Origin of the sequence: Roseococcus microcysteis, assembly GCF_014764365.1 — a bacterium.
GTDB classification, from domain to species: domain Bacteria; phylum Pseudomonadota; class Alphaproteobacteria; order Acetobacterales; family Acetobacteraceae; genus Roseococcus; species Roseococcus microcysteis.
In genome coordinates this window covers 2,676,821-2,785,850 of record NZ_CP061718.1, presented here as the reverse complement: position 1 = coordinate 2,785,850, position 109,030 = coordinate 2,676,821, and the positions used below count along the sequence as shown (strand labels likewise).

General features: G+C 71.7%; 113 protein-coding genes, 1 tRNA gene, 1 pseudogene and 1 riboswitch (2 of these 116 cut by a window edge). Of the genes and pseudogenes, 70 read left to right on the top strand and 45 right to left on the bottom strand.

The features are described 5' to 3' along the window. From ctaD to ICW72_RS13430, 3 genes are all read right to left on the bottom strand, one after another. Positions 1-972, bottom strand: the 5' portion of a protein-coding gene (gene ctaD, locus ICW72_RS13440; RefSeq protein ID WP_191083176.1) for a cytochrome c oxidase subunit I. It extends 618 nt beyond the left edge of the window; the window shows 972 of its 1,590 coding nt (coding positions 1-972); it begins with the start codon at positions 970-972; the stop codon falls past the left edge of the window. A 33-nt stretch (positions 973-1,005) separates the two neighbouring features. Then, on the bottom strand, positions 1,006-1,812 hold the full coding sequence (gene coxB / locus ICW72_RS13435; protein ID WP_223880582.1) for a cytochrome c oxidase subunit II: 807 nt from the start codon (positions 1,810-1,812) through the stop codon (positions 1,006-1,008). A gap of 288 nt (positions 1,813-2,100) precedes the next feature. Next, positions 2,101-2,427 (bottom strand): ArsR/SmtB family transcription factor, encoded by a 327-nt coding sequence (locus tag ICW72_RS13430; RefSeq protein ID WP_184382109.1) that lies wholly within the window; start codon positions 2,425-2,427, stop codon positions 2,101-2,103. Between the two features lie 98 nt (positions 2,428-2,525). Between ICW72_RS13430 and ICW72_RS13425 the strand changes: the two genes are divergently transcribed. The 4 genes and pseudogenes from ICW72_RS13425 to ICW72_RS13410 all read left to right on the top strand — a co-directional run bounded on the left by ICW72_RS13425 (position 2,526) and on the right by ICW72_RS13410 (position 5,953). Then, the gene (locus ICW72_RS13425; protein ID WP_191083175.1) at positions 2,526-3,479 is read left to right on the top strand and encodes a metal ABC transporter solute-binding protein, Zn/Mn family; all 954 of its coding nucleotides are present in this window, start codon (positions 2,526-2,528) and stop codon (positions 3,477-3,479) included. Further along, positions 3,476-4,216, top strand: coding sequence for a metal ABC transporter ATP-binding protein (locus ICW72_RS13420; protein ID WP_191083174.1), 741 nt, complete (start codon positions 3,476-3,478; stop codon positions 4,214-4,216). The genes ICW72_RS13425 and ICW72_RS13420 overlap by 4 nt, the downstream gene beginning before the upstream one ends. Continuing rightward, positions 4,213-4,935 (top strand): annotated as a pseudogene (locus ICW72_RS21345) (metal ABC transporter permease); the annotation flags it as partial. The gene ICW72_RS13420 and the pseudogene ICW72_RS21345, both read left to right, overlap by 4 nt. Before the next feature lie 112 nt (positions 4,936-5,047). Beyond that, positions 5,048-5,953: a metal ABC transporter permease gene (locus ICW72_RS13410; RefSeq protein ID WP_191083173.1), complete on the top strand. Its 906-nt coding sequence runs from the start codon at positions 5,048-5,050 to the stop codon at positions 5,951-5,953. Here ICW72_RS13410 and ICW72_RS13405 read toward each other — a convergent pair. Then, entirely contained in the window at positions 5,923-6,528 is a 606-nt protein-coding gene (locus ICW72_RS13405) for a DedA family protein (protein ID WP_191083172.1), read from the bottom strand. The genes ICW72_RS13410 and ICW72_RS13405 overlap by 31 nt on opposite strands. Before the next feature lie 147 nt (positions 6,529-6,675). On the opposite strand from ICW72_RS13405, the gene ICW72_RS13400 reads away from it, so the two are divergent. Then, complete coding sequence (locus ICW72_RS13400; protein WP_191083171.1) at positions 6,676-7,914, top strand: RsmB/NOP family class I SAM-dependent RNA methyltransferase; 1,239 nt, start codon at positions 6,676-6,678, stop codon at positions 7,912-7,914. Between the two features lie 36 nt (positions 7,915-7,950). Here ICW72_RS13400 and ICW72_RS13395 read toward each other — a convergent pair whose 3' ends face one another. From ICW72_RS13395 to ICW72_RS13380, 4 genes are all read right to left on the bottom strand, one after another. Further along, positions 7,951-8,490, bottom strand: a complete 540-nt coding sequence (locus tag ICW72_RS13395; RefSeq protein ID WP_191083170.1) for a glycine zipper family protein — start codon at positions 8,488-8,490, stop codon at positions 7,951-7,953. A gap of 83 nt (positions 8,491-8,573) precedes the next feature. Further along, positions 8,574-8,960: an oxalurate catabolism protein HpxZ gene (gene hpxZ / locus ICW72_RS13390; RefSeq protein ID WP_191083169.1), complete on the bottom strand. Its 387-nt coding sequence runs from the start codon at positions 8,958-8,960 to the stop codon at positions 8,574-8,576. Then, a complete protein-coding gene (locus ICW72_RS13385; RefSeq protein WP_191083168.1) occupies positions 8,953-10,338 on the bottom strand; it encodes an AtzE family amidohydrolase in 1,386 nt (461 codons plus the stop codon). Before ICW72_RS13385 ends, hpxZ begins: the two co-directional genes overlap by 8 nt. Then, positions 10,335-10,535 carry a DUF4089 domain-containing protein gene (locus ICW72_RS13380; RefSeq protein ID WP_191083167.1) on the bottom strand — a complete coding sequence of 67 codons (201 nt, stop codon included), beginning with the start codon at positions 10,533-10,535 and terminating at the stop codon, positions 10,335-10,337. The genes ICW72_RS13385 and ICW72_RS13380 overlap by 4 nt, the downstream gene beginning before the upstream one ends. Positions 10,536-10,716: 181 nt before the next feature. On the opposite strand from ICW72_RS13380, the gene ICW72_RS13375 reads away from it, so the two are divergent. After that, on the top strand, positions 10,717-12,339 hold the full coding sequence (locus tag ICW72_RS13375) for a lysine--tRNA ligase (protein WP_191083166.1): 1,623 nt from the start codon (positions 10,717-10,719) through the stop codon (positions 12,337-12,339). A gap of 10 nt (positions 12,340-12,349) precedes the next feature. Further along, positions 12,350-14,263 carry a lysylphosphatidylglycerol synthase domain-containing protein gene (locus tag ICW72_RS13370; RefSeq protein WP_223880581.1) on the top strand — a complete coding sequence of 638 codons (1,914 nt, stop codon included), beginning with the start codon at positions 12,350-12,352 and terminating at the stop codon, positions 14,261-14,263. A 16-nt stretch (positions 14,264-14,279) separates the two neighbouring features. Here the strand turns inward: ICW72_RS13370 and ICW72_RS13365 are convergent, their stop codons facing one another. Further along, entirely contained in the window at positions 14,280-14,933 is a 654-nt protein-coding gene (locus tag ICW72_RS13365) for a S24 family peptidase (RefSeq protein ID WP_184382097.1), read from the bottom strand. Between the two features lie 143 nt (positions 14,934-15,076). Here ICW72_RS13365 and ICW72_RS13360 point away from each other — a divergent pair, with 143 nt between their 5' ends. The 12 genes from ICW72_RS13360 to terL all read left to right on the top strand — a co-directional run bounded on the left by ICW72_RS13360 (position 15,077) and on the right by terL (position 26,603). Next, positions 15,077-15,508, top strand: coding sequence for a hypothetical protein (locus ICW72_RS13360; protein WP_191083165.1), 432 nt, complete (start codon positions 15,077-15,079; stop codon positions 15,506-15,508). Then, on the top strand, positions 15,505-15,942 hold the full coding sequence (locus ICW72_RS13355) for a hypothetical protein (RefSeq protein ID WP_191083164.1): 438 nt from the start codon (positions 15,505-15,507) through the stop codon (positions 15,940-15,942). Before ICW72_RS13360 ends, ICW72_RS13355 begins: the two co-directional genes overlap by 4 nt. A gap of 150 nt (positions 15,943-16,092) precedes the next feature. Continuing rightward, positions 16,093-16,323, top strand: coding sequence for a hypothetical protein (locus ICW72_RS13350; RefSeq protein WP_191083163.1), 231 nt, complete (start codon positions 16,093-16,095; stop codon positions 16,321-16,323). 5 nt (positions 16,324-16,328) lie between these two features. Then, the gene (locus tag ICW72_RS13345; protein ID WP_191083162.1) at positions 16,329-17,750 is read left to right on the top strand and encodes a portal protein; all 1,422 of its coding nucleotides are present in this window, start codon (positions 16,329-16,331) and stop codon (positions 17,748-17,750) included. 256 nt (positions 17,751-18,006) lie between these two features. Further along, positions 18,007-18,522: a capsid assembly protein gene (locus tag ICW72_RS13340; RefSeq protein WP_332308918.1), complete on the top strand. Its 516-nt coding sequence runs from the start codon at positions 18,007-18,009 to the stop codon at positions 18,520-18,522. A gap of 278 nt (positions 18,523-18,800) precedes the next feature. Continuing rightward, positions 18,801-19,640, top strand: coding sequence for a phage capsid protein (locus ICW72_RS13335; protein ID WP_191083161.1), 840 nt, complete (start codon positions 18,801-18,803; stop codon positions 19,638-19,640). Positions 19,641-19,710: 70 nt separating this feature from the next. Continuing rightward, the gene (locus tag ICW72_RS13330; protein WP_191083160.1) at positions 19,711-20,280 is read left to right on the top strand and encodes a hypothetical protein; all 570 of its coding nucleotides are present in this window, start codon (positions 19,711-19,713) and stop codon (positions 20,278-20,280) included. Positions 20,281-20,284: 4 nt separating this feature from the next. Then, the gene (locus tag ICW72_RS13325; RefSeq protein WP_191083159.1) at positions 20,285-22,162 is read left to right on the top strand and encodes a hypothetical protein; all 1,878 of its coding nucleotides are present in this window, start codon (positions 20,285-20,287) and stop codon (positions 22,160-22,162) included. Then, the gene (locus ICW72_RS13320; protein WP_191083158.1) at positions 22,162-22,611 is read left to right on the top strand and encodes a hypothetical protein; all 450 of its coding nucleotides are present in this window, start codon (positions 22,162-22,164) and stop codon (positions 22,609-22,611) included. Before ICW72_RS13325 ends, ICW72_RS13320 begins: the two co-directional genes overlap by 1 nt. Positions 22,612-22,622: 11 nt before the next feature. Next, positions 22,623-24,902, top strand: a complete 2,280-nt coding sequence (locus ICW72_RS13315; protein ID WP_191083157.1) for a glycosyl hydrolase family 28-related protein — start codon at positions 22,623-22,625, stop codon at positions 24,900-24,902. Further along, complete coding sequence (locus ICW72_RS13310; RefSeq protein ID WP_191083156.1) at positions 24,899-25,207, top strand: hypothetical protein; 309 nt, start codon at positions 24,899-24,901, stop codon at positions 25,205-25,207. The genes ICW72_RS13315 and ICW72_RS13310 overlap by 4 nt, the downstream gene beginning before the upstream one ends. After that, complete coding sequence (gene terL / locus ICW72_RS13305) at positions 25,191-26,603, top strand: phage terminase large subunit (RefSeq protein WP_191083155.1); 1,413 nt, start codon at positions 25,191-25,193, stop codon at positions 26,601-26,603. The genes ICW72_RS13310 and terL overlap by 17 nt, the downstream gene beginning before the upstream one ends. 51 nt (positions 26,604-26,654) lie before the next feature. Here terL and ICW72_RS13300 read toward each other — a convergent pair whose 3' ends face one another. Beyond that, complete coding sequence (locus tag ICW72_RS13300) at positions 26,655-26,876, bottom strand: hypothetical protein (protein ID WP_191083154.1); 222 nt, start codon at positions 26,874-26,876, stop codon at positions 26,655-26,657. 72 nt (positions 26,877-26,948) lie between these two features. Between ICW72_RS13300 and ICW72_RS13295 the strand changes: the two genes are divergently transcribed. Genes ICW72_RS13295 through ICW72_RS13285 form a run of 3 tightly spaced genes read left to right on the top strand, consistent with a single transcriptional unit; the run spans position 26,949 to position 28,101 of the window. Continuing rightward, positions 26,949-27,257: a hypothetical protein gene (locus ICW72_RS13295; protein WP_191083153.1), complete on the top strand. Its 309-nt coding sequence runs from the start codon at positions 26,949-26,951 to the stop codon at positions 27,255-27,257. Next, the gene (locus tag ICW72_RS13290) at positions 27,254-27,730 is read left to right on the top strand and encodes a cell wall hydrolase (protein ID WP_191083152.1); all 477 of its coding nucleotides are present in this window, start codon (positions 27,254-27,256) and stop codon (positions 27,728-27,730) included. Before ICW72_RS13295 ends, ICW72_RS13290 begins: the two co-directional genes overlap by 4 nt. A 14-nt stretch (positions 27,731-27,744) precedes the next feature. Beyond that, positions 27,745-28,101, top strand: coding sequence for a DUF952 domain-containing protein (locus ICW72_RS13285; RefSeq protein ID WP_191083151.1), 357 nt, complete (start codon positions 27,745-27,747; stop codon positions 28,099-28,101). On the opposite strand, the gene ICW72_RS13280 is transcribed toward ICW72_RS13285, so the two are convergent. Beyond that, positions 28,074-28,949 carry a DMT family transporter gene (locus ICW72_RS13280; protein WP_191083150.1) on the bottom strand — a complete coding sequence of 292 codons (876 nt, stop codon included), beginning with the start codon at positions 28,947-28,949 and terminating at the stop codon, positions 28,074-28,076. The genes ICW72_RS13285 and ICW72_RS13280 overlap by 28 nt on opposite strands. Before the next feature lie 47 nt (positions 28,950-28,996). Between ICW72_RS13280 and ICW72_RS13275 the strand changes: the two genes are divergently transcribed. Both ICW72_RS13275 and ICW72_RS13270 read left to right on the top strand, forming a co-directional pair. Then, positions 28,997-30,100, top strand: a complete 1,104-nt coding sequence (locus ICW72_RS13275; protein WP_191083149.1) for a quinone-dependent dihydroorotate dehydrogenase — start codon at positions 28,997-28,999, stop codon at positions 30,098-30,100. Then, a complete protein-coding gene (locus tag ICW72_RS13270) occupies positions 30,097-30,963 on the top strand; it encodes a TIGR01459 family HAD-type hydrolase (RefSeq protein WP_223880580.1) in 867 nt (288 codons plus the stop codon). The genes ICW72_RS13275 and ICW72_RS13270 overlap by 4 nt, the downstream gene beginning before the upstream one ends. Before the next feature lie 25 nt (positions 30,964-30,988). On the opposite strand, the gene ICW72_RS13265 is transcribed toward ICW72_RS13270, so the two are convergent. Further along, positions 30,989-31,585 (bottom strand): YqgE/AlgH family protein, encoded by a 597-nt coding sequence (locus ICW72_RS13265; protein ID WP_191083148.1) that lies wholly within the window; start codon positions 31,583-31,585, stop codon positions 30,989-30,991. 110 nt (positions 31,586-31,695) lie between these two features. On the opposite strand from ICW72_RS13265, the gene ICW72_RS13260 reads away from it, so the two are divergent. Continuing rightward, positions 31,696-32,178: a peroxiredoxin gene (locus ICW72_RS13260; protein ID WP_191083147.1), complete on the top strand. Its 483-nt coding sequence runs from the start codon at positions 31,696-31,698 to the stop codon at positions 32,176-32,178. 120 nt (positions 32,179-32,298) lie between these two features. Then, positions 32,299-32,718 (top strand): CBS domain-containing protein, encoded by a 420-nt coding sequence (locus tag ICW72_RS13255; protein ID WP_191083146.1) that lies wholly within the window; start codon positions 32,299-32,301, stop codon positions 32,716-32,718. 22 nt (positions 32,719-32,740) lie between these two features. Here the strand turns inward: ICW72_RS13255 and ICW72_RS13250 are convergent, their stop codons facing one another. After that, positions 32,741-33,250 carry an AAA family ATPase gene (locus tag ICW72_RS13250; RefSeq protein ID WP_191083145.1) on the bottom strand — a complete coding sequence of 170 codons (510 nt, stop codon included), beginning with the start codon at positions 33,248-33,250 and terminating at the stop codon, positions 32,741-32,743. Positions 33,251-33,324: 74 nt separating this feature from the next. Between ICW72_RS13250 and ICW72_RS13245 the strand changes: the two genes are divergently transcribed. Beyond that, positions 33,325-33,696 (top strand): hypothetical protein, encoded by a 372-nt coding sequence (locus ICW72_RS13245; RefSeq protein WP_191083144.1) that lies wholly within the window; start codon positions 33,325-33,327, stop codon positions 33,694-33,696. Between the two features lie 27 nt (positions 33,697-33,723). Here ICW72_RS13245 and ICW72_RS13240 read toward each other — a convergent pair whose 3' ends face one another. Beyond that, positions 33,724-34,698 carry a quinone oxidoreductase family protein gene (locus tag ICW72_RS13240; protein ID WP_191083143.1) on the bottom strand — a complete coding sequence of 325 codons (975 nt, stop codon included), beginning with the start codon at positions 34,696-34,698 and terminating at the stop codon, positions 33,724-33,726. Further along, positions 34,695-35,165: a methylated-DNA--[protein]-cysteine S-methyltransferase gene (locus tag ICW72_RS13235; protein WP_191083142.1), complete on the bottom strand. Its 471-nt coding sequence runs from the start codon at positions 35,163-35,165 to the stop codon at positions 34,695-34,697. Before ICW72_RS13235 ends, ICW72_RS13240 begins: the two co-directional genes overlap by 4 nt. A 127-nt stretch (positions 35,166-35,292) precedes the next feature. Between ICW72_RS13235 and ICW72_RS13230 the strand changes: the two genes are divergently transcribed. Genes ICW72_RS13230 through ICW72_RS13205 form a run of 6 tightly spaced genes read left to right on the top strand, consistent with a single transcriptional unit; the run spans position 35,293 to position 41,079 of the window. Further along, positions 35,293-35,646, top strand: a complete 354-nt coding sequence (locus ICW72_RS13230) for a (2Fe-2S) ferredoxin domain-containing protein (protein WP_223880579.1) — start codon at positions 35,293-35,295, stop codon at positions 35,644-35,646. After that, complete coding sequence (mnmE, locus tag ICW72_RS13225; RefSeq protein WP_191083140.1) at positions 35,643-36,935, top strand: tRNA uridine-5-carboxymethylaminomethyl(34) synthesis GTPase MnmE; 1,293 nt, start codon at positions 35,643-35,645, stop codon at positions 36,933-36,935. The genes ICW72_RS13230 and mnmE overlap by 4 nt, the downstream gene beginning before the upstream one ends. A gap of 18 nt (positions 36,936-36,953) precedes the next feature. Further along, on the top strand, positions 36,954-38,831 hold the full coding sequence (gene mnmG, locus ICW72_RS13220; RefSeq protein ID WP_191083139.1) for a tRNA uridine-5-carboxymethylaminomethyl(34) synthesis enzyme MnmG: 1,878 nt from the start codon (positions 36,954-36,956) through the stop codon (positions 38,829-38,831). Next, entirely contained in the window at positions 38,818-39,426 is a 609-nt protein-coding gene (gene rsmG / locus ICW72_RS13215; RefSeq protein ID WP_191083138.1) for a 16S rRNA (guanine(527)-N(7))-methyltransferase RsmG, read from the top strand. The genes mnmG and rsmG overlap by 14 nt, the downstream gene beginning before the upstream one ends. Further along, positions 39,413-40,231, top strand: coding sequence for a ParA family protein (locus ICW72_RS13210; RefSeq protein ID WP_191086256.1), 819 nt, complete (start codon positions 39,413-39,415; stop codon positions 40,229-40,231). The genes rsmG and ICW72_RS13210 overlap by 14 nt, the downstream gene beginning before the upstream one ends. Beyond that, positions 40,228-41,079, top strand: coding sequence for a ParB/RepB/Spo0J family partition protein (locus ICW72_RS13205; RefSeq protein WP_191083137.1), 852 nt, complete (start codon positions 40,228-40,230; stop codon positions 41,077-41,079). The genes ICW72_RS13210 and ICW72_RS13205 overlap by 4 nt, the downstream gene beginning before the upstream one ends. Here ICW72_RS13205 and ICW72_RS13200 read toward each other — a convergent pair. Beyond that, positions 41,069-42,184, bottom strand: a complete 1,116-nt coding sequence (locus ICW72_RS13200; RefSeq protein ID WP_191083136.1) for a serine hydrolase domain-containing protein — start codon at positions 42,182-42,184, stop codon at positions 41,069-41,071. The two genes, ICW72_RS13205 and ICW72_RS13200, sit on opposite strands and share 11 nt — an antisense overlap. A gap of 130 nt (positions 42,185-42,314) precedes the next feature. Here ICW72_RS13200 and ICW72_RS13195 point away from each other — a divergent pair, with 130 nt between their 5' ends. The 8 genes from ICW72_RS13195 (at position 42,315) to ICW72_RS13160 (ending at position 49,514) form a co-directional block, all read left to right on the top strand. After that, entirely contained in the window at positions 42,315-43,292 is a 978-nt protein-coding gene (locus ICW72_RS13195) for a Bug family tripartite tricarboxylate transporter substrate binding protein (RefSeq protein WP_191083135.1), read from the top strand. 59 nt (positions 43,293-43,351) lie between these two features. Then, on the top strand, positions 43,352-44,365 hold the full coding sequence (locus ICW72_RS13190) for an Ldh family oxidoreductase (RefSeq protein ID WP_191083134.1): 1,014 nt from the start codon (positions 43,352-43,354) through the stop codon (positions 44,363-44,365). Further along, positions 44,346-45,125 (top strand): TrmH family RNA methyltransferase, encoded by a 780-nt coding sequence (locus ICW72_RS13185; RefSeq protein WP_191083133.1) that lies wholly within the window; start codon positions 44,346-44,348, stop codon positions 45,123-45,125. Before ICW72_RS13190 ends, ICW72_RS13185 begins: the two co-directional genes overlap by 20 nt. Before the next feature lie 34 nt (positions 45,126-45,159). Next, entirely contained in the window at positions 45,160-46,251 is a 1,092-nt protein-coding gene (locus tag ICW72_RS13180; RefSeq protein ID WP_191083132.1) for an ABC transporter permease, read from the top strand. Beyond that, positions 46,251-47,027 (top strand): ABC transporter ATP-binding protein, encoded by a 777-nt coding sequence (locus tag ICW72_RS13175; RefSeq protein WP_191083131.1) that lies wholly within the window; start codon positions 46,251-46,253, stop codon positions 47,025-47,027. Before ICW72_RS13180 ends, ICW72_RS13175 begins: the two co-directional genes overlap by 1 nt. A 3-nt stretch (positions 47,028-47,030) precedes the next feature. Then, the gene (locus tag ICW72_RS13170; protein WP_191083130.1) at positions 47,031-48,035 is read left to right on the top strand and encodes an MlaD family protein; all 1,005 of its coding nucleotides are present in this window, start codon (positions 47,031-47,033) and stop codon (positions 48,033-48,035) included. Further along, positions 48,032-48,682 carry an ABC-type transport auxiliary lipoprotein family protein gene (locus ICW72_RS13165; protein WP_191083129.1) on the top strand — a complete coding sequence of 217 codons (651 nt, stop codon included), beginning with the start codon at positions 48,032-48,034 and terminating at the stop codon, positions 48,680-48,682. Before ICW72_RS13170 ends, ICW72_RS13165 begins: the two co-directional genes overlap by 4 nt. A gap of 145 nt (positions 48,683-48,827) precedes the next feature. Beyond that, positions 48,828-49,514, top strand: coding sequence for a DUF2939 domain-containing protein (locus ICW72_RS13160; RefSeq protein ID WP_191083128.1), 687 nt, complete (start codon positions 48,828-48,830; stop codon positions 49,512-49,514). A gap of 1 nt (position 49,515) precedes the next feature. Here ICW72_RS13160 and ICW72_RS13155 read toward each other — a convergent pair whose 3' ends face one another. Next, entirely contained in the window at positions 49,516-50,769 is a 1,254-nt protein-coding gene (locus ICW72_RS13155; protein ID WP_191083127.1) for an MFS transporter, read from the bottom strand. Positions 50,770-50,841: 72 nt separating this feature from the next. On the opposite strand from ICW72_RS13155, the gene ICW72_RS13150 reads away from it, so the two are divergent. Beyond that, entirely contained in the window at positions 50,842-51,639 is a 798-nt protein-coding gene (locus ICW72_RS13150) for a sulfotransferase family 2 domain-containing protein (protein WP_191083126.1), read from the top strand. 9 nt (positions 51,640-51,648) lie between these two features. Here the strand turns inward: ICW72_RS13150 and ICW72_RS13145 are convergent, their stop codons facing one another. Beyond that, a complete protein-coding gene (locus ICW72_RS13145; protein WP_223880578.1) occupies positions 51,649-56,271 on the bottom strand; it encodes an NAD-glutamate dehydrogenase in 4,623 nt (1,540 codons plus the stop codon). Between the two features lie 146 nt (positions 56,272-56,417). Here ICW72_RS13145 and ICW72_RS13140 point away from each other — a divergent pair, with 146 nt between their 5' ends. Then, entirely contained in the window at positions 56,418-57,644 is a 1,227-nt protein-coding gene (locus ICW72_RS13140) for a cupin domain-containing protein (RefSeq protein ID WP_191083124.1), read from the top strand. Further along, positions 57,641-58,141, top strand: coding sequence for an OmpA family protein (locus ICW72_RS13135; RefSeq protein WP_191083123.1), 501 nt, complete (start codon positions 57,641-57,643; stop codon positions 58,139-58,141). Before ICW72_RS13140 ends, ICW72_RS13135 begins: the two co-directional genes overlap by 4 nt. Here the strand turns inward: ICW72_RS13135 and ICW72_RS13130 are convergent. The 3 genes from ICW72_RS13130 to ICW72_RS13120 all read right to left on the bottom strand — a co-directional run bounded on the left by ICW72_RS13130 (position 58,138) and on the right by ICW72_RS13120 (position 60,816). Continuing rightward, positions 58,138-59,094 (bottom strand): MBL fold metallo-hydrolase, encoded by a 957-nt coding sequence (locus tag ICW72_RS13130; RefSeq protein WP_223880577.1) that lies wholly within the window; start codon positions 59,092-59,094, stop codon positions 58,138-58,140. The genes ICW72_RS13135 and ICW72_RS13130 overlap by 4 nt on opposite strands. Positions 59,095-59,230: 136 nt before the next feature. Next, on the bottom strand, positions 59,231-59,677 hold the full coding sequence (locus tag ICW72_RS13125) for a MarR family winged helix-turn-helix transcriptional regulator (RefSeq protein WP_191083121.1): 447 nt from the start codon (positions 59,675-59,677) through the stop codon (positions 59,231-59,233). Then, a complete protein-coding gene (locus tag ICW72_RS13120) occupies positions 59,674-60,816 on the bottom strand; it encodes an Acg family FMN-binding oxidoreductase (RefSeq protein WP_191083120.1) in 1,143 nt (380 codons plus the stop codon). Before ICW72_RS13120 ends, ICW72_RS13125 begins: the two co-directional genes overlap by 4 nt. Positions 60,817-60,911: 95 nt before the next feature. Continuing rightward, positions 60,912-61,021, top strand: a riboswitch (TPP riboswitch). A 71-nt stretch (positions 61,022-61,092) separates the two neighbouring features. Between ICW72_RS13120 and ICW72_RS13115 the strand changes: the two genes are divergently transcribed. After that, positions 61,093-62,664, top strand: coding sequence for an ABC transporter substrate-binding protein (locus tag ICW72_RS13115; protein ID WP_191083119.1), 1,572 nt, complete (start codon positions 61,093-61,095; stop codon positions 62,662-62,664). On the opposite strand, the gene ICW72_RS13110 is transcribed toward ICW72_RS13115, so the two are convergent. Beyond that, complete coding sequence (locus ICW72_RS13110) at positions 62,651-63,244, bottom strand: Maf family protein (RefSeq protein ID WP_191083118.1); 594 nt, start codon at positions 63,242-63,244, stop codon at positions 62,651-62,653. The genes ICW72_RS13115 and ICW72_RS13110 overlap by 14 nt on opposite strands. Continuing rightward, on the bottom strand, positions 63,241-64,131 hold the full coding sequence (locus ICW72_RS13105) for a pyruvate, water dikinase regulatory protein (RefSeq protein ID WP_191083117.1): 891 nt from the start codon (positions 64,129-64,131) through the stop codon (positions 63,241-63,243). The genes ICW72_RS13110 and ICW72_RS13105 overlap by 4 nt, the downstream gene beginning before the upstream one ends. Positions 64,132-64,435: 304 nt before the next feature. On the opposite strand from ICW72_RS13105, the gene hemE reads away from it, so the two are divergent. The 3 genes from hemE (at position 64,436) to ICW72_RS13090 (ending at position 67,530) form a co-directional block, all read left to right on the top strand. Further along, a complete protein-coding gene (gene hemE, locus ICW72_RS13100; protein WP_191083116.1) occupies positions 64,436-65,473 on the top strand; it encodes a uroporphyrinogen decarboxylase in 1,038 nt (345 codons plus the stop codon). 63 nt (positions 65,474-65,536) lie between these two features. After that, positions 65,537-66,628 (top strand): ferrochelatase, encoded by a 1,092-nt coding sequence (gene hemH / locus ICW72_RS13095; protein ID WP_232370743.1) that lies wholly within the window; start codon positions 65,537-65,539, stop codon positions 66,626-66,628. Then, complete coding sequence (locus ICW72_RS13090) at positions 66,628-67,530, top strand: HAD family hydrolase (protein WP_191083114.1); 903 nt, start codon at positions 66,628-66,630, stop codon at positions 67,528-67,530. Before hemH ends, ICW72_RS13090 begins: the two co-directional genes overlap by 1 nt. On the opposite strand, the gene ICW72_RS13085 is transcribed toward ICW72_RS13090, so the two are convergent. From ICW72_RS13085 to ICW72_RS21090, 4 genes are read right to left on the bottom strand one after another with little or no spacing between them, the layout of a single operon-like run. Then, positions 67,500-70,064: a TIGR02302 family protein gene (locus ICW72_RS13085; protein WP_191083113.1), complete on the bottom strand. Its 2,565-nt coding sequence runs from the start codon at positions 70,062-70,064 to the stop codon at positions 67,500-67,502. The genes ICW72_RS13090 and ICW72_RS13085 overlap by 31 nt on opposite strands. Before the next feature lie 2 nt (positions 70,065-70,066). Further along, complete coding sequence (gene lysA / locus ICW72_RS13080) at positions 70,067-71,404, bottom strand: diaminopimelate decarboxylase (protein WP_191083112.1); 1,338 nt, start codon at positions 71,402-71,404, stop codon at positions 70,067-70,069. A gap of 26 nt (positions 71,405-71,430) precedes the next feature. Then, positions 71,431-71,937 carry a prolyl-tRNA synthetase associated domain-containing protein gene (locus ICW72_RS13075; RefSeq protein ID WP_191083111.1) on the bottom strand — a complete coding sequence of 169 codons (507 nt, stop codon included), beginning with the start codon at positions 71,935-71,937 and terminating at the stop codon, positions 71,431-71,433. Continuing rightward, positions 71,934-73,118 carry an energy transducer TonB gene (locus ICW72_RS21090; protein ID WP_191083110.1) on the bottom strand — a complete coding sequence of 395 codons (1,185 nt, stop codon included), beginning with the start codon at positions 73,116-73,118 and terminating at the stop codon, positions 71,934-71,936. The genes ICW72_RS13075 and ICW72_RS21090 overlap by 4 nt, the downstream gene beginning before the upstream one ends. 103 nt (positions 73,119-73,221) lie before the next feature. On the opposite strand from ICW72_RS21090, the gene ICW72_RS13065 reads away from it, so the two are divergent. The 3 genes from ICW72_RS13065 (at position 73,222) to ICW72_RS13055 (ending at position 75,671) form a co-directional block, all read left to right on the top strand. Next, the gene (locus tag ICW72_RS13065; protein WP_191083109.1) at positions 73,222-74,346 is read left to right on the top strand and encodes a PQQ-dependent sugar dehydrogenase; all 1,125 of its coding nucleotides are present in this window, start codon (positions 73,222-73,224) and stop codon (positions 74,344-74,346) included. A gap of 40 nt (positions 74,347-74,386) precedes the next feature. After that, complete coding sequence (locus ICW72_RS13060; RefSeq protein ID WP_191083108.1) at positions 74,387-75,094, top strand: TetR family transcriptional regulator; 708 nt, start codon at positions 74,387-74,389, stop codon at positions 75,092-75,094. A 199-nt stretch (positions 75,095-75,293) separates the two neighbouring features. Then, on the top strand, positions 75,294-75,671 hold the full coding sequence (locus ICW72_RS13055) for a phasin family protein (RefSeq protein WP_223880576.1): 378 nt from the start codon (positions 75,294-75,296) through the stop codon (positions 75,669-75,671). Between the two features lie 61 nt (positions 75,672-75,732). On the opposite strand, the gene ICW72_RS13050 is transcribed toward ICW72_RS13055, so the two are convergent. Together ICW72_RS13050 and ICW72_RS13045 are read right to left on the bottom strand one after the other, a co-directional pair. Further along, positions 75,733-76,908 carry an MFS transporter gene (locus ICW72_RS13050; protein WP_191083107.1) on the bottom strand — a complete coding sequence of 392 codons (1,176 nt, stop codon included), beginning with the start codon at positions 76,906-76,908 and terminating at the stop codon, positions 75,733-75,735. Next, entirely contained in the window at positions 76,905-78,308 is a 1,404-nt protein-coding gene (locus ICW72_RS13045) for an FAD-binding oxidoreductase (protein WP_191083106.1), read from the bottom strand. Before ICW72_RS13045 ends, ICW72_RS13050 begins: the two co-directional genes overlap by 4 nt. Positions 78,309-78,410: 102 nt before the next feature. Here ICW72_RS13045 and ICW72_RS13040 point away from each other — a divergent pair, with 102 nt between their 5' ends. Continuing rightward, positions 78,411-79,340, top strand: a complete 930-nt coding sequence (locus tag ICW72_RS13040; RefSeq protein ID WP_191083105.1) for a Bug family tripartite tricarboxylate transporter substrate binding protein — start codon at positions 78,411-78,413, stop codon at positions 79,338-79,340. 71 nt (positions 79,341-79,411) lie between these two features. Next, complete coding sequence (locus ICW72_RS13035) at positions 79,412-80,176, top strand: HpcH/HpaI aldolase family protein (RefSeq protein WP_191083104.1); 765 nt, start codon at positions 79,412-79,414, stop codon at positions 80,174-80,176. A gap of 36 nt (positions 80,177-80,212) precedes the next feature. On the opposite strand, the gene ICW72_RS13030 is transcribed toward ICW72_RS13035, so the two are convergent. After that, on the bottom strand, positions 80,213-81,388 hold the full coding sequence (locus ICW72_RS13030; protein WP_269749815.1) for a UxaA family hydrolase: 1,176 nt from the start codon (positions 81,386-81,388) through the stop codon (positions 80,213-80,215). A gap of 10 nt (positions 81,389-81,398) precedes the next feature. Next, a complete protein-coding gene (locus tag ICW72_RS13025; protein WP_184382040.1) occupies positions 81,399-81,683 on the bottom strand; it encodes a UxaA family hydrolase in 285 nt (94 codons plus the stop codon). A gap of 152 nt (positions 81,684-81,835) precedes the next feature. Here ICW72_RS13025 and ICW72_RS13020 point away from each other — a divergent pair, with 152 nt between their 5' ends. Genes ICW72_RS13020 through ICW72_RS13000 form a run of 5 tightly spaced genes read left to right on the top strand, consistent with a single transcriptional unit; the run spans position 81,836 to position 85,096 of the window. Then, complete coding sequence (locus ICW72_RS13020) at positions 81,836-82,714, top strand: branched-chain amino acid aminotransferase (RefSeq protein ID WP_191083103.1); 879 nt, start codon at positions 81,836-81,838, stop codon at positions 82,712-82,714. 40 nt (positions 82,715-82,754) lie between these two features. Then, positions 82,755-83,366, top strand: coding sequence for an RluA family pseudouridine synthase (locus ICW72_RS13015; RefSeq protein WP_223880575.1), 612 nt, complete (start codon positions 82,755-82,757; stop codon positions 83,364-83,366). Continuing rightward, entirely contained in the window at positions 83,351-83,725 is a 375-nt protein-coding gene (locus ICW72_RS13010; RefSeq protein ID WP_191083101.1) for a hypothetical protein, read from the top strand. The genes ICW72_RS13015 and ICW72_RS13010 overlap by 16 nt, the downstream gene beginning before the upstream one ends. Before the next feature lie 40 nt (positions 83,726-83,765). Then, the gene (locus ICW72_RS13005; protein WP_191083100.1) at positions 83,766-84,533 is read left to right on the top strand and encodes a hypothetical protein; all 768 of its coding nucleotides are present in this window, start codon (positions 83,766-83,768) and stop codon (positions 84,531-84,533) included. Between the two features lie 2 nt (positions 84,534-84,535). Then, positions 84,536-85,096 (top strand): hypothetical protein, encoded by a 561-nt coding sequence (locus ICW72_RS13000; RefSeq protein WP_191083099.1) that lies wholly within the window; start codon positions 84,536-84,538, stop codon positions 85,094-85,096. Here ICW72_RS13000 and ICW72_RS12995 read toward each other — a convergent pair. The 6 genes from ICW72_RS12995 to ICW72_RS12970 form a co-directional block, all read right to left on the bottom strand. Further along, entirely contained in the window at positions 85,066-85,458 is a 393-nt protein-coding gene (locus ICW72_RS12995; RefSeq protein ID WP_191083098.1) for a hypothetical protein, read from the bottom strand. The genes ICW72_RS13000 and ICW72_RS12995 overlap by 31 nt on opposite strands. 25 nt (positions 85,459-85,483) lie before the next feature. After that, positions 85,484-87,367: a transglycosylase domain-containing protein gene (locus tag ICW72_RS12990; protein ID WP_191083097.1), complete on the bottom strand. Its 1,884-nt coding sequence runs from the start codon at positions 87,365-87,367 to the stop codon at positions 85,484-85,486. 4 nt (positions 87,368-87,371) lie between these two features. Continuing rightward, the gene (locus ICW72_RS12985) at positions 87,372-88,028 is read right to left on the bottom strand and encodes a glutathione S-transferase family protein (RefSeq protein ID WP_191083096.1); all 657 of its coding nucleotides are present in this window, start codon (positions 88,026-88,028) and stop codon (positions 87,372-87,374) included. 60 nt (positions 88,029-88,088) lie between these two features. Further along, complete coding sequence (locus ICW72_RS21340) at positions 88,089-88,508, bottom strand: SH3 domain-containing protein (protein ID WP_408639231.1); 420 nt, start codon at positions 88,506-88,508, stop codon at positions 88,089-88,091. A 714-nt stretch (positions 88,509-89,222) separates the two neighbouring features. Continuing rightward, complete coding sequence (locus tag ICW72_RS12975; protein WP_191083094.1) at positions 89,223-90,215, bottom strand: helix-turn-helix transcriptional regulator; 993 nt, start codon at positions 90,213-90,215, stop codon at positions 89,223-89,225. A 42-nt stretch (positions 90,216-90,257) separates the two neighbouring features. Further along, positions 90,258-90,962 (bottom strand): DJ-1/PfpI family protein, encoded by a 705-nt coding sequence (locus tag ICW72_RS12970; protein ID WP_191083093.1) that lies wholly within the window; start codon positions 90,960-90,962, stop codon positions 90,258-90,260. A 121-nt stretch (positions 90,963-91,083) separates the two neighbouring features. Here ICW72_RS12970 and ICW72_RS12965 point away from each other — a divergent pair. Further along, a tRNA-Leu gene (locus ICW72_RS12965) sits at positions 91,084-91,166 on the top strand. A gap of 59 nt (positions 91,167-91,225) precedes the next feature. Here ICW72_RS12965 and ICW72_RS12960 read toward each other — a convergent pair. Continuing rightward, entirely contained in the window at positions 91,226-91,732 is a 507-nt protein-coding gene (locus ICW72_RS12960) for a GNAT family N-acetyltransferase (RefSeq protein WP_191083092.1), read from the bottom strand. A 126-nt stretch (positions 91,733-91,858) separates the two neighbouring features. Between ICW72_RS12960 and ICW72_RS12955 the strand changes: the two genes are divergently transcribed. Further along, entirely contained in the window at positions 91,859-92,863 is a 1,005-nt protein-coding gene (locus ICW72_RS12955; protein ID WP_191083091.1) for an NAD(P)-dependent oxidoreductase, read from the top strand. Here ICW72_RS12955 and ICW72_RS12950 read toward each other — a convergent pair. Together ICW72_RS12950 and ICW72_RS12945 are read right to left on the bottom strand one after the other, a co-directional pair. Further along, positions 92,841-93,554, bottom strand: coding sequence for an aspartate/glutamate racemase family protein (locus ICW72_RS12950; protein ID WP_191083090.1), 714 nt, complete (start codon positions 93,552-93,554; stop codon positions 92,841-92,843). The two genes, ICW72_RS12955 and ICW72_RS12950, sit on opposite strands and share 23 nt — an antisense overlap. Continuing rightward, positions 93,551-94,954, bottom strand: a complete 1,404-nt coding sequence (locus tag ICW72_RS12945; RefSeq protein WP_191083089.1) for a helix-turn-helix domain-containing protein — start codon at positions 94,952-94,954, stop codon at positions 93,551-93,553. Before ICW72_RS12945 ends, ICW72_RS12950 begins: the two co-directional genes overlap by 4 nt. Before the next feature lie 151 nt (positions 94,955-95,105). On the opposite strand from ICW72_RS12945, the gene aceA reads away from it, so the two are divergent. Together aceA and ICW72_RS12935 are read left to right on the top strand one after the other, a co-directional pair. Next, positions 95,106-96,422 carry an isocitrate lyase gene (aceA, locus tag ICW72_RS12940; RefSeq protein WP_191083088.1) on the top strand — a complete coding sequence of 439 codons (1,317 nt, stop codon included), beginning with the start codon at positions 95,106-95,108 and terminating at the stop codon, positions 96,420-96,422. 17 nt (positions 96,423-96,439) lie between these two features. Then, positions 96,440-96,592 (top strand): hypothetical protein, encoded by a 153-nt coding sequence (locus ICW72_RS12935; RefSeq protein WP_191083087.1) that lies wholly within the window; start codon positions 96,440-96,442, stop codon positions 96,590-96,592. On the opposite strand, the gene ICW72_RS12930 is transcribed toward ICW72_RS12935, so the two are convergent. The 3 genes from ICW72_RS12930 to ICW72_RS12920 are packed head-to-tail and all read right to left on the bottom strand — an operon-like array spanning position 96,589 to position 99,805. Then, positions 96,589-97,740, bottom strand: a complete 1,152-nt coding sequence (locus ICW72_RS12930) for a mandelate racemase/muconate lactonizing enzyme family protein (RefSeq protein WP_191083086.1) — start codon at positions 97,738-97,740, stop codon at positions 96,589-96,591. The two genes, ICW72_RS12935 and ICW72_RS12930, sit on opposite strands and share 4 nt — an antisense overlap. Further along, a complete protein-coding gene (locus tag ICW72_RS12925) occupies positions 97,737-98,699 on the bottom strand; it encodes a threonine ammonia-lyase (protein ID WP_191083085.1) in 963 nt (320 codons plus the stop codon). Before ICW72_RS12925 ends, ICW72_RS12930 begins: the two co-directional genes overlap by 4 nt. After that, positions 98,696-99,805, bottom strand: a complete 1,110-nt coding sequence (locus ICW72_RS12920; RefSeq protein ID WP_191083084.1) for an NAD(P)/FAD-dependent oxidoreductase — start codon at positions 99,803-99,805, stop codon at positions 98,696-98,698. Before ICW72_RS12920 ends, ICW72_RS12925 begins: the two co-directional genes overlap by 4 nt. A 123-nt stretch (positions 99,806-99,928) precedes the next feature. Here ICW72_RS12920 and ICW72_RS12915 point away from each other — a divergent pair, with 123 nt between their 5' ends. The 6 genes from ICW72_RS12915 (at position 99,929) to ICW72_RS12895 (ending at position 105,480) form a co-directional block, all read left to right on the top strand. Further along, the gene (locus ICW72_RS12915; RefSeq protein WP_191083083.1) at positions 99,929-101,287 is read left to right on the top strand and encodes an ABC transporter substrate-binding protein; all 1,359 of its coding nucleotides are present in this window, start codon (positions 99,929-99,931) and stop codon (positions 101,285-101,287) included. 63 nt (positions 101,288-101,350) lie between these two features. After that, positions 101,351-102,283, top strand: a complete 933-nt coding sequence (locus tag ICW72_RS12910; protein ID WP_191083082.1) for a carbohydrate ABC transporter permease — start codon at positions 101,351-101,353, stop codon at positions 102,281-102,283. Then, complete coding sequence (locus ICW72_RS20745) at positions 102,283-102,432, top strand: hypothetical protein (protein WP_223880574.1); 150 nt, start codon at positions 102,283-102,285, stop codon at positions 102,430-102,432. Before ICW72_RS12910 ends, ICW72_RS20745 begins: the two co-directional genes overlap by 1 nt. After that, positions 102,426-103,178: a carbohydrate ABC transporter permease gene (locus tag ICW72_RS12905; protein ID WP_223880573.1), complete on the top strand. Its 753-nt coding sequence runs from the start codon at positions 102,426-102,428 to the stop codon at positions 103,176-103,178. The genes ICW72_RS20745 and ICW72_RS12905 overlap by 7 nt, the downstream gene beginning before the upstream one ends. Positions 103,179-103,247: 69 nt before the next feature. After that, positions 103,248-104,348, top strand: a complete 1,101-nt coding sequence (locus ICW72_RS12900) for an ABC transporter ATP-binding protein (RefSeq protein ID WP_191083081.1) — start codon at positions 103,248-103,250, stop codon at positions 104,346-104,348. Between the two features lie 46 nt (positions 104,349-104,394). After that, complete coding sequence (locus ICW72_RS12895; protein ID WP_223880572.1) at positions 104,395-105,480, top strand: malate/lactate/ureidoglycolate dehydrogenase; 1,086 nt, start codon at positions 104,395-104,397, stop codon at positions 105,478-105,480. Here the strand turns inward: ICW72_RS12895 and ICW72_RS12890 are convergent, their stop codons facing one another. Beyond that, a complete protein-coding gene (locus ICW72_RS12890; RefSeq protein ID WP_191083080.1) occupies positions 105,481-105,894 on the bottom strand; it encodes a DUF3574 domain-containing protein in 414 nt (137 codons plus the stop codon). Between the two features lie 88 nt (positions 105,895-105,982). Here ICW72_RS12890 and ICW72_RS12885 point away from each other — a divergent pair, with 88 nt between their 5' ends. Next, on the top strand, positions 105,983-106,969 hold the full coding sequence (locus tag ICW72_RS12885) for a Bug family tripartite tricarboxylate transporter substrate binding protein (protein WP_191083079.1): 987 nt from the start codon (positions 105,983-105,985) through the stop codon (positions 106,967-106,969). Positions 106,970-106,984: 15 nt separating this feature from the next. Here ICW72_RS12885 and ICW72_RS12880 read toward each other — a convergent pair whose 3' ends face one another. After that, on the bottom strand, positions 106,985-107,953 hold the full coding sequence (locus ICW72_RS12880; protein ID WP_191083078.1) for a class I SAM-dependent methyltransferase: 969 nt from the start codon (positions 107,951-107,953) through the stop codon (positions 106,985-106,987). 161 nt (positions 107,954-108,114) lie between these two features. On the opposite strand from ICW72_RS12880, the gene ICW72_RS12875 reads away from it, so the two are divergent. Further along, positions 108,115-109,030 carry the 5' portion of a pyridoxal-phosphate-dependent aminotransferase family protein gene (locus ICW72_RS12875; protein ID WP_191083077.1) on the top strand. 293 nt of this gene lie beyond the right edge of the window, so 916 of the gene's 1,209 nt are visible here — the first part of the coding sequence; it begins with the start codon at positions 108,115-108,117; its stop codon lies beyond the right edge, outside the window.

Below are 109,030 nucleotides of genomic sequence, written 5' to 3'. Positions count from 1 at the left end.
GGTCGCGGCCATGAAGTAGGCGCGCGTGTCCACGTCGATGCCCGAGGTGTACATGTGGTGCGCCCACACCACGAAGCCCACCACGCCGATCGCGACCATGGCGTAGGCCATGCCGAGATAACCGAAGACCGGCTTGCGGCTGAAGGTGGAGATGACGTGGCTGACGATGCCGAAGGCCGGCAGGATCATGATGTACACTTCGGGGTGGCCGAAGAACCAGAACAGGTGCTGGAACAGCACCGGGTCACCGCCGCCGGCCGGGTCGAAGAAGGCCGTGCCGAAGTTGCGGTCCGTGATCAGCATGGTGATGGCGCCGCCCAGCACGGGCACGGCCAGCAGCAGCAGGAAGGCCGTCACCAGCATGGACCACACGAAGAGCGGCATCTTGTGCAGCGTCATGCCCGGGGCGCGCATGTTGAAGATGGTCGTGATGAAGTTGGCCGCGCCCAGGATGGAGCTGGCGCCCGCCAGGTGCAGCGCGAACAGCGCCATGTCCATGGCCGGGCCAGGCTGGTAGGTGCTGTCCGACAGGGGCGGGTAGATGGTCCAGCCCGCGCCGGCGCCGCCGCCCACGAAGAGGCTGCCGCCCAGCAGCAGGAAGGCCGGCACCAGCAGCCAGAAGCTGATGTTGTTCAGGCGCGGGAAGGCCATGTCCGGCGCGCCGATCATGATGGGCACGAACCAGTTGCCGAAGCCGCCGATCAGCGCCGGCATGATCACGAAGAACACCATGATCAGCCCGTGGGCCGACACATAGGCGTTCCACATCTGCCCATCGGCGAAGATCTGCAGGCCGGGCGCCTGCAGTTCGAGACGCATCAGGAAGGACAGCCCCACGCCGACCAGCGCGGCGAAGAGCGAGAAGATGATGTAGAGGGTGCCGATATCCTTGTGGTTCGTGCTGAACAGCCAGCGATTCACAAAGTTCGGCTTGTGGTCGTCATGACCATGCGCGTCCGCAGCATATGCCATTGTCCGGTCGCCTTTCTCTTTCTCAGCCTGCGGTCACTGCTGGGCCGCTGCGGTACGGATGGGGTTGGTCGCGGGCGCCGCAAGGGCCGGCGCGTTGGTCCCCGGGATGGTGTGGGCGAAGCGCGTGCGCGCGGCCTCGGCCCAGGCGTTGAACTCCTCCTGGGGCACGGCGCGGATCACAATCGGCATGAACCAATGGTTCGTGCCGCAGATCTGGTTGCACTGGCCATAGAAGGTGCCGGGACGGTCGGCGCGCATCCAGGTCTCGAGCGTGCGGCCCGGGATGTTGTAGCGCTGCACGCCCAGCGACGGGATGAAGAAGCTGTGGATCACGTCCGCACCCTGCGTCAGCACGCGCACCGTGGCGCCCACCGGGATCAGCAGCGGCTCATCCACTTCCAGATTGCGGAACTGGCCCGGCGTCAGGTCCTCGTCGAAGACGGGGCGGCTGTCGAAGGCGAAGTTGCCGTGGTCCGGCATGCGATAGTTCCAGTACCACTGGTGGCCGGTCACGTTGATCGTGAAGTCGGCATCGCGCGCGCGGTCCTGGTAGTAGATCAGCCGGAAGGACGGGATGGCGATGACCACCAGGATCAGCACCGGAATCACCGTCCAGGCGATTTCCAGGCCGGTGTGGTGGCTGGTCTGCGACGGCACCGGGTTGCGCTTGGCGTTGTAGCGCCAGATGCACCAGGCCAGCAGCAGCGCCACGAAGATCGTGATCGCCACGATGATGTTGAACACCAGCGTGTTGAAGCTCCCGATGGCGTCCTTGATGGGCCCGCCCGAGGCCTGCAGCCCCATGGCCCAGGGCACCGGCGCGCCGACCATGGGCTCCATCGCCGGGGCCGTCTGCGCGAATGCGGTTCCGGCGCCTGCCAGAAGCACCGCCGCCATCATGATGATTCGTCCGATACGCCCAATCACGCGCCGCACCTTGCCCTCGAACCTGGAGACAGACCCTGCTGGGGGCGCTGTCCGGCAGCCCCATGGCCGCCTTTTTGCGCGCCTGCCCGCGGCATCTTTCCCGAAGGTCCCACACCCGGCAGGGCGGCCGGACCATAGTCTCCGGTCCAGGGCGCGGCAAGGGTCAGCGTGCGCTTATGGGCCGCTCGCGCGCGGTTTCCATCAGCCCGGCTCGATCTCGCCTTCGACCTCTTCGGCCACATGGTCCGCCATGTCGGTCAGCATCGAGCGGATATGCGGGTCGCCCACCACGTAGAACACCATCCGCCCGCGCCGGTCCGCCTGCAAAAGCCGCGCCGCGCGCAGCAGGCGCAGGTGGTGCGAGACCAGGCTGGCCGAGATTTCCAGCCGGTCCGCCATGGCGCCCACCGAGGCCGGCTCGTCCAGGCAGGCGAGGATGATCTTGAGGCGCGTGGGGTCGCTCATCAGGCGGAACATTTCCGCGAGTTCAACGACCTCATCCTCGTTGATGCGCAGCCTTGCCTTCATGCCAACCGCGCCTCCAACGCCACATCAACCTTGACGTTTCCGCGCGCCGACGCAACATGCATCACTAATGGATTGATTTTAAACGGATAAATGAAGACATGAACAGCTATGCAGCTATTGGGCGCAGGGCGCTGCTTGCCGCCGGCACGCTGCTCGCCAGCCCCGCCCTGGCCCAGCGCGGCCCCCGGCCCACCCTGCTCGCCACCACCGGAATGGTGGCCGACCTGGTGCGCGGCGTGGCGGGCGAGGGCTTCAACATCGAAACCTTGATCGGCGAGGGCGTGGACCCGCATCTCTTCCGCCCCACGCGCAACGACGTGGCCCGGCTGCTGCGGGCCGATGCCGTCTTCTACAACGGCCACCGCCTGGAAGGCCGCATGACCGAGGTGCTGGAACGCGCCGCGAGCCAGGGCCGCCCCATCCTGGCCGTGGCCGAGACCCTGCCCCGTGAGCGCCTCCGTCCCAATGACGATTACCCCGACGCCGCGGACCCGCATGTCTGGATGGACCCGACGCTCTGGGCCGAATGCGCGCCCGCCGTGGCCCGCACCCTGGCGCGGCTGCGCCCCGGCGAGGATTTCAGCCGCGGTGTCGAGGCCACGCGGCTGCGGCTCGCCCGCCTCGACGCCTATGCGCGCGAGGCGCTGGCCCCCATCCCCGCCGCCTCCCGCGTGCTGCTGACGGCGCATGACGCCTTCGCCTATTTCGGCGCCCGCTACGAGCTGGAGGTCGAGAGCATCCAGGGTCTCTCTACCGAGGCGGAGGCCAGCCTCGCCAACATCGAGGCCATGGTCCGCCTGATCGTGGAACGCCGCATCCCCGCCGTCTTCGCCGAAAGCTCCGTGCCGGACCGCGCCGTGCGCGCGCTGATCGAGGGCGCGGGCGCGCGCGGGCAGCGTCTTGCCATGGGCGGCGTTTTGTATTCCGACTCGATGGGACGCCCAGGCACCTATACCGGCACCTATGAGGGCATGATGGACCACAACATCACCACCATCGCGCGCGCGCTGGGGGGCAATCCGCCGCCACGCGGCCTGAACAACCGGCTGTGAGCGCCCCGCCACTCGACATCACCGGCCTGACCGTCCGCTATGGCGAGCGGCCCGCGCTGACCGGCGTGAACTGGACGGCGGCCCCAGGCCTGACGGCCATCCTCGGCCCCAATGGCGCGGGAAAATCCACCCTGCTCAAGGCCGCGCTGGGGCTGATCCCGGCCGCCGAGGGCCAGGTGCGCTTCTTCGGCCTGCCGCTGGAGCAGGCGCGGCCGCGCCTCGCCTACCTGCCGCAGCGCGCCAGCGTGGACTGGGATTTCCCGGCCAGTGCGCTGGACGTGGTGGCCATGGCGCGGCTGCCGCGCACCCGCTGGTTCGGCCGCCTGCCGCGCGCCGAGCGCGAGGCCGCCCGCGCCGCGCTCGCCGCCGTCGGCATGGCGGATTTCGCCGACCGGCAGATCGGCCGGCTTTCGGGCGGGCAGCAGCAGCGGGTGTTCCTGGCCCGGGCCCTGGCGCAGGAGGCGGACCTCTTCCTGATGGACGAACCGCTCGCCGCCGTGGACGTGGTGACGGAGCAGACCATCCTCGCCGTGCTGCATGGGCTGGTGCGGGCCGGGAAGTCGGTGCTGATGGTGCATCATGACCTTTCCCTGGTGCAGGCGCATTTCGACCAGGTGCTGATCCTGGCCGGGCGGGTGGTCAGCGCCGGCCCCGTGGCCGAGGCCTTCACCGAACCCGCCATCGCCCGCGCCTTCGGCGGCCTGCCCGGCCGCGCCCCCACCGAGGCGGCGGCGTGATCGGACACAACACGCTGGTCGTGCTGCTGGGCTGCGCCGCACTTGGGGTGGCGGCGGGCGTGGTGGGCAGCTTCGCCCTGCTGCGCGGCCGCGCTTTGCTGGCGGATGCCATTGGCCATTCCGCCCTGCCGGGGGTGGTGCTGGCGGCGATGATCGTCTCGCTGCTGGGCGGCGAGAGCCGGGCGCTGGCGCCCCTGCTGCTGGGCGCGGCGCTGACCGGGTGGCTGGGGCTGCTCGCGCTGCGGCGGCTGACGGATTCGGTCCGCATCCGGCCGGATGCGGCCATCGCGGTGGTGCTCTCTTCCTTCTACGCGCTGGGCACGGTGGGGCTTTCCATCGCCCAGACCTTGCCGGGCGTGGCCCAGGCCGGGCTGTCCAGCTTCATCCTGGGCCAGGCCGCGACCCTGACCGAAAGCGACGCCATGCTGGCCGGTGCCCTGGCGCTGGGCTGCGTGGCCGTGGCCGTGGCGCTGTTCCAGCCGCTGCGCGCCCTTTGCTTCGACGAAGCCTTCGCCCGCGCCCAGGGCCTGCCCGTGCGGGCGCTCGATCTCACCTTGCTGGGCCTGCTGCTGGCGGTCTGCGTGGCCGGCCTGCCGGCGGTGGGGCTGGTGCTGGTGGTGGCGCTGCTGGTGGTGCCGGCCGCCGCCGCCCGGCTGCTGGCGGCGCGCCTGCCGGGCATGCTGGCCTTGGCCGCGCTGTTCGGCGCCATCGCGGGGGCGGGGGGCGCGCTAGTCTCCACCCGCTTCGCCAGCATCCCGACCGGGGCGGCGGTGGTGCTGGGGGGCTGGTGTTGTTTGCGGGCGCCCTGGGTTTTTCGCGGCTGCGGCGCGCATGACGGATTTCCTCCGCCTCGACTTCGCGGCGCTGCTGGCCGCCATGCTGGCCGGGGGCACCTGCGGCCTCCTGGGCAGCTTCCTGGTGCTGCGGCGGGAGAGCCTGCTGGGCGATGCCCTCTCCCACGCCGTGCTGCCCGGCATCGTGGTCGGCTTCGCGCTGACCGGGCTGCGCAGCGCCTGGCCCATGCTGCTGGGCGCGCTGGGGGCGGCGCTGCTGGCCACCCTCGCCATCACCTGGATCCGGCGCGCGGCACGGCTGGAGGCGGGAGCGGCCACGGGCCTGGTCTTCACCGGCTTCTTCGCCCTGGGCCTTGTGCTGCTGGAGGTGACGGGCGCCCGCAACGCCGACCTCGACATTGATTGCGTGCTGTTCGGCCAGCTGGAAACGCTGGTCTGGCTGGAGGCAGCGGGGTTGGCCTCGTTGCTGGACCCGGTGGCGCTGACCGGCCTGCCACGGCAACTGGGCCTGCTGGCCGGCGTGGCGCTGGCGGCCTGCCTCTTCGTGGCGGGTTTCTGGCGGCCCTTGAAGCTGCTCTGCTTCGACCCGGATTTCGCCCGCAGCCTGGGGCTGCGCGTGGGGCGCTGGGAAATCCTGCTGAACCTGATGATCGCCGCCGCCGCGGTCGCCGCCTTCGAGGCGGTGGGGAGCATCCTCGTCATCGCGCTGCTGGTCTGCCCCGCCGCCGCCCTGCGGCTGATGACCGACCGCTACGCCGTGCAGGTCTGGGGCGGGGCCGCGCTGGGCGCCGGGCTGGGGGCGGCGGGCGTGCTGCTGGCCGGGCCGCTGCCGGCCGCGCTGGGGCTGGATTTCGCGCTGAGTGCCGCGGGGCTGATCGGGACGCTGGCGGGGCTGACGGTGGCCGTCGCCCTTCAGCGGCGCCGGCGCTTCCAGGCCCTGTAGCCGTAGAACACCAGCAGCAGCGCGCCCACGCCCACGAAGATTTTCCCTGCCCCGCCGATGCTTTCCTCGATGCGGGTGTAGGCGTCCTCCAGCATGTAGCCCAGCAAGGCCAGGCCACCGACCCAGAGGAAGGTGCCGGCCAGCGTCCAGGCGTAGAAGACCGGGCGCGGCATCTCGATCAGCCCGGCGGGGACGGAGATCAGGGTGCGGATGCCCGGCATCATCCGCCCGATGAAGACCGCCATGGGCCCCCAGCGGCGCAGCGCGGATTCGGCGGCATCCAAATCCTCGCGCGTCACCCCGGCATAGCGGCCGAAGCGCTCGCAGAAGCGCTTGGCGCGTTCGGCGCCGAAGGCGCGGGCCAGCTCGAACCAGAGCGCATTCCCCAGTACGGTGCCGGCCACGCCCGCGATGACGACGCCGGTCAGCGACAATTCCCCGCGCGCGGCGGCGAAGCCCGCGAAGGGCATGATGAGTTCCGAGGGCAGGGGCGGAAACAGGTTCTCCAGGAACATGAGCGCCAGCACGCCGGCATAGCCCGCCGCCGATACCCATTCCGTGATCAGGTCCACCATGGGCTCGGCGTCCAGGCCATGCGGCGTTCGCTTGTGCTCACGCCGCCTGGCCTACCTTTCTGAGAGGATGATTCAGCGTTTTCGGCGATTCCGCCTCAACGCATCATGCTCTAGCACGGGCGGGGCAGGGCGGCCATAAACCGGCCGATGTCCGCTTCACCCGCCCGCCGCGCCGCCGCCCATCTGCTGGAAACCGTCCTGGAGGCCCAGCGCCCCCTGGAGGAGGCGCTGGACGGCGTGCCCCCCATGGACCCGCGCGACAAGGCCGCCGGTCACCGCATCGCCGCCGCCGTGCTGCGCCGCCTGGGCAGCCTGGACGCAGCCATGGAGCCCTGGCTGCGCCGCGCGCCCCCGGCCCCCGCTCTGCGCGCGCTGCGCATCGGTGCCGCTGAACTGCTGCTGCTGGGCACGCCGCCGCATGCGGCTGTGGCCTCGGCGGTGTCGCTGGCCCCGCGCCCGCTGGCCGGACTGGTCAACGCCGTGCTGCGCCGCCTGGCCGAGGCCGGGCCCGCCGCGCTGGAGGGGCTGGACGCCGAAAGGCTGGACACGCCCCCCTGGCTCTGGGCCGGCTGGCACGCCGCCCATGGCGAGGCGGTGCGCGCCATCGCCGCCGCGCATCGGGAGGAGGCGCCGCTCGACCTCAGCCTGCGCCCCGGCGCCGCCGCGCCCGAGGGCGCCACCCTGCTGCCCACCGGCACCGCCCGCCTGCCCGCCGGCACGCGCATCACCGAACTGCCCGGCTTCGCGGAGGGCGATTTCTGGGCGCAGGACCTGGCGGCCGCCCTGCCGGCCCGGCTGCTGGCCGCGCGCGAGGGCGAATATGTGGCCGATCTCTGCGCCGCCCCCGGCGGCAAGACGGCGCAACTGGCCCTGACCGGCGCCCGCGTGGTGGCGGTGGAGCGCGACAGCGCCCGCATGGGGCGCCTGCGCGAGAACATGCTGCGGCTTCGCATCGCCCCCGAACTGGTCTGCGAGGACGCCGCCCGCTGGCAGCCCGCGGCACCGCTGGACGCCGTGCTGCTGGACGCCCCCTGCACCGCCACCGGCACCATACGCCGCCATCCCGACCTGCCGCATCTGCGCCGCCCCAAGGATGTGGCGAAGCTGGCGCAGGAACAGCGCCGCCTGCTGCACGCCGCCGCGCGGATGCTGCGGCCGGGCGGGCGGATGGTGTTCGCCACCTGCTCGCTCCAGGCCGAGGAGGGCGAGGCGCATCTGGCCGCCCTGCCCGAGGGGATGCGCCTGGACCCCATCCGCCGCGAGGAATTGCCCGGGCTGGAGGGCTGCCTCACGCCCCAAGGCGCGCTGCGCACCCGGCCCGATCAGGGGCCGGAGGGCGGGATGGACGGGTTCTTCGTCATGCGGCTGGCCAGGGTTAGCGGCTGATCCGGGGCAGTGGATCAGCCGGTCAGCAAGGCTTCCTCACCACACCCACACGCCACCGCCATAGCCGTAATAGCCGCGCCACCGCGGGGGGCCATAGTAGTAGGGCACGGGCTCGACCACCGTGACCACGGCGCGCGGCTCCTGGATGGTGTTGCCGGCGGCCGCCATGCATTGGGCGTAGACCACATCATAGCGCCGTTGCAGGCCCATGCCGCCCGCCTGGGCCTGGCTGGCGCCGACGGCCGAGCCGCCCAGAAGCCCCACCCCCGCGCCCACCGCCGCGCCCGCGCCAGCATTGCCGCTGGCCGCGCCCAGCAGCGCGCCCGCCGTGGCGCCCAGCGCCGTGCCGACCACGGCCGAACCCACCGCCGCCTGGTTCGCCGCCACCTGCGGCCCGCCGCCGCCGATGGCGTGGAAGGCGGTCTGCTGGCAGGCGAAATCCTCGCGCTGGAACTGCGCGAAATCCTTCCCCGCGGGCGGCAGCGCCGTGATGCTCGGCCCGCTGGGGGGCGGGATGGCGCAAGCCCCCAGCCCGAAGGCGGCCACGGCGCAGGCCACGATGCCTTTCCTGCCCATATGCTTCTCCCAATTCCTTGCGGACGGGATTTGGGCGCCACCCACGGCCAATGCCAGGGTTCGTTACACTTCCCCCGCGCTCATCACCCCACGCCGGGCGGCAGCAGCGAGACATGGGCGGCGACCACGCGCCAACCCTCCGGCATCCGCACCCAGCTTTGCGACTGGCGGCCGACCTGGTTGCTGCCCTCGCGGCGGAAGGTCGTGTTGGCGGTGCCGAAGTCGCGCCCATAGGTGGTCAGCACCGTCCGCAGCAGCTCGCGGCCGAAGGGGCCGGGGCGGGCGGCGCGGAAGGCCGCGATCTCGGCATGGCCGTGCAGGTTCTCGGTTGGCCCGTAGCGGACGGTGTGGGGGCTGACCCAGAAGAGTTCGTCCAGCACGGCCACGTCATTGGTGGTCAGCGCCACCTCGTAGCGGCGGAAGGCGGCCGTCAGCTCGGCCAGGGTCTCGGGGTTGTTGATTTCAGGCATGGGTGTCCCTCGGATTGGGGGCGCGGCAGGCGCCGATGCGTTCCAGATGCGCGGCCAGGCGGAACAGCTTGTCCTCGGCCCAGGGGGCGCCGATCAACTGCACGCCGATGGGCAGGTTGCCCGGCGTGGGCACGCCAGCGACCGGCGCCGCGATGACCGGCAGGCCGATGCAGGAGATGGGCTGGGTGTAGACGCCGAGATTGGGCCGCACCGGGATCATCTGGCCGTCCACCTCGATCATCTCCTGGCCGATGGGGGGCGCCACATAGGGGGTGGAGGGGGCGATCAGCACGTCGAACTCCTCGAACAGCGCCAACGCCTTCGCCCGATAGGCCGCCCGCGCGCGCTGCGCCTGCTGCACCCAGGTGGCGGGGAGCAGCGCGCCGGCCAGGAAGCGGTCGCGCGTGCCGGGGTCGAAATCATCGGGCCGGGTGCGGAGGTTGGGCAGATGCAAATTCGCCCCCTCCGCCATGGTGATGAGGAAGGCGGCCGCCCGGCCGATCGCGGCATCGGGCAGCGTCACGCGGTGGGTGGCGCCCAGCGCGCGGGCCACCGCCTCCACCGCCGCGAAGGCCTCGGCGTGGCCGTTGCGGGCGAAGTGGTCGTCGAGGAGGCCGATGCGGAGGTCGGCGGCGCCTTCCAGCGACACGGGCTCGACACCACGCCAGGCCTGGGCGTGGTCCTCCGCGTCGTCGCCCTGCAGGGCGTTGTAGGCCAGGGCGAGGTCCGCCACGTCGCGGGCAAAGGGCCCCAGATGGTCCAGCGCGCCCACGAACAGGAAGGCGCCCCGGCGCGACAGCCGCCCATAGGTGGGTTTCAGCCCCCAGATGCCGCAGAGCGAGGAAGGCACCCGGATGGAGCCATTGGTGTCGCTGCCCAATGTGATCGGCACCAGCCCCGCCGCCACCGCCGCAGCACTCCCGCCCGAGGAGCCGCCGGCGATGCGCGCCAGGTCGTGCGGATTGTGGCAGGGGCCGAAATGGGCGTTCTCGGTGGTGAAGCCATAGGCGTATTCGTCCATGTTCAGCGCGCCGAGCATCACGGCGCCCGCTTCGCGCAGCTTCCGCACCAGGAAGGCGTCGGCGCGGGCGGGGGGGCTGTCGCGCTCGATCTTGGCGCCGGCCAGCGTCACCACGCCCTCGAGGTCGAACAGGTTCTTCACCGCGACCGGAACGCCGGCCAGGGGGCCGGGGTCGCGCCCCGCCGCCACGGCCGCATCCACCGCTTCGGCCTCGGCGCGGGCGCGGGCGGCGGTGACTTCCGTGAAGGCGTTGAAGCGCGCGTCGCGGGCGGCGATGTCGGCCAGATGCGCCTCCACCACCTCCGCCGCGCGGCGCCGGCCGGCGCGGATCTCGGCGGCGAGGGCGGCCGCGCTCACTTGGGCGGGGTCCGGCCAGCGTTGAAGACCGGCGCGGCCTCATCAGCCGGGGTCAGGGGCATCTGCGCCACCAGCCCCGCCATGCGCGCCGCCAGGGCGAGGTTCATCACCACCCCGGGCAGGTGCTTCTCGTGCAGCGGCAGCCCCACCGCGGCCGCGGCCTGGCGGGCATAGGCTTCGGGGTCGAATTCCGGCATGGGGGCACCTCCAGCCCATCTGTTTCCGCCGGGAGGCGCCGCCGCGCCAAGGGGGCGGGCAGGGAGCATCGCCACGTGATATGCGCTGTCTGCGCCCCTGCTCGGCAAGGTGGCGCGGGATTGTGCAAAGCCCGCCCCTTCCGCATTGACCGGCGCCGCGCCCCCTGCCATCCCAAGGCCCATGTCCGACCCTGCCCTTCGTTCCGTCCGCGCCTGGCCCTTCGAGGAGGCGGCGAAGCTCGCCGACCGCCTGGCCGCCGCCGGCAAACGTGAGGCGCTGCTGGAGACGGGCTATGGCCCCTCCGGCCTGCCCCATATCGGCACCTTCGGCGAGGTGGCCCGCACCACCTGGGTCCGCCGTGCCTTCGAGGCCATGACCGGCCTGCCCACCCGCCTCATCGCCTTCAGCGACGACATGGACGGGCTGCGGAAGGTGCCGGACAATGTTCCCAACAAGGAGATGCTGGCGAAGCATCTCGGCCAGCCGCTGACGCGCATCCCCGACCCCTTCGGCACCCACCCCAGCTTTGGCGCGCACAACAACGCAAGGCTGCGCGCCTTCCTGGACGCCTTCGGCTTCGCATACGAGTTCGCCTCCTCCACCGACTACTACGCCTCGGGCCGCTTCGACGCGGCGCTGCTGCGGATGCTCTCCCTGCATGAGGAAGTCCGGCAGGTGATCCTGCCCACGCTGGGCGCGGAACGCCGCGCCACCTATTCGCCCTTCCTGCCCATCCATCCCCGCACCAGCATCGTCATGCAGGTGCCCGTGGAAGAAACGCGGCCCGAAGCGGGCACCATCGTCTGGACCGACCCCGACAGCGGCGAACGCTTCGAGACGCCCGTCACCGGCGGCGCCTGCAAGGCGCAGTGGAAGGCCGACTGGGCGCTGCGCTGGTACGCGCTGGGGGTGGACTACGAGATGTCCGGCAAGGACCTGATCGACAGCGTGCGGCTGAGTTCGGCCATCTGCCGCGTGCTGGGCGGTGAGCCGCCCGTCACCTTCACCTACGAGCTGTTCAACGACGAGAACGGCCAGAAGATCAGCAAGAGCAAGGGCAATGGCCTGACCATCGAGCAATGGCTGGAATACGGCCCGCCTGAGAGCCTCGCCTTCTTCATGTTCGGCTCGCCCGGAAGTGCCAAGCGCCTGCACAAGGAAGTGATTCCCCGCGCCGTGGATGACTGGATGGCGGGCATGGAGAAGCTGCGCGCCGAACGCGACCCCGCGAACCCCGCCTGGCACATCCATGGCGGCGTGGCGCCCAACGAAAAACTGCCGCCCATCTCCTACGCCACGCTGCTGAACCTGGCGGGCATCGCCAACACCGACGACCCCGCGCGGCTCTGGGCCTTCATCCGCAAATACTATCCGGACGCCGCGCCGGAGCATGAGCCCATGCTGGACCGCCTGGTCCGCAACGCCTGCGCCTATTGGCGCGACTGGGTGGCGCCGAAGCGCCACTTCCGCCCCGCCACGCCCGAGGAGGCCGTGGCGATGCGCGAACTGGTCCGCCTGCTGCGCGAGCGGCGCGCCGAGTTCGACGCCCTGCCCGCCGGGCCGGAGCGGGAGGCCGCCATCCAGAACGCCGTCTATGACGCGGGCAGGCGTGAGCCCTTCGCGGTGGTGAACAAGAAGGACGGCTCGCTCGGCGTCGGCCGCGCCTGGTTCCAGGCGCTCTACGAGGTGCTTCTGGGCAAGAGCGAGGGACCGCGCTTCGGCGGCACCGTCGCCATCATGGGCGTGGACGAGACCTGCGCCCTGATCGAGACGGCCCTGGCCCGTGAGGCCGCGCCCGCTTGACCCGCCTGCCGTGAAGACCTTGTGGCCCTTCGTGCGCCGCCATGGCGCCACCGTCTTCGGGCTGGTGGTGCTGGTGGGCGCCATCTGGGTGGTGCAGCGCGAATTCCGCAACCTCTCGATGGCGGATGTGCGCGCCGCGCTGGCGGCGCTGCCCATGTCCGGCCTGCTGGCCGCGGCGGGGCTGACAGTCGCGGCCTATGGCGTGCTGACCGTCTATGACTGGCTGGGGGCACGCTATGCGGGGCGACCCTCCTCCTGGCCTCGGGCGCTGCTGGCTTCCTTCTGCGGCTATTCGCTCGCGCACAATATCGGCTTCGCGGCGGTGTCCGGGGCCGCGGTGCGCTATCGGCTCTATTCGGCCTGGGGCTATTCGCCCATCGAGATCGGCAAGATCATCGGATTTACCTCGCTCACCTTCGGGCTGGGCGGCATGGCGCTGGGCGGCATGGTGCTGCTGTTCGAGCCGGAGGTGCTGCCCTGGGCGGGCGAGCACATGCCGCGCTGGGGCTTGCAACTGCTCTCCGTGCCGCTCTTCGCCTTGGTGCTGGGCTATGTGCTGCTGAGCAAGTTCCGCCGCACCATCCGCGTCTTCGGCCATAGGGTGGACCTGCCGGGCGTGCGCATGGCCATGGTGCAGACGGCGCTGGCCACGGTGGACGTGGCGGTGACGGCCGCCATCTTCTACGTGCTGCTGCCCGACGCCCCGGGCCTCACCTTCCTGCTCTTCGTGGGCATCTACCTCGCGGCCTATGCGGCGGGCATCGCGGCCAATGTGCCAGGGGGCCTCGGCGTCTTCGACGGCGCCATCCTGCTGGGCCTCGCGCCCTATATGGGCGCGGCCGAGGTGGTGGGGGCGCTGCTGGTGTTCCGCCTCTACTACTACATCGTGCCCCTCTTCATCGCGGGCGGGCTCTTCGCGGGCTTCGAGGTGACGCAGCGCAGCGACTGGCTGTCGCGCTTCGGCGCCATCGGCCGCGGCGCCATGCCGCTGGAGGTGCCGGCGCTGACGGGGCTGGTCGCGATCTGCGGCGCGCTGCTGATCTTCATGGGCGGCCTGCCGCTCTCGGTCACGGTGCTGAAGGAATGGGCGGGGTATGAGGCGGCGGTGGCGTCGCAATTCGCGGCCTCGGTCGTGGGCTCGCTGCTGATCGTCATGGCCTTCGGCCTGGCGCGGCGGCTGGCCATCGCCTGGTGGGGCGGGCTGATCCTGCTGCTGAACGGCGCGCTGATCGGCTGGCTGCGCGAGGAGGCCTGGTGGACCTGGGGCATCTTCCTGGTGGTGGCCGTGCTGCTCGCCACCATGCGCTCGGCCTTCTATCGCGGCAGTCGGCTGCGGCGGGAGCCGCTGTCCAACGAAATCCTGCTGCCGCTGGCCGCCACATCCATCTGCGGCCTCACCTTGGCGCTGCTGGCCAATGCCGGCCAGCTCCAGGGTGAGAGCTGGTGGCAGATCGTCCTGATGGAAGACGCCACACCGCAGCTGCGCTTCACGGTCGGGATCACCGCCGTGCTGCTGCTGGCCGGCATGGTGCAGCTTCTGCGCCCGGCGCGGATCGAAGCGCTGGCCTGGAGCACCGAGGCACGGCAACGCCTCGCCACCTTCGGCGCCCGCCCGCCCGCCACCGCCGATGCGGTGCTCTGGGGCGAGGCCGAGCGCGCGGGTCTCGCCTTCAGCCGGCATGGCCCCGTCTGGATCGCGCATGGAGACCCGGCGGGCGAGGCGCGGGATGCCGTCTCCGCCATCTGGCGCTTCCGTGATCTGTGCGAGCGGAATGGCGCGCGCCCGGCCTTCGTGGACATCGGCCCCGAGAATCTGCGCGTCTACGCGGATACGGGCCTGCAAACCTTGCCCGATGCCAAGCGTCCCGGCCGCTACCTGGCCTGCGATGCGCAGCGCGATCTGGAGGTGGTGCAGGCCGCCTGAATGGCGCGCCTGCCGGCTACTGGCTGCTCCAGAGGATGCGGTGCATCCAGGCCACGTCCTGCAGGTCGAAGCTGTAATCGGGGTGGGCGGGATTCAGGCTTGCCACCTCGATGCGCTTGGCGCTTTGGCGGCGCAGTTCCTTCGCCATCACCTCACCCGCGCGGGTTCGCAGCACCACGCGGTCGCCACGCCGGATGGGGGCCGCGGGCGAGACGATGACCACATCCCCGTCGCGGAACACCGGGGACATGGAATCGCCCGAGATCTCCAGCGCATAGGCGTTGGGGTCGCCGATCTCGGGCAGGCTGATCTCGTCCCAGCTGCCGCCCACCGGGAAGCCGCCATCGTCGAAATAGCCCTCGCTGCCCGCCTGGGCGAGGCCGATCAGCGGCACGCGGCGCACCACGCCCCGCCCCCCGCGTGACTGGCTGGGCAGGGTGGCGCTGCCGGAGACGAGGCTGGAGAAGGCCTCTATTCCTGCCCCCGTGGCGGCCAGCACCTTGGCGATGCTTTCCGTGGAGGGCCATCGGGCCCGCCCATCCGGCCCCACCCGCTTGGAGGGGTTGAAGGCCGTCGGGTCGAGCCCTGCGCGACGCGCGAGCCCCGAGGGCGAGAGCCCGTTCTCGGCGGCGAGCGAATCGAGCGCCCGCCAGATGTCATCGTGTCGCATATGCAAAACATGTTAGGTCGCTGGTCCGGATGCAATAGGAAAATCTTGCTTTCTGCTAGGGAGGTGAGTCACAACCGTGAGTGTGCACGCCCGCCGGCAATGCACGCTTCCCCAAGCCTCCCTCCAAGAAGGATGTGTCGCTGATGTCCGCTTCCCCCCGTCCAGGGCATTCCCCCGTTTTCGCCAGCCTCGCCAAGGCCGAGCCCTTCCGCTCCGCGGAGGAGGCCTGGTTCTGGACCATGGCCGCCTTGACCGCGCGGCGCGACGGCGCGCGCATCAGCGCCGGCAAGGGCGCGGCGCTGCGGCCCTGTGACCCGGATGATGTGGTGAAATGCCTGGACCGCCTCTATCGCCAGCGACGCATCGAGCTGTGCCACGCGCGCATCCTCCGCATCTGGGGCGAGCGCGGCATGCCCCCCAGCCCCCGCCACGCGAATGAGCGCGGCGATGCGCGGCTCTGGCGCGAAGCCCTGTCGCGACTGGAATTCCCATTGCGCCTCAAAGGGATCGTGGCCGGCACGCCGCGCCTGGAGGAGGCGGCGGAGGTGCTGCCCTTCGCGCCGCTCCGCCCGTGAAGCCCGCGCATCGGCGCCACATCCAGCAGCGCGCCTGGATCATCTTCGCCGGCCGCGCCGACCATGCCTGGCAACGCTGGCTGCGGCCGGGCTTTCGCCACTGCTTCGCGGCCATCGAGGACGCGCAGGGCTGGATGGTGCTGGAGGCGCTGACCGGGCGGCTCTTGCTGGCACGTCTGGACGTGCCGTCCGGCTTTGACGCACCAGCCTTCTATCGTCGCGCCGGGATGGTTCCGGTGGGGCCGTTTCCGCTCGATGACACCACGCTCGGGCCCGTCCGCGGGCCCCTGCCGCTGAACTGCGTCTCGGTGTGCCGGGCCGTGCTGGGACCACATGCGCCCTTCGCCTGGACCCCCTATGGGTTGTATCGGGCGCTTTCGTCTCGCGATCAAAATAGGAAAAAATACTTGACGAACGACATTTCGGCCCGCTAGAGAGACCAGGCCAACGGGCGAATTGCGTCCGCGGGCATCCCTCCCTCCTCCCCCGCCTTGCGGCGGGCCATCCCCCCGGATGGCCCGCCGTTCTTTTTCGCGCGGGTGGTCGGGAGCGTCCCACCCCAGACCGACAGGAGAACCGCGCGCATGGGAGGCTTGTTCCGTGCCCCAAGGCCCATCGTGGTGCCCGCGCCCACGCCCCCGCCCGCCCCGGAGCCGGTCAGCCCCGCCATCGCCGACGCCGCGGCCGAGCAGGCGCGCATCGAGGCACGGCAGCGCGCACGGCAGGGATTGTCGGGCACCATCGCCACCTCCGCCCGCGGGGTGTTGGCGCCGCTGCCGCTCGCGGTCACGCGCAAATCCCTGCTGGGCGAGTGACAGCCATGACCCCCCGCGACATCCTCGACCGCCAGCGTGAGGCGCAGAACCAGCGCCGCACCCTGGAAGCCATCTGGACCGATGCCTACGCCCATGTGCTGCCCAAGCCGCATGAGGCCACCGCCCTCTATGACGCCACCGCCGCCGACGCGACGGAACAGCTCGCGGCCTCGCTGCTGGCGGAGCTGACGCCGCCCTGGTCGCGCTGGTTCGGCCTCGCCCCCGCGCGCGATATGGCCGACACCCCCGCCGGCCAGGCCGCCGCCTATGCGCTGGAAGGCACGGCCGCCGTGCTGCAATCGCATCTCGACCGCTCCAACTTCGCGGTCGAGATGCACCAGGCCTTCCTCGACCTGGTCATCACCGGCACCGGCGTGCTGCTGGTGGAGGAAGCGCCCCCGGGCGAGACCTCGGCCCTGCGCTTCACCGCCGTGCCGGTGCGCCACGCGGTGCTGGAGGAGGGTCCCTCCGGCCGGCTCGACCGCGTCTATCGCGAAAGCGCGCTGACGCTCGCCGAAATCCGCCGCCGCTTCCCCTTCGCGGAACTGCCCCCCGCGCTGGAACGCATCAAGGATGGCGAGAGCCACCCGCCGCTGCGCGTCGTGGAGGCGGTGTGGCCCGATCGCTTCGGCCACCGCTACGCCGCCGTGCTGGACCCCGGCACGGGCAGCGACGCCACGCTGCTGGCCCAGGGCGGCTTCAGCGATCCGCCCTACATCGCCTTCCGCTGGCTCAAGGCGCCAGGCGAGGTCTATGGCCGCGGCCCCGTGGTGAAGGCGCTGCCCGACATCCGCACCGCCAACCGCGTGGTGGAACTGGTGCTGAAGAACGCCTCCATCGCCGTCACGGGCATCTGGCAGGCGGAGGATGACGGGGTGCTGAACCCCGCCACCGTGCAGTTGGTGCCCGGCGCCATCATCCCGCGCGCGCCGGGCAGTGCGGGCCTCACGCCGCTCGCCGCACCCGGCAATTTCGACGTGTCGCAGCTCATGCTGAACGACCTGCGGGCCCGCATCCGCCAGGCCTTGCTGGTGGACCGCCTTGGCAACCCGCGCGATGCCCGCATGACGGCGACCGAGGTGCTGGAACGCAGCGCCGAGACCTCCCGCCTGCTCGGCGCCACCTATGGCCGCCTGCAGTCGGAATTGCTGACGCCGCTGGTGGCGCGCTGCCTCTCCATCCTGGCGCGACGCGGCGAGGTGCCGCCCGTGCTGCTCGACAATGGCCGCGTGGCGCTGCGCTATGAAAGCCCGCTGGCCCGCGTGCAGGGCCGCGCCGATGCGGCGAACACGCTGCTCTTCCTCGAGGCCATCTCGAAGATGGGCAATGAGGCGCGCGAGCAGGTGGACGCCGCCGCCGCCGCGCGCTGGCTGGCGCGCACGCTGGGCGCCCCCGCCGAAATCCTCATCCCGACCCCCGTGGAGTGAAGCCCGCCATGCAAGACAGCCTGCTGGACGCCGCCATCTCGGCCCCCGCCGCCAATGCCCCCTCCTCGGGCGCCCCCTCCTCGGGCACCAGGTCCCGCCCGGACGAAATCCCCGAGAAATTCTGGGACCCCGAGCGCGGCGAGCTGCGCGTGGACGCGCTGCTGAAGAGCTACCGCGAACTGGAGCGCCGCCTGTCCCAGCGCCTCGCCCCCCCGGCCCCGATGCGGACCCAGAGGACATTCGCCGCTGGCGCGAGGTGCATGACATCCCCGACGCGCCGGACCTCTACGAGATCCAGATCCGCCACGAACTCACCTCGCCCGATATCGAGGTGAACCGGCGCCTCTATGAGGCGGGCTTCTCCCGCGCGCAGGTGCAGCTGGTCTATGACCTGGCGGCCGAACGCCTGCTGCCGCTGATCGCCGAGGCCGCGCAGCAGTTCGAGGCGCAGCGCCAGCTGGAGAAGCTGCACGCGCGCTATGGCGGCCCGGAGCGCTTCCGCCGCGTGGCCGCGCAGCTTTCCGCCTGGGGCCGCGCCAACCTCCCCGCGCCGGTCTTCGAGGCGCTCTCCACCACCGAGGAGGGTGTCATGGCGCTGGAGCGCATGATGCAGGGCAAGGAGCCGCAGATGGCCCGCGACGCCGAGCCGCCCGCCGCCGAGGATGAGGGCGAGCTGCGCCGGATGATGCGCGACCCGCGCTACTGGCGCTCGCGCGAGCCGGAGATCGTGAAGCGCGTCTCCGAGGGCTTCCGCCGCCTGGTGGGCGGCTGATTCACGACGCCGGAACGGCGGGGCCGCGTGCCGCCCCCCACGGGGCTGACCCCCCCCGGCACCGCCCCGCCCTTGGCCGCCCGCAGCTCCCCTCATGGGGTGAGCGCGGGCGGCCCGCGCCCGCCGCGCGCCCATGCGCCGCGGCGGGCGCACCCCTTTCGCCGCGCAGAACGTGTGCCCGGAATCCCGGCGGACGCGCGTGGCGCGGGCGTGCCCGCGTGCCCCCCGAGGCCAACACGCGCCACGCCCTTCCCGCCATTCCCGACAGGAGAAACCCTGTGACCCAGTCCATCGACCAGGCCTTCATCAAGCAGTTCGAGGCCGAGGTGCATGAGGCCTACCAGCGCCAGGGCAGCAAGCTGCGCCCCACCGTGCGCAGCAAGTCCAACGTGAAGGGCGCCAGCACGGTGTTCCAGCGCGTGGGCCGCGGCGTCGCCACGTCCAAGTCGCGCAACGGCGTGGTGCCGGTGATGAACCTCACCTACTCCGCCGTCGAGTGCTTCCTGCAGGACCACTATGCGGGCGAGTGGATCGACAAGCTCGACGACCTCAAGACCAACATCAATGAGCTGCAGGTGCTGGCCAATGCCGGCGCCTATGCGCTCGGCCGCAAGACGGATGAGCTGATCATCTCGGCGCTGGACAGCGCCACGCAGGAGGCCGTCGGCACGCAGTCCGGCCAGACGGACAATGACGGGCTGACGCGCAGCAAGATCCTGCTGGCCTTCGAGATGATGGGCGAGGCCGATGTGCCCGATGACGGCCAGCGCTATGCCATCGTCGGCTGGAAGCAGTGGAGCGAGCTGCTGACCATCAGCGAATTCGCCAACTCCGCCTTCGTGGGCGAGGACGACCTGCCCTGGAAGGGCAGCCAGGCCAAACGCTGGCTGGGCGCCACCTGGATCCCGCACAGCGGCCTGACCCAGGTGGGTGAGCTGCGCTTCTGCTACTTCTACCACCGCACCAGCGTGGCCCACGCCTCGGCGCAGGAGATCGTCACCGACGTGACCTGGCATGGCGACCGTGCCGCGCATTTCGTGAACAGCATGATGAGCCAGGGCGCCGTGCTGGTGGACGACAGCGGCGTGGTGCGCATGCGCTGCCGCGAAGTCGCCTGATCCAAGGCTGAATCGCTGCCGGCCCCGCACGGGCCGGCGGCACCCCCCCACGTCAACGGAGTGACACGCGATGGCGCTGACCGCCCTCGAACTCTGCTCGCGCGCCCTGCTGCGCCTGGGCGCGCAGACCATCGCCAGCTTCGACGAAGGCACGGGCGAGGCCGAGGTCGCGGCCGGCCTCTATGAGGGCGTGCGCGACGCGCTGCTCTCCTCCCATCCCTGGAGCTTCGCCACCGGCCAATCCACCCTGCCGCGCCTCTCGGCCACGCCCACGGCGGATTTCCGGTATGCCTTCCAGCTCCCCACGGGCTTCCTGCGCGCGCTCTCGGCCGGGGCGCCGGGCAGCGGGCGGGGCCTCGAATACCGCCTGCTGGAAGACCGCCTGCATTGCGACGCCGAGCAGGTGACGCTGACCTACATCTTCCGCCCCGCGGAGAGCGCCTTCCCCGGATTCTTCGCCGCCGCCCTGGTGGCCCGCCTCTCGGCGGAGTTCTGCATCCCGCTGACCGAGAGCACCACGCGCGCCCAGATGCTGTTCGGCCAGGCCGAGACGGAGCTGCGCCAGGCCCGCCGCGCCGACAGCCAGCAGGCCACGCCGCGCGCCATCCAGGGCTTCCCGCTGATCCAGGCGCGGGGGTGACACGATGGCCGAGCTGCGACAGGTCAAGACCAACTTCACCGCGGGCGAGCTCTCGCCCGAGATGCTGGGCCGCGCCGATCTGCGCGCCTATGCCAATGGCGCCAAGCGCCTGCGTAACGTCTTCATCCAGCCCACCGGCGGCATCACGCGCCGCCCCGGGCTGCGCCATGTGGCGACACTGCCCGGCCCCGCCCGCCTTGTCGCCTTCGAGTTCAACACGGAGCAGGCCTATCTGCTGGTGCTGCTGCACCAGGAATTCCAGGTCTATCTCGGCGACGTGATGGTCGCGCAGGGCACGGGCCCCTGGACCGGGGCGATGCTGCCGCAGCTCGGCTTCACGCAATCGGCCGACACGCTGCTGGTCTGCCACCCCGACATGCCGCCGCAGCGCGTCACGCGCACCAGCCACACCAGCTGGCTCGTGTCAGGCTGGGAGTGGGTGGCCATTCCGGGCTTCCGCTTCGCGCCGCCGGGCATCACCCTGGCGCCGAGCGCCGTCTCGGGGCTGGTCACGCTCTCCGCCTCGGCGCCGGTCTTCGAGGCGGGGCATCTCGGCACCACGCTGCGCTTCCGTGGCCAGGCGGGCACGGTCGTGGCGGTGCCCAACCCCTCGCAGGTCACGTGGAACCCGGCCGAGGCGCTGCCCGACACCAATGCCAGCGCCGATTGGGAGGAAGCGGCCTTCAGCCCCGTGCGCGGCTGGCCCGTCACCTGCTGCTTCCACCAGGACCGGCTGGTCATCGGCGGCTCGCGGGACCTGCCGAACCGGCTGTGGCTCTCGCGCTCCGGGCAGATCTTCAACTTCGACCGCGGCGGCGGCCTGGACGACGAGGGCATCGAATTCGGCTTGGTCTCCGACCAGGTGAACGCCATCCGCGCCGTCTTCTCGGGCCGCCACCTGCAGGTCTTCACCACGGGCGGCGAATGGATGGTGACGGGTGATCCGCTGACGCCCTCCTCCATCCAGCTCAACCGGCAGACGCGCATCGGCAGCAGCGCCACGCGCATCATCCAGCCGGTCGATGTGGATGGCAGCACCATCTTCGCCGCGCGCAGCGGCCGCGCCATCCACGAATTCGCCTATACCGACGTGCAGCAGGCCTATCAGGCGAATGACCTCGCGCTGGTGGCCGCGCACCTCATCCAGCAGCCCGTCGCCATGGCCTATGACCAGGCGCACCGCCTGCTGCATGTGGCGATGGAGGATGGCTCGCTCGCCACGCTCACCCTGTTCCGCGCGGAGCAGGTGACGGCCTGGACGCGGCAGGAGACGCAAGGTGCCTTCCGCGCCGTGGCCGAAGTTGAAGGCCGCGTCTTCTGCCTGGTGGAGCGCGACGGCACGCTGCGCCTGGAGCGCTTCGACAACGCGCTGATGCTGGATGCCGCGCTGGAAGGCGTGAGCAACGTGCCGCTGACGGTCTGGACGGGACTTGGCCATCTCTCCGGCCAGGTGGCCGGCGTGCTGGCCGAAGGCGCCCCGCGCGAGGACGCGCTGGTCTCGGGTGGCGCCGTCACCATCAACCCTGGCGCCGCCTCGGTGCAGATCGGCCTGCGCTACGCGCATGAGGTGGAGCCGCTGCCGCCCGACCTCGGCAACGCCATCGGCGCCGCCATCCCGCTGCGGCTGGTGGGTGTGGGCTTCCGGCTTCTGGACACGCAATCGCTCCAGCTCGACCTCGGGCGCGGGCCCAAGCCCGTGCCATTCCGTCGCTTCGACACGCCGCTGCTCGATGCGCCGCCGCCGCGTTTCACGGGCGATGCACGCATCGCCGCACTCGGCTGGTCGCGCGACGCGCTGCGGCCGCTGTGGCGCATCACGGGCGATGCGCCGCTGGCCTTCACCCTGCTCTCCGTCACCACCGACATGAGGACGAACGCCTGATGGCCGCCCTAGCCCCCCTCGCGACCCTCGCCTCGACCGGCTTCGGCGTCTACGCGCAGCAGCAGCAGGCGGCCCAGTCGCGCGCCCAGCAGCGCGCGCAGGTGGAGATCCAGCAGCAGGCCGAGGCCGCACGCCAGGAACAGCTTCAGCTCCAGCAGCAGGCCGAGGCCAGGCTGCGCGGCGAGAGGCTGGCGCGCACCCTGGCCTCCACCCGCGCGCGCCTCGCCGCCGGCGGATTGTCGGCGGATGACGGTTCCGCCGCCGCCGTGCAGGCGGGGCTGCGCGCCGATGCCGCCGCCGGCCAGCGGGACAGCGATGAACTCTTCCGCGCGCGGCTCGCCTCGGGCCGCGCGTCCCTGCTCAACCCCGATGGCTCGTTGACCACGGTCTCCTCGCTGCTGCGCGCATTGCCCAGCTTCGGGAATTCCGTCCGCAGCCTGCTCGATTGAGGAGCCACGTCATGTCAGAGCATATCCGCATCGGCGACATCGCGCCGCGCGTGCATTACGTGGCGGATGGGGTGCAGACCGCCTTCACCTACCCCTTCCCCATCTTCGCCGCGCAGAACCTCCGTGTGCTGGCCGACGGCATCCAGCTCGCCTCCGGTTTCGCCGTGCAGGGCGCGGGTGCCTCCGAGGGCGGCACGGTGGTCTTCGCCACCCCGCCCGTCACGGGCACGCGCATCGCCCTCGTCCGGCGCATCGCCATCGAGCGCACGACGGACTTCCAGCCCAACGGGCTGCTGCGCGCGGTCACGCTCAATGACGAGCTGGACCGCCAGGTGGCCGGCCTGCAGGAGGTGCGCGACGAGGTGGGCTCCGGCCTGCGCGTGGCCTTGGATGAGACGCCGACGGGTCTCGTCCTGCCGCCCCGTGCCGCGCGCGCCGAGCGCCTGCTGGGCTTCGACGCGCTGGGCAATGTCACCGCCTTTCCGCGCACCGGCACCATCTCGGCCGTCTTCCCGCAGGCCGTGCCGCGCAGCGTGGAGGACAAGCTGGCCGAGACGCTCTCCGCGCGCGACTTCGGCGCGACGGGCGATGGCGTGACCGATGACGGCCCCGCATTGCAGGCGGCGATGAACGCGGCCGCCGCGGCCTCGCGCCACCTCGTCATCGGCGAGGGCAGCTTCCGCACCACCATGCCGCTGGTGCTGCCTGGCCCCGCCGTGGGCCTGACCATGCAGGGCAGCATCATCTATGCCGGGCCCTCCGGTCAGCCGGCGCTGACGCTGGGCGACGGCGCGGCCACGCGCAACGCCACCAAGCTCTACGAGGGGCTGCGCGTGCTGCGCGCCACCATCAGCGACTGGGAGAACGAGGGCGACATCGGCATCCTGCTGCGCAACCTCGACGCCAGCACGGTGGAGGTGCGCCTGGTGGAAGGCTTCACCATCGGCATCCGCACCCAGGGGGTGGAACGCGGCTTCGAGGACAGCCAGCTCTTCCTCGGGCGCATCGTGAACAACAAGATCGGGCTGGACGCGCACACCGTCACGGCCGCGGCGTGGAACACCTCGGTGCGCTATTTCGGCGGGCACTTCGCCATCGCCTCCTCGCTCTATCCGGACAAGGACCGCTTCGGCGTGCGCTTCTCGGCGGAGCCGGGCGCCTATGTCGCGCACAACCGGCATGTGTTCTTCGGCCCGAACTTCGAGCTCCAGGCCGCGAACCGGCCCATCCTGGGCGTGCCCTTCCTCTCCACCGTCAGCAGCCGCGCCGTGCTCGCCTATGGGATGCGGATGGAGGGCTGCTCGCCCTTCGCGGGCCGCCACACCAGTTCCGCGCAGGACCATGTCTACGAGGTGGCCTGGGCCAGCCAGGCCTACCAGCTGGACATCGACTACGCGCCGGGCGCGACACGCGTGGGCGGCGTGGTGCGCGCGCTGCACCAGGCGGCCGCGCACCGGGAATTCACGCGCGAGGTCGCCTCGGTGCCCAGCCTGCGCGCCGCCGCCTTCCGCTGGACGGCCACGCAGACGGGCTTCGACCGCCTGGCCTGCCTCTCCTCCAATGTCGGCGGCACGCCCACCACGCTGGCGCAGTTCGCCTTCCCGGGCCTCGACGCCTATGCGCTGGGGGCGGAGGGTGTCACGCTGCAAGGCGGGCGCGGCCTGGGCTTCGTCGTGGATGCGCGGCGCACGAAGGAATTCGCACTGGCGGTGGACGGTGACAACCCGCGCCTCGTCATCCAGTGCTTCGACGCGTCCATGAATCTGCTGACCGACGTCAACGGGCCTTTGGTGCGCGCCTCCGGCCAATCGCTCGCGTGGAACGCCACCGCGCGCTGGTGGCAGGGCTCGGCCGACATGAACGATGCGAATTTGACGCGGCTGCAGGTCGTGCGGCTCCAACCCTCCGTTGGCTATGCCATCATCGGCGTCGCGCGCATCGGGGTGGACTACGAGGTGCGCGCCATGCGCCTGGCCTGCGACCCGTCGCAGGCACCGGCGCTGCTCTACGGCCTGCCCGGCCTGCCGCACGGCGCGCGGGAGCTGCGCGCGGAACAGGGCTATGAAGGCGTCACCCTCGCCGCCGGCAGCACGGCGCAGGTGAACGTGCCGGTGCCGGGCGCGCGGCCCGGGGATTTCGCGCAGGCGGCCTACAGCCTCTCTACCTCTGCCATCGTCTTCCTCGCGCAGATCGGCGCGCAGGATGTGGTGACGGTGACCATGTGGAACCGCTCCGGCGGCAGCGTCACGCTGAATGCGGGCACGGTGCGGGTGCGCGCGGTGAAATCGTGAGGCGTCGTCGCAAGCCCTCCATGCCGGTGCGGCTGGAGGATGCGGTGGCCGAGGTGACGGCGGACTACCTCAATTTCCTTCGCTCGCCCCGCCCGGACGAACCCGAGGACGCCAAATCCTTCGCCGCGCGCCACGCCGCCGCCAAGACCGCGCTGTCGCATATCGAGCAGATCATCAAGCTCGCCGACACACCCGCCGAGACGACGGAGGCCGACACCGAGAACCTGCTGCACGAAGCCCGCCACCAGATGGACCAGGACAGTGACACGGGGGAGGACACTGCACGCGATGGAGAAGCCGGCTGACCTGCTGGAATTCACCTGGATGTGGAACCGCGCCCAGGAGCTGAGGACGCCCGCCCTGCACCGCCGCATCCTGCTTTGGCTGGAGGACCGGCCGTCGAACCGCATGCTGCTGATGGCCTTCCGTGGCTGCGGGAAGTCCACGCTGGTGGGGCTGCTCTGCGCCTGGTCGCTGTATCGCAATCCGGAGCTGCGGATCATGGTGCTGGCGGCCGAACAGTCGCTCGCCGCGCGCATGGTGGCGCATGTGCGCCGCGTGCTGGAGCGCCACCCGCTCTGCCGTCCGCTGCTGCCGGAGGATGGCGAGGCCTGGGCGACCGACCGCTTCACCGTGGCCCGCCGTTCGGCGCTGCGCGACCCCTCGATGTTCGCGCAGGGGCTGCAGGGCAACATCACCGGCGCGCGCGCGGACCTCATCATCTGCGACGACGTGGAGGTGCCGGGCAATTGCGACACGCCCGGCAAGCGCCACGAACTGCGCGAGCGCCTGGCGGAGACGGAGTTCATCCTGACACCGGGCGGCGCCATCCTCTACGTCGGCACGCCGCACACGGAGGAGAGCCTCTACCGCCCCGGCGACGACTTCCTGCGCGGTTATGCGCGGCTGGAGGTGCCCATCCTGGACGCCGAGGGCCGCAGCGCCTGGCCCGAGCGTTTCTCGGAGCCCGCCATCGCCGCCATCCGCCGGCGCGTCGGCCCCATGCACTTCGCCCGGCAGATGCTGCTGCAACCCGTGCCCGCCGCGGCCGCGCGGCTCGATCCCGCGCTGCTGCTGCGCTACGCGGAGCAGACGGAATATGTCGAGGCGCAGGGCCGCCCGCAGCTCTGGCTGCTCGGGCGGCGCATGGTCTCGGGCGGCGGCTTCTGGGACCCCGCCTTCGGGCGCGAGAAGGGCGGCGATGGCTCCGTGCTCGCCGCCACCTACATGGATGGGGAGAACCACCACTTCATCCACCGCGTGGAGTGGATCACGCAGCGCGCCGACGCCGCCGACGACCCCGCCACGCAGCAATGCCGCCAGGTGGCCGCCCTCGCGCGGGACCTGCACCTGCCCGTGGTGCGCGTCGAGACCAACGGGCTGGGCCGCTTCCTGCCCGCCCTGCTCAAGCGCGAGATGGCGCGCGCCGGGGCCGCCTGCCAGGTGCTGGAACATGCCAGCCACCGCCCCAAGGCGGAGCGCATCCTGGCCGCCTTCGACCCGCTGCTGGCGGCCCGGCGCCTCTATGCGCATGAAGGCGTGATGACCTCCGCCTTCGCGCGCGAGATGGCGGAATGGCGCCCCGACGCGAAGGGGGCGCGCGACGACGCGCTGGACGCCGTGGCCGGCGCCATCCTGGCCGAACCGGTCCGGATGCCGGCCCTGCCGCCGCAGCCGCGCGGGCCGAGTTGGCGGGGTTAGCGCCTGATCCGCGAAGGCGGGAACGCCGGAGCGGTGAATCAGCCGCTCAAACTAAGCCGGCGCCTTCTTCAGGATCTCACTCGCATGGCGCTCCCGCCCCGCGGGCGTGATCGCGAAGCGCCCGTCAGGCCCCAGCTCGGCCAGCCCCATCGTGGAAAGCCGCCGCAGGCAGGGCTCGTCCGCCAGGCCGGGCGGGCGGCCATGCTGCCGCACCAGCGTCAGCCGGTGCAGGGCCGAGCGGCAGCAGGTCTCGAGATACGGCTCGTTCCACATCGCCCCTCCATACCCCCTCTCCGGGGTCCGCCCCGTTGTGGGGCGGCCCCGCGCCCACCGCAAGGAGATGTCATGAACATCCTCGAACTGGAGCCGCACATGCTGCTTCGCCTGGCCGAGGCGCCGGTCTCCATCCTGCTGCTCTGGCTGGTCCTGGGCATCAAGCGCGACCTGGACCAGCGGATCGAGCATGGCGACCGGCGCGAGATGGACGGCCTGGCCCGCACCCGCCAGGAACTGACCGATTTCAAGCTGGAGGTGGCGCGCACCTATGTGCCCCTCTCCCTCATCCGCGACGTGGACCAGCGGCTGAGCGAACAATTGCTGCGCATCGAGGAAAAGCTGGAGGACCTGCGCCGCGACGGGGGCTTCGGCCGATGAGCGCCGCCCCCGCCGCCATGACCGCGACCGAGGCCGCCGAGGCGCTGCTGGCCCGCATCCTCTACGCCGAGGCCGGCGGGCGTCCGGCGCGCGCCATCGAGGCGCTGGCCGCCCTGGCGCTGACCCGCGCACGGCTTGCCCTGGCCTGCCCGGAGGCCGCCGCGCGCTATGCGGGGGGTGAGCACCCCTCCAGCACCGCCCGCGCCCTGCTGGCGGTGCTGCGCGCGCCCTTCCAGTTCCCCACGCGCCACCCGCGCCACCCGGACCATGCCCGCTTCCTGGCCCAGCCCGAGGCGGACCCGGCCCTGGCCGTCTGCCGCCGCATCGCCCGCCGCGCCATGGCCGGCACCCTGCCGGACGCGACGGGCGGCGCGGTGCTGTGGCATGCCGAGGAACGGCTTCCGCGCTGGGCCATGGGCCGCGTGCCGCGCCTGGCGACGGGCGGGCTGTGCTTCTACCTGGAAGCGGATTGAGCTACGCGCCCCACATGGAACGCTTCATCTACACCCTCATCCGCGGCGACGACTGGCGCGCGGCGCAGGCCCTGGGCGAATACCGCGGCAGCGCCGATGACCGCCGCGACGGCTTTCTGCATTTCTCCACAGCGGCGCAGTTGCGTGCCACCGCCGCCAAGCACCGCGCCGGCGAGGCGGATCTCTGGATGATCGAGGCTGAATGCGCGCCCCTGGGCGAGGCGCTGCGCTGGGAGCCGGCCTCGGGCAGCTCCCGCCCCGGCCTGTTCCCGCATCTCTATGCCGCCCTGCCGCTGTCCGCCGTGCGGCGCGCGGTGCACGTGCCGTTGGGCGCGGACGGTGTTCACGCCTTCCCGGAAGATGTGCCCTGACGTGATGGCCTTCGCGCGGCCGCGATCACCGCGCGTTCGCTCATCAGGCAGGCGAGCACCACCACGGCCCCGCCCAGGATGACCGCCAGCCCCGGCGTGTTGCCGAACACCACATAGTCCAGCACCACGGACCAGGGCAGGGCGATGAACTCGAAGGGCGCCAACCGCGCCGGCGAGGCATGGCGGAAGGCCAGCGCCAGCAGCAGCGTGGCCGAACCCGCGATCACGCCATTCACCGTCAGCCGCGCCCAGCCCTCGACATCGGGCGGCACCCAGGTGGAATAGGCGAAGGGCGCCATGGCCAGCAGCCCGAGCAGCGAGGGCCAGAAGATCAGCCGCGCGAGGCCGGCCTCGGCGCGCAGCCCGCGGTTGATGGTGATGTTGGTGGCATAGCAGATCGTGCCCAGCAGCGCGTAGCCCAGCCCGAGCAGGCTTGCCCCGCCGCCGATCTGCGGCACCAGCGCGATGATGACGCCGCCGAACCCCACGCCGGACCAGATCCAGGCGGCGCGCGGCACCTCCTCGCGCAGGAAAAGCGCCGCCATGACCAGCGTCAGGAAGGGGGCGGTGAAGAAGACCAGATACCCCAGCGCCAGGGGCAGATGCCGGAAGGCCAGGAAGAACAGCAGGCCCGAGAACAGCATGGCCACCGCCCGCAGCCCGTGCAGCATGGGGTGGCGCGTGGTCAGCGACCCGCCCGCCTCGCGCCACATCGCGCGCAGCCCCAGCAGCAGCACCAGCAGGGTGACATGGCGCAGGAAGATGGCCTGGGCCGCGCTGTACTCCGCCGACAGGATCTTGCTGTTGGCGTCGAGCACGCCGAACATCGCGATCCCGGTCATGAGCATGACCGGCCCCTTCACATCCCGTTCCTTCCTGCCGTGTGGCCCACAGCATGTCCGGCCCGCCTGCCCCTGTGTCAACGCACGGAACTGGGGTATCTGCCCCGCGACATGACACCCGCCCTCGCCTCCGCCCTGACCCCGCGCTCCGGCTGCTCGATGCCGAGACCGCCCATGGCATTGCCCTGCGCGGGCTGGCGGCGGGGCTGGCGGGCCAGGATTCCACGCCCGATGCGCCGTCGCTGGCGGTGCGGGCGCTGGGCCTTGATTTCCGCAACCCGATCGGGCTCGCGGCCGGCTTCGACAAGGATGCGGTGGCGGTGCTGCCGCTGCTGCGCCTGGGTTTCGGCTTCGTGGAGGCCGGCACCGTCACCCCGCGCCCCCAGGCGGGCAACCCGCGCCCGCGCCTGTTCCGCCTGGCGGAAGACCAGGCCGTCATCAACCGCATGGGCTTCAACAATGGCGGGCTGGACGCCTATCTGGAGCGCCTGCGCGCCCTGCCGCGCCCGCTGCCCGGCCTGCTCGGCGCCAATGTGGGCGTGAACAAGGAGGGCGCGGACCCGGAGCGCGACTACCCCGCCCTCTGCCGCGCCGTGGCGCCGCTGGCGGACTATGTCACCATCAACATCTCCTCGCCCAACACGCCCGGCCTGCGGGATCTGCAGGGGGAGGCGCGGCTCGCTTCCATCCTCGCCGCCGTGGCGCCGCCGACGCTGGGCAAGCCCGTGCTGGTGAAGCTGGCGCCGGATCTTGCCGATGACGCGCTGGGGCCGATCATCGAGGTCTGCGTGACGGCGGGTGTCGCGGGGCTCATCATCTCCAACACCACCATCGCGCGGCCGGAGACGCTGCGGGGCGCGGCGAAGGGCGAGGCGGGCGGGCTGTCCGGCGCGCCGCTGTTCCAGCGCTCCACGGAGGTGCTGCGCGCCGTGCGCCGCATCGCGGGCGAGCGGCTCGTGCTGGTCGGCGCGGGCGGGGTGGCCAGCGGCGAACAGGCCTATGCGAAGATCCGCGCGGGGGCGACCCTGGTGCAGCTCTACACCGGCTTCGCCTATGGGGGCCCTGCCCTGGTGGGACGGATCAAGCGGGAATTGGCGGGGCTGCTGGCGCGCGACGGTTTCGCGCGCGTGGCCGATGCCGTGGGAGTGGATGCGTGACGATCAAGATCTACGAAGGCCTGGAACCCCTGGCCGACCGCTATGACGGCTATGTCTTCGACCTATGGGGCGTGGTGCATGACGGGCGCGCGCTGTATCCCGGCGTGCCGGAATGCCTGGCCATGCTGCGGCAGCGCGGCAAGCGCATCGTCTTCCTGACCAACGCCCCGCGCCGCGCCTGGTTCATCCAGGGCATGCTGGACAAGATGGGGCTGGAGCGGGGGCTCTATGACGGCATCATCTCCTCGGGCGAGGTCTCCTGGCGCTGGCTGAAGGAACGCCCTGAGGGCTGGTTCCGCAAGTTCGGCCCGCGCGGCTTCCACATCGGGCCGGAGCGCGACCTCTCGGTGGCCGAGGACGGCGCGGCCGAGCTGGTCGCGACACCCGAGGAAGCCGATTTCCTGCTGAACACCGGCCCCGACCCCGATCGCGGCTCGCACTCGGTCGAGGCCTATCGCCCCGCCCTGGAACGCTGCTTCGCGGCCAAGCTGCCCATGGTCTGCGTGAACCCCGACCGCGCGGTGATGGTGGGCACGGACAAGCTGATCTGCGCGGGCGCGCTGGCCGACATCTACCTGGGCTGGGGCGGCGATGTCTTCGAAGTGGGCAAGCCCGACCCCGCCGTCTACGGCCCCGTCATGGAGGCGCTGGAGATGACCGACCGCGCCCGCGTGCTGGCGGTGGGCGACACGCCGCACACCGACCTGGCCGGCGCCGCCGCGGCGGGGATGGACAGCCTCTGGGCCATGACGGGCCTCACGGCCAATGCCCATGGCGATGACCCCTCGCCGGAGGTCCTGGCGCGCGTGGCCGAGGAAGAGGGCGTGCGCCCGTTGGGGGCGCTGCGCAGCCTGCGCTGGTAGGGGCGCTCCCCGCCAGCAGACGCGGTCAGGCGTGCCCCGCCGCGCCCACGATGCGGCTGGGATCCACGCGCAGCTTGGACATGGCGCGGTCCCACTTGGTCTTGAGCTCGGTGTCGAACAGCAGCGCCTCGTCCGGGGGCGCGATGAGCCAGGCATTTTCCGCGATCTCGGCGTCGAGCTGCCCAGGGCCCCAGCCGGCATAGCCCAGCGCCAGCACGCATTGGCGCGGGCCGCTGCCCTCGGCAATCGCCTTCAGGATGTCCACATTCGCGGTAATGGCGAAGCCGCCCTCGACGGGCAGCGAGCCCTCCTCGCGCCATTCATTCGTGTGCAGCACGAAGCCGCGCCCCTCATCCACCGGGCCGCCATTCAGCAGGCGGATGTCGCGCTGCGGCGGCACCGCCTCCACCCCCACCTGGCGCAGCAGCGCGTCGAAGCTGAGCTTCTGGATGGGCCGGTTGAGGATGAGGCCCATGGCCCCCTCGGGCGAATGGGCGCAGATGCAGATCACGCTGCGGGCGAAGCGGCTGTCGCGCATGGAGGGCATCGCGATGAGCAGCTGCCCGGAGAGGGTGTCGCCGCCAACGGAGTCCAGGGGGTCGAAGGGGTCCTGTTGTGCCATGCCACAGAGATGGCGTGCGGGGGAGCCGGCTGCAAGCCGCGGGCGGCGCCGCATTCTCTTGGCGCCGGTTCTGTTCTACACGGACCATTCCGCACAGGAGGAAATCCCCCATGACGATCAAGGTCGGTGACAGCATCCCCTCGGCCAAGCTGATGATGGCGAGCGCCGAAGGCCCCAAGGAAGTGACCACTGAGGAGCTCTTCGGCGGCAAGACCGTGGTCCTGTTCGGCGTGCCGGGTGCCTTCACCCCCACCTGCTCGGCCAAGCATCTCCCGGGCTTCGTGACCAACATCGCCGCCATCAAGGGCAAGGGCGTGGACACCGTGGCCTGCATGGCGGTGAACGACGTCTTCGTCATGGGCGCCTGGGGCAAGGACCAGGGCGTGGGCGAGAACGTGACCATGCTGGCCGATGGCAGCGCCGCCTTCACCAAGGCGATGGGCCTCGAATTCGACCTGACGGCCCGCGGCCTGGGCGTTCGCGCACAGCGCTTCGTGCTGGTGGCGAAGAACGGCGTGGTGACGCATGTGGCCGTGGAGGCGCCGGGCGCCTTCGAGGTCAGCAGCGCCGAGGCGGTTCTCGCCGCGCTCTGAGCGGCCCCAGCGCTTCATGCGCTGGAATTGAAAAGCGGTGGAGGTCTTGCGGCAACGCAAGAACCTTCACGCGCCTGTCATGTTATCCTCCCGGACACAGCCATTCGGGAGGGCCAAGACATGAAGACGCGCACCATGGCGGAGATGGTCCGCCACCAGGACCCGCTGGCCATGCCACCGGGCGCCACCGTGCAGGAAGCCTGCATCGCCATGCACCGCCGCCGCGTGGGGGCGGTGCTGGTGGTGGAGCATGGCAAGCTGGCCGGCATCTTCACGGGGCGTGACGCCGTGCTCTGCCTGGCGCGCGAGATGGACCCGGCCCGCACCGCGCTCGGCCAGGTGATGACCAAGGCGCCCACCACGCTCCGCGCGCAGGACCGCGCCATCGAGGCGCTGCGCCTGATGAATGATGGCGGCTTCCGTCACCTGCCGGTGGTGGAAGAGGGAAGGGTGCTGGGCATCGTCTCGCGCTATGATTTCCGCACGGAGGAGCATGGGCGGATGGACGAGGAGACTGGATATTTCGAGGTGATCCGGTAGCGCGGCCGCCCCGCCACGGCGGTCACCCCCGCATGGCGTCAAGATGGGCTTCAACACGCGCGACAGCCTCTCCAGGGCTGAGCCAGGCCGTCTCGAGGCGAAGATGCGGCCCGTCCCAAGCCTCGAACCGGCGCCGCGTCACCGCGGCCCAATCCGGCGGGACGAGGCCCGGCAGGTCCGACACCCGTTCCTCGACCCTGCGGCGGTGTTCCGCCGCGTCGGAACAGACCACCAGCACCTGCACCAGCGGAACGCCCGTTCGTGCGGCCACCGCCTGCCAAGCTTCTCGGCTTTCCCGAACCGGGTTCACGCAATCCGCCACCACTGTGAGGCCGGCGGCGAGGTTGGCCTCGGCCAGGGCATTGGCAACAGCGTAGCCCGCGGTGCCGACCTCGCCCGCCAGCACTCCGGCGTTGCGGATGGCCTGCTCGATCACGTCAATGCGCAGATGCATCGCCTGGCGGCGGCGCGCGACCTCCCGCGAGATCGTGGTCTTGCCCGTTCCCGGCAGGCCGCTGAAGACAATGAGCATGGTGGCGTTCCTGGGAGGATCATAAGCGTCCGTTAAGCCTGGTGCCGCACGCTCGCCCGGAAATGGAGGACAGCATGACCGGCGACGCCACGGCGGAGGAGGTGCGGGAGGCCCGGATGCGCCTGACCCGCCACCTGACCGAGCTGCACAAGCTGCACCTGACCCTGCTGGCCGAGACGCGCGCCCTGAAGCGCTTCACCACGGCCGGCCGCTCCAACGCCGAGATCGAGATCACGGCGGAGGTGCTGGAGCAATATCTCTCCGCGACCGATGCCTTCCTGGAGAACATGCGCGGCCGCGTCGAATCACGGCTGGGCCTGCTCCGGCGGGGTGAGCCGCTGGTGAATGGCCGCGCCGATGACGCGCCGGGCCATGGCGCCTTCTGGCTGAGCTTTTCGCGGCTCTGCGCGGTGCTGCGGCGCGCCGCGAAGCGCTCCGAAGCCTGACGGGGCCACCAGCGCTTCAGGCTCGCTTCAGGGCAGCAGGACGGTGCTGCCCGTGGTCTTGCGCGCCTCCAGGTCCCTGTGCGCCTGCGCGGCGTCCTTCAGAGGGTAGCGCTGGTTCACATTCATCTTCACCGCGCCCTTGGCGACGACGTCGAACAGGTCGTTCGCCACCGCCACCAGATCCTCGCGCTTGGCGGTGTAGGAGGCGAGCGTGGGGCGCGTGAGGTAGAGCGAGCCCTTGGCGGCCAGCACGCCGATATCAAACGGCGGCACGGGGCCCGAGGCATTGCCGTAGCTGACCATGAAGCCCAGCGGCGCCAGGCAGTCGAGCGAGGGCATGAAGGTGTCGCGGCCCACGCTGTCATAGACCACGGGCACCATCGCGCCGCCGGTGATCTTCTTCACCGCGGAGGGAAGGTCCTCGCTCGTCAGCACGACGTGGTCGGCGCCATGCGCGCGGGCGAGCTCAGCCTTCGCCTCCGTGCTGACGGTGCCGATGACGGTGGCGCCCAGGTGCTTCGCCCATTGGCACATGATGAGGCCCACGCCACCGGCCGCCGCGTGCACCAGGATCGTCTCGCCGGCCTTCACGCGGTAGGTGGTGCGCAGCAGGTATTGCGCCGTCATGCCCTGGAGCATCATGGCCGCCGCGTCCTCGAAGCCGATGGCGTCCGGCATCTTCACCAGGCGGTCGGCCTTGATGGTGCGGGCCTCGGCATAGGCGCCGACGGGGCCGGAGGCATAGGCCACGCGGTCGCCGACGGCGACTTCGGTCACACCCTCGCCGATGGCCTCGACGACGCCCGCGCCCTCCATGCCGATGGTGGCCGGCAGGCTGGGCAGCTTGTAGAGGCCGGTGCGGAAATAAACGTCAATGAAGTTCAGGCCCACGGCCTTGTGGCGGACCAGCGCCTCGCCGGGCTTGGGCGCGGGGAGCGGCACTTCCTCCCACACCAGTTGCTCGGGGCCGCCATGCTCATGGATGCGGATGCTGTGGTTCACGGGGCGGAAGCTCCTGGATTGAGATGGCGCGCCTCATGGTCGAGGAGGAAGCGCTTGGTGTTGGGGCCGTCGAGGCCGGAATAGCCCCCCAGCTTCCCGCCCGCCGCCACGACGCGGTGGCAGGGGATCAGGATGGGGATGGGGTTCGCGCCATTGGCCTGGCCCACCGCGCGGGCCACGGAGGCCAGTTCGCGCGCGATGTCGGCATAGCTGCGCGTCTCGCCGGGCGGAATGCGGGTGAGCGCGGCCCAGACCCGGCGCTGGTAGGGGGTGCCGTGCGGCGCCAGCGGAAGCTGGAAGTGCAGGCGGCGCCCGTCGAAATAATCCTGCAACTGGTCCCTCGCCTCGCGCAGCAGCGGTGTCGCCGACTGGTCCCGCCCCCGCCCCCAGTCGAGGGCGACAAGGGCGCCGTCCTCCTCCGAGAGGGTGAGTTCACCCAGCGGTGTCATCAGCGAGAGCTGAGGCATGTTTCCCAAGATTGCAGTGACGGAGGGATGCAGCACCCCGCGGGGGCGCGCGTCAAGCGGGGGTTTTCAAGCCCCTGGGCGCAGGGCCATGGCGCCGCTACATGCATGGAGAATGCAGGAGCTTGCCATGGCCGAGGCCGACCCCCCGCTCTACTTCGACGCGCATGTCTTCGTCTGCTGCAACCGCCGCGCGGAGGGGCATCGGCGCGGCAGCTGCGCGGCCGCGGGCAGCGAGCGGCTGCGCGACTACATGAAGGCGCGGGCGAAGGAACTGAGCCTGAAGCGCGTGCGCGTGAACATGGCGGGCTGCCTGGACCGCTGCGAATTCGGCCCGGCCGTCGTCATCTATCCCGAAGGCGTCTGGTATCGCCCGCAAACGGAAGCGGATGTGGATGAGATCCTCTCGGCGCATCTCGTAGCGGGCGGCCGCGCCACGCGGCTGATGCTGACCGAGAAGGACGTGCCGCCGCCGAAGTCGTGAGGACGATCTTCGCCCTCGCCTCCGGGGCGGGACGGGCGGCGGTGGCGGTGATGCGCGTCTCGGGGCCTGGCGCGGGCGCGGCGCTGGAAGCCCTGGCCGGCGGGCGGCCGACGCCGCGCATGGCCAGCCTGCGGCGGCTGCGGCATGGCGGCGTGGTGCTGGACCAAGCATTGGTGCTGTGGTTCCCCGGCCCCGCCTCCTACACCGGCGAGGACAGCGCGGAGTTGCACCTGCATGGCGGCCCCGCCGTGGTGGCGGCGGTGGCGGAGGCGCTGGTGGCGCTGGGCCTGCACCCGGCCGAGCCCGGCGAATTCACGCGCCGTGCCTTCCTGAACGGCAAGCTGGACCTGACGGCGGCGGAGGGCATCGCGGACCTGATCGCCGCCGAGACCGAGGCACAGCGGCGCCAAGCCTTGCGCCAGGCCGAGGGCGGACTGGCCGCGCGTCATGCGGAGTGGGCCGCGCGGCTGACACGGCTGCTGGCGCGGCAGGAGGCCTTCATCGAGTTCGAGGAAGAGGACCTGCCCTCCGACCTGGACGCCCAGGTGACGGCCGATGCCCTGGCCCTGCGCGCGGAGATGGCGGCCCTGCTGGCCGAGGCGCCGCGCGCCGAACGCCTGCGCGAGGGCGTGGCCGTGGCCATCCTGGGCGCGCCGAACGCCGGAAAATCCTCGTTGCTGAACGCGCTGGCGGAGCGCGAGGCCGCCATCGTCTCCGCCCGCGCCGGCACCACGCGCGATGTGGTGGAGGTGCGCCTCGAACTGGGCGGCGTGCCGGTGACGCTGGCGGACACGGCCGGGCTGCGCGAGACGGCGGACGAGATCGAGGCCGAAGGGGTGCGTCGCGCCCTGGCCCGGGCCGAGGCGGCCGATCTGCGCCTGCTGGCCTTCGCGGCGGATGCCGCGCCGGATGCCGCCACCCTGGCGCTGCAAGGCCCCGAGGCGCTGCTCGTGGCCACCAAATCAGACCTGCCGGGCAGGCCCATGGCCGGCGCCCTGGCCGTCTCCGCCCGCACGGGTGACGGCCTGCCCGCGCTGCGCGCGGCGCTGGAGGCGGCCGTGCGGGCGCGGGCCGGGCTCTCCGACGACGCCGGCCTGACCCGCCCCCGCCACCGCGCCGCCCTGGGCGAGACGGTGGAATGGCTCGACCGCCTGCCCTCCGCCCCCATGCCCGAGCTGCGCGCGGAAGCGCTGCGCGGCGCGCTGCGCGGCCTGTCGCGGCTGACGGGGCGGGTGGATGTGGAGCAGGTGCTGGACCTGGTGTTCGGCGAGTTCTGCATCGGCAAGTAGCGGTGCTATAGCCCCCGCATGTTCGACATGCGCTTCGACGTGGTGGTGGTGGGCGGCGGCCATGCCGGCTGCGAGGCGGCGGCGGCCGCTTCGCGCTGCGGCGCGCGCACCCTGCTGCTGACCCATGACCCGGCCCGCCTGGGCGAGATGTCCTGCAACCCCGCCATCGGCGGCATCGGCAAGGGCCATCTGGTGCGCGAGGTGGACGCGCTGGACGGCATCATGGGCCGCGCCGCCGACGCCGCCGGCATCCACTTCAAATTGCTGAACCGCAGCAAGGGCCCGGCCGTGCGCGGGCCGCGCGCCCAGGCGGACCGCAAGCTCTATCGGCAGGCGGTGGCCGCGCTGCTGGCCGAGACGCCCGGGCTGACCGTGCTCGGTGATCCGGCGGAAGACCTGCTGCTGGAAGATGGCGCACTGACTGGCGTGCTGACTGCTTCCGGCCGCCGCATCGGCTGCGGCGCGCTGGTCATCACGACCGGCACCTTCCTGCGCGGCATGATCCATATCGGCGAGAGGCGCATCCCCGCCGGGCGCGTGGACGAGGCGCCGGCGGTGGGGCTGGCCCTGGCCCTGGAACGCCTGGGCCTGCCCCTGGCGCGCCTCAAGACAGGCACGCCGCCCCGCCTGGATGGCCGTACCATCGACTGGGCCGCGCTGGAATCTCAGCCGGGCGACGCGGCGCCGGAGCCGCTTTCCTGGATGACGGAGCGCATCACCAACCGTCAGGTGGAATGCGGCATCACCCACACCACCGCCCGCACGCATGAGATCATTCGCGGCAGCCTGCACCTCTCGGCCGTCTATGGCGGGCGGATCGAGGGGGTGGGGCCACGCTACTGCCCCTCGGTCGAGGACAAGGTGGTGCGCTTCGCGGACAAGCCGCGGCACCAGATCTTCCTGGAACCCGAGGGGCTGGATGACCCCACCGTCTATCCCAACGGCATCTCGACCAGCCTGCCTGAGGAGGTCCAGGCCGCGCTGGTGGCGTCCATTCCAGGGCTGGAGCGCGCCACCATCCTGCGCCCCGGCTATGCCATCGAATACGACCATGTGGACCCTCGCGCGCTGTGGCCCACGCTGGAGTGCCGCGCCTTGCCACGCCTCTTCCTGGCCGGGCAGATCAACGGCACCACGGGCTATGAGGAGGCCGCAGCTCAGGGGCTGCTCGCGGGCGTGAACGCGGCACATCGGGCGGGCGGCGGGGAGACGCCGGCGACCCTGACGCGGGCCGAGGCCTATCTGGGCGTGCTCGTGGACGACCTGACCCTGCACGGCGTCAGCGAACCCTACCGTATGCTCACTGCGCGCTCCGAATACCGGCTCAGCCTGCGGGCGGACAATGCGGGGATGCGTCTGACCTCCCATGGCCTGGCCTGGGGCTGCGTCGGCCCGGCCCGCGCCGCCGCGCACCAGGCCTTCGCGCGGGCGGCGGAGGATGCCCTGGCCCGCGCCCGCGCGGAAGGCGCGACGCCGGCCCAGTATCTGGCGGCCGGCATCGCCATCAACCAGGACGGCCGTTGGCGCAGCCTGTTCGACGTGCTGGCGCTGCCCGCCGCCGGGAGCGCCGCGATCGAGGCCCTTTTCCCGTGGCTGGCGGAGCTGTCGCCGCGGGTCCGCACCTATCTCGAAGCGGAAGCCCTCTACGCCCCCTACCTCGACCGCCACGCGGCGGAGCGCGCAATGCTGGAACGGGAGGAGGCCCTGACCATCCCGCCCGACATTGACTTCGCCGCCATCGCCGGCCTCTCCAACGAAATGCGGGACCGTCTGCACCGCGCCCGCCCCGCCACCCTGGGCAGCGCCGGGCGGCTTCCTGGCGTAACGCCCGCCGCCCTCGCCGCCCTCGCCGTCCACCTCCGGCGCCAAATGCGTGTTTCACGTGAAACAGCCTGACCCGCCCCCGGATCACCCTGTTTCACGTGAAACAGAGGCCAGGCTGCGCGCCTATCTGCGCCTGCTGTTGGAATGGAACAGCCGCATCAACCTCGTGGCGAACGCACCGGAGGAGGTGCTGTGGCAGCGCCACATCCTCGATGGCTGGCAGCTTCTTCCGCTGCTGCCCGATGGCCCGCTGGCGGACCTTGGCTCCGGCGGCGGGCTGCCAGGCCTCGTGATCGCCATAGCACGCGCGCAGGAAACGCACCTCGTCGAATCGGACCGGCGCAAATCCGCCTTTCTGATGGAAGCGACGCGCCAGCTTGGCCTGCCCCATGTGCGCGTCCACCCGCGCCGCATCGAGGCCGCGCAATTGCCGCCACTCGCCGTCCTCACCGCCCGCGCCCTCGCGCCCCTGACGGATCTGCTGCCGCATGCCGCGCGCCTGCTGGCCCCAGGTGGCGTCGCGGTCTTTCCGAAGGGCAGAACCGCCGAAGCGGAGTTGACGGCCGCCGCGCCGCATTGGTTTATGCAAGTCGAGCGGTTCGCGAGCCGGACGGACGCTGCTGCCACCATTTTCCGGCTGAGCGAGATTCGCCCTGAAGTCGTCTGACACCCCGCCGCCGCGCATCCTTGCCCTCGCCAACCAGAAGGGTGGCGTGGGCAAAACCACGACCGCCGTGAACCTGGCCGCGGCCCTCGCCGCGCGGCAGAAGGTGCTGCTGATCGACCTCGACCCGCAGGGCAATGCCTCCACCGGGCTTGGCGTCGCGCGCGCGGATCGTGGCGCGGGCAGCTACGCCCTGCTGATCGATGGCCGCCCCCTGGCCGAGGTCATTCGCCCCACCGCCGTGAAGAACCTCCATCTCGTGCCCGCCGACCAGGATTTGGCCGGTGCCGAGCTGGAGTTGGCCGACCTTTCCCGCCGTGAATCCCGCCTGAAGACCGCGATCGAGGCCGGCGCCGAACGGCTGCGCGGCGTGGACTGGGTGCTGCTGGACTGCCCGCCCTCGCTCGGCCTTCTCACCCTGAACGCGCTGGTGGCGGCCGAGGCCGTCATGGTCCCCCTCCAGGCCGAGTTCTACGCGCTGGAGGGCATGTCCCAGATCATGCAGACGCTGGAACGGGTGCGCGGCGGCTTCAACCCCGTGCTGCGCCTGGAAGGCATCGTGCTCACCATGCTGGACCGCCGCAACAACCTCTCCGAGGCGGTGGAGAATGACGTCCGCGGCTTCTTCAAGCAGCAGGTCTATGAGACGGTCATCCCCCGCAACGTCCGCGTCTCCGAGGCGCCGTCGCACGGCCTGCCCGTGACGCTCTACGACCCCCGCTCGCCCGGGGCCGACGCCTACACCCGCCTTGCCGCCGAATTCCTCCGCCGCCATCGCGCGCGGCTCCGCCAGGAGGCCACCGCATGAGCAAGCCCCCCGCTTTGGGCCGTGGCCTCTCGGCCCTGCTGGGCGATGCCGCGGCTGCCAGCACCGGGGCCAACACCCCAGGCCTGCGCCACCTCCCTGTTGCGTCCATCGAACCCGGTGCCTTCCAGCCGCGCGAGGCCATGGACGAAGCGGCGCTGGCCGAACTCGCCGGCTCCATCCGCGAGCATGGCGTGCTGCAACCCATCCTGGTGCGCCCGCTGAAATCCAGCCGTGGCCAGCGCTTCGAGATCATCGGCGGCGAGCGCCGCTGGCGCGCCGCCCAGGCCGCGGGCCTGCACGAAGTGCCCGCCCTGGTGCGCGACCTCTCCGACCGCGAGGCCATGGCCGCCGGCCTCGTCGAAAACCTCCAGCGCCAGGATTTGAACGCGCTGGAGGAGGCCGAAGGCTATGGCCGCCTCGTCGAGCAATTCGGCCTGACGCAGGACGCCCTGGCCCGCGCCGTGGGCAAGAGCCGCCCGCACATCGCCAACACGCTGCGCCTGCTGCAACTGCCCGATCGTGTGCGCGAATTGCTGCGCGAGGGCGCACTCACCGCCGGCCACGCCCGTGCCCTGCTCACCGCCAAGGACCCGGTGGGCCTTGCCTTGCAGGTGGTGGACCGTGGCCTGAACGTCCGCCAGGCTGAGGCGCTGGCCGCCAGCCGCAACCTGCCCCCCGCCCCGCGCGCCCCCCGCTCCGACGCCGACACCCGCGCGATCGAGCAGAAGATCACCGCGCATCTGGGCCTCAAGGTCGCCATCAAGCACGGGCCGCGCGGGGGGCAGGTGGTCCTGTCCTACAAGGATCTGGACCAGCTCGACGGCATCGTCCGCCTCCTCACGAAATGATGGCCGCGTGGGCCATGGTGCTGAGCGTGTCCATGCGCGGCCCGTGGAATTCCTCGCTCTGCCGCGTGTTGGACAGGAAGGCGAAGCTGACGCCCGAGGCCGGGTCCGCCCAGCAATAGGACGACCCCACGCCGCCATGGCCGAAGGTGGAAGGGTGCGCGATGGCCCCCAGCCCACGGATGGCCGGCGTCGTGCCGCGCAGATGCGGCCCCAGGCCCCGGTGCATGGGCATGCCGTTGTATTCGTCCGGCCGGTCGCCCGTGTAGTTCCGCACCGCGTATTCGATGGTCCGCGGTGACAGGATGCGCCGCCCCGCCAGGGCGCCCCCGCCCAGCAGCGCCTGGTAGAAGGCCGCCATGGCCCGCGCCGTGCCATAGCCGCCGCCGCCTGGAATACCAGCGGCGCGGTGCGCCAGGCTGCCTTCCGGCATCCGGACGCTTCCATCCACGTCACGCATGTCGGCCACGCGCGGCACCTCCGCCTCGGGCAGGCCCACGAACAGCTCCCGCTCCAGCCGCAGCGGTTCGATGATGTTCCGGCGCAGGAAGACGCGGTGGTCCTCGCCCGTCACGGCGCGGATGACCGCCGCCGCGACCCAGTGGGCCGAGGCCGGATGGTAGCGCACCAGGCTGCCCGGCGCCCATTCCAGGCTGAAATCGCACACCACCTGGCGCAGCTTCGCCGGGTCCTCCCAGGCCTCGGCCGGCACCTCGGCGCTGGGGAAGCCCGCCTGGTGCGTCAGCAGCTCGATGAAGGTGATGCCGCCCTTGCCGCCCGTCTCGAAGCCCGGCAGGTGCTCGGCCACGGTATCGCTCAGGCGCAACGCGCCCCGCTCGGCCAGCAGCCACAGCGCGGCCGCCGTCAGCACCTTGGTGTTGGAATAGAGCAGCCACAGCGTCTCCGCCGTCGCCTTCACCCCCGGGCGCGCCTCACCAAAGCTGCGGTGCAGCGCCAGCCGCCCATGCCGCGCGATGGCCAGCTGCGCGCCGGAATGGTGGCCGGCCGCGATGTCGGCCTCGATGCGGGCGCAAAGCGCCTCCAGCCGCCCCGGGTCGAGGCCGAGTTCGGCGGGGCTGGCGTCTGGCAGGGGAAAGGGCACGGTCATGGGTCATCCTCCGGCCGCCATCCTCCACCCGCGCCGCGCCGGCGGGAAGTCTTTGGGCTTGGCGCCCCCGTCCCCCCCTGCCATGCTCAGCGGCAATGCGGCGCAGCAAGCGCCGTGAATGGAGGAATTCATGTCCCTGACCCGCCGCGCGGCGCTGTCGGCGCTGCCGCTCGCTGCCCTGCCCTTTGCCGCCCAGGCCCAGTCCCAGGCCTTCCCCGACCGCAATGTCCGCTACATCGTGCCCTTCCCGCCGGCCGGGCTGACGGACATCATGGCGCGCCTCGTGGCCCAGCGCCTCTCCGACACCTGGAACCGCCCGGTGGTGGTCGAGAACCGCGCCGGCGGCAACGCGCTGATCGGCGCCGACGCCGCCGCCAAGTCGCCGCCCGATGGCCACACCCTGCTGGCCATCACCATGACCCACACGGTCAATGTCTCGCTCTTCCCCAACGCGCCCTACAATTTGATGCGTGACTTCGTGCCGGTCTCGGTGCTGGGCTCGCTGCCGCTGGTGGTGGTGGTGAACGCCAACAACCCCGCCCGCACCCTGGCCGAGCTGATGGAACAGGCTCGCGGCCGGCCCATGAATGGCGGCTCCTCCGGCAATGGCTCGCCGCCGCATCTGGGGCTGGAGCTGTTCCGCCAGGCCTCGCGCGCGGGCGGCAACATCACCCATGTGCCCTATCGCGGCGGCGCGCCCTCGGTGACGGACCTGGCTGGCGGCAATCTGGACCTGATCGTCTCCAACCTTCCCGAATGCCTGGGCCAGATCCAGGGCGGCCGCCTGCGCGCCCTGGCCACCACGGGCACGGAACGCCACCGCCTCATCCCCGACGTGCCCACCGTGGCCGAGGCCGGCGCGCCCGGCCTGACCATGACCAACTGGACCGCGGTGCTGACCAACGCCGCCGTCCCCGCGCCCGTCTTCGCGGAGATCAGCCGCGCCACCCAGCTCGCCATCCAGCACGCCGACACGCGCCGCCGCGCCGAGGAAGGCGGCTTCGACGTGCTGGGCTGGGACCCCGACCGCTCCAAGAGCTTCATGGCCCAGGAGGTGGACCGCTGGGCCCAGCTGGTGCGCGAGGCGAATATCCGCGTGGATGCCTGACCGCGCCCGATACGCTTCGCAAGTGGACGTGGCGGCCCATCCGCGCTTGAACAGGGCGCATGAATGACCAGCCACGCCTGAGCCTCGGCGAAGCCGAGACCCTCGCCGCCCGCGCGCTCTCCGCCGCGGGGGCGAACCCCGAGATGGCCCGCCTCACCGCCGCCGCCCTCGTCGCCGCCGAGGCCGAGGGGCAGGGCGGGCACGGCCTCTCGCGCGTGGCCATGTATGCGGGCTATCTGCGCGAGGGCCGCGCCAAGGGCGACGCCACCCCGCGCGTGACGGCCGAACGCGGCGGCGCGGCCCTGGTGGATGCCGGCAACGGGTTGGCCTACCCCGCGCTGGCCCTGGCCGAGGCCGAAGCGGCCGCCCGCGCCATCGCCCATGGCGTCAGCTTCGTCACCGTCACCAACAGCCACCATGCGGGCGCCATGTCGCTGCCCGTGCGGCGGCTGGCCGAGCGCGGCCTGGTGGCGCTGGCCTTCACCAATTCGCCCTACGCCATGCCGGTGCCGGGCGGGCGGCGACCGCTGCTGGGCACGAACCCCGTGGCCGCCGCCTTCCCCCGCCGCAAGGGGCCGCCTCTGCTGGTGGATCTGGCGCTGTCCGAGGTCGCGCGCGGCAAGATCATGGTCGCCGCCAAGGAGGGTCGCCCCATCCCCGAGGGCTGGGCGCTGGACGCCGAGGGCAACCCCACCACCGACGCCAAGGCCGCGCTGGACGGCGCCATGCTGGCCATGGGCGGCACGAAGGGCGCGGCGCTGGCCCTGGTGGTGGAATTGCTCTGCGTCTCGCTGGGCGCCGCCGCCTTCGGCTTCGAGGCCGACAGCTTCTTCGCCCCTTCCTCCAACCCGCCGCGCCTCGGCCACGCCCTGCTGGCGGTGGACCCGGGCGCGCTGGCCGGCCATGCCGCCTATCTGGACCGGGTGGAGGCCCTCATCACCGCCATGCTGGGGGATGAGGGCGTGCGCCTCCCCGGCGCCCGGCGCGAAATCCTGCGCGCCAACGCCGTCACCCAGGGCCTCGCCGTGCCCCAGCCCGTGCTGGATCAACTCCATGCCCTCGCAAATTCCTGAGGGCTGGGGCGAGGCGCCCCGCCCCCGCCGCCCGGAACCCGCCCGCATCTGTGGGGTGAACGCCGTGCGCGCCCTGTTCCTGCGCCGGCCGGAGGCGGTCATCCGCCTGCACTACCTGGCCGAACGCCGTCCCGTGGCCGGCCCGCTCTGCCGCTACCTCGCGCGCCATCACAAGGCCTACCGAGAGGTGCTGGACGACGAGCTGACGCGCATCGCGGGCACCGAGCACCATGGCGGCATCGTCGCCCTGGCCGAGCCGCGCCGGGCGCTGCCCATGCCCAACCCACCGCCGCCCATCCTCTTTGCCGGGTCGGTGCTGCCGGTGCTGGACGGCATCGGCAACCCGCACAATCTGGGCGCCATCGCGCGCGGCGCGGCCTTTTTCGGCGCCAAGGCCATGATCCTCTCCGATGATCCGCGCCAGGCGGACCTGTCGGATGCCGCCTACCGCACCTCGGAGGGCGGGCTGGAGCACATGGCCGTCTTCCGCGCCGAGCACCTGCCCAGCCTGCTCCGCCGCCTCTCCGGCCAGTTCCTGGTCACGGCGGCCGTGGCGGCGGGTGGCCAGCCCCCCCATGCGCTGCCGCGCGGCAAGCCCATCGCCCTCGTGCTGGGCAATGAGGAAAGCGGGCCCTCGCCCGAGGTGCTGGCCTGTTGCGAGGCGCGCATCACCCTCGCGGGCAGTGGGCTGGTGGAAAGCTTGAACGTGGCCGCCGCCACGGCCGTGCTGATGCATGCCCTCATGGGCCCTAAAGCTTGATCCGGCGCCCTCCACGCCCCATTTGCACCTGCGAATGAGTTTCGAGGCCGACAGCACGGGCGGCGCCACCAGGCTCCGCTTCACCGGAAGCCTCAGCGCCACGGAAGCCGCGCGCCTCTGGAATGAGGCGCATAAGGCCAGCCATGGCCAATCCCGCATCTTGCTGGACGCGAGCGGCGTAACGGCGCTCGACTCCGCGGGGGCCGCGCTCCTGGTCTCCGTGGCGGGCAAGGAGGCCGAGTGGCGTGAGCCCGAGGACGCCTCCGCCGCCGGCGTGCTGCGTCGCTTCCGCTCCGGCCTGGGCGAACCCCGCCCCGCCAAGCCCGCGCCTCCCTTCCGGCCCATCACGAGCCTCGGCGGGGCCGTGCTGGGCATGGTCCGCAACCTGCGCACCCGCCTGACCTTCCTGGGCGAGACCACCATGACCGCCGCCGCCCTGGCGCCCCGCCCCTGGCGGCTGCGCTGGGTGGAGGTGCTGCGCCACCTGGACGAGGCCGGCACCCGTGCCTTCGGCCTGTGCATCCTGCTGGGCGTGCTGATCGGCGTGATCCTCGCCTTCCAGTCCTCCATCCCCATGCGGCAATTCGGCGCGGAAATCTTCATCCCGCAGCTGGTCGGCATCTCGCTCACGCGCGAATTGGGGCCGCTGCTGGCCGGCGTCATCCTGGCCGGGCGCACCGGCTCGGCCTATGCGGCCGAACTCGGCACCATGCGGGTGAATGAGGAGGTGGACGCGCTGCGGACCATGGGCCTCGACCCCATGGCCTGGCTGGTGCTGCCGCGCGTGCTGGCGGCCATGCTGGTGATGCCCGTGCTGGCGCTGGTGATGGATGTGACGGGGCTGATCGGCATGGGTTTCGTCATGGCGCTGCTGGGCTTCCCGCCCACCGCCGTGATGAACCAGCTGGTGCAATGGATGTCGCTGGGCGACATCGTGGGGGGCCTGGGCAAGGCCGCCATGTTCGGGCTGGCCATCGGCTATATCGGTTGCCATGCGGGGCTGTCCGCCGGGCGTGGCCCCCGCGCGGTGGGCGACGCCGCCACCGCCGCCGTGGTGGGCGGCATCGTGGCCCTGGTGGTGCTGGACGGCATCTTCGCCGTGCTCTTCTTCCGGCTGGGCTGGTGATGGCCCAGGACACCCTGAAGGCCGACACGGTCATCACCGCCGAGGGCGTCGCCATGCGCTTCGGGACCAACACCGTCTTCGAGAACGTGACCTTCGAGGTCCGACGCGGCGAGGTCTTCGTCATCCTGGGCGGCTCGGGCTGCGGCAAATCCACCCTGCTGAAGCTGCTCATCGGCCTCATGCCGCCCTCCGCCGGCACCATGACGGTGCTGGGCGAGGAGATGGCCAAGCTGGAAGGCGCCCCCCGCCGCGCCCTGCTGCGCCGCATCGGCGTCATGTGGCAGTCGGGCGCGCTGCTGGGCAGCCTGACGCTGGCCGAGAACGTCATGCTGCCCATCGAGGCCCACACCAAGCTGCCCGAGGCCGCGCGGCGCATGATCGCCATGGCGAAGCTCGGTCTCGTGGGCCTCTCCGACGCGGCCGATCGCCTGCCCGCCGAAATCTCGGGCGGCATGCTCAAGCGCGCCGGCATCGCCCGCGCCATGGCGTTGGACCCCGAAATCCTGTTCCTGGACGAACCCAGCGCGGGGCTGGACCCCATCACCTCGGCGGGGCTTGACGAATTGATCCTCTCGCTGGCGCGGGAGACCGGCACCACCTTCGTGGTGGTGACCCACGAACTGCAATCCATCCTGGCCATAGGGGACCGCTGCATCATGCTGGACAAGGAGGCGCGCGGCCTCATCGCCGAGGGCAACCCCAAGCATCTCCGCGACGAGAGCGAGCACCCCACCGTCCGCGCCTTCTTCCGGCGCGAGGCGCGGGCGGGGGTCTGACGCATGCCCCAGTCCCGCCGCACCCAGTTCTCCGTGGGCCTGCTGGTCCTGACCGGCCTCGTGCTGGCGGTCGGCTTCGTGCTGTTCCTGACGCGCGACCGCATCCGCTCGCAGGACGCGCTGTTCGAGACCTATCTGCGTGAGAGCGTGCAGGGCCTCGAAGTGGGCTCGGCCGTGCGCTACCGCGGCGTCGCCATCGGCCGCGTGACGGAAATCCGCCTCGCCTCCTCCGAATACCGGCGGGCGGAGGGGCAGCCCTTCGCCGGCGCCTTCCAGCTGGTCGTGGTGCGCTTCGCCGTCAGCCTCGAACGTGTGGGCGAAATTCCCAGCATCGGGGACGCGGTGGCCCAGGGCCTGCGCGCCCGCCTGGCCAGCCAGGGCATCACCGGCGTCGTCTATATCGAGCTGGACTTCGTGGACCCCACGCGCTCCCCGGTCCCGACTCTGCCCTGGACTCCGCGCTTCGACTTCATCCCCGCGACACCCTCCACCGTCGCGCAGGCGCAATCCACCCTCGAACTGGTGATGCGCCAGGTGGAGAACGTGGATATCGTGGGCTTCGTCTCCAACCTCGACGGGCTGCTGACGGATTTGCGCCGCGTGGCCCAGGGCGTGGATGTGGGCCCCGCCATGGCCGAATTGCAGGAATTGGTGCGCGAGGCGCGCAACGTGGTGAACGCCAGCGACGTTCCTGGCCTCATGCAGGAATTGCGCGCCACCACCACCGCCACGCGCGGCATCCTGGAAGGCGAGGAACTGCGCGCGACGCTGGCCGCGCTGACGCAAACGACGGCGGCCCTGCGCGAGACCACGCAGCGCCTGCCCGCCACCATCACGCAGATCCAGACGACGCTGCGCGCCGCGCGCGGCACCACCACGGACCTCCAGGCCGAACTCGCCCCCATCCTGCGCGACCTGCGCTCCACCACCGCCAACCTTCGGGAGACCACGGAAGCCTTGCGCCGCTCGCCATCCCAGACCCTCCTCGGGGCGCCGCCGCCGCGATGACGCGCCCCCTCTCCCTCCCGCGCCGTGGGGCCCTGCTGGGACTGGTCGGGCTCGGCGGATGCTCCGTGCTGCCCGACAGGCCCTTCGTGCCCACGCGCCGCCATGCCCTGTCACCCGAGCGCCCGGCCGGCCTGCCGCGCCCGCCCGCGACGGGCCAGGTGCTGCTGCTGCGCACGGTGCGCGCCGCCCCAGGCCAGGAGGTCCGTGGGCTGCGGCGCATCGCCGCCAATGGCACCATGGACATCGCCTTCTACGAGGAATGGCTGGCACCGCCCGCCGAGCTGGCCGAGGCCGCGCTGCGGCAATGGCTCATCGCCGGCGGGGGGTTCTCGGCGGTGGCCGCCCCCGGCACGCGACTGGCCACGCCGCTGGTGCTGGAAGCGGAACTCACCGCGCTGGAAGCCCTGCCCGCCCAGGGGCAGGCCCGCGCCGGTGTGGCGGCCCTGCTGCTGCGGGAAACGGGTGCCCTGGCCGATGCCCAGGTGCTGGCCCAGCGCAGCTTCACCGCCACCGCGCCCCTGGCCGCGAGTACGCCGGAGGAGGCGGGCCTGGCCCAGGCGGCCGCCATGACCGCCGCCCTGGGCCGCGTCTTCGCGGAGATGGAGGCCTGGATCACCGCCATCGTTCCCGAATCGAGACGTCGTTAACCAATACGTCAGGATCTCCCCCCTAAATCTCACCGGACGAGACGATCTTCCCCCGGAGAGACGCGATGCCTGACAGGGCCCATCTGCCTGCCAGCCCCTTGTGGGGTGCCCCTTCGTGCCGCCCGCTTCGGGCGGGCATGGGGGCATGACCGCGCATCTCCGCGCGGATCGCAGCCTTTGGGACGAGGTGTGGAATGATTATGACCGGCGCGCCGCCGTCCAGGCCGCCCTTTGCCGGCCCACAGCCCCCGCGCCCAGGCCATCCTCGCCGCCACAGCGCCAGGCCGCGCCCCGCCGGCCCCGGCGCGTCTTCTCCCGCCTGCTTCCGCGCCGCCTTTGGGGTTGGCGCCGCTCGACCCTGGCCTTGCTGGCGCTGGTCTGCCTGTATCTGGGCTCGCCCATCGCCTCGGCCGTGCAGTTCGCCGTCGCGGTGCAACGCGCCGACCCCGCCACCCTGGCCTCACGGGTGGACTGGTCGCTGCTGCGCCCCGGCATCGAGGCAAGGCTGACCGAGATCGCGTCCACGCATGTCAGCGGCCCGCCGCCGGCCTTCCTGGAGGAGCTGAAATCCTCGCTGGCGGACCGGCTGGCCTCGCCCGAGGGGCTGGCGCGCGTCCTGGCTCATCACCTGCCGCCCGAGGGCGGAACGGGCTTCGGCCAGGCGATGCGGCAGGCACGGCCTATCTCGCCCGGGCTGTGGCAGGTGAGCCTCGCCTCGCCCCATGCGCCGCACCAGCCTGTACGGCTGACGCTGCGCCTGACGGACCCGCTGGCGCTGCAATGGGCCGTGGTGGCGGTGGAACTGCCCGGCCGGCTGGGCCCCTGGCCCTGACTCAGGCGGGCGGCGAAGGCGCGCGCACCGTCAGCAGCAGGGCCAGCCCCCCGCCCAGCAGCACCAGCACCACCGCCATGCCCCAGCGCTGGCTGCCCGTGGCATCGGTCACGATGGCCAGCGCGGCGGGGCCCAGGAAGCTCGTGGCTCGGCCTGACAGGGCGAACAGCCCGAAATGCGCCGCCATCTCGGCCGGCGGCGCCAACTGCGCCATCAGGCTGCGTGAACCGGCCTGGGCCGGCCCGAAGAACAGCCCCAGGCTGACGCCCAGCACCCAGAACACCGCCTTGCTCTCCACCAGCAGCATGGCACCGCCCACCACCATCAGCGCCAGCAGCGAGAGCAGCACGGTGGTCTTGGCCCCGATCCGCTCCTCCACCCAGCCGCCCGCCACCGCGCCGATGCCGCCCGTGACGTTGAGCGCGATGCCGAAGAGCAGGATCTCCTCGAACCCCATCCCGAAGACGCCCGCCGCGAAGACCGCGCCGAACACGAACAGCACGTTCAGCCCATCGGTGTAGAACAGCCGCGCCAGCAGGAAGCGCAGCACCGGCGGGCGGGCCGGCAGGCGGCGGATCAGCGCCAGCAGTTCCGCCAGCCCCGCTTGCGCGGCCGCGCCCCAGCCGCGGCGCACCCCCGGCGGGTCGGGCACCCAGAGCAGCACGGGCCAGGCGAAGACCAGGATCCAGGCGGCCACCAGCAGCGCCGTGGCCCGCACATGCTCGGCCGCGCCGCGGTCGAGCGGCAGGAGGGGCGGGTCCGGCTGCACCAGCAGCACCAGGCAGGCCACCAGGCAGGCCAGCCCCCCCGCATAGCCCAGCCCCCAGCCAATGCCCGAGACACGGCCGATGCGCGCGCGGCTCGCCACGTCAGGCAGCATGGCGTTGTAGAAGACGGTGCCGACCTCGAAGGCCAGCGTCGCCAGCGCCACGCAGGCCAGCGCCCAGAGCGCGTAGCCCGGCGCGGGCTCAGCGAACCAGATGGAGGCGGTGAAGACCGCCATCAGCACCGTGGTCATGGCCAGCAAGGCCCGCCTGCGCCCGCCGGCATCGGCGATGGCGCCCATCAGCGGCGACAGCACGGCGATGCCCAGCCCCACCAGCGCCTGCATCCAGCCCCACATCACCTGGCCCGTCACGGGGTCGGGCGCGATGCCCTGGGTGAAATAGGCCGCGATGACGAAGGTGGAGATGACGGTGGGAAAGGCGCTGTTGGCCCAGTCATAGCTCGCCCAGGCCCATTCGCGCCGGTTCATGCCACAAGCCTCCGAGTTGACGCGGCGCGACGCCTCTGCCGATTGTGCCCCCCCACCCCAGCGGAAGAATGCATGACCGCCCCGGACCTGCTGCGCGACCACCCTGCCATTCTGGTCTTCCTCCATCTGCCCCGAACCGGCGGCACCACGCTGCATGAGGCCCTGTCCCGACACCATGCGCCAGACGAGATCTGCCCCATGCGCCTCAACCGCCTGGAATTGCTGCCGGCGGAGAAGCTCGCGCGCTACCGTTTCTTCTCCGGCCATTACCGCTTCGAGCATCTGGCGCTGACGCCCACGCCGCGCGTGACCGTCACGGTGCTGCGGGAACCCCGCGCCCGGGTCGTGTCCCTCTGGCAGCATTGGCGCCGCCATTGGCCGTCAGCCGCGGGAAAGAACGAAGGCGTGCGGCTGGCGCAGGAGCTGGGCCTGCGGGACTTCCTGCGCTCCGACCACCTGGAGGTGCTGGAAGCCTTCGACAACGCCCTGGCGCGGCAGTTGGCGGGGGATTGCCGGGCGCGCGCGCCCGGCCTCTACACCCGCTGGGCCTGGAATGACCGGGCGCCCCTGGCGGAGGAGACGATCGTCGAGACCGCCTGCCGGAACCTCTCCAGCTTCGACCTGGTGGGCTTCACGGGCGCGCTGGACAGCTTCCACGCCGCCGTCTGCGAGCGCATGGGCTGGTCCGGCCCCGCGCGCCTGCCGCGCGTCAATGGCCATGACCAGGAGGTGCCGGGGCTCTACGCCGTCCCGGACGAGCCCATCCCGCCCGAGACGCAAACGGAGCTGGACCGCGTCACCCGCCTCGACCGGCGGGTCTGGGACTACGCCCTCGCCCGGGCGGGCGAGGAGATCGTCTGGACGCCCTGAAGGCGCCCTTCAGGCCAGCGCGGCCAGGGCCCGCGCCGCCACGGTGGCCGAGGCCAGGTCCGCCTGCCGCGCCGCCTCGCGCGCCAGGGCCACCGCCTGAGGCCCCTCGACCTTCCGCCCCGCCAGGAGGGCCGCCGCCAGCCGCGACTGGGTGGCGCGCAGATCGGCCAGCAGCGCGGCCCGCGCCCGGTCGCCGAAGGGCCCGCCGATGCGCAGGCGGCGCAGCGCCTCGCGCAGGGGTTCGAAGGCGAAGCGGTGGCCAGCCTCGGCCCAGGACTGGGCCGCCTCGCCGGGCGTGACGCCGGTCCGCGCCGCCAGGGCCACGATGCTGGGCGCGGAGGCCAGGCGCGGCGCGGCCGCCACGAAGGCGGCCAGTGCCGAGGGCAGGTCGGTACGGCAATGGGCGTCGTCGGGCAGGGCGGTCTCGGCGGCGATCAGCGCGCCCACGCCCTCGCGCAGCGCGGCGAGGCGCTCCGCGATGTCCCCGCCCTCCAGCAGTTCGACCGTGGCCGCCTCCAGCAGGTCCCGCAGGGCGCGCTGGGCGTCGAGGCGCGGGCCGGGTTCAGCGGCCTCGGCTTCCTCGAAGCGGGCTTCGAGGCCGTAGAGTTCGCTGGCGAGCCAGGCGGCGCCCACCACCTGCACCGGGTCGGCCTCGGCCGTCAGCCGCCCGAGCGCGGCGCAGCCCAGCCGGTTCGCCACCTGGTTGGCGAGCGCGGTGGCCGTCAGGTCGCGCCGCAGCTTGTGGCGGGCCAGGAATTCCGCGAAGGGCGGGGCGCGCAGCGGCGTGGGGAAATAGGCCTCCAGCAGCGGCGCGAAGACGGGCTCATCCGGCAGGGCGCTTTCCGCGAGCGCGTCGGTCAGCCACAGCTTCGCCACCGGCAGCAGGGCCGCGATCTCGGGGCGGGTCAGCGCCTCGCCCTCGGCCTCGCGCGCCGCCATCGCCTCGGCGCCGGGCAGCACGGCCTGCTGGCGGTCGAGCAGCCCTTCCGCCTCCAGCCGCGCCATCAGCGTGGCCTGGCCGGGCAGGGCGGCCGCGCCCGCCAGCGCCTCCAGCGAGACGGCCACCGATTGCAGCGCATTGTCGCGCAGCACCATGGAGGCGACCTCATCCGTCATCTCGGCCAGCAGGGCGTCGCGGCTGCGGCGGGTCAGGCCGCCTTCCGCCTCGGCGGCCGCCAGCAGGATCTTGATGTTCACCTCATGGTCGGAGGTGCTGACGCCCGCCGAATTGTCCAGCGCATCGGTGTTCAGCCGCACGCCGGCATGCGCGGCCTCGATGCGGCCGGCCTGGGTGATGCCGAGATTGGCGCCCTCGCCCAGCACGCGGGCGCGCAGCTCCCGCCCATCCACGCGCAGCGCGTCATTCGCGCGGTCGCCGGCCTGGGCCTGGGTCTCGTGGCTGGCTTTCACATAGGTGCCGATGCCACCGAAATAGAGCAGGTCCACCTCCATCCGCAGGATGGCCTGCATGATGAGGGCGGGCTCCGCGCGGTCCATCTTCAGCCCCAGCAGGCGCTGCGCCTGGAGGGAGAGCGGGATGCTCCGCGCGCCGCGCGGAAACACGCCGCCGCCCGTGCTGATGAGCGCGGTGTCGTAATCCGCCCAGGAGGAACGTGGCAGGCGGAACAGCCGCTCACGCTCCTCGAAGCTGCGCGCCGGGTCGGGGTCGGGGTCCAGGAAGATGTGCCGGTGGTCGAAGGCCGCCACCAGCTTCGTCTGCCGCGAGACCAGCAGCCCGTTGCCGAAGACGTCGCCCGACATGTCGCCCACGCCGGCGCAGGTGAAGGGCGCGTCGTGGATGGACCGGCCCAGCGCCTCCTGGAAATGGCGTTCCACCATCACCCAGGCGCCGCGGGCCGTGATGCCCATGCCCTTGTGGTCGTAGCCCGCCGACCCGCCCGACGCGAAGGCATCGCCCAGCCAGAAGCCGTATTCGGCGGAAAGCCCGTTCGCGATGTCGCTGAAGGTGGCCGTGCCCTTGTCGGCGGCGGCGACGATGTAGGGGTCGTCGCCATCGCGCCGCACCACGGAAGGCGGCGGCACCACTTCGGTGCCGTGCAGGTTGTCGGTCACGTCCAGCATGCCGCGGATCAGCGTGGAATAGGCGGCGATGCCGGTGGCCATGAAGCCTTCCCGGTCGGCCGGGACCGCGCCCTTCAGCACGAAGCCGCCCTTGGCACCCGTGGGCACGATGACGACGTTCTTCAGCCGCTGCGCCTTCATCAGGTCCAGCACCTCGCTGCGGAAATCCTCGCGCCGGTCGGACCAGCGGATGCCGCCGCGCGCGACGGGGCCGGCGCGCAGATGGCAGCCCTCCATGCTGGGCGAGTGCACGAAGATTTCCCGCCAGGGGCGCGGCTGGGGCATGTCGCCCGCCGCCGCACTGTCCAGCTTGAAGGCGAGATAGGGTTTGCCCTGGTAGAAATTGGTCCGCAGCATGCCGTCCAGCATGTGCCGCAGCCGCGCCAGGATGCGGTCGCAATCGGGGTCCGCCACCGCGTCCAGCAGGGCGTTCCAGCTTGTGTCCAACGCGGCCTCGTCGCGTCCCGCCTCGGGGTCGAAGCGCGCGGCGAAGATTTCCAGCAGCAGCCGCGCCGCCTCAGGGTTCGCCACCAGCGCCGCCTCCACCGAGCCCTGCGAGAAGGCGAAGCCCACCTGCTTCAGCCAGCGGAACATCGCCCGCAACACCCAGCATTCCCGCCAGGACAGGCCCGCGCGCAGCACCAGGCGGTTGAAGCCATCCGTCTCCGCCTGGCCTTCCAGCAGGGCCGAGAGCGCGTCCAGCAGCGGCGCGAAGCGCTCCTCCGGGCAATCCGCCCCGGCCTCGAGCTGGAAGATGTGCAGCACCAGCCCCTCCACCCCGCGCGGCGCGAGGCGATAGGGCTGTTCCTCGATGGCCCGCAGGTCCAGGCTTTCGAACAGCGGCAGCACATCGGCCAGGGCCAGCGCATGGCCGGGGCTGGCCAGGCGCAGCGTCAGCCGGCGCGGGCCTTCGCCCGGCACATGGTGCAGTTCCGCGCGCGGGCGCTGCGCCGCCAGCGCGGCCTCGGCCAGGTGCAGGTCGGCCAGGGCCTGGGCGGCGGTGACGCTATCGCGGTAGGAGGCCGGGAAGGCATCGCCCCAGCGGCCGAGCAGGGTGGCGGCGCGGGTCTCGCCCAGCTCCTCGCTCAGCGCCTCCGCCAGCCGGTCGGGGAAGGCGCGCACGGCCTGGGCGACGGCGGCTTCCAGCGCGGCATGGTCGGGCACCACCGCATGGGCGGGGTCCGTGCCCACGATGTAGTGGATGCGCGCCAGCGGCGAATCGCCCAGCGCGATGTGGAAGGCGGAAAGCCGCCCGCCATGCGCGCGGGCCAGGATGCCGCCCACCTTCTCGCGCTGCTTCGTGTCGAAGCCCTCGCGCGGCAGCCAGGCGATGATGGAGACGAAGCGGCCGAAGGGGTCGCGCCGCGTGAACAGCGCCGGCCGCGGCCGGATGGCGAGGTCGAGCGCGATGCGCGCCCCTTCCAGCACCGCCTCCTCGCTCGCCTGGAACAGCTCGTCGCGCGGCCAGGTGTCCAGCGCGTTGCGCAGCGCCCGGCCGTCATGGCTGTCGGGCCGGATGCCGGAGGCGTCGAGGATGCGCTCCACCTTGCCGCGCAGCAGCGGGATGGAGCGCGGGTTGCGGTTGTAGGCGGCCGCCGCGAACAGCCCCACGAAGAGCCGCACGCCCAGCACGCGCCCCGACGCATCCTGGATGCGCGTCGCCACCACATCCGCGTGCTGGGGGCGATGCACGGTGGAGCGCATGTTGGCCTTGGCCACCCGCACCGCCTGCGCGCCGAGCAGCGAGGTCCGGATGGCCTCGGGCAGTTCGGGCAGGCCGCGCAGCGCGTCGAAGACGGGCAGCGTCATGTCGCGCAGCAGGCCGAGGTTTTCCTCCGCCACCATCCGCGCGCCCTCGCCGTCCAGCATCAGGCGGCGATGGCCCAGCAGCACGAAATTCTCGTCGCGCAGCCAGGCGAGGAATTCCGCCGCCTCGCCATGGCCGCGCACCTCCTCGGCCGCCTGGTCCAGCAGGGAGAGCATGGCGGGGAAGTCCCGCACGGCGAGCTGGGTGTCGGCCAGGGTGCGGCGCAGCGCGGCCTCCACCTCCGCCCAGTCTCCGGGCTCGGTGCCGGGCAGCATGTGGGCTGGCGTGCCGGCGATGGTGACGCGCATGAGGCTTTCCCGCGCCTCGCCCTCGCCCAGGGCGTGCAGGGCGCCCGCGCCGTCGCGCGTCACGGCCAGGATGGGGTGCAGGAATTCCCGCACCACGCGGCCCGAGCGGTTCAACGAGGCCAGCACGCTGTCCACCAGAAAGGGCATGTCGTCATTGACGATCTCGACCACCGCATGCGGCCCGCGCCCGCCGCCGGGCGGGAAGAAGCGCAGCTTGATCTCGCCCGGGGCGCGCTGCGCCGCGAGGCCGGCCAGGGAGGCGGCGGCGGCGGCCAGCGCCTCGGGCGAACGCCCGGCCAGTTCGGCGGTGGGAATGCCCTCGAAGAGCGGGCGCAGCAGGGAAGCGGCACCGCGCGGTGCGCCCACCAGCACGGCCTGCGCGCCGCGAAAAACCTCCTCGCGCACCGGGTCGGGGGTGTGCGGCGCTTCTGGCATATGCATTCCTTCCTGGGCGCGATTGGCCCCTTCTTGCGGCCGGGTGGCCGGTAACAATGCCCTGATCTTGGCCGCCGCCCCCCTGGCTGCAACCCTTCACGGTGGCGCCATGGCGCGATGCGGGGCGGATGGTCTATCCTGCCCGCATGACCATGACCCTCGCCCAGCTGCTGGCGCCGATGAGCGTGGAGCAGTTCTTCGCCGAATATCACGACAAGCAGCCGCTGCATCTGCGCGGGGACCCGGCGAAATTCGCCTCGGTGCTGTCCTGGCGGCAGATCAACCGGCTGCTGGACATGACGCATATCTGGACCAGCCAGAGCCTGAAGCTGGTGCTGGACAGCGGCTCCATCCCGGCCGAGGCCTATTGCGCCCCGGCCACCGCCCGCGACATCCCGCAGCAGCTTCTCCAGCCCGTCGCCGCCAAGGTGCGCGACTGGGTGGCCAAGGGCGCCTCGGTCGTCATGAACGACGTGGACAGCCTGACGCCGGGCCTCGCCTCGGTCAGCGAGGCGATCGAGGGCGCGGGGCTCGGGAAGGCGCAGGCGAACGTCTACATCTCCTGGCAGAGCCACAAGGCCTTCCACGCCCATTACGACACCCATGACGTCTGGGCCGTGCAGGTGGAGGGCGAGAAGGCCTGGAACATCTGGGAAGGACGGGCCGAATGGCCCATCGCCCACCCCCTCTTCCGCGGCCAGCCGCAGGAGCACCACGAGAAGGCCAAGGGCAAGCTGCGCGCCAAGGTCACGATCAAGACTGGTGACCTGCTCTATCTGCCGCGCGGCTGGTACCATGACGCCCTGGCCGAGGCGCCCAGCAGCGTCCATGTCGCCTATGGCGCGCATGCGCCCGTGGGCATGGACATCCTGAACATCCTGATGGAGCGCATCCTCTACGAACCGATCTTCCGCCAGCCCTTGCCGCGCCAGGACGGTTCGGCCGCCGCCAAGTTCGCGCTGACGCAGCGCGCCGGGCAGCTGGGCGCGCGCATCGCGGACCTCGCCAAGGACCCCAAGGTGATGGAGGTGCTGGAAGGCTTCGTCGCCAATTACCGCTTCCAGCGCGGCGGCAATGACCTGCTGGCCTGGCGCGGCCTCGCCGCCCCCTCCGGCGGCGCCGGCACGGCCGAGGAGGGCGGCGCCTTCCGCGTGGTGGCCAATGGCGCGAAGCCCGTGCGGCGCGGCGCGGAATGGGTGCTCAAGACCGGCGCCGGCGTCATGCCCCTGACACCGCCCGAGGCCGAGGCCGCGCAATGGCTGCTCGGCCGCCCCGACGTGACCGAGGCCGAGCTGCGCGGCGCCCATCCCGCCGCGGACGCGCCCGCCCTGCTCTCCCGCCTGCGCGTGGCCGGGCTGCTGGTGCCGACATGAGGCTGCGGCTGGCGCTGGCCCTGCTGCTGCTGGCCGGGCCGGTGGCTGCCCAGCCGCGTGACTTCAGCTGCGTGGGCGTGGAGGAGCTGGAATCCGACACCGCCAGCCTGCGCTTCGCCCGCAATGCGGACCGCCTGCCCGCGGGCGCCGCCGAGGCCCTGGCCCCGCTGGCCGAAGCGGCGCGCGAGGACCATCACCGCAACATCTGCGTGCTGGGCTATGCCGCCGCCGAGGAGGGCGGCGCCCAGACCGCGAGCCGCCTGGCCGCCCGCCGCGCGCGGGCCGTGGCGGAGGAACTCTCGCGCCTGGGCGTGGAGCGCGACCGCATTCGCGCCGAGGCCCGCACCCGTGGCTTCACCCGCGGCCGCAATGACCAGCAGGCCGGCGTGCGCGTGATCGTGCTGCCCAGCCTGGAACGCCCGGCGCGGCCGGACGCACCGGCGCCAACCCCTGCGCCGGAACCAGACCCGGGCATTCCCATCCGCTACTCGCCCTAACCCACCCCCGTCACGTTCATCGGCGCCGCCACCCAGGCGAAGGCATTGCCCTGCCGCGCGATGTTGCCGAGGCCCGGCCAGGGGAAGTGGTAGGACAGCACCGCGTGCCGGTCGGTCGCCAGCCGGTCCAGCATCCGGGTGCGGCTGCGGGCGGATTGCGCGGCGTCCGTGTCATAGGCGAATTCCCAGCCCGGGTGCCGCAGCATGATGGCGTGGTGGTGCGCCAGATCGCCCCAGTTCACCACCGTCTGCCCGCCGCTGGTGATGGCGAAGGTGGTGTGCCCCACCGTGTGGCCGGGCGTGTGCAGCGCGATGATGCCGGGCAGCACGGGCTGTTCGTCGCGCAGCATCACCATGCGGTCGCGATAGGGGTTGAGGTTGCGCCTCGCGCCCTCGATGAAGACCTCCATGAAGGCCGGGCCGCGCTTGTTCGCGTCATCGGTCCAGAAGTTCAGGTCCGCCTCGTGCAGGGCCACCTGCGCGTTGGGGAAGACCTTGGCGCCCTGCGCGTCCACCAGCCCCCAGCAATGGTCGCAATGGGCATGGGTCAGCACCACCATGTCGATGCGCGCGGGGTCTATGCCGGCGGCGCGGAGGTTCGCCGCCATGCGCCCCGTGGTGGGGCCGAACATGCGGCTCGCATCGCCCATGCTCTCGCCCATCCCGGTGTCGAACAGCACCAACTGGCTCCCGGTGTTCACCACCAGCACGTTCTGTTCCAGCACCACCAGCTCGGAGGGCAGGAAGGCGTCCTGCAGCACCTGGCTCATCTCCTGCGGGGGCGCGGTGGGAAAGCCATCCGACGGCTTGCCGAGCGGCAGATGGCCGTCGGAGACCACCGTCGCCTCGAAACTGCCGATGCGGAAGCGGTACCAGGCCGGCGCCTGGGTGCCGAGCGGCGGGGCGGCCGCCGAGGCCAGGGCGGGCAGCCCGAGCAAGGCGGGCAGGGCCAAGGCCCCCCGCCGTGAAAAACTGGGGCGAGACAAGGTCATGGACGTTCTCCCGTGCGGCCCCATCCTGGGGCCGACGGGGCAGGCTATCAGGCGCGCGGCGGGGCTTGCTACCTCCGCGTGCATGATCGCGCCTGTTTCAGCCGCGCCTGGGGTCGCGGTCCAGCGCGGTGCGCAGGGCGCGCAGCGGCGGCAGGAGGTCGGCGGCGCGCAGATCTGCCCGCCGCGCGAGCTCCGTGAGGTCGGCGGCGGTAAAGGCGACCGCTTCCTCGCGCCGCGCGCGGCCGGCATCGGTGAGAAAGACACGCTTGGCCCGCGCATCCTCCGGGTCGGGCTCCAGCCGCACCAGCCCGCGCGCCTCCAGCCTTTGCAGCGTGTTGGTCATGGTGGCCTTGGTCAGCTGGAAGGCGCGGGCGAGCTGCCCCGGCGTCTTCCCATCGCCCAGCCGCACCAGATGGTTCAGCACGGCGAAATGGGGCAGGCGCAGCCCGTCGGGCTGCGCGCGTTCGAAGCGGTTCCGCGCCAGCTGCTCGATGATGCCGATCTCATTGAGCAGGGCGAAGAGGGCGGGGTCCTGTTCACTCACCCGGGGATGATACGCGATTCCGCGGGCCAGCGGGGGGTGGGGGGTGCGGCGCGGGTGGCGAAGCCGAGGCGCCCCAGCATCTGCACCGTGCCCGTGGCGCCCAGAACCCTCGGCATCTCCGCGGAAGGCCCGGCCATCTCGGGAAACTCCTGCAAGGCCTGGCTGACCGGCTGCATGGCCAGCCCCGCCGCCGTCGCCGCCAAATTCAGCCGCAGCCAGTCCCGCCCGGTGGCGATCTGCTCCGCGCGGCTGTTGCCGGGCGTGGTGAGCCAGGCATAGGCGTTGGTCGCGCCCAGCATCACCTCGTATTGCCGCAGGGCGAAGGCGTGGCCCGGCTGGCCGATGGCCATGGCCGCGTGGCTGAGTTCGCCCCGCGCCAGCATGGCGTCCATCTGCGGGCCCCAGAGCGAGATGCCGTCCGGCTGCGCCGTCACCGCCTCGGTGCCAAGGCGGGAGAGTTCCACGCTCTCGCCCCAGGCGGCCTGGTGGTTCGCTTCGACCAGCCAGGCGCGCCAGGTCAGGTCGCGGATGGCGGCCACATCGCCGCTGGCAACGCTCAGCCGCGCGGGTTCCAGCAGGGCGGCGGCGAGTTGCGCCGGCGCGCCCTCGGGCAGCGGCCGCGTCACGTCATAGGGCTGCTTCGCGCTGCGCCGTTGCGGCACGGCGGCGAAGAGCGGGTCCCGCGTGCCGCCCGGGCGCAGGGTGATGCGGGCCACGGGCCGCGCATCGAGGCGCGGGGCGGGCTCACCTTCCGGGAAGGGCGTCAGCGCAGCGTCCATCCCCCGCTCCGCGGCCGCCATGCGGAACAATTCGAGAAAGCAGCCCAGGCCGATCACGATCTGCCGGTCGAAGGGGTCGGTCGCGGGCAGGCGGCGGTCGAGGTCGCAGAAGAGCAGGGCCTCGCTCTCGCCCACCAGGCGCAGCGCCCAGGGCTGGCGGTTGTGCGGGTTGGGGGCCAGCACGGCCCAGGCCATGGCGCCGAGGCGCGGGTCGGGCGCGCTGGCGCCTGACACCGCCCAAGGTGCCAAAGGAGGGGGGGCGAGCGGCCCGACCAAGGGCTGGCTGCGAACCATCCCGGCCTGGAGGGTCAGCAGGGTGGCGCCGGAGGCGGCGAGGAAATGGCGGCGGGTGGAGGACATGGACAGTCTCCTTTCGTTCGATGTCTGACTATTTAGTATGATGTCGAACTTCTGCAAGCCTCTTGTCGCGCGCCGCCAACGGGCGCAAACCTCACCCCGTCACCTGGGTGAGCCCTGATGCAGGGCTGAGAGGCGGGACGCATCCCGCGAGCCTTGGAACCTGATCCGGTTCGGACCGGCGAAGGGAGCGGTGGACGAGGCGCGGCATCCCGCCGCGCGACCCCGTTTCCTCCCGTGCGCCGCGCCGTATGGAGGAAATGTGTGAACCCCACTCACTTGAATCGGCGTCACTTCCTGGGCGCCGCCGCGGCGGCCTCCCTCGCCGCCCCCGCCGCCGCGCAGAACGCCCGCGCCCGCACCCTGCGCTTCATGCCGCAGGCGGCGCTCGCCTCGCTCGATCCGGTCTTCAACCTGACCACCATCACCTCCACCCACGGCAATTGCGTCTTCGACACGCTCTATGGCGTGGACGCGCAGTTGCGCCCGCGGCCGCAGATGGCGGCGGGGCATGAGGTCGCGCCCGATGGCCTCACCTGGACCATCACCCTGCGCGAGGGCCTGGTCTTCCATGACGGCGAACCGGTGCTGGCGCGGGACTGCGTGGCGTCCATCCGCCGCTGGGCGGTGCGCGACGGCTTCGGCCAGGTGCTGATGCAGGCCACCGCCGAACTGTCAGCCCCCGACGACAGGCGCATCACCTTCCGCCTGCACCGCCCCTTCCCCAGCCTGCTGGACGGGCTGGCGAAGATCATGACCATCCCGTGCTTCATCATGCCCGCGCGCATCGCCGCCACGCCCGCGGATCGCGCCGTGACGGAAATCATCGGCTCCGGCCCCTGGCGCTTCCTGCCGGGCGAGTTCAACGCCGGCGCCTTCGCGGCCTATGCGAAGAATGAGCGCTACATCCCGCGCGACGAGCCGGCGGAACTCTCCTCCGGCGGCAAGCGGGTGCATTTCGACCGGCTGGAGATGGTCTGGATCCCCGATGGCGGCACCGCCGCCGCGGCACTCCGCACCGGCGAGGTGGACTGGATCGAATACCCCCTGCCCGACCTCGTTCCCGTGCTGGACCGCGACCGCAACACCCGCACGCAGATCTATGACCCGCTGGGCTTCCTGGGCTTCCTGCGCTTCAACCACCTGCACAAGCCCTTCGACGATGTGCGCGTGCGCCGCGCCATCCGCGACCTGATCGTGCAGAGCGACTTCATGTCGGCCGTCGCCATCCCCGGCGACTGGCAGGAATGCCACGCCATGTTCCCGTGCAGCCTGCCCGGCATCCGCGAATTCCCGCCCGCGCCCCGCAACGCCGCCGCCATGGACCGCGCGCGCGAGGCGCTGCGCCAAGCGGGCTATCGCGGTGAAACCCTGGTCCACATCAACCCGAGCGACTTCCCCGCCGTCACCCAGCAGGGAAGGCTCACCGTGGACCTCATGCGCCGCCTCGGCGTCACCATCGAGGCGGTGGAAAGCGACTGGGCCACCATCGTCGCGCGCCGTGCCAACCGTGCCCCACCCACCCAGGGCGGCTGGAGCCTGCACAACACCAACTTCCCCTCGCCCGGCATCGCGAACCCGGGCCTCAGCCCCATCATCCGCGCGCATGGCGCGGCGGCCTGGTTCGGCTGGCCGGAGGATGCGGCGATCGAGGAACAGGTCCAGGCCTGGCTCGCCGCGCCCGACCGCGCGGGGCAGGAGGTGGCGATGGCGAAGCTGCAGGAAGCGGCCTGGGAGTCGGTCCCCTTCGCCCCCACCGGCCTGTTCCGCCTGCGCACCGCCTTCCGCCGAGAATTGACGGGCGTGCTGCAGGCGCCAAGCCCGATGCTGTGGAACCTCAGGCGGGGATGACGCCGCTGTCCCGCAGATAGGCCAGCAGGGGCAGCATGGGCAGGCCGAGGATGGCCGTGTGCTCGCCCTTGATGTCGCGCATGAGCTGGAGGCCCAGCCCCTCCAGCCGATAGGCCCCCACGCTCTGCGTGACGAATTCCGCCTCGCGCGCCAGGTAGGCGTCGAGGAAGGCGTCGGAGAAGTCGCGCATCACGAGCTTCGGGCGGGCCACATGGTGCCAGGCGCGCTCGCCCTCGCGCCAGACCACCACGGCCGTCACCAGCTCATGCGGCTTGTTCCGCAGGCGCGTGAGGTGCGCGTGGGCGGCTTCCACATCCTCGGGCTTGTCGAACCATTCCCCCTCGCAGACCAGGATCTGGTCGGCGCCGATGATGACGGCATCGGGGTGCTTGCGCGCGATGCGCGCGGCCTTGGCATCGGCCAGCAATGTGGCGGCCTCGGCCACCGCCATGCCCTCGGCGCGGGCGGATTCCTTGATGGTGGCTTCATCCACCGCGGCCGGCAGGGCCTCGAACTCCAGCCCGGCGGCCGTCAGCAAGGCCCGGCGCGAGGCGCTTTGCGAGGCGAGAACCAGCCTCATCGCTTGGCGCCCAGGATCGGCGCGGCCGGGTCATGCGGCTGCAAGGCGCGCGCCGTGCCCTGGCGCTGATGCCACAGCTCCATCTGCTGGATGACGGTGGCCGCCGTCTCCTCGATGGAACGGCGGGTGACATCAATCACCGGCCAGCCCTTGGCGGTGCAGAGCCGCCGCGCGGCCAGGATTTCCGCCTTCACCGCATCGGCGTCCACATAGTCGTTCTCCCCCATGCGCACGCCCTCGGCGCCCAGGATGCGCAGCCGGTGCCGGCGGATTTCCAGCAGCGAGAGCGGATCAATCGTCAGACCGACGATGGGGCAGGGCGCGGTGTCCAGCTCGGGCGGCAGCGGCCCGCCGGGCACCAGCGGCACATTGGCCGCCTTGATGCCGCGGTTGGCCAGGTAGAAGCAGGTCGGCGTCTTGGAGGAGCGCGAGACGCCCACCAGCACCACATCCGCGTTCATGATGCCGGCCGTGCCCTGCCCGTCATCATGGCTCAGCACATAGTGCATGGCGTCGATGCGGCGGAAGTAGTCGGCGTCCATCACATACTGCGCCGCGCGCTTTTCCTTGGCCGTGGTGCCGATCTCCATCTGGAGCATCTCCATCACGGGGTCGAGCACCGAGAGCGCCGGGATGCCCAGGCGCGAACAGGTCTCCTCCAAGGCAAGGCGCAGGCTGCGGTCCACCAGGGTGAACATCACGGGGCCGGGCTCATGCTCGATGCCCTCGATCACGCGGTCGAGGTTGAGGCGGGAGCGCACGAGGAACCAACGGTGCTGGATCACGCTCGGCTGCTCGAAGCGCGCGAGCGCCGCGCGGGCGATGCTGTTCAGCGTCTCGCCCGTGCTGTCGGAGACGAGGTGCAGGTTGGTGTTCCGGATGGGCATGGATCTGTGGACCGTTCCTGGACAGCAAGGGGATAACGGGGATGAACCGCCCCCGCCAGCGTCCCGGACATCCACAGCGGGGATGAAGCGGACAGCAGCCGGCACAGGGGAGAAATCCGGGGCCATGGATGTGCGCGCGGAGGATGGCGACGCCGGGGGCAGGCGGGTGCGCGAGTCGCGGCGCTGTCCAGCCCTGGCGAAACCCTGTGGATATTTCCGGGACAGGCTGCCTCCCCGTGATTCACAGGCCCTACAACCACCACAGCCTCTTCTTCTCTTTTCCTTTTGGTGTGATGGTTCGGGCATGACGACAAAGCCCTTCCTCCGGACCCTCGCTGGCGAGGCCGTCTGGCCGCCCCCCGTGTGGCTGATGCGCCAGGCCGGGCGCTATTTGCCCGAATACCGCGAGGTGCGGGGCCAGGCGGGCGGCTTCATCAAGCTCTGCACCACGCCGGAGCTGGCGGCCGAGGTCACGCTGCAGCCCATCCGGCGCTATGGCTTCGACGCGGCCATCCTGTTCTCCGACATCCTGATGGTGCCCTGGGCCATGGGGCAGGGGCTGCGCTTCGCCGAGGGGGAAGGCCCGCTGCTCGACCCCGTGCGGGACCAGGCGGGGCTCGATGCCCTGGACCTGGACGGCGTGGCCGAACGCGCCGCCCCCATCATGGAGACGGTGCGCCTGGTCAGCGTGGGGCTGAAGGCCGACCACCCCGACACCGCCCTGATCGGCTTCGCGGGCAGCCCCTGGACGGTGGCCTGCTACATGGTGGAGGGCCGCGGCGGCGGCGAATTCGCCGAGGCCCGCCGCATGGCCTTCCGCAACCCGGAACTTTTCGCCGCCGTGATGGCCAAGCTGGAGGCTGCCACCCTCACCTACCTGCTGGCGCAGGCCGATGCGGGCGCCGAGGCGCTGATGCTGTTCGACAGCTGGGCCGGCCTGCTTTCGCCCAGCGGCTTCCGTCGCTGGGTGATCGAGCCCTCGGTGCGGCTGGCCACCGCGCTGCGCGCCGCGCGGCCGGACATTCCGTTGATCGGTTTTCCGCGCCTCGCAGGCCCGCTGCTCCAGGAATACGCGGCCGCCATGCCCATCCAGGCGGTGGCGATGGACACGGGCATGGACCCCAAATGGGCCGCCGCCCATGTGCCGCCCCAGATGGCGCTGCAAGGCAATCTGGACCCGCAGGCCGTCGTGGCCGGCGGGCCGGCGCTGGAGGAGGAGGCGCGCGCCATCCTGGCCGCCATGCGCGGCCGGCCCTTCATCTTCAACCTGGGCCATGGAATCGTCCCGCCCACGCCGCCCGAGCATGTCGCGCAACTCATGGACGTGCTACGCGCGGGTTGATTCGACGCCAATCGAGGGCATGTCGGGGGCAGGTAACCGGGGAACTCAGGTATGGCGCGGCGCGTGGCGGTGGTCTTGTTCAATCTCGGGGGGCCTGACGCCCCCGAGAGCGTGCGCCCCTTCCTGGTCAACCTCTTCACCGACCCCGCCATCCTGCGCGTGCCGGGCTTCATCCGCCCCTGGCTCGGCAAGCTGATCGCCTGGCGGCGCACCGCGCCCGCCATGGAGAACTACGCCGTGCTGGGCGGCAAATCGCCCCTGCTGGAACTGACCATCGCCCAGGGCGAGGCGCTGGACGCGCTGCTGGCCGCGCGCGACCCCTCGGCCGAATACAAATCCTTCGTCTGCATGCGCTACTGGCACCCGATGTCCGACGAATGCGCGCGCGCGGTGAAGGATTGGGGAGCGGAGGAGGTGCTGCTGGTGCCCCTCTACCCGCAATTCTCCACCACCACCACGGGCAGCTCCATCATCGCCTGGAACGAGGCCGCGGCGAAGATCGGGCTTTCGCTGCCCACCACCACGCTCTGCTGCTTCCATTCGGATGAGGGCTTCGCCGCCGCCACCGCGCGGCTGGTGCGCCAATCCATCGAGGATGCCCGCAACGCCTTGCCGCTCGGCGTGCCGCTGCGCGTGCTCTTCTCCGCCCATGGCCTGCCCGAGAGCATCGTGAAGGCGGGCGATCCCTACCAGTGGCAGGTGGAACAGACCGTCGCGGCCGTGCTGGAACAGCTCGACATGCCCGATCTGGACAGCGTGGTCTGCTACCAGTCGCGCGTGACGCCGCAGAAATGGATCGGCCCCTCCACCGAGGACGAGATCGAACGCGCCGCGCATGAGCGCACGGCCATCCTGATCTGCCCCATCGCCTTCGTCTCCGAGCATTCGGAAACCCTGGTGGAGCTGGATGTGGAGTACCGCGAGGAGGCCGAAAAGCTCGGCATTCCCGGCTATTTCCGCGTGCCCGCGCAGAACAGCGACCTCGCCTTCATCACCGCGCTGACGGATTTGGTGCTGCGCGCCCGGAATGGTGGCCGCGCCTTGTGCAGCTTCGCCGGCGCCCGGCAATGCCCGAAGCAGCACGGGGATTGCCCGCATGCCCGCGCCCGCGCCGAAGCCCCGGCCAGGCCCGCCGGAATGCCTGTCTCAGCCTGATGCTTCCCCTCTTCAGGGCTGTCCTCTTCGACTGCGACGGCGTGCTGGCGGACAGCGAGAGCATCGCCAACACCATCGTGGCGGAGGAGGTCACGGCGCTGGGCTGGGCGCTGACGCCGCACGCGGCCGAGCGCGAATTCCTGGGCGTCTCCCTGCCCGACATGCTGCCGCGCATCGCGGCGCGCGTGCCCTTCGTGCCGCCGGGTTGGCCGGAGGCCGTCGCCACGCGCATCACCGCCGAACTCGCCCGCAGCGTCCGCCCCATGCCGGGGGCCATCGAGGCCGTGGCCGCGTTGGCGGCGCGCGGCGTGCCCATGGCCGTCTGCTCCAATTCCGGGCGGGAGGAACTGGCCATGAAGATGACCGTGCTGGGCCTCGCCCCCTTCTTCGAGGGCCGCGTCTTCAGCTTCCAGGACGTGCCCCGCCCCAAGCCCGCGCCCGACCTCTACACCCATGCCGCCGCCGCCTGCGGCCTGCCCCCGCGGAATGCCTGGTGGTGGAGGACAGCGCCACGGGCGTCGCCGCCGGGCTGGCCGCCGGCTGCCCTGTGGTGGGGCTGCTGCCAGGGCTGGGCGTGCCTGTGGTGGGGCTGCACACCTTCCATTGAGCGCAGACCGCCCCATCTGGGGGGAATGATGCTGGATCCGAACGACCCCCTCTGGCAGGCGGAACAGCGGGCCATCCGTGGCGCCTTCCTGGCCATGCTGGCGCTGTTCGCCGCCGCGGCGGGGCTGACCTGGGCGGCGATCGCCTATGGCGTGCCCATCGGCGGCTTCGTGGGCTTCGTGCTGGTGGTGGCGGGCGTCATCATCTATGGCGGCAAGCGCATCGGCATCGCCATGGCGCGGTTGGAACGCGCGCGGGCGGCGGATCAGAATCGCCGCAACAGCCGCTCGATGTAGTCCAGCTCCTCCACCGGCCGCTCGCGCTCGGCGCCGCGGCGGCGGAGTTCCTCCTGCAGGCGGCGCGTGCGGAGCAGTTCCGCCTCGTCCGGCACGCGGGTGTCGCTGCCATGCTCGGCCTGGCCGGCGGCGTCGCGCGGGCGGCCCAGGGGGTCGCGCCCCTCGCCCATGCCGAGCTCGTTGCCCTGCCCGTCCTGGCCCTGGCCGAATTCGCCATTGGCGTCCGGCCCGCCCTCGCCATCCCCCTGGCCTTCGCCCTGCCCCTGGCCCTGGCCGAATTGCCGCTGCATCTGCTGGGCCATCTGGCGGCCGCCCTCCTGGAGGCGGCGGATGGCCTCCTGCTGGGCGGGGCGGGCGTCACGGGCGGCGCCCAACGCCTCCATGGCCTCGCGCATCGCCTGGTCGGCCTGGCCCAGCGCCTCGGGCACCTCGCCCGTCAGATCGCCGAATTGCTGCATGAGTTCGCCCAAAGCGCGGCGCAGGGCGCGCTGGATGCGCGCTTCGGCCTCGGATTGCTGGCGGGCTTCGGCCTCCGCCTGCTGGCGCGCCTCGGGCACCTGCTGGCCCGGCTGGGCGGGCCGCTGGCTCCAGGGGGATTGCTGCCGGCGTTCCTGGGCGCGGCGCTGGTCCTCCTGCTCGGCGCGGCGCTGGCCCTGGTCGAGCATCTCCGCCTGCCGGCGCACCATGTCCTGCACGGCGCCCATCTGCTGCTGGCCGCGTTCGCGCTGGCGCTGGCGCTCGGGGCTCTCGCCGCGGGCCATGCGGCCTTCCTGCAGGGCGCGGAGCATTTCCTCCAGGTCGGCCAGCTCGCGCTGGGCGTCCTGCATGCGGTTCTCGCGCGTCGCCTGCTCCATGCGCTGGGTGCGGCGTTCCATGTCGCGCTGGTCCAGCATGCGCTGCTGGGGGTCGTAGGGCAGGGCCTCGGCATTTTCCTGGCGCAGGCGCTCGGCCAGGGCCTCGAGGTGCTGGCGGATGGCCTCGCGCAGCTCCTGGATGCGCTCCTGCACGGCCTGGCGGGCGGCCTCGTCCTGGGGGTTGCGCTCGGCCTCCTGCATGGCCTCGCGCAGGGCGCGCTGGGCCTCGGCCAGGGCGCGGGCGGTGCGGCTGTCGCGGCCTTCCTCCAGCGCCAGGGCGGTTTCCCACATTACGGCCTGGGCCTCGGCCACGGCGCTGGGGCGGCGGTCGCGATGGAGGAAGGACCGTGCCACGCGCAGGCCCAGATAGGTGGCGAAATCGTGCTCGAAGGCCTCGGGGTCGGCCGCCAGGGCGTCGAGGCCGCGCATGACCTCCATCCGCGCCCCCGGATCGCGCGAGAGCACCCGGCGCAGCTCGATCAGCGCGCGGGCCACGGGGTGGGTGAAGCTGCGCTCCGGCAGGGTCAGCAGCACGGTCTCGGACTGGCCGGTCTGGCCCGCGCCGTCGCGCGCCTCCAGGCTGACCCGCACCTCCAGCCCCGCCCAGGGATGCGCCGAGAAATCGGGCTGGGACAGGCCATTGGCCTCGCGCGGGGCGGCCGAGGGCAGCGGGATGTCGAGCGTGATCGGCGCCTCCTCCGGCCGCACGGCCAAATGCAGCCGGGCCTGGAGGCCCACCACGCCCCAATCATCCTCCGCCGCCCAGGGCAGGCGCAGCGCCAGGCCGCGCGGGGCGCGGGCGGGGGTCTCGGTGAAGCGGGCGCGGGGCGGGGCGTCGGCGCGCACGCCGATCTCCCAGGTCGCGACCTCGCGGCCGCCCTGGCGCAGGGTCACGCGGCCGGCCGTGTCCAGCACCGCCTGGGCGCCATGGCTGCCGCCGCCCAGCGGGGCGAAGGCGGCACCCGGCAGCCCCGCGATCTCGGGCACCCCCGTCCCGCCCGAGACCGCCGCCTGGAAGCGGCTGCCAAGCGGCGCCATCACCTGCCCGCCCCGCGTGTCGAGGAAGATGGGCGGCGCGCCGGTATAGGCGGGCGGCGTGATCCAGGCCTCGACGCGCAGGGGCGCGGCGGGGGCGGTGCCCGCGATCTGCGGCGTCAGGCCGCGGGCCAGCAGGGCGGGCGCATCGGCCCCGGCCACGCCGAGTGCGGCGCCCAGCGCCACCAGCAGCCCGCCGCGCAGCGCCCTCCGGTCCCGCGCCGCGAGGCCGGGCCGCGGCAGCCCCACCCGCAGCCGCGTGATCAGCGCCGTCATGCGCGACTGGTGCGCGGCCCACAGCGCCTCGCCCTCCGCGCCTGTGGTGGCCGGGCGGTCCTGCAAGGCGGCCAGAGGGCGGTGCTTCAGGCCAGAGGCCGCTTCCAGCCGCCGGTCGGCCGCGGTCTCGGGGGGCGCGCGCAGGCCGCGCGCCGCGTGGCGCAGCGCCGGCACCAGGGCCAGCGCGAAGCCCAGCAGCACCAGCGCGTGCAGCCAGCCCGGCAGCAGAGCGGGCAGCCCCAACAGGGCGAAGACGCCGAAAAGCCCCAGGACACCCAGGGTTGGCCACAGCGCCGGCCAGGCCCCCTCCCACCACAGCGCCAGCCGCGCCAGACGGCGCTTGCGGTGCAGGGCGGGGGGTGGGGCCATGCTCAGCCGGTCCATTCGGGCAGGCGCTGCCCGTGCAGCAGGGCCGCGTGGTCCTGCCTTTCGCGGATCAGGGCGAAGCGGCTGCCCTCCACCATCACCTCGGCGGCCAGGGGGCGCGCGTTGTAGGTGCTGCTCATGGAGGCACCATAGGCCCCGGCATCGAGAAATGCGACGAGGGATTCAGGGGGCAAGGCGGGCAGCGCGCGGTCGCGCGCGAAGGTGTCGCTGCTCTCGCAGACCGGCCCCACCACATCGGCCGGGGAAACAGGCGCGTGGAAGGCGGCGGCGGCCACGGGCAGGATGCCGTGCCAGGCGTCATACATGGCCGGGCGCAGCAATTCGTTCATGGCGGCGTCGAGAATGACGAAGCGCCGGTCGGTGGAATGCTTCTCGATGACGACCGAGGCCAGCAGCACCCCCGCCGGCCCGCAGATCCAGCGGCCCGGTTCCAGCATGATCCGCACATCCAGCCCGCCCAGCCCGGCGCGGATGGCGCCGGCCAGCGCATCCGGCGAGGCCGGCGTCTCGTCGCGATAGGAAATGCCGAGGCCGCCCCCGCAATCCACCCGAAGCACCTGGTGGCCGGCGGCGCGCAGCTCCCGCACCAGCTCGCCCAGGCGCTGATAGGCGGCGGCGTAGGAGGCCACGCCCTGCGTGATCTGGCTGCCGATATGCACCGCGATGCCCACGGGCTCGAGCCCCGGCATGGCGCACATCCGCGCGTAGAGGTCGGGCGCCATGGCGATGGGCACGCCGAACTTGTTCTGGGTGAGGCCCGTCGTGATCTTGGCATGGGTGCGCGCGTCCACATCCGGGTTCACGCGCAGCGCGCAGCGGGCGCGGCGGCCCAGGGAGACGGCCACCTCGCTCAGGATCGCGGCCTCCTCGGCGCTTTCGATGTTGAGCTGGAGGATGTCCTCCTCCAGCGCGCGGCGCATCTCGGCCCGCGTCTTGCCCACGCCCGAGAAGACGATGCCGGAGGCGGGGACGCCCGCCGCCAGCGCCGCATGGAGTTCGCCCTCGCTGACCACGTCAGCGCCCAGGCCCTCGCCCGCCAGCAGGTTCACGACCGCCAGCGAGGGGTTGGCCTTGGTGGCGAAATGCACGCTGGCCTCCAGCCCCGCATTGAACAGCGCGGCCTTGAGCATGCCCGCGCGCCGGCGGAGCGTGGTGGCGGAATAGGCCCAGACGGGCGTGCCATGCGCGGCGGCGATGCGGGCCAGCGGCACCTCCTCCAGCATCAGCCCCGCCATGGGGTCCAGCGAGAGGGCGGGGCGCTGCGCGAGAAGGTCGGCGAAGCTGGGGTCGGGCGTGTCGAAGACGGGGGCGGGTGCGGCCATCCGTGCAGATAAGGGATGGCGCGGCCCTACGCCAAGGCCATCGCGTCCAGATCGAGCACCCGCGCCACATGGCCGCGCGCGGCGAGGAAACGCAGCAGATCCGGCGGGCGCAGCCCGGTGCTGGCGGTGTTCACCAGCGGGTGGAACCAGGCGAGGCCCGGCGCATGGGCCAGCGCCGCGTCCAGCACCACCCCCACGCCCCCCGGCGGAGCGTTGACGAGGCCGAAGGGCGTCACGCTGCCCGGCTCCACGCCCAGTGTGGCGCGGAGCTCCTCGGCACTCGCCATCCGCACCTTGGGCCAGCCCGCGGCGCGGGCGAGCGCGTTCACGCTGGCCTGGCGGTGTTCCTCCAGCACGGCCAGGAAGAAGCCCTCGCCCTTCGCCGCGCGCAGGAACAGGTTCTTGGAGTGCGCGCCGGGCAGTTCGCCCCGCAGCGCCCGGGATTCCGCGACCGTGAAGACGGGCGGGTGGTGGATCGTCCGGGCCTCGATGCCGAAATCGGCCAGGGCTTGCAGCAGGGTCTCGGGGGTCATCTCCGGCGCAGCACATAGTTCACGGTGAGGTCCACCGTCACCCCATTGGGGTCGGCCGGCGGCGGGAAGGCCGGGATCTGCGCGCCCTGGAAGGGGAAGGTGGTGGCGTAGTTCAGCGAGGGCGAGGTGGAGGGCAGCACCACCCGCACCGAACGCACCGTGCCGTCCGGGTTCGCCAGGATCTGCACGCGCACCGTCCCGTCCTCGCCGCGCATGGCGGCGTCCTGCGGGTAGCGGATGTTCTGCTCCAGCCAGCGGCGGAAGGCCGCGCGCCAATTGGCGCCGACCTGCGCGCCCTGGACGCGCACCGAGGGGTCGGTGCGGGCATCGCCCTCGGCGAAGCGCGGGTCCACCGAGAGGTCGAGCCCCCTGCCCTGCGGCCGCCCGGCGGGCGAGGGCGCGCCGCCGCCCAGTTGCGGCGTCTGCGGCAGCATGATGCCGGGCAGCGGCCGTGCCTGGGGGGGCTGGGGCGAGGTCTGCGCGGGCGGCAGCGGCAGGGCGAAGCGCTCGGACAGGCGCAGATCGGTGGGCGGGGCCAGGAATTCCTCGGCCTCGGGCAGGGGCGTGGGGGCGGCTTCGGCGGGCGGCGCCTCGGGGCGCGGCGGGGCCGGGGGCGGGGCGGGCAAGGCGGGGATTTCCGCGCGCAGCGGGGGCGTGGGCGGCGGCAGGGCCGCTGTGACCGGCGGTGGCGGCGCGGCTGGTGGCGCCACCGGGCTGGGCGCCGGGACGGGAGCGGGCGGCGGCGGGGCGGGCGGCGGCGGCGTGGGCGGTGCGGGCGGCACCTCCGCCTGGGGCGGGGGCGGGGCGGGTTCGCTGGGCTGGCTGGGCGCCACCTGCTCGCCCGGCGGCGCCTCGCCCGAGGCGGCCTCTGGCGAGGCGCCGTCGAAGACGATGTCGAAGGAGGGCGCGGGCAGTTCGGCCGAGGGCTGGCGGCGCTGGTCCGGCCAGGCCAGCAGCAGCGCCAGGATCAGCCCGTGCAGCAGCAGCGAGCCCAGCAGCCAGGCCATGACGGTGCGCGCCGAGGGCCGGGTCAGCGCCCAGCGGCCATGGCGCGCACCCTCCGGTCGCGGCGGCGGGGGTGTGGGCGGCAAGGGGGCCCGGCGCAGGTCCTGCCGGCGCCGGCCGAAGCGTGGCAACGGCCCGGGAGGCCCCGAGGCGGGCCGGTGGTGCGGGACGCTCATGGCGCCGTTCGGCCGGGCATGGGGGCGCCTTACCGCACTTCCCGGCGGGGGCGAAAGGGGTGGGATGGTTGAGCCCCGGCCACCCGCCCCCACATGCTTGGGCATGACGATGGATCGCCGCACCCTCCTCGCCGCCCCTGCCCTGCTGCTGGCCCTGCCGGCCGGGGCCCAGGGGTTTCGTGCCCGCGACGGGCAATTCCGCGTGACCACCCTGACCGAGGGGCTGGAACACCCCTGGGGCGGCGGCTTCCTGCCCGATGGCAGCCTGCTGGTCAGCGAAAGGCCGGGCCGCGCGCGGCTGGTCTCGCCCGAGGGCCGGCTCTCGGCGCCGCTCCAGGGCGTGCCGGCGGTCGAGGCCGCGAACCAGGGCGGGCTCTTGGACATCCAGCCCGCGCCCGATTTCGCGCGCACACAGGAAATCTTCTTTGTCACGGCCACGCTGGTGCAGGGCGGCGCGCTGACGCGCCTCTCCCGCGCCAGGCTGGTGGATGGCGCGCTGCGCGACGTGACGCCGGTGCTGGACTGCACGCCCGCCCAGTCGCGCGGACGCCACCATTTCGGCGGGCGGCTCGCCTTCAGCCCCGATGGCGCGCATATCTTCCTGACGACCGGCGACCGCAATGTGGACCGCCAGCGCTCCCAGCGGCTGGACGACCTGGCCGGCAAGATCATCCGCCTGACGCGCGACGGGCGCGTCCCGCGCGACAACCCCTTCGTGGGGCGGGACGGCGCGCGCGGCGAGATCTGGTCCTATGGCCACCGCAACCCCCAGGGCATCGCCTTCAACCCGGCCACGGGGACGCTGTTCTCGGCCGAATTCGGCCCGCGCGGGGGGGATGAGCTGAACATCATCCGCCCCGGGCTGAACTATGGCTGGCCGGAAGTGACCTATGGCCGCGAATATTGGGGCCCCGCCATTTCCGGCGGCCGCACCGAGGGGCCGGGCTTCGAACCGCCCCTGCGCCACTGGAATCCGGCCATCAGCCCCTCCGGCATGGCGTTCGCCCCCGCCAACGCCCCCGCCCCCTGGCGCGGCAGCCTGTTCCTCGGCTGCCTGAACCCCATGGGCCTGCTGCGCCTGCCCATGCAGGGCGACACGCCCGGCGAGGAGGAGCGCCTGTTGTGGGACGAGGACCGCATCCGCCACACGATTTTCGCCCCCGATGGCGCGCTGTGGCTGCTGACCGACCGGGGCGATGGGCGGATTCTGCGCGTCACCGCCGCTTGATCCCCTTCCCACGGGGCGCCGTTGCGCCAATCTGGCAGGGATGACCAGCACCAGCGCCCCCGATGTGAACGACCCCGCCCTCCAGGCCTTCTGGCGCGTCCTCGCCGGCGGGGGATGGTCCGCGCTGACCATGCGCGCCGTGGCGGCGGAGGCGGGCATCACCCTCGCCGAACTGCGCGCGCGCTTCGCCTCGCCGCTGGAGATGCTGCGCGCCCATGCGGCAGCGGTGGATGCGGCCGTGATCGAGGGCACGATGGAGGACGACACCTCCACCGCCCGCGACCGGCTGTTCGACGTGCTGATGCGCCGGCTGGATTTCCTGCAACCCCACCGCGCCGGCGTCGTTCGCCTCATGCGCGACCTGCCGCGGGACCCATTCCTGGCGCTCTGGCTCGCCACCGAGCAGCCGCGCACCATGCGCTGGATGCTGGAGGCGGCGGGGCTGGAAGCGACGGGGCCCAAGGGCGCGCTGCGGGCCCATGGCCTGGGCGTGATCTGGCTGGCCACGCTGCGGGCCTGGGAGAAGGATGAGAGCGAGGACCTCTCGGCCACCATGGCCGCGCTGGACCGCGCATTGGATCAGGCCGACAAGGCGGCACGCAGCCTCGGCCTTGGGCGCGAGGAGGGAGGGCCGCATGGCACGCACACCGACCACGAGACCCCCGAAACCGGCTCCGAAGGTGGTGTTGAAGGTGGCCCAGGAATTGACCCCGAGCCCGACGCCCCCGCCGGAACCCAGCCCGGCTGAGCCCCCCCAGGCGGAACCCTTGCCGCGCGCGCTGCAAGCCGCGCTGGACGAGGCCGCGGAAACTGTTCCGACTGCAACAGAAACGGCGTTTGACCCCGCCGCGACCGCGCCTGTAGGGTCGAGCGAACCACCCCCCGGGAGATCACGGATGTCGGGCCAAGGCTTCAACCCTGAAGACATGATGCGGATGTTCAGCAGCATGAAGATGCCGAACATGACGGACTTCCAGGCCCTGGCCGACGCCCAGCGCCGGAACCTCGAAGCCATGGCCGCCGCCAACCGCGTGGCCATGGAAGGCGCCCAGGCCGTCGCCCGCCGCAACATGGAACTGATGCAGCAGACCATGGCGGAGATGAGCGAGGCCATGCGCGGCCTGACCGCCATGGATGGCAACCCCGCCACCAAGGCCGCCCAGCAGGCCGAGCTGATGAAGGCGAACTATGAGCGCGCCGTGGCCTCGATGAAGGAACTGGCGGACCTCATCCAGAAGTCCAATGGCGAGGCGCTGGAAGTGCTGAACCGCCGCTTCGCCGAGGCGCTGGAGGAGATGCAGGCGCTGGTGAAGAAGGAAGGCTGATCGCGTCCGATCGGCGGAGGCGCAGCCGAAGCCGTGAATCGGCCGCGCCAAAGGCCCTTCTTTATTTCCACCGCCAGAACAACGCGGTGCCCACCACCAGGGCCACCGCGAAGGTGAGCAGGGCGGCGCCCACGCCGCCCGCCGCGAAAGCCAGGCCGCTCAAGGCCTGCAGCACCGCGGCACCCCCGAAGAAATAGATGTTCATGGCGGAGAGGGCGCGTCCGCTCTCCTCCGCTCGCACGCGCGCGCGCAGCATGGCGAAGCACAGCACCTGGAAGCTGATGGCCAGTCCGAAAAGGGCCATCAGCCCCGCATCCGCCCAGGCCGGCGTGCCCAGCGGCCCGCCCGCCAGCAGCACCAGGATGCACAGCGCCGCCAGCAGATGCCCCGCCGCCAGCAGCGCCGGCAGCCGCCCGAGCCGCGAGGAGACCCAGCCCGCCAGCGCCGGCCCCAGCACCAGCATGAAGGTGCCCAGCAGCAGCACATGCCCGGCGGGGATGCGGGCCATGCCCTTCACCTCCATCAGCCAAGGCCCGCCCCAGAGGCCGCGCAGCCCCAGCACCGCGCCGAAGGAGACGAAGGCCAGCGCTAAGATGCCCATCAGCCGCGCGGAACTCGCGAAGCCGAGCACCGCCCGCGTGTCGCCCAGGATGGTGCGGCCGGGCTGCGGCAAGGGCGGGCGGGCGCGCAGCGTCAGCGCCACCGCGGCGAAGGCCACGCCGCCCAGACCGAGACAGGCCCAGAACCCGGCGCGCCACCCCGCCACCTCCACCAGCCAGGCGAGCGGGCTGGCGGAGAGCAGCATCCCCGAATTGCCGATGCCCTGGATCAGCCCCGACCACAGCCCGAAGCGCTTCTGGTCCAGCACCTGGGCCGCATGCGTCATGGGCGCCATCAGCATGCCGGAGCAACCCGCGCCCAGGACGATCTGCGCCAGCAGCATGGTCCCCGCCGAGGGCGCCAGCGCGGCGAGCGCCGCCCCCACGCCGGCGATGGCCAGCAGCCACAGCGCCACCGGCCGCACCCCGTAGCGATCGAGCGCCACGCCCACCGGCACCATGGCGAGCGCGAAGGCCGCCGGAAAGGCGCCGGTGATGGCGGCCAGCGTCTCGGGCGTGATGGCGAGGTCCGCCGCCAGCACATCCGCCGCCACGGCGGGCAGTGTGCGGACGGCGTTCGAGAACACATGCCCCAGCGTCAGCGCCAGCAGGGGCAAGACGAAGGGCGCGGTGGTCACGTATTCGTGTCGAGGAACAGCTTGCCCGGGTTCAGGATGCCCTTGGGGTCCATGCTGGCCTTGAGCGCGCGCATCACCTCCAGCGCGGCCTCGCCATGCTCCTCGCGCAGGAATTCGCGCTTGCCGAGGCCCACGCCATGCTCGCCCGAGCAGGTGCCGCCGAGGGCCAGGGCGCGGCGGACGATCTGACGGTCGAGCGCCCAGGCGCGCTCCATCTCCTCGGCATTGCCTTCCTCCACCAGGATGATGGTGTGGAAATTGCCGTCACCGACATGGCCGACGATGGGGGCCTCGAAGCCGCTGGCCTCGATATCGGCCTTGGCGCCCAGCAGCGCTTCCGCGAGGCGCGAGATGGGCACGCAGACATCGGTGGTGATGCCCTTCTTGCCCTTCCGCCAGGCGATGCCGGCCCAATAGGCGTCGTGCCGGGCCTTCCACAGCCGGTTGCGTTCCTCCGCGTCGCGCGCCCAGGCGAAGCCGGAGCCGCCGTGGTCAAGCGCCATCGCCTCCACGGCTTCGGCCTGCTCGGCCACGCCAGCCTCGGTGCCGTGGAACTCCAGGAAGAGCGTCGGCACGGGCGCCAGCCCCTCCAGCTTCGAATAGGCGATGCAGGCGGCCATCTGCACCTCGTCCAGCAGCTCGATCCGCGCGACGGGCACGCCCAACTGCATGGTGGCGATGACGGTGTTCACGGCCGAGCCCAGGTCCGGAAACTGGCACACCGCGGCACTCGTGGCTTCGGGAATGCCGTGCAGCCTGAGCCGGATGCGCGTGATGACGCCGAGCGTCCCCTCGCTGCCGATGAAGAGCCGCGTCAGGTCATAGCCATTGGCCGCCTTGCGCGTGCGCCCGCCGGTCTGGATCACGCGGCCATCGGCCAGCACCACTTCCAGCCCCAGCACGTTCTCGCGGATGGTGCCGTAGCGCACGGCGTTGGTGCCCGAGGCGCGCGTGGCGCACATGCCGCCGATGGTGCAGTGGCTGCCCGGGTCCACCGGGAAGAACAGCCCCTGGTCGCGCAGATATTCGTTCAGCTGCTGCCGCGTGACGCCGGGGCCGATCAGGCAGTCCATGTCGGCGGCGTTCACCTCCTCGATGGCGTTCATGCGGGAGAGGTCGAGGCTGATGCCGCCGCGCACCGGGTTCACATGGCCTTCCAGGCTGGTGCCGGCGCCGAAGGGCGTCACGGGCACGCCGTGGGCGTGGCAGAGGGCGAGAAGGCGGCTCACCTCCTCCGTGGTTTCCGCGAAGACCACGGCATCGGGCATGGTGGGCGGCGTGGTGTCCTCGCCGCGGCTGTGCTGCTGGCGGATGGCGTCGTTGCGCGTGATGCGGTCGCCCAGGAAGGTCTGCGCGGCGGCGATGAGGTGGTCCACGGGGCGGGGGGCGAGGGTGTTCATGGCCCGCCCATCATGCGCCCGAAGCGGCGGCGCGGGAATGGTTGTCCCTGGTTGAGGAAGGGGCCTAGGCTGTCCGGACAAAAATAATCCGGAGGAAACACCATGCGTGTGCTGGCCTTTCTCGGCCTCTTCGTGCTGCTCGCGCTGCCGGCGCGGGCGCAGGCCCCCATCACCCTCGTCGTGAACTTCGTGGCGGGCGGCCCGTCGGACCTGATGGCGCGATTTCTCGCGCCCGAACTCTCGCAAATCCTCGGCGCGCCCATCGTGGTGAAGAATTCCGCGGGTGCGGCGGGTGTGATCGGCGCGGCGGAGGTGGCACGGGCGCGGCCTGATGGGCAGACCTTCCTGCTCTCGCCCATCGGCGCCATGGCCATCCAGCCCAATTTCCGCAACGACATGCCCTATCGCCCGCATGACCTGGTGCCGGTCTGCCAGGTGGCGGACACGCCGGTGGTGCTGATGTCGGCGCCTGGCGGGCCGCGCACCCTGGCCGAGGTGGCTTCCCGCGCGCGCGAGGCGCAGGGGCGGTTCAACTTCGCCTCGACCGGGCCCGGTTCCATGCCGCACATCGCCACCGTCGCGCTGGCCCGCGCGATGGGCGCGGAGATGACGCACATCCCCTATCGCGGCAATGCCGAGGCGGTGGTGAGCCTGCTGCGCCAGGATGTGGGCATCTTCGCCGACCAGCCCGGCACGCTGCGCGCGAACAACCTGCACCCCATCGCGATCTTCGCCGAACAGCGCTCGCCGGAATTCCCCGACACGCCGACGCTGCGGGAGGAAGGGACGGACCTGGTCTACAGCATCTGGTCCGGCCTCTTCGCGCCGCCGGGCACGGCGCCGGAGGTGATCGCGCGGATGGATGCGGCGTGCCAGCGGGCCTTGCAGCAGCCCGCCGTGATCGAGGGTTTCCGCCGCCTGGCCACGCCCATCGTCTATCGCGACGCCGCCGCCTTCCGCGCCTTCCGCGATGCGGAGCTGGAGAAGTTCCGCGTGGTGATGCGTGATGCGGGCATCCGCCCAGGGGATTGAGGGGCCAGGGATTGATGGCAGCGGGCGCCGCGCCTAGCCTCGCTCGCGAAACGCGGGAGAGGAAGCGCGCGATGCCCAACAAGGTCAAGGAAGCGTGGAAGGCCGGCAAGGCGGTGGTGAATGGCTGGCTGGCCATTCCCAACGCCTTCTCCGCCGAGATGTACAGCCAGTGCGGCTGGGACAGCGTCACGGTGGACATGCAGCATGGCGTGCAGGACTACCTGTCCTGCGTGGCGTGCTTCCAGGGCATCGCGGCCTCGGGCTCCGGCGCCACGCCCATGGTGCGCGTGCCGTGGAACGAGCCGGGCATCGTGGGCAAGGTGCTGGATGCCGGCGCCTATGGCGTGATCTGCCCGATGGTGAACACGCCGCAGGAGGCGGCGAACCTGGTTCAGTATGCCAAGTACCCGCCGGCCGGCACGCGCAGCAACGGCCCCATCCGCGCCGGCGCCTATGGCAGCGCGGGCGGCTACCAGGCCACGGCGAATGACGAGATCCTGGTCATCCCCATGATCGAGACGAAGCAGGCCATCGAGAACATCGAGGCCATCCTGGACGTGCCGGGCATTGATGGCATCTACATTGGCCCGTCCGACCTGTCGTTCAGCTATGGGCTGACGCCGAAGCTGGACGTGGAGGACCCCTTCGTCCTGAACATCTACGAAAAGCTGCTGAAGGAGACGTCCAAGCGCGGCATCGCGGCGGGGCTGCACAATGGCACGCCGGAATACGCGAACCGGATGATCAAGATGGGCTTCAAGCTTGTGACCATCGCCAATGAGGTCGGGCTGATGGTGGCGGCGTCGAAGAATGCGGTGAAGGTCGCCCGCGGTTAGGTGGTTCGGGGGCGCCTTCCGGCGCCCCCTTCCCGTTCACGCGCTCTCGTAGAGCCGCGTCAGGCTGAATTCCCGGTGGCCCAGGATTTCCGCCGCCGTGTGCTGGCCATCGGCGGTGCGCAGGATGCAGTCCAGCAGCGCCTCGCCCGCATCGTCCATGTTCATGGTCTTCTGCAGCAGGCCGGTCACGTCCACGTCCACGTGTTCGGACATGGTGCGCATGGTGCGCGGATTGGCCGTCAGCTTGATGACCGGGACGATGGGGTTGCCGATCACATTGCCCTGGCCCGTCGGGAAGGTGTGCACCGCGAAGCCCGAGGCCGCGCAGAGCGTCACCATCTCGGCCGCCGCGGAGGACGAATCCATGAACCACAGCCCGGGATGCGTCGGCATCTCGGCCTTGTCCAGCACGCCATCCACCGTGCACTTCTTGCCGATCTTCTGGATGTTGCCGAGCGCCTTTTCCTCGATGGTGGTCAGCCCACCCTCGATGTTGCCCTTGGTGGGCTGGCTTTCCGACAGGTCCGAGGTCTTGTTGGCCTCGATCACCGCCTGGTAGCGGTCGAACATCCGCATGAACTCGGCGCGGATTTCAGGCGTGCGGCAGCGCGCGGCCACCAGGTGTTCGCCACCCGTGATCTCGGAGGTCTCGCCGAACACGAGGGTGTTCCCGTTCTCCCACAGCTTGTCGAAGCTGTTGCCGACCGTGGGGCAGGAGGCGAGGCCCGAGGTCGTGTCGCTCTCGCCGCACTTGGTCGAGACCCAGAGATCCTGCAGCGGCGCGCGCGTGCGCTTCAGCCCCGTCGCGTGGCGCACCATGCGGTAGGCGGCGCGGGAGGCGGCGGCGATGGTGTTGATGTCGCCATTCTGCTCGATGGAGAAGGCCTCCACGGGCTTGCCGGTGGCGGCGATGCCCTCGGCCACCTTGCCCGTCCAGCCCGGCTCGATCCCGATGACGACGACGGCCGCCACATTGGGGTTGCAGCCCGTGCCGATGATGGTGCGGAAGTGCAGGTCGAGGTCCGCGCCGAACTGCAAGCGCCCATAGGCGTGCGGGATGGCGAGGCAGCCCTGGATGTTGCGGGCCACGCCCTCGGCTGCGGCGTTGGAGATGTCGTCCACTGGCAGGATCAGCACGTGGTTGCGCACGCCCATCCGGCCGTTCTCGCGGCGCCAGCCTTCGAAGCTGGCGTCCTTCAGATTGATGCCCATGGCAGTGCCCTCACCAGCGCTTCGTCTTGACGTTGTGCACGTGCAGATGCTCGCCCGGGGCGATGTCCGCGATGGCCTTCCCGATATCCACGCCATATTTGATGATGGCGTCGCCCGCCTTGATGGGCTTCACCGCCAGCTTGTGGCCGATGGGAATGTCCGACTTCGCGTCGAAGTCGATCATCTTGTCCTGGTCCATGATCCAGCCGCTGATGCGGTTGGAGGCCTTGAGCCCCTCCACCACCACGACCCCCACGGAATCCCCCTCGTCATGCACGACGAAATGGATCGTCATCTGTTGGGTACCTCCCTCAATTCGCAATGGCGGGAAGGCTAGACTGCGCCCCATTCCCCTACAACAGGGGTTGCCCCTGACGGGGGTTCAAGCCCGGGGGTTCAAGCCGGCCCGTCGCCGTGGCAATCTCATGCCTTGCGAAGGAGGCCACCATGGCGGGCGTGTTCTGGTATGACGGGCAATGGTTCACCGAGGAGCCCAAGATCCTGGGCCCCATGGACCATGCCTTCTGGCTGGGTTCCGTGATCTTCGACGGCGCCCGCGCCATCGAGGGCTGGGCGCCCGACCTCGACCGCCACTGCGCCCGCGCCATCCGCTCCGCCAAGGTCATGGGCATGAAGCCGACCGTCACGGCCGAGCGCATCCAGGAACTCTGCGAGGAGGGCATCCGCCGCATGGGCGCCGGCGCCACCCTCTATGTCCGGCCGATGTTCTTCATCCGCCGCGGCCTGGGCGCCGCGCGGCCCGACCCGGACAGCACGGATTTCATCCTCTCCCTCTACGACACGCCCATGCCCGAATGGGCCGGCTTCTCGGCCATGCTGACGCCCTTCCGCCGGCCCGCGACCGACATGGCGCCGACGGATGCCAAGGCCGCCTGCCTCTACCCCAACGGCTCCCGCGCCACGGCCTGGGCGGTGGAGCATGGGGCCAACATGGCGGTGATGAGCGACGTGGCGGGCAACATCGCGGAATTCGCCAGCTCGAACCTCTGGTTCGTGAAGGATGGCGTGGCCGTGACACCCGCCGTGAACCACACCTTCCTGAACGGTATCACCCGCCAGCGCGTCATCAAGCTGCTGACCGAGGCGGGCATCCCCGTCGAGGAACGCGCCGTGCGCCCGGAGGAGCTGGAGACGGCCGACGAGATCTTCTCCACCGGCAATTACGGCAAGGTGCAGCCCTGCACCCGCTACAATGGCCGCGACCTGCCCATCGGGCCGATCACGACCAAGGCGCGGGACCTCTACTTCGCCTGGATGCGCGCCCAGCCGCGCGTGGTGGAACCTGCGGCGGCCGCGGCTGAATAGCCCAGACCCGCTCGCGCGCATCCTCCACCAGGATGCCGAGGTGATCATCCTCGACAAGCCCGCGGGCCTGGCGGTGCATGCCGGCCCGCGTGGCGGTGCCTCGCTGGAAGGCTGGCTCCCCGTGCTGCAACAGGGCAAGCGGCACCTGCCGCAGCCCGCGCACCGGCTGGACCAGGACACGGCGGGCTGCCTGGCGCTTGGCCGCACCAAGCCGGCGCTGGCGGCGCTGGGTGCGCTCTTCGCCGAAGGCCGTGCGCGAAAGACCTATTGGGCCGTGCTGCGCGGCACCCCGCCCGCGCTGGCCGGCGAAGTGAACGCCCCTTTGCTCAAGCGCAGCACCAAGGCCGAGGGCTGGCGCATGGTGGTGGACCCCGCCGGCCAGCCCGCCCGCACGCAGTATCGCGTGCTGGGCCGCGATGGCGAGCTGACGGCGGTGGAACTGCAACCCCGCACCGGCCGCACCCACCAGCTGCGCGTCCATATGGCGCATCTGGGCTGCCCCATCCTGGGCGATGCGCGCTATGGCGGCGGCGCGGGCGCCCTGCACCTGCTGGCGCGCGCGCTGTCCCTGCCGCTCGACCCGCCGCGCGCCGCGACGGCCCCCATCCCATCCCACATGACGGAGGCCCTGGCGCGATGCGGCGTGGTCTGATCCTGCTGGCGCTCTCGCCGCTGCTCATGGCGCAATCCGGCCTGCCCCGCCCGCGCTGTGATTTCGGCGCGGGGGTGGAGGCGCTGCGCGACGCCGCGCGCCTCGCCGCCCTGCCCCCGCCCGGCCTGCTGGACGGCCGCGCCCGGGGCGAGGAGATGTCCACCCGCCTGCGCGCCGCCGTGCCCGTCTTCATCGGCTGCGGCTGCGCCACGCTGGCCGCCCACACCGCCGAGGCCGCGGGCCTGGCCGCCAACATGACGGGCGCCACCAGCGCCGCGCAGATCCCCTCCATGCAGGAACAGGCGCGGTTCCGGATTTCCATGGCCCAGGGGCATATGGACCGTCAGGGCTGCCGCTGAGCGCGCTATTCGCTATCCTTCCCCCTTCCGGGAGGGCCAGATGGACACCTTGGTGGAATGGGAGGCCGCGGGCGCGATCATTGACGCCGGCGGCGAAATCACCGGCTCGGTCCCCGTGGGGGCGGGCCTGGCGGCGACGGTCCGCATCCCGGTGCCCGGCACCAAGGGGCTGGCCATCGAGCTGACGCCGCGCGGCTGGCGGCCGAAGGGCGGCACCACCTCCACCCTCTTCATCCAGGACGCGACCGGGCGGCGGCACCTGCGGCTGGACTATGGGCACAATGTCGCGACCGGGCGGGTGGATTTCCACTGGAACCAGAAGGGCGTGGCGCAGCAATTCGGCCTGGGCAACCACACGCCGGCCGGGCGCGGCGGGGCGGCGCTGTATCATGGCGCGCGCTATTTCCGCCATGCCGGGCGGCTGCTGATGGTGGTGGGCGTGGCGGCCGACACCTATTCGGTGGTGGTGTCGGACCGGCCCTTCCGGCAGCTCGCCATCGTCACCGGCGGCTGGGCGGGGGCCTGGGCGGGGTGCAAGGTGGTCGGCGCAGCGGGTGCGGCGGGCGGCACGCTGGTGAAGCCGGGCGGCGGCACCGCGGTGGGCGGGCTGCTGGGCTGCCTGGTCGGCGGCGCCAGCGGCTACTGGGCCGGCAAGGTCCTCACCACCGAGGCCATCGAGCTGGGCGAGGAGGTGGTGCGCCGCATCGTCGAGGAGATCTCCGCGCGCGAATACCGCGACAATTCCCCCCTGGGCGGGGCCCGGCCCAGCGGCGGCTCGGCCGTGCCCAGCGTGGGGCGGGTGCAATAGCCATGCCGGCCGTCACCCTCGCCGAACAGCCGCCCGACCCCGGCTGGCGGCCGCTCAGCCTGCCCGGCTGGCGGTGCGACCACCTGCTCTGGCCGCGCCGCGCCGATGGCGAGGCCGGGCCGCCCGAGGCGACGGTGGCGGCGCTGGCCGCGGCGCTGGGCGCGGTGGCGGACACCCTCTTCCTGGCCGAGGCGAGCCAGGCGCCGCACCGCCTGGCCGCGCCCTGGTCCCTGCGCCGCCAGGGCGCGCCCGCCGCCATCGGCCTGGTGCAAACGCGTGACCCGGCCGTCATCGCCACCCTCTTCGACCAGCCGGGCTTCGACTGGACGCAGCGCGGGCAGATGGTGTGGCTCTTCCCCCCCGATGCCCCGCCCTGCGCCGATGCGGACATCCTGGCGGCCATGGCGGAGGACCCGCCCGGGACGCTGCCCGCCGCCTGCACCGGCCTGCTGCGCCCCGGCACCGATGGCGATTTCGCCGAACTGGCGACGCGCGACGCCGCCCTGCGCGCGGCGCTGCTGGCCGCGCTGTCTCAGCCGCGCGCGCCCACCCCCCGCCAATAGGGGATGAGCGCGAAGAGCCAGTAGCCCGCCAGCGTCACCGCGCCATGGGCGGTCCAGAAGCTCTCCAGCCAGGTGGAAAAATCCCAGCCGCGCAGCACCATCCCCAGCGTGAGTTCTAGGAAGAGCAGCAGGGCCAGCGCCGCGAAGCCCGCGCGCAGCCGCCCCACGCCCGGCGGCACCCGGCGCATTACGCGGGGCGCCATCCACCAGCAGGCGCCCAGCAGCAGCGGCAGTTCCACCAGCAGCGCGCCCACGCGGCCCAGCGCGGGGGCCAGGAACAGCTCCCGCAGCGGGCCCAGCACGAAGCCCAGCGCGAAGGCCAGCAGCACATAGACGAGGGCCGCGCGCAGCTCGGAACTCATCGCCCGCACGCCTCCGGCGTGACGCTCATCTCACCCGCAGCTCCACCCCCGCGCTGCTGCCCTCGGCGTCGAGCACGGTGATGCGGTAGAAGCCAGGACCGGGCGGCACCCAGCCCACCTCGCGCCGCGCGCGGTCCAGGGCCAGCGGCGCGCCATCCACCAGGAAGGTCAGCGGGCGCTGGCCGCCGGCGGCGCGCAGCACCACGCGCCCGGCCTCGGGCAGGGTGGCGCCGGGCGGCGGGAAGAGCAGCCGCACGGGGTCCGCGCGCGGGGCGGCGGCCGCGACGGTGGGGCCGGGGCGCAGCGGCCAGGGCTCCAGCGGCGCCGATGGCAGCCGGGCGAAGACCTGCGCCAGCAGCGGCAGCGCCAGCCGCGCGCCCGTCGCCCTCGGCATCGGCGTGCCATCGGGCCGCCCCACCCAGACGCCCACCACATGCCGCCCGTCCAGCCCCATGGCCCATGCATCGCGCCCGCCCCAGCTCGTGCCCGTCTTCCAGGCGATGCCGGGGGGCCCGCCGCCGGGCAAGGGCTGCACCAGCAGCCGCGCGGCCATGCGGGCGGCCCGCGCCTCGATGGCGCCGCCGCCCTCGCGCCCGAGCAGGGCGTAGAGGCCCATCATCTCCCGCAGCGTCACCCCCACCCCGCCCAGCGCCAGCGGCAAGGCGGGCTCCGCGCCGGGCGGCAAACGCGGCAGGGCGCCACCCGCCTTCATGGCGGTGACGAGGCGCATGGGCCCCACCTCCTGCAACAGGGCCACGGCGGGCTGGTTCAGGCTTTGCCGAAGCGCTTCCGCCACCCGCAGCCTTCCCTGGAATTCGCGGTCGAAGTTTTCGGGCGCGTAGGTGCCGAAGCGGCGCGGAAGGTCCTCCAGCAGCGTGTCGGGGCGCACCACCCCGGCCTCGAAGGCCAGCGCATAGACGAGCGGCTTCAGCGCCGAACCCGGCGAGCGCACGGCCCGCGTCAGATCGAGCGCGCCCGCCCGTCCCTCCGCCATCCATTCCCCGCCGAAGGCGGCGCGCGTCTCGCCGGTCGCGATGTCCGTCACCATGATGGCCAGCGACACGCGGGGCGGCAGCCCGTGCAGGGCGCGCGCCGCCAGCGCCTCGATAGAGCGCTGCAAATCGAGGTCCAGCGTGGCCGGCGCCGCCGCGTCGCGCGTGAAATGGGGCGCGTGGCGCGGCAGGGCGTGGCGCTGGTGGGGCACCTCGCCCGCCAGCGCGATTTCCGCCTGCGTCGCCACGCCGCGCGCGCGGGCCAGCAGCACGGCGTCCCGCGCTGCGCGTGCGGCTTCGGGGAAACGATCCGGCCGCGTGGCCTCCGGGCGGCGGGCCAGGGCCACCAGCAGCGCGGATTCCGCCGGGTCCAGCGTGGACAAGGGCCGTCCGAACCAGGCCAGCGCCCCCGCCCGCAGCCCCTCGATATTGCCGCCCTGCGGCGCCAAGGTCAGCCAGATGTCCAGCACGCCCGCGCGCCCGAAGCGCCATTGCAGCTGCAGGGCCCGCGCCGTCTCGATCACCTTGCTGCGGAGGTTGCGCGGCCGTGGCTCCAGCAGCCGCGCCGCCTGCATGGCCAGCGTGGACCCGCCCGAGACCACCCTGCCCGCCCGCGCCCATTGCGCCGCCGCGCGGGTGATGGCCAGCGGGTCCACGCCGGGGTGGAGGTGGAAGCGGCCATCCTCGGCCGCGATCAGCATCTCGATCAAATGCGGCGGCGCGTCTTCCGCCCGCGTGTGCAGGCGCCACACGCCGCCCGCCGCGGGCCAGACCGCCAGCAGGCGGCCATCGCGCGCCGGCACTTCGCGCGCGCGCAGCTCATAGCGCAGCAGGTTGGGCGGGAAGGCGCGATCCAGCGCCCAGGCACCGCCCGCCAGCAGGGCCAGCACGGCCAGCAGGCGGGCGGGCCCACGCATCACATCACGCCGGCTCGGCGTTGCGGCCGGCCACCATCTTCTGGAAGGCCGGGCGCGCCTGGCAGGCGGCGAGCCAGGCCTTCACGCGCGGCGCGGCCTCGAACAGCTCCGGCACGGGCTGCGCGTAGCGGATCACTTCCGCCATGTTCAGATCGGCCACGGTGAAGCGGCCGCCCACGAGCCAGCCCGTCGCGGCCAGCGCCTCGTCCAGCACGCGGAAGGGGCGGGCGAGGGCCTCGACGGCCTGCGCCAGCCGCGCGGGGTCGCGCTGGGCCTCCGGATACATCACCTTGTGGTAGAGCACCTGGATGGTGTGGATCTCGGCCTCGGTCATGGCCCAGATGGCCCATTGGGTCATCAGCGCGTCCTCGTTCAGGTCGCGCGGGGCGAGGTCGCCGCCGAACTTCTTCGCCATGAACAGGTTGATGGCCAGCGATTCGGCCAGCACCAGCCCGTCCATCTCCATGGCCGGGATCAGCCCGTTCGGGTTCACCTTCAGGAATTCGGGCGACTTGGTGTTGATCGGCGCGTTGGTCGCCAGCGGGTCCGCCAGGCGCCCGGCCTGGATCACGGGGATGTGCTTGAAATCCACCCCCAACTCATAGGCCAGCCAGATGTTGCGCGAGGCGCGGGAGCGGAAGCAGCCATAGATGGTCAGCATGAAGCGGTGTTCTCCTGGACGCGCGAATGCTCCGCACGGCCGGGGCGCGGCGTCAACGGGTCAACGGAACTCCTCGTCGGGCAGCACGCCGAAGATCTCGGCCCGGCGGACATAGCCGCGGCGGTTCTGCACCTGCACCTCGCACCACTCGCTGCCGGCCTCGCAGAGCCGCAGCCGGCCGATGACGCCAGGCTGCAGGCGCGCCACGGCGGCCCCGCCCTCTTCCGGACGGCGGCGCAGCAGCACCTCGCCGGCGGCGGGCGCGGTGGTGGCGGGTGTCACGCCGGGTTGCGGCTGGCGCACGATGAAGGTGCGGCGGCCCGGCCGGAGCGTGGAGGCGGCGAGCCAGCCCTCGGTGCCGTCGGGGTCGCGGACGCGGCGCCATTCCTCATGCTCGCGCACGATCATCACCGGCAGGTCGGCGCGCTGGTAGCGCCATTCCACCGGGAAGCGCAGGCCCGGCCCCACGCGCAAATTCACCTGGTTGGAAGCGAGAGCGGTGAAGCGCGGCAGGGGCAGGCCGGTGCTGGTGCCGGTGCCGGGGGCGGGCCATTCGGGCGGCGGCGGGGTGGGGGGCGCTGCATTCGCGGCGGCGGCCGCAGCGGCAGCGGCCGCCGCAGCAGCCGCCGCCGCGGCGGCGGCCGGTGCCGCCGGGTTGGGGCGCTGCGGCGGGCGCACCGCATTGGGCCGGTTGGCGTCGGGGCGCTGCACGGTGGGTGGCTGGCGTTGCCCCGTGGGGGATTGGGTGCCGGGGCGTTGCGCGGGCGGGCGCTGGGCCTGGCCGGCCGGCCGTTGCGCCGGGCGCTGGGCCTGCGGCGTGGCGGGCCGCTGCGCGGGGGCCGGGCGCGCCTGGCCTTGGGCCGGCGGGCGCTGGGCGGGTGTGGCGGCGCGCGGCGGCGTGGGGGGCGGCAGCGACCCCGCACCCCCCAGCGAGGATTGCGCCAGCAGGAAGCTCCGCCCCCCGGCGGGGGCGGTTTCGGCGCGCCCCTCGGCCGCCCCGGTCAGGAGGGCGGCCAGGGCGACAAGGCGGAGGGCAACGCGCATGCCCTTCGATGCCAAGCCGGGGGCGTGCGGGTCAAGCCTCCCGCGGCGCCGCATCGTGCAAAGCGCGGCGCGGCGCGCTTTCCTGCGGCACTTCGCGCCAGCGCGGAGGAATCCCTGATGTCTCCCGCATGGTGCCGGTGATCGGCCGCCTCACGGCGCGCCGTGGCGCCGCACCAGCGCCGCGCCCAGCGCCGCCAGCCGCTCGCGCAGGGCCGGGGGTTCCAGCACCTCCACCGCCTCGCCCCAGGTGGCGAAGTGATAGGCCATCTCGTCCAGCCCGCCCGCCTCGAAGCGCAGGATCAGCGTGCCATCGGGCTGGGTCTCGAAACGCTGGGTGGGGTGGAAGGCCCAATGGCGCGCCTCCACCGCGGCGCTGCCGGTGAAGCGCAGCACGACCTGGTGCGGCGCCTCGCGCCACACGCCGAAGCTCTGCGCCGCCAGCGAGGGCAAGGTGAAGCCGGGGCGGGGGGTGAAGGCCTCGTTCATCGGCTCGGCCGAGAGCACGCGGTCCAGCCGCCACACCGCCGCATCGGGCTTGTCCACTCGCGCCGCCAGCAGATAGGGCCGCGTGCCGTAGAGCAGCCCATAAGGTTCCACCACATGCTCGCGCAGCGCGCCCCGGCTGGGGCGGTAGGCAAGGCGGATGCGGCGGTTGGCGAGAATGGCCTCGCGCAGCGTCGCGATGAGGCGTTCGGGCACATGCACGCGCGGACCGGGGCGCATGGCCAGGCCCTCGGCCGCCAGCATGGCCTCCACATCCGGCTCCGCGCGTTGCAAAGCGCGGGCATCCATGGCGGCGCGCAGCTTCTCGGCCGCGTTGCGCAGCAGGGCGGCGCGTTCCTCCAGCCCCTCGGCGGCCAGGCGGCGGGCGGCGAGGTCCATCTCCGCCGCCTCCGCCGCCGTCAGCGGCTTGACGCGCGAGAGGGTGGAGGCCGGCAGGCGCCAGCGCTTCTGCGCCTCATCCGTCGGCACCTGTTCGAGGCCGCCGCAGACCTCCTTGATGGCGGCGAGCATCCGCTCGACCGTCCGGCGGCCGACGCCCATTTCCTCGGCCAGCTCATTCAGTGTGCGGCCGGTGCGCGTGCCCGTCAGCAGCAGAATGAGGCGCAGGCCGTCCGCAAGCTTCGCATGCCGTTCCGCCATGGGATGCATGATAGTGCAATAGTTATAGGGGGCAACCCCGACTCAACCAGGAGTGCCGGAGGCCAGCCGCGCCGCCGCCGCCTCCACCGCGGCCTCGCGGATGGGGCGCCGCGCCTCCCCCGCCGCGCGGGCGCGGGCGAGGATGTGCGGGGGTGCGGTGAAGGGCGTGCCGCTGCGGAAGGGCGGCTCGGGGTCGTATTCGATCTGGAGCTGGATCTGCTGCGCCGCGTCCTCGCCCGCGATGTCGGCCACCACGCGCAGCGCCATGTCAATGCCGGAGGTGACGCCGCCGGCGGTGTAGAACTTGCCGTCCTTCGTCATGCGCTCATCCCGCACCTCGGCGCCGAAGCGGGCCAGCAGATGCCGCGCCGCCCAGTGCGAGCCGGCGCGGCGGCCGCGCAGCAGCCCGGTGGCGCCGATGAGCAGCGAGCCGGTGCAGATGCCGAAGACGTTCTCCGCGCCCTCGCATTGGCGGCGGACGAAATCCACCGTCTCCGCATCCGTCAGCGCGTCATCGGTGCCGGGGCCGCCGGGGATGGCGAAGAGGTCGTATTGCGGCGCCGTGGCGAAGCCCTGGTCGGCGTGGATGACCATGCCCTTGGCGGTGCGGACGGGGCCCGCCTGCTTCGCCACGATCTCGACCTTCCAGCCGGGGAGGTTCGCCAGCACCTCATAGGGCCCGGTGAGGTCGAGCTGGGTGAGGCCGGGGAAGAGCAGCAGGCCGGCGGTCTTGGTGGCTTGGGACATGGGCGGGCGTTTCCTTGGACGGGGCTTTTCGCCATGTTCGCGGATGGGCGCGCCGGTGCAATAGCTGCGGCAGCCTGCTTTACGGGGCGGGTTGCGCCCGCGTAATCTGCGGTTGGCGTGCGCGGGCGTGCCGGAATGGTAGACGGAAGGGCCTTAAAAGCCCTCGGCCGCAAGGCCGTGCGGGTTCGAGCCCCGCCGCCCGTATTTTCATGTTTGAGAGGGCGATTCACCGCTACGGCGATTCCGCCTCCGCGGATCGCACTCTACGCCGTCCCCACCCGCCGCTGAAACCAGGTCGAACTGATCCACACCCCGTTCTTCCGCGCATATTCCCGGAAGGTGCCGACCTCCTCGAACCCCATCTTCCGGTGCAGCGCGAGCGAGGCCTCATTGGGCAGCGCCACCCCCGCCACCGCCAGATGCACCGGCTGCGCCGCCAACCGCTCCAGCAGCGCCGCGTAGAGCCGCTTCCCCGCGCCCAGCCCGCGCCGTTCCGGGTGCAGGTAGATGCTGGTTTCCACCGTCGTGTCGAAGGCGGGGGTGGGGCGATAGGGGCTGCTATAGGCGCAGCCCACCACCGCGCCCGCATGCTCCGCCACCAGCAGCTGGTGCCGGCCCGTGCCATAGGTCGCGAACCAGGTGGTGCGGGATTCCAGCGTGTGCGGCACGGTCGTGAAGGTCACATGCCCGTGGGCGACATAGTGGTTGAAGATCTCGACCAGGGCCGGAAGGTCCCGGGCCTCGCCTTGCCGGATGTGGAGCGCGTCCATGGTGCCGTCCCGATGCCATACGGGGAAAAGCCTAGGCCCGGCGGCGTGGCCTGTCAGGGGGCGCGGCTTGCCCTCGCCCCAGCCTCGGGCAGGATGGCGGCAACAACCGGAGGAAGCGCCACCATCATGCTCACCATTCTCGAACCCGAAGCCCTCTACCCCGACACCGCGCTGGAACGGGGCATCTGCGGCGAGGGCGTGCGCCTGCTGCAAGGCAATGCGAAAAAATCGCTGCTGGAACTCCCGGACGAACTCTGCGCCGAGGTGGACGGCCTCATGACCCTGCGCCTCGCCGTCCCCGCCGAGGCGCTGGCGAAATTCCCGAAGCTCAAGGTCGTGGTGCGCATGGGCGTGGGCTATGACCGCGTGGACCGCGCCGAATGCGCGCGCCGCGGCATCAAGGTCTGCAACGTGCCCGACTACGGCACGGCCGAGGTCGCGGACACCGCCATCACCATGGCGCTCGCGCTCCGGCGCGGCATGGTGCTCTACCACGACGCCATGCGCGACAACCCGCCCTGCCCCTGGGGCGTGCTGCCCAACAAGATCGTGCGGCGCTTCGACGTGCAGTGCTTCGGCGTGCTGGGGCTGGGGCGCATAGGCACGGCGGCGGCGCTGCGCGCCAAGGCGCTGGGCTTCCGCGTGACCTTCTATGACCCGCATCTGCCCAAGGGCGCCGACCGCGCGCTGGGCATCGCGCGGGCCGACAGCCTGCACGCGCTGATGGCGCAATCCGACGTGCTCTCCATCCATTGCCCGTTGACGCGGAACACGCGCGGCCTGGTGGATGCGGCGGCGCTGGCGGCGCTGCCGGAGAACGCGGTGGTGATCAACACCGCGCGTGGGCCGATCCTGGACCTCGACGCGCTGGAGGCCGGGCTGCGCTCGGGCCGCATCGCGGGCGCGGGGCTCGACGTGCTGCCGGTGGAACCGCCCGTGCCGGAACCGCCCCTGCTGGCGGCCTATCGCGCGCGGGAGGATTGGCTGCGCGGGCGCCTGGTCATCATGCCGCACGCCGCCTTCCACAGCCCGGAGGCCTGGGACGACATCCGCCTTAAGGGCATCGAGACCATGCGCGACGTGCTGCTGCGCGGCCTCGACACCAACGTCATCCGGCCAGACAGCGACTGAGGGCGGACGAGAGGCCGACACTCGGCGCCACGCCCCCGCGTGGGGCGCGGCTGCCGGGCAGGGCATCAAGGGCGGCGCGCAGGCTGCACAGCACGGGCACGGGCAGCAGCGGTTGCAGAAGCGCGTCGAGCCCGACCAGCCCCGCGCCGCCCAGCAGCACGGCGCCGGCACCGTTTGCGATCTCGGCGCGCGCCGTCTCCGCCAGCAGCACGGCCGCGCCTTCGGGGTCGCGCGCGATCATGTCGCCGGTGGGTGTGATGGCGGCGACGCGCACCTGTTCGCGCGTCAGCCCGCGCACCAGGAAGAATTCCTCCAGCATGGACACCCAGGCGGCGCCGCCGGTCAGCACCGCCACGCGCGGGGCCAGGCGCAAGGCGGCGCGGATGGAGGCATCGGCCATGCCCAGCACGGGCAGCGGGAACAGCTCCCGCGCCGCGTCCAGCCCCGGCTCGCCGAAGCAGGCGATCAGCGCGGCGTCGTAGCCGGCTGCGTTGTCGGGGCCGATGTGTTCGGCCAGCGCCTCCAGCACCGCGTGCCCCGCCACGGCGACGGCGGCGCGGCTCGCGATGTAGCGCGCGCCGAAGGGGGCGGTGACGGGCGTGATCTCATGCGCGCACATCCCGCGCGCGGCGGTGGCGAGGCGCTGGGTGATGGCCTCATCCGTGTTGCCGTTCAGCAGCAGCAGTTTCAACGCGGGGCGTCCTTGCGGTCGAAGCGCCAGGGGGATGCGCTGTCCTCATTCGCGTCGAGGCGCAGGCGGTGCTCCAATGGCGGAAAGGCGCGGCTGCGGCAATCGGCCCGGTCGCACAACCGGCAGGACAGCCCGATCCCCACCCGCGCCGTCACCAGGTCCAGGCCGTCGGCATAGACCACCTCCTCTGTCCTGGTGATGTCGCAGCCGATGGCGACGACATGGGTGGGCGGAGGCTCGCCCCAGCGTGGCGAGGTGCCGTGCATGGCGCGCGCGATGCAGAGGAAGGCCGCGCCATCCGGAAGCTCCGCCGCCTGCACGCGCGTGACGCCAGGGGTGGCGAAGGCGTGGTGGACGATCCATTTCGGGCAGCTTCCGCCGAAGCGCGCGAAGGGGAAGCCGGCGGCGGAAAAGCGCTTCGTGACGTTGCCCGCCGTGTCCGCGCGCAGGAAGAAGAAGGGCAGGCCGCGCGCGCCCTCGCGCTGTAGGGTGGAGAGGCGCTGCGCCACCTGTTCGTAGCTGGTGCCGAAGCGCGCGGCGAGGCGTTCCACATCGTGCCGCAACTCACGCGCGGCGCGCAGGAAGGGCGCGTAGGGCATGAGCAAGGCGGCCGCCGCGTAGTTCAGCAGGCCGATGCGGATGAGCTGTTCGGCCTCGCTGGTGCTGGGCTTGGTGTCGGCCAGGGTGGCGTCCACGGCGTCACGCGCTTCCAGAAGCATCAGCTGGAAGGCCATGCGGAAGCCGCGCGATTCACGGGGCAGGGATTCGGCCAGCCAGAGCTCGCGCGTGCGCGGATCGTAGCGGCGGTCGGCCTCGGGCATGGCCGTGACGGTGACGGTGACGTTGTGCTTCTGCCGCAGGCGCTGGGCGATGGCGTGGTTCATCTCGGCCGGGCTCGCCTGCAACTCGGCGCCGAGGGATTCGGTGAAGGTCTCGATGCGGGCGAAGTGGTTGCCGCGTTCGTGGAAGAAGTCGCGCACCTCCTCGTTCGGCAGCAGCAGGCGGCGGCCGGAGGGCAGGGCGATGCCCGACGCATCCTCGCGCGCCACGCGCCAGGCGCGATACAGCGCCAGCACGCCGCGCGCCGCATTGGGGGCGCTTGCGGCGATGGCCTGGACCTCGTTCTCGGGCATCACCTCCAGGCCCAGCATGGGGTCGGACAGCACCTCGCGCAGCCCGGCTTCCAGCTGCCGTTCGGCGTGACCGGACAGGGCCGCCAGGTCCACGCCCAGCGCCTCGGTCAGCTTGATGAGGACGGTGGCGGTGACGGCGCGCTGGTCGTGCTCGATCAGGTTCAGGTAGCTGGCCGAGATGCCCAGCCGCGCGGCCAGCGCCTGCTGGGTGAGGCCCATCTCCAGGCGGAGGCGGCGGGCCGTGCGGCCGATCAGCGGGCGGGACATGGGACGCGGTCCTTCACAAGCTTCACGGATTTGCGGGGCATCACGTCGCGGCCTTCACAGTCTTGCCGCGTGAAGCGCCATTCTGCGCGTGATTTCGGCGGGCGCAATGTCAATTATTCACACAGCGAACAGCACCCACGGAGACACGCCCATGCGCCCCACCCCCACCCCGAACCTCGCCCCCGATGGCGGCGGCGGCCGTGACCGCGACCCTGGCCGGTTCGAGGGTATCCGCCGCGACTACACGCCGGCCGATGTGGTGCGCCTCTCGGGCAGCTTCCGCACGCAGCACACGCTGGCGGAGATGGGCGCGCGGCGGCTGTGGCATCTGCTCCGCACCGAGCCCTTCGTGAACACGCTGGGCGCGCTGACGGGCATGCAGGCCTTGCAGCAGGTGAAGGCGGGGCTGAAGGCCATCTACCTCTCCGGCTGGCAGGTGGCCGCGGATGCGAACAGCGCGGGGCAGATGTACCCGGACCAGTCGCTCTATCCGGTGGACAGCGTGCCGGGCGTCGTGCGCCGCATCAACAACGCCCTGCGCCGCGCCGACCAGATCGCGACCATGGAACGTCTGGACGGCAAGGCCGATGACGCCACGCACCACATGGCCCCCATCATCGCCGATGCGGAAGCGGGCTTCGGCGGCGCGCTGAACGCCTATGAGCTGATGCGCGCAATGATCGAGGCCGGTGCCGCCGGCGTGCATTTCGAGGACCAGCTGGCGTCCGAGAAAAAGTGCGGCCATCTCGGCGGCAAGGTGCTGGTGCCGATCAGCCAGCACATCCGCACGCTGAACGCGGCGCGGCTGGCGGCGGATGTGGAGGGTGTCAGCACCGTGCTGCTCTGCCGCACCGATGCGGAGAGCGCGCAATTGCTCACCAGCGATGTGGACGAGCGCGACCGCCCCTTCATCAGCGGCGAGCGCACGCCCGAGGGCTTCTTCCGCATCAAGCCCGGCATGGGCAAGGACTACGCCATCGCCCGCAGCCTGGCCTACGCCCCCTATGCCGACCTGCTGTGGTGGGAGACGAGCGACCCCGACCTGCAGGACGCGCGTGACTTCGCCGAGGCCATCCACAGGCACTTCCCCGGCAAGATGCTGGCCTACAACTGCTCGCCCAGCTTCAACTGGCAGCGGAAGATGGGTGTGGAAGCGGCGGCGAAGTTCCAGCGCGAGATCGGCGCCATGGGCTACAAATTCCAGTTCGTGACACTGGCCGGCTTCCACAGCCTGAACCTGTCCATGTTCAAGCTGGCCCGCGGCTATGCCGAGCGCGGCATGGGTGCCTACAGCGAATTGCAACAGGCCGAATTCGCGGCGGAAGCGGAAGGCTTCACCGCCGTGCGCCACCAGCGCGAGGTGGGTGTCAGCTACTTCGACGCCGTCGCCCAGGCCGCCAGCGGCGGCACCGCCAGCACCACCGCCATGAAGGACAGCACCGAGGCGGCCCAATTCCACCACGCCTGACCCAGGAGGACAGACCGATGAACCCGGACACAAGCAACGACACCCCGCAACGCCAGGAACCGCGCGGCCAGGCCGAGCGCCCGATGGTCCATCACCCCGAGGATTTCGACGACGGGCTGGTGCACGCGCACAACTACGCCTGTGGCGAGCGCGGGCGGCCCGCGCACTAACCTAGGCGCGGATCCAGCCAGGGCATGCGCTGCGCCACCCAGGGCGTGGCGCGTGCCCCTTCCTCGTCCAGCGCCACGCCGAGGCCGGGCGCCTGCGGCACCGCCGCCGCACCGCTGTCGAAGCGCAGCGAGGCACCGCCACACAGGCTGAAGAAGCGCTCCGTCTCGCCGAACTGCACCTCCAGCGGCAGCAGGTTCGGCAGCGTCGCGCAGGCGTGCAGGGAATGCGCGTGGCAGACAGGGCCGGTCGGGTTGTGCGGCGCGATCTCGACGCCCGCCGTGAGCGCGAGGGCGGCGATGCGCCGCATCTCCTCATGCCCGCCGCAATGCTTCATGTCGGGCATCAGCACGTCATAGAGGCCGCCCTCCACCAGCGGCCGATAGGCGGCCAGGCCCGACAGCGTCTCGGCGCCGGCCAGCCGCATGCCGCGGTCATTGGCCATGCTCCGCAGGCGGCGGATTTCGGCGTGGTTGGCCTCGGCCACCAGGCATTCCAACCAGAACAGGTCGAGCGGCGCCACGTCGCGGATCAGCGACGCCGCGCCCCCGGGCGAGAAGCGCCAATGCGCGTCCACCATCAGCGCCACATCGCGGCCGATGGCCTCGCGCACGGCGGCGATGCGCGCGATGCCTTGCGCGTAGCCCACGCGCCAGCCCTCCGCATCTTCCCAGACAATCGGGTCGAAGGGCGCCAGCTTCACCGCGCTGAAGCCCGCATCCAGCGCACGCCGCGCGGCGGCGGCGAAGCCCTCGGGCGTGCGGGGCGACACGCCGCGGTTGATGTTGGCGTAGAGCGGAATGCGCGGCCGCAGCGCGCCGCCCAGCAGCGCATGGATTGGCGCGCCCGCCGCCTGCGCCGCCACATCCCACTGCGCCTGCTCGAAGGCGGACAGCACCGTGTGCGCGACCAGCCCGCCCGGCGCATGCGGCAGCAGCCGCGCCAGGCGGTTGCGCGCCAGCGCGTCCTGCCCCGTGACCTCGGCACCCAGCCGCGCGGCCTCCGCCGCCAGCAGGGCCTCCTGGCCCGAGAGCGTGCATTCGCCGAGGCCGGTCAGCCCGCCCTCCGTCCGCAGCAGCAGGAAGCACCAATTGGTCTTGGGCGTCACCGCCACGCCCAGGAAGTCCAGCGCGGCGATACGCATGCTCATGCCGCCAGGGCCTCCGTGAAGACGCCCGGGTCCACATTGCCGCCGCTGAGAATGATGGCCGTAACCCGGCCCTGGGTCGGCAGCTTCCCGGCCAGCACGGCGGCCAGCGCCACCGCGCCGCCCGGCTCCACCACCAGCTTCAGATGGGTGAAGGCGAAGCGCATGGCGGCGCGCACCTCGGCCTCGCTCACCACCAGCCCGCCGGCGACGAGGCGCTGGTTGATGGCGAAGGTCAGCACCCCCGGCTCCTTCGCCAGCAGCGCGTCGCAATAATTCGTGCCGCGCAGATCATTGGGCAGGCGCTGGCCCGCGCGGAGGGAGCGCGTGGTGTCGTCCCACCCCTCCGGCTCCACCGCGAAGATGCGCGCCTCCGGGCACAGCGCGGAAATGGACAGCGCGCTGCCCGCCAGCAGCCCGCCGCCGCCCGTGCAGATGGCGAATTGCTCGGGCACCAGCCCCGCCGCCCGCGCATCCTCGATCAGTTCCAGCATGGCCGTGCCCTGGCCCGCGATGACATGCGGATGGTCATAGGGCGGGATGACGTGCAGGCCGTGACGCTGCGCCAATTCCTCCACCATCGCCTCGCGGTCCGTGCCGTGGCGGTCGAAGCGATGGATGTCCGCACCCCAGGCGCGCGTGGCATCCACTTTCACCTGCGCGGCGTCCTCGGGCATCGCGATCAGCGCGCGCAGGCCCAGCGCATGCGCCGCCGCCGCCGTCGCTTGGCCGTGATTGCCGGAGGAATGCGTCACCACGCCACGCGCCCCCGGCGGCAATTGCAGCGCGGCATTGGTGGCGCCGCGCAGCTTGAAGCTGGCCGTGATCTGCAAGGGTTCGGGCTTCACCAGCACCGCGCCGCCGGCGGCTTCGTCCAGCGCGCGGTGGCGCAGCATGGGCGTGCGGCGGATGCGGCCCGCGAGGCGCGCGGCGGCGTCCTGCACATCGGAGAATTCGGTCATGCGAAGCGCCTCGGGTCGGTGGGGCGGATGGCCCCCTTGATGTCGGGTTCGGGCTCGGTGCCGCGCACCAGATGGGCCAGGAGGCGGCCCGCGGCGGGCGCGGTCTGGATGCCATACCCCCCCTGCCCGCACAGCCAGAAGAAGCCCGGCGCCGCCCCCTGCCCGATGGCGAGGCCACGGTCCGGCGTGAAGGTGCGCAGCCCCGCCCAGCGGTGCTCCACGCGGTGCACGGGAATGTCCAGCGCCTGCTGCATCCGGTCCACGGCGATGGCGACGTCGAGCTCATCCGGCTGGGCGTCGCCGGGCTCGGCATCGGTCTCGTCGGCGGGGCTGACCATCAGCTTGCGACGGGCCTCGGGCCGCACATACCAGCTGTGGCCCACATCACCGACCAGCGGCCAATGCGTGCTGTCGTATTGGCCCGGGTCCACGATCAGCGCGGTGCGGCGCTTGGGCTGCAGGCCGATGGGCGTGACCTCGGCCAGGCGCGCCACCACATCGCCCCAGGCGCCGGCGGCGTTGACCAGAACGGGGGCGGCGTGGACTTCGCCCGAGGTCGCCTCCGCGTGCCAGAGACCGTTGGCGCGCCAGATGCGCCCCGCGCGGTGGCGCAGCGCCAGCACGCCCCCCGCCGCCTTGATCTGCCGCAGGAAACCCTGGTGCAGCGCGGCCACGTCAATGTCGAAGGCGTCGCGCTCGATGGTGGCGGCGACGGCATAGTCGGTGCGGATGGCGGGGACGAGGGCGCGCGCCTCCTCCACGCTCAGCCGTTCGAGGCCGATGCCCTCGGCCAGCGTCTCCTCCAGGTGGGGAAGCTGCGCGGCATCGGCCAGGTTCAGGATGGCGCGGGTCGTGGCCAGCGGGGCGTCGGCGAAGCCTTCAGGCGGGCTTTCGAAGAAGGCGCGCGACGCGCCGGTCAGGATGCGCGCATCGGCGCTGCCATAGTTCAGGATCCAGATGGCGGCGGAGCGCCCGGTGGTGTGGTAGCCCGCCACCTCCTCGGCCTCCAGCAGGGCCACGCGATGGGTGGCGACGAGATGCGCGCCGGCGGTCGCGCCGGCGATGCCCGCGCCGATGACCAGCGCGTCGGAAAACAGGGTGCTCATGGCCGCGCATCCTGGTCGCCCCATGAAATTGCAGCAAGCCGTTGCAATGGGGATCACGGCATGACTAGGCTCCCTCCCAGCGGCGAAGACCGCGGAAGAAAAAGCACTGGAGGAGAGTTCAAGATGGCAGACAAGGATCTGTCGCGCCGAGCCCTGTTGGGCGCGGGTGCGACCGCTTTTGCCGCGGGCACGCTCTCAGCGCCCGCCGTCTTCGCCCAGCCCACCACCACGCTGCGCTGCGGCTTCTGGGACCATTGGGTCCCGGCCGGCAATGGCGCCATCCGTGAGCTCTGCGCCGAATGGGGCCAGCAGAACCGCGTGAATGTGCAGGTGGACTTCATCACCTCGGTCGGCAACCAGAACCTGCTGACCATCGCGGCCCAGGCGCAGAGCCGCTCGGGGCATGACCTGCTCTCCTTCCCGACCTGGGAGCCCGCCGCGAAGGCGGACCTGCTGGAGCCGGTGGACGACGTGATGGGCCGCCTCATCGGCAAATACGGGCCGGTGAACGACGCGGCGGAATATCTGGGCAAGATCCGCGGCACCTGGCGCGCCATCCCGGCCGTCTCGGGCACGCAGATGAAGCCCGCCTGCGTCCGCTTCGACCTGCTGGAGCAGCATGCCGGCATCGACATCCGCGCCATGTGGCCGGCCGAGAACCGCCGCGGCCCGGGCGCCGACAGCTGGAACTGGGACACCTTCCTGGCGGCGGCGGAGAAATGCCACGCCGCCGGCGTGCCCTTCGGCATGCCCATGGGCAGCTTCACCGACGCGGTGGACACCACCGGCGCCATCCTCGCCTCCTTCGGCGCCTCGATGATGGATGCCCGCGGCAATGTGACCGTGCGCGGCAATGCGAAGCTGAAGACGGCGGTGGAATACCTGGTGCGCCTCTCGCGCTTCCTGCCCAACGATGTCTGGGCCTGGGATGACGGGGCGAACAACCGCGCGCTGATCTCGGGCCGCTCGGCGCTGATCTTCAACCCGCCCTCGGCCTGGGCGGTGGCGAAGCGCGACGCGCCGCAGGTGGCCGAGAAGTGCTGGACCGTGCCGATGCCGGCGGGGCCCGAGGGCCGCTTCGTGCCCTACCTGCCCTATTTCTGGGGCATCTGGGCCTTCAGCCGCAACAAGGGCCCGGCGAAGCAGCTGCTGGAATTCCTGAGCGAGCGGTCCTCGGCCGAGAAGCAGACCAACACCTCGAACGGCTATGACATCCCGCCCTTCAGCAGCATGAGCGACTTCGCGGTCTGGGCGACTGAGGGCCCGCCGGTGGGCACCGTCTACAACTACCCGCTGCGCGAGCACCACAACGCCCGCGCCAGCGTGGCCCAGGCGCCGGCACCCGCCGAATTCGCGGTGCAGGCCTACCAGCAGGCGCTGAACACCAAGGTCGTCGCCCGCGTGAACCAGGGCGGGGAGACGGTGGACCAGGCCCTGGCCTGGCTGGAGCGCGAGCTGAACACCATCCGCCGCGGCGGCTGAGTGCCCATGGCGCGGGCGGGAGGGGCCCGCCCGCGTCTTCGCAGCAGCTAAGGGGAATTGAGCATGGCAGCCGATGGCAGCCTGGCCGGCGCGGCCCTCCGGCGCGGCGCGCCCAACAGCCTGCAACGCTTCGCGCGGCGCCGGTCCTCGATCGCGGTGCTGATGACCACGCCGCTGCTGGTCATCATCATCGGGCTGGTCGCCTATCCGGCCGTCTATGCCATCTACCTCTCGATGCTGAACCGGCGGATGACCGAGTTCGTCGGCACGCTGAACTACGAGATCCTGCTGGAAAGCGAGACCTTCTGGATGGTCGCGTTCCAGTCCTGCTTCTTCGCCATCACGGCGGTGCTGCTGAAGGCGCTGATCGGCTTCTGGCTGGCGCACATGCTGCACGACATCCCGGACCGCGGGCAGCGCAAGTGGCGCGGCATGCTGCTGGTGCCCTGGGTGATTCCGCCCGCGCTCTCCACGCTGGGCTGGTGGTGGATGTTCGACCCCTCCTACTCCTCGATCAACTGGCTGCTGGCCGTGATCTCGGTGCCGGAGGTGCCCTGGCTCGGCCACCATTGGTGGGCGCGCATCGCCATCATCATGGTGAATGTCTGGATCGGCGCGCCCTTCTTCATGATCATGTACCTGGCCGCGCTGAAATCGGTGCCGGAGCAGCTCTATGAAGCCGCCGCCATTGACGGCGCCACGGGCTTCCAGCGGTTGCGCTACGTCACGCTGCCGATGATGGCGAACATCATCTCCATCACGGTGCTGTTCAGCCTGATCGTCACCTTCGCGAACTACGACATCGTGCGCGTGCTGACCAATGGCGGGCCGCGTGATCTCACGCATGTCTTCGCGTCCTACGCCTTCCAGGTGGGCATCCTGTCGGGGAACATCCCGCGGGGTGCGGCGGTGTCGCTCTTCATGCTGCCGCTGCTGGCGCTGTGCGCCTTCTTCGTCCTGCGCGGCGTGGTCCGCCGCAACAAGGAGCAGATGTGATGTCGGCGACCGCGATGAACCGGGACGTGCCCGGCATCTACCACAAGGCCGGCAGCCTGCGGGCGGAGCGTCGCTGGGCGCTGTGGGTGGCGTATATCAGCCTGACGGTGGCGGCCATCATCTTCCTGGCACCCCCTTCTACATGCTGATCACGAGCCTGAAGGGCAGCGCCGAGATCGCGGGCATGACGGGCAGCCCCTGGCTCGTGCGGAACCCGACGCTGGACAATTTCGCGGCCATCGTGACGAACCCGATGTTCCAGCGCTTCATGCTGAACAGCCTCATCATCACGGGCTGCGTGGTGGCGATCACGATGGTGGTCTCGGTGCTGGCGGCCTTCGCGCTGGCGCGGATGCGCTTCTGGGGCAGCCAGGCGCTGGCGACGGGCGTGTTCCTGACCTACCTGGTGCCGGACACGCTGCTGTTCATCCCGCTCTATCAGATCGTGGGCGGGCTGGGGTTGCTGAATTCCATCTGGGGTCTGGTGCTGGTCTATCCGACGCTGACCGTGCCCTTCTGCACCTGGATCATGATCGGCTACTTCGCCTCCATCCCGAAGGAGCTGGACGAGGCGGCGCTGATTGATGGCGCCACCTGGCCGCAGATGCTGTGGAAGATCTTCATCCCGGTGGCGCTGCCCGGCATCATCGCGGCCACCATCTTCGCCTTCACCGTGTCCTGGGCGGCCTTCGTCTATCCCACCGCCTTCGTCACCACGCCGGACCAGATGCCGCTGACCATCGGCGTGGTGTCGCAGCTGGTGCGGGCGGACACCTTCGCCTGGGGGCAGATCATGGCGGGCGCCTTGATGGCGGCGCTGCCGCCGGTCGTGATCTACGCCTTCCTGATGGACTACTACATTGCCGGTCTGACGGCTGGTGCGACGAAAGGCTAGCCGTCCGATCGCCGAAGCGCCGCGAGGCGCGGAGGCGTGAATCGGCCGGCGCAAAGACAGGGATGGACCATGGCTGAGGTTTCGCTGCGAAAGATCGTCAAGGCCTATGAGGGCGACGTCCAGGCCGTGAAGGGCATTGACCTGGAAATCGCGGACCATGAGTTCTGCGTCCTCGTCGGCCCCTCCGGCTGCGGGAAGTCCACCACCCTGCGCATGATCGCGGGGCTGGAGGAGATCACCTCCGGCGAGATCGCCATCGGCGGCACGGTGGTGAACGACATCCCGCCGCGCGACCGCGACATCGCGATGGTGTTCCAGAACTACGCGCTCTATCCGCACATGTCGGTCTACGACAACATGGCCTTCGGCCTGCTGCTGCGGAAATTCCCCAAGGCCGAGATCGACCGCCGCGTGAAGGAAGCCGCGCGCATCCTCGACATCACGGTGCTGCTGGACCGCAAGCCCAAGGCGCTCTCGGGCGGGCAGCGGCAGCGCGTGGCCATGGGCCGCGCCATCGTGCGCGACCCCAAGGTGTTCCTGTTCGACGAGCCGCTGTCCAACCTCGACGCCAAGCTGCGCGTGCAGATGCGCACCGAGATCAAGAAGGTGCACCAGACGGTGAAGACCACCACCGTCTATGTCACGCATGACCAGGTGGAGGCGATGACGCTGGCCGACCGCGTGGTGGTGATGAACCATGGCATCATCGAGCAGGTGGGCCCGCCGCAGGAACTCTATCACCGCCCCGCCACGCGCTTCGTGGCCGGCTTCATCGGCAGCCCGGCCATGAACTTCATTCCCGCGCGGCTGGAGAATGGCGCGGCCGCGCTGAACCTGGTGCTGGACGATGGCAGCGTGCTGCCCGTGCCCGCGGAACGCACCGCGCGCTACAAGCCCCATGCCGGCCGCGCCGTGCTGCTGGGCCTGCGCCCCGAGCATCTGACCGAGCCGCGCGAGGGCCGCGGCACCTATGCCGACATCGCCATCAAGCCCGAGGTGATCGAGCCCATGGGCATGGAGACGCTGGTGCACTTCCACCTGGGTGAGGCACGGGACCTCTGCGCGCGGATAGATCCCACGCTCAGCGCCAGCCCCGGCGCGCCGCTGCGCCTGACGGCCGACATGGCCCACATGCACCTGCTGGACCCGGAGAGCGGGAGGGTGGTCTAGACCCGAAACCCTCGCGGGCGCAGTCTCCGGCCAGGAGGAATGCACCATGGCCGAGCCCGACTACATGTACATCCCGGTGGAGGAGCTGGAAGGCTTCGTCACGCGCATCTTCGCGGCCTCCGGCTGCAGCGCCACCGAGGCGGCACGCATCTCGAACCACCTGGTCGGCGCCAACCTCTCGGGCCATGACAGCCATGGCGTGGTGCGCGTGCCGCGCTATGTCGAATGGCAGAAGGCGGGGCATGTGGTCGCGGGCCAGAAGGTCGAGGTGGTGACCGATGGCGGCGCCTTCGCCCTGCTGGACGGCAAGTTCGGCTTCGGCCAGACGGTGGCGCAGCAGGCGGCGGAATTCGGCATCGCGCGCGCGCTGGCGCAGGGCTGCTGCATCGTGGGGCTGCGCAATGCCGGCCATATCGGCCGCACCGGCGACTATGCCGAGATGGCGGCGGCGCAGGGCCTGATCTCGGTGCATTTCGTGAACGTGGCGGGCAGCGTGCTGGTGGCGCCCTTCGGCGGCGCCGAGCGTCGCTTTTCCACCGCCCCCTTCAGCGTGGGCGTCAAGCTGCCCTCGGGCCCCGTGATCCTGGACTTCGCGACCTCCTTCGTCGCCGAGGGCAAGGTGCTGGTGGCCAGCAATGGCGGCAAGGCGCTGCCCGACAACGCGCTGGTCACGGCGGATGGCCGCATGTCTGGCGACCCGCACACCCTCTATGGCGACTACCCGGAGGTCGGCCCGCGCAACCCCGCCGGCGGCACCGGCGCCATCCGCGCCTTCGGTGACCACAAGGGGTCGGGCCTCGCCTTCATGTGCGAATTGCTGGCGGGCGCGCTGACGGGCGGCGGCTGCTCCGGCCCCATCACGGAGCGTGGGCGCATCGCGAACGGCATGCTGTCCATCTACCTCTCGCCCAGCCATTTCGCCGATGAGGCCGCCTTCCATGAAGCGGCGCAGAACTATCTCGACTGGGTGAAGTCCTGCCGGCCCATCGACCCCGACGCCCCCGTGCTGGCGCCGGGCGAGCCGGAGAAGACGCGCCGCGCGGAACGCATGGTGTCCGGCGTGCCGCTGACGCGCGAGACCTGGCAGAGCATCCTGGACACGGCGGCCAGCCTGGGCATCAACGGGCCGTAGTCAGAACGACACACACGCCCCGCGCAGCACCGTCAGCACGGATTGCTGGTTGAAGCGCGCCTTCCACGCATTCTCCACGGGCAGCAGCCGGGCCCGTGCGGCGGCCTGGTCGGTGCCGGGCAGCACCAGCAGCAGCACCTTGCTGCGCTCCAGCAGGATGCGCCCTTCCGCGTTGCGCCACTGGCCCGCGCCGTCCAGCGCCGTCAGCCCGTCGGGGAAGGCGGGGGTGACGGTGTCGGCCAGGAAGCCGCGCCATTCCTCCTCCGTGATCTCGGCGCGGCCGGGCGAGGTGCGGCCGAAATAGGCCTCCGCCACCGTGGCCTGTTGCAGGCCGGGCGGGCAGGCGGCGGGGGGCTGCGGCGTGGCGCAGGCGGCGAGCAGCAGCAGCGGGATCAGGCAGCGGAAGGGCGTCATGGCGGGCAGCCTAGCGCAACCGGACTTGCCCCGCCCACCATCCCGCGCTTTGGTGCGGGCACAAGAAATCACCAAGGGAGACACCTTCATGCTGCTGCGCCGCGCGGCCCTCGCCTGTTCCCTGCTGCTCACGCCCTTCGTGGCGGCGGCGCAGACATTTCCGGAACGCCCCGTCTCCATCTCGGTGGGCTTCGCGCCGGGCGGGTCCACCGACATCGCCTCGCGCCTCATCGCCGACCGGCTGGCGGCCAATCTCGGCAACAACGCGCGCGTGCTGGTGGAGAACCGGCCGGGCGCCTCGGGCACCGTGGCGTCCGAATGGCTGCGCCGCCAGTCGGCCGATGGCCACAACCTGATGCTGATCGAGGTTTCCTCCCACGCCGTGGTGCCCGCCGCGCTGCAAGGCGGCACCAGCTACGACCCCATCCGTGACTTCACGCATCTGGGCATGGTGGGCACCGCGCCCATGATCCTGGTGGCGCATCCCGGCATTCCCGGCGGCACGGCGGAGGAGGTGATCGCGCATCTGCGCACCTCGCGGAACGAGGAAATCCCGTATGCGACCTCGGGCGTCGGCTCCATCCCGCATTTCGGCGTGGAGATGCTGGCGGCGCAGATCGGCGCGCGGTTCCTCCATGTCTCCTATCGCAGCGGCGGTCTGATGCTGACGGCCATCCAGCAGGGGCAGGGGCAGTTTGGCATCGCGGTGCTGGCCTCCGCGGCGGCGCATGTGCGCGGCGGCATGGTGCGGGGCCTGGCGGTGACCAGCCGCGAGCGCTTCCCCGCCTTCCCGGGCATCCCGACCTTGCACGAAGGCGCGATCCCGGGCTTCGAGATGACGACCTGGAACATGATCATCGGCCCGCCCAACATGCCGGCGGACCGCGTCGCGCAGATCAACCGCGCGCTGATCGCCACCGTGGCGGAGCCGGACATCCAGGCGCGCCTCATCCAGGCTGGCGTGGCGCCCTGGACCGGGCCCAACACGCCCGAGGTCACGCGGGACTTCCTGCGCGCGGAGCTGGAGAAATACCGCGCCGTGGTGGCGCAGACCGGCATCCGGCTGGAGCGTTGAGGTCCGGGCCGGATCTCAGGCGCGGCCGTCTTCCTGGAAGCGGCCGAACGCTTCCATCTGCTCCTTGATGGAACGCACGGCCAGCATCTTCTTGGTCGCGAGAAACTCGTCGCGGCTCATCCGGCCGAGCGGCGCGCGCGTGAGGACGGCCATGAATTCGCACCCCCTCGACCGCGTGAGCAAGGCGAGCCGAAGGGGCAGCACGCCCAGGAAGTTCATCTCCTCCACGACAAGCTGGAAGGTGGAGGGGATGAAGAAATACTCGTGGGCGTCCACGTATTCGCTCGACCGGGCCTGCGCCAGCACCGAGGCGAAGCGCGCCTGCGGGTCGTGGCGGAACAGATGGATGTCCGCGACGGCGCCCTGCCACCAGGCCAGGCGCGGCTCCGGGCCGAAGCGCTCGCGCTCCTCCCCGCCATGTTCGGCCATGACCTGCATCTCCTCCCGGTAGAGGCTTTCGAAGCTGTGGCGCCGGGCCTTCGCGACATGGTCCGAAAGCACCTTGGCGCTGTCCGTCAGGGGCTGGAAGAAATCGAAGCAATAGCGCTTGTCGGGCACGAGGAGGATGATGACGCCCTCCGGCGTCAGCACATCCAGCGAACCCTGGAGGAAGCCCACGAAATCGGTCGCGTGCTCGACGACATGGGAGGCATAGACCACGTCGAATTTCTGCCCGCCGACCATCTCCGGGATGGATTGGCCAGTGTAGACATAATCCACCTGCTCGATGCGGGAGGTGTCCACTCCCAGTTGCCGGTACTTCTCCACCAGCTGCTCGGTGGGCAGATGGTCCACGATGCGGACGTTGTAGCCTTCCGCCTTGCGGAACAGGGGCGAGTACCCGGCGCCGATCTCGAGGATCGTCTTGTCGCGGCCGGCCATGAGAAGGGAACGGGCGCGGAAATCCCCCACTTCGACGTCCTGGCGCGCATCATCCTCCGGCGTGGCGTAGATGCGCGGGTTGGTGTTGAGGTCTGTCCACATGGCATCCTCCGGGCGGATCGAGAGGGAGATTTTCGGAGCCACAAAGCACACAACCGGCCGGAAATGGCAATCTGACATTGGTCCGGCGGGATGACGTGTTGAAGCACGAAGCCTTTGGGCCTTTACTGCGGGCAACGCCGCACGCAGGAAGAAGCGCCCCCATGGACGGAAGCACCCAGACGAAGCCCGCGCGCCCCACGGCCCGCGGGCGCCTGTTCTTCGCCAATCCCGGCCCGACCAACATCCCGGATTCCGTCCTGCTCGCCACCGCGCGGGCCAGCATGGACTTTAACGACCCGAACTTCCTGGCGGTCTATGATGCCTGCGTGGCGGGCCTGAAGAAGGTGCTGAAGACCACGCAGCACATCTTCTTCTACACCGCCTCCGGCCATGGCGCCTGGGAGGCGTCGCTGGTCAACACCCTCTCCCCCGGCGACCTCGTGCTGATCCCGGAGACGGGCTATTTCTCCGACAGCTGGGCTAAGATGTGCGAGCGGCTGGGCTTCGAGGTGCGGATGGTGGCGGCCGACTGGCGCCGCGGCTGCGACATCGCGGCCATCGAGGCCGCGCTGGAAGCCGACACGGAACACCGCATCAAGGCCGTCTGCGCCGTCCACAACGAGACCGCCGCCGGCACGCGCCTGCCCATCGAGCAGATCCGCGCCGCCATGGACCGCGTGAAGCATCCGGCGCTGCTGATGGCGGACACCATCTCCTCGCTCGGCTCCTATGATTTCCGCATGGACGAATGGGGCGTGGATGTCTGCGTGGGCGGCAGCCAGAAGGGGCTGATGCTGCCCACGGGCTTCAGCTTCAATGGCGCCTCCGAAAAGGCCATGGCCGCGCACCGCGCCAGCACCCATCCGCGCCACTATTTCGACTGGACCGAGATGCTCGGCCGGCGCCACAAGAGCTTCGTGGGCACCGTTCCCATCACGCTGTTCTACGGCCTCCAGGAATCGCTGCGGCTGATGCTGGAGGAGGAGGGGCTGGAGAACGTCTTCGCCCGCCATGCGCGCCTTGCGGCCGGCGTACGCGCGGCCGTGCAGCACTGGTCCGGCAACAACGGCCCGCAAC

Coding starts and splice junctions, on each gene's coding strand:
- ICW72_RS13325 (WP_191083159.1), top strand. CDS start 20,285: ATGGCCGAGCTGCGACAGGTCAAGACCAACTTCACCGCGGGCGAGCTC.
- ICW72_RS12900 (WP_191083081.1), top strand. CDS start 103,248: ATGGCTGAGGTTTCGCTGCGAAAGATCGTCAAGGCCTATGAGGGCGAC.
- ICW72_RS13375 (WP_191083166.1), top strand. CDS start 10,717: ATGTCCGACCCTGCCCTTCGTTCCGTCCGCGCCTGGCCCTTCGAGGAG.
- ICW72_RS13180 (WP_191083132.1), top strand. CDS start 45,160: ATGAGTTTCGAGGCCGACAGCACGGGCGGCGCCACCAGGCTCCGCTTC.
- ICW72_RS13075 (WP_191083111.1), bottom strand. CDS start 71,937: ATGACCCCCGAGACCCTGCTGCAAGCCCTGGCCGATTTCGGCATCGAG.
- ICW72_RS13350 (WP_191083163.1), top strand. CDS start 16,093: ATGGGAGGCTTGTTCCGTGCCCCAAGGCCCATCGTGGTGCCCGCGCCC.
- ICW72_RS13380 (WP_191083167.1), bottom strand. CDS start 10,535: ATGCCGGAATTCGACCCCGAAGCCTATGCCCGCCAGGCCGCGGCCGCG.
- ICW72_RS13060 (WP_191083108.1), top strand. CDS start 74,387: ATGACCAGCACCAGCGCCCCCGATGTGAACGACCCCGCCCTCCAGGCC.
- ICW72_RS20745 (WP_223880574.1), top strand. CDS start 102,283: ATGTCGGCGACCGCGATGAACCGGGACGTGCCCGGCATCTACCACAAG.
- ICW72_RS12955 (WP_191083091.1), top strand. CDS start 91,859: ATGCTCACCATTCTCGAACCCGAAGCCCTCTACCCCGACACCGCGCTG.
- ICW72_RS13235 (WP_191083142.1), bottom strand. CDS start 35,165: ATGCCTCAGCTCTCGCTGATGACACCGCTGGGTGAACTCACCCTCTCG.
- ICW72_RS12995 (WP_191083098.1), bottom strand. CDS start 85,458: ATGAGTTCCGAGCTGCGCGCGGCCCTCGTCTATGTGCTGCTGGCCTTC.
- ICW72_RS13090 (WP_191083114.1), top strand. CDS start 66,628: ATGCTTCCCCTCTTCAGGGCTGTCCTCTTCGACTGCGACGGCGTGCTG.
- ICW72_RS12985 (WP_191083096.1), bottom strand. CDS start 88,028: ATGCTGACCATCTATGGCTGCTTCCGCTCCCGCGCCTCGCGCAACATC.
- ICW72_RS12890 (WP_191083080.1), bottom strand. CDS start 105,894: ATGACGCCCTTCCGCTGCCTGATCCCGCTGCTGCTGCTCGCCGCCTGC.
- ICW72_RS13105 (WP_191083117.1), bottom strand. CDS start 64,131: ATGCCCATCCGGAACACCAACCTGCACCTCGTCTCCGACAGCACGGGC.
- ICW72_RS13170 (WP_191083130.1), top strand. CDS start 47,031: ATGCCCCAGTCCCGCCGCACCCAGTTCTCCGTGGGCCTGCTGGTCCTG.
- ICW72_RS13020 (WP_191083103.1), top strand. CDS start 81,836: ATGGCGGGCGTGTTCTGGTATGACGGGCAATGGTTCACCGAGGAGCCC.
- ICW72_RS12925 (WP_191083085.1), bottom strand. CDS start 98,699: ATGACCGAATTCTCCGATGTGCAGGACGCCGCCGCGCGCCTCGCGGGC.
- ICW72_RS13265 (WP_191083148.1), bottom strand. CDS start 31,585: ATGGCACAACAGGACCCCTTCGACCCCCTGGACTCCGTTGGCGGCGAC.
- ICW72_RS13135 (WP_191083123.1), top strand. CDS start 57,641: ATGAGGCTGCGGCTGGCGCTGGCCCTGCTGCTGCTGGCCGGGCCGGTG.
- ICW72_RS13185 (WP_191083133.1), top strand. CDS start 44,346: ATGCCCTCGCAAATTCCTGAGGGCTGGGGCGAGGCGCCCCGCCCCCGC.
- ICW72_RS13230 (WP_223880579.1), top strand. CDS start 35,293: ATGGCCGAGGCCGACCCCCCGCTCTACTTCGACGCGCATGTCTTCGTC.
- coxB (WP_223880582.1), bottom strand. CDS start 1,812: ATGGAGCCCATGGTCGGCGCGCCGGTGCCCTGGGCCATGGGGCTGCAG.
- ICW72_RS13320 (WP_191083158.1), top strand. CDS start 22,162: ATGGCCGCCCTAGCCCCCCTCGCGACCCTCGCCTCGACCGGCTTCGGC.
- ICW72_RS13315 (WP_191083157.1), top strand. CDS start 22,623: ATGTCAGAGCATATCCGCATCGGCGACATCGCGCCGCGCGTGCATTAC.
- ICW72_RS13250 (WP_191083145.1), bottom strand. CDS start 33,250: ATGCTCATTGTCTTCAGCGGCCTGCCGGGAACGGGCAAGACCACGATC.
- ICW72_RS12975 (WP_191083094.1), bottom strand. CDS start 90,215: ATGGCGGAACGGCATGCGAAGCTTGCGGACGGCCTGCGCCTCATTCTG.
- ICW72_RS13295 (WP_191083153.1), top strand. CDS start 26,949: ATGAACATCCTCGAACTGGAGCCGCACATGCTGCTTCGCCTGGCCGAG.
- ICW72_RS12920 (WP_191083084.1), bottom strand. CDS start 99,805: ATGAGCACCCTGTTTTCCGACGCGCTGGTCATCGGCGCGGGCATCGCC.
- ICW72_RS12935 (WP_191083087.1), top strand. CDS start 96,440: ATGAACCCGGACACAAGCAACGACACCCCGCAACGCCAGGAACCGCGC.
- ICW72_RS13400 (WP_191083171.1), top strand. CDS start 6,676: ATGTCCGCTTCACCCGCCCGCCGCGCCGCCGCCCATCTGCTGGAAACC.
- ICW72_RS13290 (WP_191083152.1), top strand. CDS start 27,254: ATGAGCGCCGCCCCCGCCGCCATGACCGCGACCGAGGCCGCCGAGGCG.
- ICW72_RS13200 (WP_191083136.1), bottom strand. CDS start 42,184: ATGACCGTGCCCTTTCCCCTGCCAGACGCCAGCCCCGCCGAACTCGGC.
- ICW72_RS13110 (WP_191083118.1), bottom strand. CDS start 63,244: ATGAGGCTGGTTCTCGCCTCGCAAAGCGCCTCGCGCCGGGCCTTGCTG.
- ICW72_RS12880 (WP_191083078.1), bottom strand. CDS start 107,953: ATGTGGACAGACCTCAACACCAACCCGCGCATCTACGCCACGCCGGAG.
- ICW72_RS13055 (WP_223880576.1), top strand. CDS start 75,294: ATGAAGATGCCGAACATGACGGACTTCCAGGCCCTGGCCGACGCCCAG.
- ICW72_RS13165 (WP_191083129.1), top strand. CDS start 48,032: ATGACGCGCCCCCTCTCCCTCCCGCGCCGTGGGGCCCTGCTGGGACTG.
- ICW72_RS13025 (WP_184382040.1), bottom strand. CDS start 81,683: ATGACGATCCATTTCGTCGTGCATGACGAGGGGGATTCCGTGGGGGTC.
- ICW72_RS13260 (WP_191083147.1), top strand. CDS start 31,696: ATGACGATCAAGGTCGGTGACAGCATCCCCTCGGCCAAGCTGATGATG.
- ICW72_RS12930 (WP_191083086.1), bottom strand. CDS start 97,740: ATGAGCATGCGTATCGCCGCGCTGGACTTCCTGGGCGTGGCGGTGACG.
- ICW72_RS12910 (WP_191083082.1), top strand. CDS start 101,351: ATGGCAGCCGATGGCAGCCTGGCCGGCGCGGCCCTCCGGCGCGGCGCG.
- ICW72_RS13345 (WP_191083162.1), top strand. CDS start 16,329: ATGACCCCCCGCGACATCCTCGACCGCCAGCGTGAGGCGCAGAACCAG.
- ICW72_RS13360 (WP_191083165.1), top strand. CDS start 15,077: ATGTCCGCTTCCCCCCGTCCAGGGCATTCCCCCGTTTTCGCCAGCCTC.
- ICW72_RS13405 (WP_191083172.1), bottom strand. CDS start 6,528: ATGGTGGACCTGATCACGGAATGGGTATCGGCGGCGGGCTATGCCGGC.
- ICW72_RS13040 (WP_191083105.1), top strand. CDS start 78,411: ATGCGTGTGCTGGCCTTTCTCGGCCTCTTCGTGCTGCTCGCGCTGCCG.
- ICW72_RS13280 (WP_191083150.1), bottom strand. CDS start 28,949: ATGCTCATGACCGGGATCGCGATGTTCGGCGTGCTCGACGCCAACAGC.
- ICW72_RS13175 (WP_191083131.1), top strand. CDS start 46,251: ATGGCCCAGGACACCCTGAAGGCCGACACGGTCATCACCGCCGAGGGC.
- ICW72_RS21090 (WP_191083110.1), bottom strand. CDS start 73,118: ATGAGCGTCCCGCACCACCGGCCCGCCTCGGGGCCTCCCGGGCCGTTG.
- ICW72_RS12895 (WP_223880572.1), top strand. CDS start 104,395: ATGGCCGAGCCCGACTACATGTACATCCCGGTGGAGGAGCTGGAAGGC.
- ICW72_RS13000 (WP_191083099.1), top strand. CDS start 84,536: ATGCCGGCCGTCACCCTCGCCGAACAGCCGCCCGACCCCGGCTGGCGG.
- ICW72_RS13010 (WP_191083101.1), top strand. CDS start 83,351: ATGCGGCGTGGTCTGATCCTGCTGGCGCTCTCGCCGCTGCTCATGGCG.
- ICW72_RS12960 (WP_191083092.1), bottom strand. CDS start 91,732: ATGGACGCGCTCCACATCCGGCAAGGCGAGGCCCGGGACCTTCCGGCC.
- ICW72_RS13300 (WP_191083154.1), bottom strand. CDS start 26,876: ATGTGGAACGAGCCGTATCTCGAGACCTGCTGCCGCTCGGCCCTGCAC.
- ICW72_RS13330 (WP_191083160.1), top strand. CDS start 19,711: ATGGCGCTGACCGCCCTCGAACTCTGCTCGCGCGCCCTGCTGCGCCTG.
- ICW72_RS13085 (WP_191083113.1), bottom strand. CDS start 70,064: ATGGCCCCACCCCCCGCCCTGCACCGCAAGCGCCGTCTGGCGCGGCTG.
- ICW72_RS13275 (WP_191083149.1), top strand. CDS start 28,997: ATGTCCGGCCCGCCTGCCCCTGTGTCAACGCACGGAACTGGGGTATCT.
- ICW72_RS13145 (WP_223880578.1), bottom strand. CDS start 56,271: ATGCCAGAAGCGCCGCACACCCCCGACCCGGTGCGCGAGGAGGTTTTT.
- ICW72_RS13425 (WP_191083175.1), top strand. CDS start 2,526: ATGAACAGCTATGCAGCTATTGGGCGCAGGGCGCTGCTTGCCGCCGGC.
- ICW72_RS12990 (WP_191083097.1), bottom strand. CDS start 87,367: ATGCGTGGGCCCGCCCGCCTGCTGGCCGTGCTGGCCCTGCTGGCGGGC.
- ICW72_RS12945 (WP_191083089.1), bottom strand. CDS start 94,954: ATGTCCCGCCCGCTGATCGGCCGCACGGCCCGCCGCCTCCGCCTGGAG.
- ICW72_RS13035 (WP_191083104.1), top strand. CDS start 79,412: ATGCCCAACAAGGTCAAGGAAGCGTGGAAGGCCGGCAAGGCGGTGGTG.
- ICW72_RS13150 (WP_191083126.1), top strand. CDS start 50,842: ATGACCGCCCCGGACCTGCTGCGCGACCACCCTGCCATTCTGGTCTTC.
- ICW72_RS13285 (WP_191083151.1), top strand. CDS start 27,745: ATGGAACGCTTCATCTACACCCTCATCCGCGGCGACGACTGGCGCGCG.
- terL (WP_191083155.1), top strand. CDS start 25,191: ATGGAGAAGCCGGCTGACCTGCTGGAATTCACCTGGATGTGGAACCGC.
- ICW72_RS13245 (WP_191083144.1), top strand. CDS start 33,325: ATGACCGGCGACGCCACGGCGGAGGAGGTGCGGGAGGCCCGGATGCGC.
- ICW72_RS12915 (WP_191083083.1), top strand. CDS start 99,929: ATGGCAGACAAGGATCTGTCGCGCCGAGCCCTGTTGGGCGCGGGTGCG.
- ICW72_RS13190 (WP_191083134.1), top strand. CDS start 43,352: ATGAATGACCAGCCACGCCTGAGCCTCGGCGAAGCCGAGACCCTCGCC.
- aceA (WP_191083088.1), top strand. CDS start 95,106: ATGCGCCCCACCCCCACCCCGAACCTCGCCCCCGATGGCGGCGGCGGC.
- ICW72_RS12970 (WP_191083093.1), bottom strand. CDS start 90,962: ATGTCCCAAGCCACCAAGACCGCCGGCCTGCTGCTCTTCCCCGGCCTC.
- hemE (WP_191083116.1), top strand. CDS start 64,436: ATGACGACAAAGCCCTTCCTCCGGACCCTCGCTGGCGAGGCCGTCTGG.
- ICW72_RS13365 (WP_184382097.1), bottom strand. CDS start 14,933: ATGCGACACGATGACATCTGGCGGGCGCTCGATTCGCTCGCCGCCGAG.
- ICW72_RS13395 (WP_191083170.1), bottom strand. CDS start 8,490: ATGGGCAGGAAAGGCATCGTGGCCTGCGCCGTGGCCGCCTTCGGGCTG.
- ICW72_RS13255 (WP_191083146.1), top strand. CDS start 32,299: ATGAAGACGCGCACCATGGCGGAGATGGTCCGCCACCAGGACCCGCTG.
- ICW72_RS13430 (WP_184382109.1), bottom strand. CDS start 2,427: ATGAAGGCAAGGCTGCGCATCAACGAGGATGAGGTCGTTGAACTCGCG.
- ICW72_RS13195 (WP_191083135.1), top strand. CDS start 42,315: ATGTCCCTGACCCGCCGCGCGGCGCTGTCGGCGCTGCCGCTCGCTGCC.
- ICW72_RS13160 (WP_191083128.1), top strand. CDS start 48,828: ATGACCGCGCATCTCCGCGCGGATCGCAGCCTTTGGGACGAGGTGTGG.
- ICW72_RS13205 (WP_191083137.1), top strand. CDS start 40,228: ATGAGCAAGCCCCCCGCTTTGGGCCGTGGCCTCTCGGCCCTGCTGGGC.
- ICW72_RS13140 (WP_191083124.1), top strand. CDS start 56,418: ATGACCATGACCCTCGCCCAGCTGCTGGCGCCGATGAGCGTGGAGCAG.
- ICW72_RS13410 (WP_191083173.1), top strand. CDS start 5,048: ATGACGGATTTCCTCCGCCTCGACTTCGCGGCGCTGCTGGCCGCCATG.
- ICW72_RS12905 (WP_223880573.1), top strand. CDS start 102,426: ATGCTGATCACGAGCCTGAAGGGCAGCGCCGAGATCGCGGGCATGACG.
- ICW72_RS13005 (WP_191083100.1), top strand. CDS start 83,766: ATGGACACCTTGGTGGAATGGGAGGCCGCGGGCGCGATCATTGACGCC.
- ICW72_RS13045 (WP_191083106.1), bottom strand. CDS start 78,308: ATGAACACCCTCGCCCCCCGCCCCGTGGACCACCTCATCGCCGCCGCG.
- mnmG (WP_191083139.1), top strand. CDS start 36,954: ATGTTCGACATGCGCTTCGACGTGGTGGTGGTGGGCGGCGGCCATGCC.
- lysA (WP_191083112.1), bottom strand. CDS start 71,404: ATGGCCGCACCCGCCCCCGTCTTCGACACGCCCGACCCCAGCTTCGCC.
- ICW72_RS13030 (WP_269749815.1), bottom strand. CDS start 81,388: ATGGGCATCAATCTGAAGGACGCCAGCTTCGAAGGCTGGCGCCGCGAG.
- ICW72_RS13120 (WP_191083120.1), bottom strand. CDS start 60,816: ATGTCCTCCACCCGCCGCCATTTCCTCGCCGCCTCCGGCGCCACCCTG.
- ICW72_RS12885 (WP_191083079.1), top strand. CDS start 105,983: ATGCTGCTGCGCCGCGCGGCCCTCGCCTGTTCCCTGCTGCTCACGCCC.
- ICW72_RS13155 (WP_191083127.1), bottom strand. CDS start 50,769: ATGAACCGGCGCGAATGGGCCTGGGCGAGCTATGACTGGGCCAACAGC.
- ICW72_RS13065 (WP_191083109.1), top strand. CDS start 73,222: ATGACGATGGATCGCCGCACCCTCCTCGCCGCCCCTGCCCTGCTGCTG.
- hpxZ (WP_191083169.1), bottom strand. CDS start 8,960: ATGCCTGAAATCAACAACCCCGAGACCCTGGCCGAGCTGACGGCCGCC.